This window comes from Streptomyces sp. AA1529, from assembly GCF_000280905.1.
Taxonomy (GTDB): domain Bacteria; phylum Actinomycetota; class Actinomycetes; order Streptomycetales; family Streptomycetaceae; genus Streptomyces.
This window is the reverse complement of record NZ_ALAP01000019.1, coordinates 1-113,615: the sequence shown is the minus strand read 5'-3', so window position 1 is coordinate 113,615 and position 113,615 is coordinate 1. Positions and strand designations below refer to the sequence as shown.

Annotated in this window: 104 protein-coding genes, 5 tRNA genes and 3 pseudogenes (1 of these 112 running past the window's edge); 43 read left to right on the top strand and 69 right to left on the bottom strand. The window is 72.4% G+C overall.

From position 1 onward, the window contains the following. The 7 genes from A949_RS0105960 to A949_RS32635 all read right to left on the bottom strand — a co-directional run. Positions 1-472 carry the 5' portion of an MBL fold metallo-hydrolase gene (locus tag A949_RS0105960; protein WP_019355093.1) on the bottom strand. It extends 299 nt beyond the left edge of the window, so the window shows 472 of its 771 coding nt (coding positions 1-472); the start codon lies at positions 470-472; its stop codon lies off the left edge, out of view. Positions 473-557: 85 nt separating this feature from the next. Next, positions 558-1,703, bottom strand: a complete 1,146-nt coding sequence (locus tag A949_RS0105955) for a hypothetical protein (RefSeq protein WP_019355092.1) — start codon at positions 1,701-1,703, stop codon at positions 558-560. 167 nt (positions 1,704-1,870) lie between these two features. Next, positions 1,871-2,869, bottom strand: coding sequence for a cytochrome c biogenesis CcdA family protein (locus A949_RS32645; RefSeq protein ID WP_019355091.1), 999 nt, complete (start codon positions 2,867-2,869; stop codon positions 1,871-1,873). Then, positions 2,869-3,807 carry a DsbA family protein gene (locus tag A949_RS0105945; protein WP_019355090.1) on the bottom strand — a complete coding sequence of 313 codons (939 nt, stop codon included), beginning with the start codon at positions 3,805-3,807 and terminating at the stop codon, positions 2,869-2,871. Before A949_RS0105945 ends, A949_RS32645 begins: the two co-directional genes overlap by 1 nt. A gap of 108 nt (positions 3,808-3,915) precedes the next feature. Further along, positions 3,916-4,431 carry a hypothetical protein gene (locus A949_RS0105940; protein ID WP_019355089.1) on the bottom strand — a complete coding sequence of 172 codons (516 nt, stop codon included), beginning with the start codon at positions 4,429-4,431 and terminating at the stop codon, positions 3,916-3,918. Positions 4,432-4,501: 70 nt separating this feature from the next. After that, the gene (locus A949_RS35435) at positions 4,502-6,715 is read right to left on the bottom strand and encodes a sel1 repeat family protein (RefSeq protein WP_019355088.1); all 2,214 of its coding nucleotides are present in this window, start codon (positions 6,713-6,715) and stop codon (positions 4,502-4,504) included. Then, the gene (locus A949_RS32635; RefSeq protein ID WP_237735754.1) at positions 6,715-7,419 is read right to left on the bottom strand and encodes a SanA/YdcF family protein; all 705 of its coding nucleotides are present in this window, start codon (positions 7,417-7,419) and stop codon (positions 6,715-6,717) included. The genes A949_RS35435 and A949_RS32635 overlap by 1 nt, the downstream gene beginning before the upstream one ends. A gap of 202 nt (positions 7,420-7,621) precedes the next feature. On the opposite strand from A949_RS32635, the gene hrpA reads away from it, so the two are divergent. The 3 genes from hrpA (at position 7,622) to A949_RS37990 (ending at position 12,291) form a co-directional block, all read left to right on the top strand. Then, a complete protein-coding gene (gene hrpA / locus A949_RS0105925) occupies positions 7,622-11,725 on the top strand; it encodes an ATP-dependent RNA helicase HrpA (protein WP_026004381.1) in 4,104 nt (1,367 codons plus the stop codon). Positions 11,726-11,812: 87 nt separating this feature from the next. Then, positions 11,813-11,887: transfer RNA gene (locus A949_RS0105920), tRNA-Asp, on the top strand. A 233-nt stretch (positions 11,888-12,120) separates the two neighbouring features. Further along, complete coding sequence (locus A949_RS37990) at positions 12,121-12,291, top strand: DUF6274 family protein (RefSeq protein WP_019355085.1); 171 nt, start codon at positions 12,121-12,123, stop codon at positions 12,289-12,291. A 450-nt stretch (positions 12,292-12,741) separates the two neighbouring features. Here A949_RS37990 and bldC read toward each other — a convergent pair whose 3' ends face one another. Both bldC and A949_RS0105905 read right to left on the bottom strand, forming a co-directional pair. Then, positions 12,742-12,948 carry a developmental transcriptional regulator BldC gene (gene bldC / locus A949_RS0105910; RefSeq protein ID WP_019355084.1) on the bottom strand — a complete coding sequence of 69 codons (207 nt, stop codon included), beginning with the start codon at positions 12,946-12,948 and terminating at the stop codon, positions 12,742-12,744. A 535-nt stretch (positions 12,949-13,483) separates the two neighbouring features. Next, complete coding sequence (locus tag A949_RS0105905; RefSeq protein ID WP_019355083.1) at positions 13,484-14,359, bottom strand: hypothetical protein; 876 nt, start codon at positions 14,357-14,359, stop codon at positions 13,484-13,486. 201 nt (positions 14,360-14,560) lie between these two features. Between A949_RS0105905 and A949_RS0105900 the strand changes: the two genes are divergently transcribed. Next, positions 14,561-15,685, top strand: a complete 1,125-nt coding sequence (locus A949_RS0105900) for a Leu/Phe/Val dehydrogenase (protein ID WP_078534223.1) — start codon at positions 14,561-14,563, stop codon at positions 15,683-15,685. 295 nt (positions 15,686-15,980) lie between these two features. Then, positions 15,981-16,241: a DUF3073 domain-containing protein gene (locus A949_RS0105895; protein WP_019355081.1), complete on the top strand. Its 261-nt coding sequence runs from the start codon at positions 15,981-15,983 to the stop codon at positions 16,239-16,241. Positions 16,242-16,394: 153 nt separating this feature from the next. Here A949_RS0105895 and purM read toward each other — a convergent pair whose 3' ends face one another. The 6 genes from purM to purS form a co-directional block, all read right to left on the bottom strand. Further along, positions 16,395-17,462, bottom strand: coding sequence for a phosphoribosylformylglycinamidine cyclo-ligase (gene purM / locus A949_RS0105890; RefSeq protein WP_019355080.1), 1,068 nt, complete (start codon positions 17,460-17,462; stop codon positions 16,395-16,397). Positions 17,463-17,638: 176 nt separating this feature from the next. After that, a complete protein-coding gene (gene purF, locus A949_RS0105885; protein WP_026004380.1) occupies positions 17,639-19,189 on the bottom strand; it encodes an amidophosphoribosyltransferase in 1,551 nt (516 codons plus the stop codon). 53 nt (positions 19,190-19,242) lie between these two features. Then, positions 19,243-20,070, bottom strand: coding sequence for a sterol carrier family protein (locus tag A949_RS0105880; protein WP_019355078.1), 828 nt, complete (start codon positions 20,068-20,070; stop codon positions 19,243-19,245). 147 nt (positions 20,071-20,217) lie between these two features. Further along, positions 20,218-22,488: a phosphoribosylformylglycinamidine synthase subunit PurL gene (gene purL, locus A949_RS0105875; RefSeq protein WP_019355077.1), complete on the bottom strand. Its 2,271-nt coding sequence runs from the start codon at positions 22,486-22,488 to the stop codon at positions 20,218-20,220. Then, positions 22,485-23,168, bottom strand: a complete 684-nt coding sequence (purQ, locus tag A949_RS32630; protein ID WP_019355076.1) for a phosphoribosylformylglycinamidine synthase subunit PurQ — start codon at positions 23,166-23,168, stop codon at positions 22,485-22,487. Before purQ ends, purL begins: the two co-directional genes overlap by 4 nt. Then, on the bottom strand, positions 23,165-23,494 hold the full coding sequence (gene purS, locus A949_RS32625) for a phosphoribosylformylglycinamidine synthase subunit PurS (RefSeq protein WP_019355075.1): 330 nt from the start codon (positions 23,492-23,494) through the stop codon (positions 23,165-23,167). The genes purQ and purS overlap by 4 nt, the downstream gene beginning before the upstream one ends. A 348-nt stretch (positions 23,495-23,842) precedes the next feature. Between purS and A949_RS0105860 the strand changes: the two genes are divergently transcribed. From A949_RS0105860 to A949_RS0105825, 8 genes are all read left to right on the top strand, one after another. Beyond that, positions 23,843-24,160, top strand: a complete 318-nt coding sequence (locus tag A949_RS0105860; protein ID WP_026004379.1) for a histone-like nucleoid-structuring protein Lsr2 — start codon at positions 23,843-23,845, stop codon at positions 24,158-24,160. 245 nt (positions 24,161-24,405) lie between these two features. Continuing rightward, positions 24,406-24,477 (top strand) — tRNA-Gly (locus tag A949_RS0105855). 79 nt (positions 24,478-24,556) lie between these two features. Next, a tRNA-Gly gene (locus A949_RS0105850) sits at positions 24,557-24,629 on the top strand. A gap of 205 nt (positions 24,630-24,834) precedes the next feature. Continuing rightward, positions 24,835-25,923: an ABC transporter ATP-binding protein gene (locus A949_RS0105845; protein WP_019355073.1), complete on the top strand. Its 1,089-nt coding sequence runs from the start codon at positions 24,835-24,837 to the stop codon at positions 25,921-25,923. Next, the gene (locus tag A949_RS0105840) at positions 25,920-26,750 is read left to right on the top strand and encodes an ABC transporter permease (RefSeq protein WP_019355072.1); all 831 of its coding nucleotides are present in this window, start codon (positions 25,920-25,922) and stop codon (positions 26,748-26,750) included. Before A949_RS0105845 ends, A949_RS0105840 begins: the two co-directional genes overlap by 4 nt. 153 nt (positions 26,751-26,903) lie before the next feature. Then, on the top strand, positions 26,904-28,346 hold the full coding sequence (locus A949_RS0105835; protein ID WP_019355071.1) for a sensor histidine kinase: 1,443 nt from the start codon (positions 26,904-26,906) through the stop codon (positions 28,344-28,346). Beyond that, entirely contained in the window at positions 28,339-28,998 is a 660-nt protein-coding gene (locus A949_RS0105830) for a response regulator transcription factor (RefSeq protein ID WP_019355070.1), read from the top strand. Before A949_RS0105835 ends, A949_RS0105830 begins: the two co-directional genes overlap by 8 nt. 87 nt (positions 28,999-29,085) lie before the next feature. Further along, a tRNA-Gly gene (locus A949_RS0105825) sits at positions 29,086-29,158 on the top strand. Positions 29,159-29,299: 141 nt separating this feature from the next. On the opposite strand, the gene A949_RS0105820 is transcribed toward A949_RS0105825, so the two are convergent. From A949_RS0105820 to purD, 4 genes are all read right to left on the bottom strand, one after another. Continuing rightward, the gene (locus A949_RS0105820; RefSeq protein ID WP_019355069.1) at positions 29,300-30,220 is read right to left on the bottom strand and encodes a phosphoribosylaminoimidazolesuccinocarboxamide synthase; all 921 of its coding nucleotides are present in this window, start codon (positions 30,218-30,220) and stop codon (positions 29,300-29,302) included. A 210-nt stretch (positions 30,221-30,430) separates the two neighbouring features. Beyond that, positions 30,431-32,059 carry a N,N-dimethylformamidase beta subunit family domain-containing protein gene (locus tag A949_RS0105815; RefSeq protein ID WP_019355068.1) on the bottom strand — a complete coding sequence of 543 codons (1,629 nt, stop codon included), beginning with the start codon at positions 32,057-32,059 and terminating at the stop codon, positions 30,431-30,433. Positions 32,060-32,165: 106 nt separating this feature from the next. Then, positions 32,166-33,980, bottom strand: coding sequence for a hypothetical protein (locus A949_RS0105810; RefSeq protein ID WP_019355067.1), 1,815 nt, complete (start codon positions 33,978-33,980; stop codon positions 32,166-32,168). A gap of 607 nt (positions 33,981-34,587) precedes the next feature. Beyond that, the gene (gene purD, locus A949_RS0105805; RefSeq protein ID WP_026004376.1) at positions 34,588-35,865 is read right to left on the bottom strand and encodes a phosphoribosylamine--glycine ligase; all 1,278 of its coding nucleotides are present in this window, start codon (positions 35,863-35,865) and stop codon (positions 34,588-34,590) included. A gap of 206 nt (positions 35,866-36,071) precedes the next feature. Between purD and A949_RS0105800 the strand changes: the two genes are divergently transcribed. Beyond that, positions 36,072-36,764, top strand: a complete 693-nt coding sequence (locus tag A949_RS0105800) for an SLATT domain-containing protein (RefSeq protein ID WP_019355065.1) — start codon at positions 36,072-36,074, stop codon at positions 36,762-36,764. Positions 36,765-36,873: 109 nt separating this feature from the next. On the opposite strand, the gene A949_RS0105795 is transcribed toward A949_RS0105800, so the two are convergent. From A949_RS0105795 to A949_RS0105780, 4 genes and pseudogenes are all read right to left on the bottom strand, one after another. After that, a complete protein-coding gene (locus A949_RS0105795) occupies positions 36,874-37,533 on the bottom strand; it encodes a hypothetical protein (RefSeq protein ID WP_019355064.1) in 660 nt (219 codons plus the stop codon). A gap of 145 nt (positions 37,534-37,678) precedes the next feature. Then, positions 37,679-38,480 (bottom strand): annotated as a pseudogene (locus A949_RS36205) (GntR family transcriptional regulator). Continuing rightward, a complete protein-coding gene (locus A949_RS0105785) occupies positions 38,477-39,913 on the bottom strand; it encodes an aspartate aminotransferase family protein (protein WP_019355062.1) in 1,437 nt (478 codons plus the stop codon). Before A949_RS0105785 ends, A949_RS36205 begins: the two are co-directional and overlap by 4 nt. A 233-nt stretch (positions 39,914-40,146) precedes the next feature. Beyond that, positions 40,147-40,788 carry a LysE family translocator gene (locus tag A949_RS0105780; protein WP_019355061.1) on the bottom strand — a complete coding sequence of 214 codons (642 nt, stop codon included), beginning with the start codon at positions 40,786-40,788 and terminating at the stop codon, positions 40,147-40,149. Positions 40,789-40,901: 113 nt separating this feature from the next. Here A949_RS0105780 and A949_RS0105775 point away from each other — a divergent pair, with 113 nt between their 5' ends. The 3 genes from A949_RS0105775 (at position 40,902) to A949_RS0105765 (ending at position 42,622) form a co-directional block, all read left to right on the top strand. Then, positions 40,902-41,354 carry an Lrp/AsnC family transcriptional regulator gene (locus tag A949_RS0105775; protein ID WP_019355060.1) on the top strand — a complete coding sequence of 151 codons (453 nt, stop codon included), beginning with the start codon at positions 40,902-40,904 and terminating at the stop codon, positions 41,352-41,354. Between the two features lie 210 nt (positions 41,355-41,564). Further along, positions 41,565-42,149, top strand: coding sequence for a DJ-1/PfpI family protein (locus A949_RS0105770; protein WP_019355059.1), 585 nt, complete (start codon positions 41,565-41,567; stop codon positions 42,147-42,149). Beyond that, positions 42,146-42,622 carry a MarR family winged helix-turn-helix transcriptional regulator gene (locus A949_RS0105765; protein ID WP_019355058.1) on the top strand — a complete coding sequence of 159 codons (477 nt, stop codon included), beginning with the start codon at positions 42,146-42,148 and terminating at the stop codon, positions 42,620-42,622. Before A949_RS0105770 ends, A949_RS0105765 begins: the two co-directional genes overlap by 4 nt. A gap of 73 nt (positions 42,623-42,695) precedes the next feature. On the opposite strand, the gene A949_RS0105760 is transcribed toward A949_RS0105765, so the two are convergent. Further along, entirely contained in the window at positions 42,696-44,363 is a 1,668-nt protein-coding gene (locus A949_RS0105760) for an ABC transporter permease (RefSeq protein WP_019355057.1), read from the bottom strand. After that, complete coding sequence (locus tag A949_RS0105755; RefSeq protein ID WP_019355056.1) at positions 44,360-45,388, bottom strand: ABC transporter ATP-binding protein; 1,029 nt, start codon at positions 45,386-45,388, stop codon at positions 44,360-44,362. The genes A949_RS0105760 and A949_RS0105755 overlap by 4 nt, the downstream gene beginning before the upstream one ends. Positions 45,389-45,489: 101 nt before the next feature. On the opposite strand from A949_RS0105755, the gene A949_RS32620 reads away from it, so the two are divergent. Beyond that, positions 45,490-46,080, top strand: coding sequence for a MarR family transcriptional regulator (locus A949_RS32620; RefSeq protein WP_019355055.1), 591 nt, complete (start codon positions 45,490-45,492; stop codon positions 46,078-46,080). Positions 46,081-46,144: 64 nt separating this feature from the next. Here the strand turns inward: A949_RS32620 and A949_RS0105745 are convergent, their stop codons facing one another. Continuing rightward, on the bottom strand, positions 46,145-47,137 hold the full coding sequence (locus A949_RS0105745) for a hypothetical protein (protein WP_019355054.1): 993 nt from the start codon (positions 47,135-47,137) through the stop codon (positions 46,145-46,147). 343 nt (positions 47,138-47,480) lie between these two features. Between A949_RS0105745 and A949_RS0105740 the strand changes: the two genes are divergently transcribed. From A949_RS0105740 to A949_RS0105725, 4 genes are all read left to right on the top strand, one after another. Next, positions 47,481-48,764, top strand: a complete 1,284-nt coding sequence (locus A949_RS0105740; RefSeq protein WP_026004374.1) for an adenylosuccinate synthase — start codon at positions 47,481-47,483, stop codon at positions 48,762-48,764. Positions 48,765-48,863: 99 nt separating this feature from the next. Continuing rightward, positions 48,864-50,159 (top strand): hypothetical protein, encoded by a 1,296-nt coding sequence (locus A949_RS0105735; RefSeq protein ID WP_019355052.1) that lies wholly within the window; start codon positions 48,864-48,866, stop codon positions 50,157-50,159. Between the two features lie 63 nt (positions 50,160-50,222). Further along, a complete protein-coding gene (locus A949_RS0105730; RefSeq protein ID WP_019355051.1) occupies positions 50,223-50,816 on the top strand; it encodes a Uma2 family endonuclease in 594 nt (197 codons plus the stop codon). A 291-nt stretch (positions 50,817-51,107) separates the two neighbouring features. After that, positions 51,108-51,362, top strand: a complete 255-nt coding sequence (locus A949_RS0105725) for a hypothetical protein (protein ID WP_019355050.1) — start codon at positions 51,108-51,110, stop codon at positions 51,360-51,362. Positions 51,363-51,469: 107 nt separating this feature from the next. Here the strand turns inward: A949_RS0105725 and A949_RS0105720 are convergent, their stop codons facing one another. The 11 genes from A949_RS0105720 to A949_RS0105670 all read right to left on the bottom strand — a co-directional run bounded on the left by A949_RS0105720 (position 51,470) and on the right by A949_RS0105670 (position 62,006). Then, positions 51,470-52,183 (bottom strand): alpha/beta hydrolase family protein, encoded by a 714-nt coding sequence (locus A949_RS0105720; RefSeq protein ID WP_019355049.1) that lies wholly within the window; start codon positions 52,181-52,183, stop codon positions 51,470-51,472. Beyond that, a complete protein-coding gene (kynU, locus tag A949_RS0105715) occupies positions 52,180-53,487 on the bottom strand; it encodes a kynureninase (RefSeq protein ID WP_019355048.1) in 1,308 nt (435 codons plus the stop codon). Before kynU ends, A949_RS0105720 begins: the two co-directional genes overlap by 4 nt. Continuing rightward, positions 53,480-54,301, bottom strand: coding sequence for a tryptophan 2,3-dioxygenase family protein (locus A949_RS0105710; protein WP_019355047.1), 822 nt, complete (start codon positions 54,299-54,301; stop codon positions 53,480-53,482). The genes kynU and A949_RS0105710 overlap by 8 nt, the downstream gene beginning before the upstream one ends. Positions 54,302-54,492: 191 nt before the next feature. Next, positions 54,493-54,906 carry a DUF3151 domain-containing protein gene (locus A949_RS0105705; RefSeq protein ID WP_019355046.1) on the bottom strand — a complete coding sequence of 138 codons (414 nt, stop codon included), beginning with the start codon at positions 54,904-54,906 and terminating at the stop codon, positions 54,493-54,495. 192 nt (positions 54,907-55,098) lie between these two features. Continuing rightward, positions 55,099-56,130 carry a class II fructose-bisphosphate aldolase gene (gene fbaA, locus A949_RS0105700; protein ID WP_019355045.1) on the bottom strand — a complete coding sequence of 344 codons (1,032 nt, stop codon included), beginning with the start codon at positions 56,128-56,130 and terminating at the stop codon, positions 55,099-55,101. Positions 56,131-56,345: 215 nt separating this feature from the next. After that, positions 56,346-56,888 carry an orotate phosphoribosyltransferase gene (pyrE, locus tag A949_RS0105695; protein ID WP_019355044.1) on the bottom strand — a complete coding sequence of 181 codons (543 nt, stop codon included), beginning with the start codon at positions 56,886-56,888 and terminating at the stop codon, positions 56,346-56,348. Between the two features lie 47 nt (positions 56,889-56,935). After that, a complete protein-coding gene (locus A949_RS0105690; protein WP_051019392.1) occupies positions 56,936-57,787 on the bottom strand; it encodes an aldose epimerase family protein in 852 nt (283 codons plus the stop codon). Positions 57,788-57,835: 48 nt separating this feature from the next. Continuing rightward, positions 57,836-58,834: a hypothetical protein gene (locus A949_RS0105685; RefSeq protein WP_019355042.1), complete on the bottom strand. Its 999-nt coding sequence runs from the start codon at positions 58,832-58,834 to the stop codon at positions 57,836-57,838. Positions 58,835-58,983: 149 nt separating this feature from the next. Continuing rightward, positions 58,984-60,510, bottom strand: coding sequence for a hypothetical protein (locus A949_RS0105680; RefSeq protein ID WP_019355041.1), 1,527 nt, complete (start codon positions 60,508-60,510; stop codon positions 58,984-58,986). Between the two features lie 186 nt (positions 60,511-60,696). Then, positions 60,697-61,278 carry a DUF2617 family protein gene (locus A949_RS32615; protein ID WP_019355040.1) on the bottom strand — a complete coding sequence of 194 codons (582 nt, stop codon included), beginning with the start codon at positions 61,276-61,278 and terminating at the stop codon, positions 60,697-60,699. Between the two features lie 416 nt (positions 61,279-61,694). Then, positions 61,695-62,006, bottom strand: a complete 312-nt coding sequence (locus A949_RS0105670; RefSeq protein WP_019355039.1) for a hypothetical protein — start codon at positions 62,004-62,006, stop codon at positions 61,695-61,697. 148 nt (positions 62,007-62,154) lie between these two features. Between A949_RS0105670 and A949_RS0105665 the strand changes: the two genes are divergently transcribed. Continuing rightward, on the top strand, positions 62,155-63,393 hold the full coding sequence (locus A949_RS0105665) for a pyridoxal phosphate-dependent aminotransferase (protein ID WP_019355038.1): 1,239 nt from the start codon (positions 62,155-62,157) through the stop codon (positions 63,391-63,393). Between the two features lie 66 nt (positions 63,394-63,459). On the opposite strand, the gene A949_RS36200 is transcribed toward A949_RS0105665, so the two are convergent. From A949_RS36200 to clpB, 4 genes are all read right to left on the bottom strand, one after another. Beyond that, entirely contained in the window at positions 63,460-63,810 is a 351-nt protein-coding gene (locus A949_RS36200) for a hypothetical protein (protein ID WP_078565345.1), read from the bottom strand. Then, complete coding sequence (locus A949_RS0105660; protein WP_026004371.1) at positions 63,807-64,292, bottom strand: hypothetical protein; 486 nt, start codon at positions 64,290-64,292, stop codon at positions 63,807-63,809. The genes A949_RS36200 and A949_RS0105660 overlap by 4 nt, the downstream gene beginning before the upstream one ends. A 457-nt stretch (positions 64,293-64,749) precedes the next feature. Then, positions 64,750-65,280, bottom strand: coding sequence for a YbjN domain-containing protein (locus tag A949_RS0105650; protein ID WP_019355036.1), 531 nt, complete (start codon positions 65,278-65,280; stop codon positions 64,750-64,752). A 265-nt stretch (positions 65,281-65,545) separates the two neighbouring features. Then, positions 65,546-68,185: an ATP-dependent chaperone ClpB gene (clpB, locus tag A949_RS0105645; protein ID WP_019355035.1), complete on the bottom strand. Its 2,640-nt coding sequence runs from the start codon at positions 68,183-68,185 to the stop codon at positions 65,546-65,548. Between the two features lie 209 nt (positions 68,186-68,394). Here clpB and A949_RS0105640 point away from each other — a divergent pair, with 209 nt between their 5' ends. Continuing rightward, a complete protein-coding gene (locus A949_RS0105640) occupies positions 68,395-69,342 on the top strand; it encodes a D-alanyl-D-alanine carboxypeptidase family protein (protein WP_019355034.1) in 948 nt (315 codons plus the stop codon). Positions 69,343-69,442: 100 nt separating this feature from the next. On the opposite strand, the gene A949_RS0105635 is transcribed toward A949_RS0105640, so the two are convergent. From A949_RS0105635 to dnaK, 4 genes are read right to left on the bottom strand one after another with little or no spacing between them, the layout of a single operon-like run. After that, complete coding sequence (locus tag A949_RS0105635) at positions 69,443-69,913, bottom strand: heat shock protein transcriptional repressor HspR (protein ID WP_019355033.1); 471 nt, start codon at positions 69,911-69,913, stop codon at positions 69,443-69,445. A gap of 1 nt (position 69,914) precedes the next feature. Next, entirely contained in the window at positions 69,915-71,126 is a 1,212-nt protein-coding gene (gene dnaJ / locus A949_RS0105630; protein ID WP_019355032.1) for a molecular chaperone DnaJ, read from the bottom strand. Between the two features lie 27 nt (positions 71,127-71,153). Beyond that, complete coding sequence (gene grpE, locus A949_RS0105625) at positions 71,154-71,891, bottom strand: nucleotide exchange factor GrpE (protein WP_019355031.1); 738 nt, start codon at positions 71,889-71,891, stop codon at positions 71,154-71,156. Further along, entirely contained in the window at positions 71,888-73,753 is a 1,866-nt protein-coding gene (gene dnaK, locus A949_RS0105620; protein ID WP_019355030.1) for a molecular chaperone DnaK, read from the bottom strand. Before dnaK ends, grpE begins: the two co-directional genes overlap by 4 nt. A gap of 383 nt (positions 73,754-74,136) precedes the next feature. On the opposite strand from dnaK, the gene A949_RS0105615 reads away from it, so the two are divergent. From A949_RS0105615 to A949_RS0105605, 3 genes are all read left to right on the top strand, one after another. After that, entirely contained in the window at positions 74,137-76,461 is a 2,325-nt protein-coding gene (locus A949_RS0105615) for a (Fe-S)-binding protein (protein WP_019355029.1), read from the top strand. Between the two features lie 384 nt (positions 76,462-76,845). Continuing rightward, a complete protein-coding gene (locus A949_RS0105610; RefSeq protein ID WP_019355028.1) occupies positions 76,846-77,250 on the top strand; it encodes an ATP-binding protein in 405 nt (134 codons plus the stop codon). Between the two features lie 344 nt (positions 77,251-77,594). Beyond that, positions 77,595-78,605 (top strand): Yip1 family protein, encoded by a 1,011-nt coding sequence (locus A949_RS0105605; RefSeq protein WP_019355027.1) that lies wholly within the window; start codon positions 77,595-77,597, stop codon positions 78,603-78,605. Positions 78,606-78,855: 250 nt separating this feature from the next. Here the strand turns inward: A949_RS0105605 and A949_RS0105600 are convergent, their stop codons facing one another. The 3 genes from A949_RS0105600 to dcd form a co-directional block, all read right to left on the bottom strand. Continuing rightward, positions 78,856-80,406: a ricin-type beta-trefoil lectin domain protein gene (locus A949_RS0105600; RefSeq protein ID WP_026004370.1), complete on the bottom strand. Its 1,551-nt coding sequence runs from the start codon at positions 80,404-80,406 to the stop codon at positions 78,856-78,858. A gap of 161 nt (positions 80,407-80,567) precedes the next feature. Beyond that, complete coding sequence (locus A949_RS0105595) at positions 80,568-81,077, bottom strand: phosphoribosyltransferase (protein ID WP_019355025.1); 510 nt, start codon at positions 81,075-81,077, stop codon at positions 80,568-80,570. A gap of 86 nt (positions 81,078-81,163) precedes the next feature. Further along, entirely contained in the window at positions 81,164-81,739 is a 576-nt protein-coding gene (gene dcd, locus A949_RS0105590) for a dCTP deaminase (RefSeq protein ID WP_019355024.1), read from the bottom strand. A gap of 662 nt (positions 81,740-82,401) precedes the next feature. Between dcd and A949_RS0105580 the strand changes: the two genes are divergently transcribed. Then, positions 82,402-82,472 (top strand) — tRNA-Gly (locus A949_RS0105580). Between the two features lie 171 nt (positions 82,473-82,643). Here the strand turns inward: A949_RS0105580 and A949_RS0105575 are convergent. Continuing rightward, entirely contained in the window at positions 82,644-85,139 is a 2,496-nt protein-coding gene (locus A949_RS0105575; RefSeq protein ID WP_019355022.1) for a BTAD domain-containing putative transcriptional regulator, read from the bottom strand. Positions 85,140-85,433: 294 nt separating this feature from the next. Between A949_RS0105575 and A949_RS0105570 the strand changes: the two genes are divergently transcribed. The 6 genes from A949_RS0105570 to A949_RS0105540 all read left to right on the top strand — a co-directional run bounded on the left by A949_RS0105570 (position 85,434) and on the right by A949_RS0105540 (position 90,097). Next, entirely contained in the window at positions 85,434-86,126 is a 693-nt protein-coding gene (locus A949_RS0105570; protein ID WP_019355021.1) for a hemerythrin domain-containing protein, read from the top strand. 427 nt (positions 86,127-86,553) lie between these two features. Next, on the top strand, positions 86,554-87,327 hold the full coding sequence (locus tag A949_RS0105565) for an SDR family NAD(P)-dependent oxidoreductase (RefSeq protein ID WP_019355020.1): 774 nt from the start codon (positions 86,554-86,556) through the stop codon (positions 87,325-87,327). 169 nt (positions 87,328-87,496) lie between these two features. Then, a complete protein-coding gene (locus tag A949_RS0105560) occupies positions 87,497-88,351 on the top strand; it encodes an LLM class flavin-dependent oxidoreductase (protein WP_026004369.1) in 855 nt (284 codons plus the stop codon). A 249-nt stretch (positions 88,352-88,600) separates the two neighbouring features. Beyond that, on the top strand, positions 88,601-88,798 hold the full coding sequence (locus A949_RS32610; RefSeq protein WP_019355018.1) for a hypothetical protein: 198 nt from the start codon (positions 88,601-88,603) through the stop codon (positions 88,796-88,798). A 98-nt stretch (positions 88,799-88,896) separates the two neighbouring features. Beyond that, positions 88,897-89,196 carry a hypothetical protein gene (locus tag A949_RS0105545; RefSeq protein ID WP_019355016.1) on the top strand — a complete coding sequence of 100 codons (300 nt, stop codon included), beginning with the start codon at positions 88,897-88,899 and terminating at the stop codon, positions 89,194-89,196. A gap of 499 nt (positions 89,197-89,695) precedes the next feature. Next, entirely contained in the window at positions 89,696-90,097 is a 402-nt protein-coding gene (locus tag A949_RS0105540; RefSeq protein WP_019355015.1) for a hypothetical protein, read from the top strand. Positions 90,098-90,579: 482 nt separating this feature from the next. Here the strand turns inward: A949_RS0105540 and A949_RS32600 are convergent, their stop codons facing one another. The 5 genes from A949_RS32600 to A949_RS0105510 form a co-directional block, all read right to left on the bottom strand. Continuing rightward, entirely contained in the window at positions 90,580-90,780 is a 201-nt protein-coding gene (locus A949_RS32600) for a hypothetical protein (protein ID WP_158687551.1), read from the bottom strand. 201 nt (positions 90,781-90,981) lie between these two features. Continuing rightward, positions 90,982-91,428, bottom strand: coding sequence for a DMT family transporter (locus A949_RS0105525; protein WP_019355012.1), 447 nt, complete (start codon positions 91,426-91,428; stop codon positions 90,982-90,984). A gap of 56 nt (positions 91,429-91,484) precedes the next feature. Continuing rightward, a complete protein-coding gene (locus A949_RS0105520) occupies positions 91,485-91,805 on the bottom strand; it encodes a DMT family transporter (RefSeq protein WP_019355011.1) in 321 nt (106 codons plus the stop codon). A 45-nt stretch (positions 91,806-91,850) separates the two neighbouring features. Then, positions 91,851-92,336, bottom strand: a complete 486-nt coding sequence (locus A949_RS0105515; protein ID WP_026004368.1) for a nucleoside deaminase — start codon at positions 92,334-92,336, stop codon at positions 91,851-91,853. Then, on the bottom strand, positions 92,333-92,929 hold the full coding sequence (locus tag A949_RS0105510; protein ID WP_019355009.1) for a DsbA family oxidoreductase: 597 nt from the start codon (positions 92,927-92,929) through the stop codon (positions 92,333-92,335). The genes A949_RS0105515 and A949_RS0105510 overlap by 4 nt, the downstream gene beginning before the upstream one ends. Positions 92,930-93,050: 121 nt before the next feature. On the opposite strand from A949_RS0105510, the gene A949_RS0105505 reads away from it, so the two are divergent. Together A949_RS0105505 and A949_RS0105500 are read left to right on the top strand one after the other, a co-directional pair. Beyond that, complete coding sequence (locus A949_RS0105505) at positions 93,051-93,410, top strand: MerR family transcriptional regulator (protein ID WP_019355008.1); 360 nt, start codon at positions 93,051-93,053, stop codon at positions 93,408-93,410. 515 nt (positions 93,411-93,925) lie between these two features. After that, on the top strand, positions 93,926-94,501 hold the full coding sequence (locus tag A949_RS0105500; protein ID WP_019355007.1) for a CGNR zinc finger domain-containing protein: 576 nt from the start codon (positions 93,926-93,928) through the stop codon (positions 94,499-94,501). Between the two features lie 66 nt (positions 94,502-94,567). On the opposite strand, the gene A949_RS38880 is transcribed toward A949_RS0105500, so the two are convergent. The 6 genes and pseudogenes from A949_RS38880 to A949_RS0105475 form a co-directional block, all read right to left on the bottom strand. Beyond that, positions 94,568-94,930, bottom strand: coding sequence for a hypothetical protein (locus A949_RS38880; RefSeq protein ID WP_019355006.1), 363 nt, complete (start codon positions 94,928-94,930; stop codon positions 94,568-94,570). Between the two features lie 113 nt (positions 94,931-95,043). Then, positions 95,044-95,277, bottom strand: a pseudogene (locus A949_RS39585) (CPCC family cysteine-rich protein); the annotation flags it as partial. Between the two features lie 90 nt (positions 95,278-95,367). Continuing rightward, entirely contained in the window at positions 95,368-96,099 is a 732-nt protein-coding gene (locus A949_RS0105490; RefSeq protein WP_019355005.1) for a ferritin-like domain-containing protein, read from the bottom strand. A 284-nt stretch (positions 96,100-96,383) separates the two neighbouring features. Continuing rightward, complete coding sequence (locus tag A949_RS35425) at positions 96,384-97,181, bottom strand: hypothetical protein (RefSeq protein WP_019355004.1); 798 nt, start codon at positions 97,179-97,181, stop codon at positions 96,384-96,386. Positions 97,182-97,233: 52 nt separating this feature from the next. Next, complete coding sequence (locus A949_RS32590) at positions 97,234-97,767, bottom strand: hypothetical protein (protein WP_019355003.1); 534 nt, start codon at positions 97,765-97,767, stop codon at positions 97,234-97,236. Positions 97,768-97,923: 156 nt separating this feature from the next. Then, on the bottom strand, positions 97,924-98,829 hold the full coding sequence (locus A949_RS0105475; protein ID WP_019355002.1) for an alpha/beta fold hydrolase: 906 nt from the start codon (positions 98,827-98,829) through the stop codon (positions 97,924-97,926). 116 nt (positions 98,830-98,945) lie between these two features. Here A949_RS0105475 and A949_RS0105470 point away from each other — a divergent pair, with 116 nt between their 5' ends. Then, a complete protein-coding gene (locus tag A949_RS0105470; protein ID WP_019355001.1) occupies positions 98,946-99,509 on the top strand; it encodes a CGNR zinc finger domain-containing protein in 564 nt (187 codons plus the stop codon). 156 nt (positions 99,510-99,665) lie between these two features. Here the strand turns inward: A949_RS0105470 and A949_RS0105465 are convergent, their stop codons facing one another. After that, positions 99,666-100,466: an Fpg/Nei family DNA glycosylase gene (locus A949_RS0105465; protein ID WP_026004367.1), complete on the bottom strand. Its 801-nt coding sequence runs from the start codon at positions 100,464-100,466 to the stop codon at positions 99,666-99,668. Positions 100,467-101,005: 539 nt separating this feature from the next. On the opposite strand from A949_RS0105465, the gene A949_RS35420 reads away from it, so the two are divergent. The 3 genes from A949_RS35420 to A949_RS0105450 are packed head-to-tail and all read left to right on the top strand — an operon-like array spanning position 101,006 to position 104,634. Next, complete coding sequence (locus A949_RS35420) at positions 101,006-101,590, top strand: WXG100 family type VII secretion target (RefSeq protein WP_158687550.1); 585 nt, start codon at positions 101,006-101,008, stop codon at positions 101,588-101,590. Positions 101,591-101,603: 13 nt separating this feature from the next. Beyond that, positions 101,604-104,000: a hypothetical protein gene (locus A949_RS0105455; RefSeq protein WP_019354998.1), complete on the top strand. Its 2,397-nt coding sequence runs from the start codon at positions 101,604-101,606 to the stop codon at positions 103,998-104,000. A gap of 10 nt (positions 104,001-104,010) precedes the next feature. After that, positions 104,011-104,634 carry a hypothetical protein gene (locus A949_RS0105450; RefSeq protein WP_158687549.1) on the top strand — a complete coding sequence of 208 codons (624 nt, stop codon included), beginning with the start codon at positions 104,011-104,013 and terminating at the stop codon, positions 104,632-104,634. Positions 104,635-104,670: 36 nt separating this feature from the next. On the opposite strand, the gene A949_RS0105445 is transcribed toward A949_RS0105450, so the two are convergent. From A949_RS0105445 to A949_RS0105420, 6 genes and pseudogenes are all read right to left on the bottom strand, one after another. Continuing rightward, positions 104,671-106,806 (bottom strand): xanthine dehydrogenase family protein molybdopterin-binding subunit, encoded by a 2,136-nt coding sequence (locus tag A949_RS0105445; RefSeq protein ID WP_078565344.1) that lies wholly within the window; start codon positions 106,804-106,806, stop codon positions 104,671-104,673. Positions 106,807-106,855: 49 nt separating this feature from the next. Then, complete coding sequence (locus A949_RS0105440) at positions 106,856-107,875, bottom strand: FAD binding domain-containing protein (RefSeq protein WP_019354995.1); 1,020 nt, start codon at positions 107,873-107,875, stop codon at positions 106,856-106,858. A 158-nt stretch (positions 107,876-108,033) separates the two neighbouring features. Continuing rightward, positions 108,034-108,570 (bottom strand): annotated as a pseudogene (locus A949_RS0105435) (2Fe-2S iron-sulfur cluster-binding protein); the annotation flags it as partial. A 103-nt stretch (positions 108,571-108,673) separates the two neighbouring features. After that, positions 108,674-109,183, bottom strand: a complete 510-nt coding sequence (locus A949_RS0105430; protein WP_019354993.1) for a mycothiol transferase — start codon at positions 109,181-109,183, stop codon at positions 108,674-108,676. A gap of 160 nt (positions 109,184-109,343) precedes the next feature. Next, the gene (locus tag A949_RS0105425) at positions 109,344-109,511 is read right to left on the bottom strand and encodes a DUF5670 family protein (RefSeq protein WP_026004365.1); all 168 of its coding nucleotides are present in this window, start codon (positions 109,509-109,511) and stop codon (positions 109,344-109,346) included. 149 nt (positions 109,512-109,660) lie between these two features. Then, the gene (locus A949_RS0105420; RefSeq protein WP_019354991.1) at positions 109,661-110,110 is read right to left on the bottom strand and encodes a DNA-processing protein DprA; all 450 of its coding nucleotides are present in this window, start codon (positions 110,108-110,110) and stop codon (positions 109,661-109,663) included. A 208-nt stretch (positions 110,111-110,318) separates the two neighbouring features. On the opposite strand from A949_RS0105420, the gene A949_RS0105415 reads away from it, so the two are divergent. The 3 genes from A949_RS0105415 (at position 110,319) to A949_RS32575 (ending at position 112,324) form a co-directional block, all read left to right on the top strand. Continuing rightward, the gene (locus tag A949_RS0105415) at positions 110,319-111,560 is read left to right on the top strand and encodes a helix-turn-helix domain-containing protein (RefSeq protein WP_019354990.1); all 1,242 of its coding nucleotides are present in this window, start codon (positions 110,319-110,321) and stop codon (positions 111,558-111,560) included. 138 nt (positions 111,561-111,698) lie between these two features. Then, positions 111,699-112,115, top strand: a complete 417-nt coding sequence (locus A949_RS37145; RefSeq protein WP_019354989.1) for a hypothetical protein — start codon at positions 111,699-111,701, stop codon at positions 112,113-112,115. Then, positions 112,112-112,324, top strand: coding sequence for a hypothetical protein (locus A949_RS32575; protein WP_019354988.1), 213 nt, complete (start codon positions 112,112-112,114; stop codon positions 112,322-112,324). Before A949_RS37145 ends, A949_RS32575 begins: the two co-directional genes overlap by 4 nt. Before the next feature lies 1 nt (position 112,325). On the opposite strand, the gene A949_RS32570 is transcribed toward A949_RS32575, so the two are convergent. Both A949_RS32570 and A949_RS0105395 read right to left on the bottom strand, forming a co-directional pair. Next, positions 112,326-112,991, bottom strand: coding sequence for a potassium channel family protein (locus A949_RS32570; RefSeq protein WP_019354987.1), 666 nt, complete (start codon positions 112,989-112,991; stop codon positions 112,326-112,328). 79 nt (positions 112,992-113,070) lie between these two features. Continuing rightward, positions 113,071-113,574, bottom strand: coding sequence for a MarR family transcriptional regulator (locus A949_RS0105395; RefSeq protein WP_019354986.1), 504 nt, complete (start codon positions 113,572-113,574; stop codon positions 113,071-113,073). Positions 113,575-113,615 lie beyond the last annotated feature (41 nt).

The following is a 113,615-nucleotide window of genomic DNA, read 5'->3' as shown; positions in this document are numbered from 1 at the left end:
CCTCGGCCTCGATGCGCACGGCGAAAGCCGGGATCCCGTGCTCCACAGCACGGCTGGTCATGGTGAGGGCGCCGGCCCGCGCCCGGTGCCCGTCATCCAGCTCGTGGACGGCGAAGGCGGACTCGACCGGGCTGCGGTTCGCGCTGTTGGTGAGGAAGTGGGCCAGCCGGTCGGCGATCCCGGGCGGCCCGTACAGGGGGATGGGCGCGGCAAGCCGGACATCCGCGAACAGCGCCGCGTAGTAGGCGGTGAGCAGGTCCGCGCTGTGATCCGCGTGCAGGTGCGAGATCCAGATCGCGTCCACCTCGTCGAGCCGGACGTGACGCTGCAACTGTGCCAGCGTCCCGCTGCCCGCATCCAGCCAGACGCGCGTGCCGCGGCCGGACACCAGGTAGCCGGAGCAGGCGTTGTCGACGCTCGCGTAGGGCGTGGCGGATCCCAGGACGGTGAGGCGGAGGACATCGTTCGTCACCGCAGGAGTCTATAGAACACCTGATCCATGCGTATCGGCATTTCGGCCGGTGCCGGGGGCCGGCGGATCCGGGGTCGAGGCGAGGTCAGGACGGGGCCGCGGCGTGGGCCGGGGCGCGGTCCCGGCCGCCCGGGTGGCGGTGGCGCCAGAGCCAGAAGACGGTGCAGGAGACCAGCGCCCAGGCGGCGAGGACCAGGTAGGGCTGGACGAGCTGGTGGTCGGCGAAGTAGACGGCGGTGTGCTGGGCGTTCACCGAGGCGCCGGGCGGCAGCCAGCGACCGATCTCGCCGAGTGCCGAGGGCAGCAGCGGCCAGGAGACCGCACCGCCCGACGACGGGTTGCCCAGCAGCACCATCACGCCCCAGGTCGGCAGCATCGCCCAGCGGCCGATCAGCGTGTTGAACATGGTGAAGACCATCCCGCTGGTGAACATCGTCAGCGCCAGGATCAGCCAGGAGTGGACGAACGGGAGGTCCAGCGCGCCGAGTCCCCAGTCGACCACGGCGGCGATGACGAATCCGCCCAGGAGGGCGTAGGCGGCGGTGTAGGCGATCCGTTCCGGCGGGTTGAGGGCGCGGGCGTGGACGCTGAGCTGGATGGCCCCGACGAAGCCGATGATGACGGCGGCGAGCGAGATGTAGAAGATCGCCAGGCCACGCGGGTCGCCCGCGTTCAGCGGCTTGAGATCGCGCACCTGTACGGGGACGCCGAGCGCTCTGCCGACCTTCGGTCCCGCCGTGCTGAGCAGTTCGGCCACCGAGGCGCCGGACGCGCTCGACACATCCAGCTCGACGCCCTTCGGCCGCTCCACGCGCATGATCGCGAAGACCTGCTGGGCCTCGACGGCGTGCTCCGCCGCCGCCTGTGTGTCGTAGTGGCGCAGCTCCAGCGAGGAACCCAGCGCCTTCTCCATGCCCTGCACGAACGCGGCACGGTCCCGATGGCCCTCCGGTTCGCCCACGACCGCGACCGGTACATGGTGCGGGGTGGGGTTGGCCATCGCGTACGTGTACGACCCGGCGAAGAGACCGGCGGCCGCGGCGAGGATCAGCACCAGCACGGTGGCGGGCAGGAAGGGCGAGTCCTTGAAGTCCTGCCACATCCGGGCGGCGGTGCGCCGCGTGCCACCGTGCCGGCCCGGCCGGCCGCCGCCCTGCTCGCTGCGGGGGTGGCGGGTCCGGTCGGGGCTGGGGTCCGGTCGGGGCTCGGACCGCTCGGGTTCCTCGCTCATGCCTGCACACTATGCGGGCACAAGAGGCATTCCACTCTTTCCGCCTCGCGGCACCCCTGGCCGTGCCCCCGGCCGCACCCCTGGCCGCGCCCCTGACCGCGCCCCGGACCGCACGGCTCCGCCCGCTTCCGCTCGCACCGGTCGGAGCCGGTTCCCGCCGGTTCCCGCTATGCGCCCGCGGGTGGCCGGGTGTCCGCGCGTGCCGCCGCCGCGTCCGGGTCGGGCCGCACCTCCGGGTCGGACCGCCCGTCCGGGGCGGGCCGGGTGGCCGGGTCCGGCCGCGGCCCGGCGTCGGCTCCGGCTTCCGGGTCCTGCTGCGCACCGGCGTGGAGGCGGACGCGGCGGCGTGCGTGCGCCGTACGGACGCCGCGCGCGGCACCCACCGCGGCCGGCACCAGCAGCAGCACACCCAGCAGCACGCTGTCGGGCACCGCGTCACCCACCCGGCGGGCCCAGTTCTCCGCGGCGAAGGCACCGTCCACGTCCGAGAGGCCGGGCAGGCCCGACGCACCATCGAAGGCGAGGAAGAGGACTCCGAGGAGGACGAAGAAGAAGCCGGAGAGGAGCGAGGTGGTGTGCAGCCGGAACCGTCCGCCGACCACCAGCTCCCTTCCGCGCAGCCACCGCCGCCGCCCCAGGTCGAATCGCTCCCACAGCAGCGCGAGCACGAACAGCGGTACGGCCATGCCCAGCGCGTACACGGCCAGCAGCACCCCTCCGTAGACGGGGTTGCCGTGCACGGCCGCCACCGTCAGGACGCTGCCGAGGATGGGCCCGGCGCAGAACCCGGCCAGGCCGTACACCGCCCCGAGCGCGTACACGGAGAGCGCCGTCGTGGGCCGGATGCGGCCCGACACCTCCTGCAGCCGGCGCGGGGCGAAACCGAGACCGATCACCTGGGCGACTCCGAGAGCGATGATCAGCCAGCCGCCGGCCGAGACCAGCAGGTCCCGGTGGCCGTAGAAGAGCCGGCCGGCGAAGGCGCCGGCCGCGCCCAGCGGAACCAGCGTCGTGGCCAGTCCGAGGTAGAAGATTCCGGTACGGGCCGTCAGCCGGCCGGCCGAGTCGACGGAGTAGGCGAAGAACGCGGGCAGCAGCAGCGCGCTGCACGGGCTGAGCAGGGCGAGGAGGCCGCCGAGGAAGGCGGCCAGGTATCCGACGTCCATCAGTCCCGGTCCCCGCCCGCGCCGGGCTTGCCGGACTCCCCGGACTTCCCGGACTTCCCGGCTGCCGCCGCCGCGCGTTCGATCGCGTCGGTGAACACCTCGTCCGGCTGTGCCCCCGCGATCGGCTGACCGTTGACGAGGAAGGCGGGGGTGGCCGCGGCACCCAGTCCGTACGCCTCGGCGCGGTCCTTCTCCAGCAGTTTCCTGGCGGCCCCGCTCGCCCGGTCGCGGTCGAAGCGGTCGAGGTCCCGCACACCGGCCTGCCCGGCCAGCTCGCGCAGGTGCCCGTCCTCGAAGGCGTTCTTCTCGTTGCCCTTGTCGGCGTAGACGGCGTCGTAGAACTGCCAGAAGCGGCCCTGCCGGCCCGCCGCGTACCCGGCGAGAGCAGCGCGCTCGGAGCCCTCGCCGAAGACGGGGAAGTTGCGCCATTCGATGCGCAGCAGCCCCTTGTCGACGTACTTCTCGACCAGCTTCGGCTCGGTGTCCCGCGCGAACTTGCCGCAGAACGAGCAGCCGAAGTCGGCGTACTCGATCAGTACGACGGGGGCGTCCGCGGCCCCCCGCGCGAACGGGTCGTCCGCGTTGCGGCGGGCCAGCTTCAACAGCGCCGGGTCGCCGGCCGCGGTGTTGTCGGAGCGTTCCTCGGCGGTGGCGTTGCCGGAGTCGCCTCCCGCACGCGGAGCGGCGGTGTCCCCGCCGACGGCGTACTGCGACAGCCAGCCCGCCAGGAGCGCCGCGACGGCGACGAGCGCACCGATGACGACCCCCTTGCGGGAGCGGACCGGCGCCGGGGACTTCGGAGCCGGTTTCGGCTTGGGCTCAGATTTCGACTTCGGGTCCGGCGTCGGCCTCGGGTCGCGGTCCGGGGAAGCGGCGGACCCCGACGGCTCGGACGGTTCGGACGGTTCGGTGGGGCTGCTTGGGTCGGTCGAGGGCATGCGGACGTCTCCTGTCGCGGTTGCGGAATGCTGCGGTCCGGAACCGGCACGGAAACCGGCGCGTCCGCACTGTGCGGACGCGCGGGGGCACCGCGCCGGCGGGCGCGGCTACACGCGCAGGACGGAGAGTTCGACGGGAGTGGGGGGCGGTATCGGCGCGGGACCGCGCACGGGCGGTCTGGCGTGCGCCGCCCCGATCGCGCTGTGCGACTGCGGGGTGAGGCAGGCCGGGAGCGCGAGGGACAGGAGTTGCCGGCTGCCGACAGGCGCTGCCGGAAGCGCGCCGCCCCCGCCCTTCGAACGGTGGCAGTGCTGAGGGTCCGCGTCGGTGGAAGCGGGAGTGGAAGCAGAAGCGGAGGCGGGAAGCGCGCGGTCGGCGGCCGACGCGGCGGCGTACCGCACCGCCTCGGCCGCGTACGGCACTTCCGGTCCGGCGGCGTACGGCGCGGCCATCGCGGTCCGCGCCACCGGGGACGCCTCGCCGGCACCGGCACCGGCGGATTGCGCACTGCGCGCGCCGGCGAACTGCACGGCCCCGCACAGTGCCAGCAGCAGCGCCATGAGGACGGCGGGGACGACGGCGGCGGCCCGCCGCGTGCCCCGTACCGTCTCTGCGCCATGCATGCGGCCAGCCTAACGGGACGCGGTCGCCCCGCCCGTCACCCCGCAGGGCGGTACGCGCGGGCCCCGGCGCTCAGGTCTCCGCCGCTCCCTCCGCGTCCCGGGCCGCCGGCTCCCGGTCCCCCGGGGCGCGGGCCGGCAGTTGCACGGCGGCGCGGTGCTGCGGGGAGGTCTCCGGTACGGCGGCGAGCAGCTCCGCGGCCTCCGCGTAGGCCTCGGGCGTCGCGACCTCGTCGACCAGCAGCTCCGCCAGTTCCGTGGCCGGGTCGAAGAGCGAGGCGAGCATGAAGCCGCTGTAGCCGAGCCGCACGAGGTGGTGCACCTCCCGGGCGGTGCGCAGCCACTCCACCGCCTCGGCGGTACGCGCCTGGCCGTGCAGGGCCCGTGCCAGCCAGTAGGCGGCCTCGTGCAGCGCCTCCTGCTGCTCGCGGCCCGTCCAGGCGAGCCGCAGCAGGGCCTCGGCTTCCTCGTACCGCCGCCACCGGACGAGCTGCTTGCCGGCGCGCCAGCCGTACCAGACCTTCCCGCTGTTGGCGGCGCGCGTCCACCAGCGGACGGCCTCCTCCAGGTCGCCGTAGCCGTCCCCGACCCGGTTGCCGACCCAGCCCGCTGCCTCGGGCCGCCCGAACCTGGCCGCCCTGCGCAGCCACGGTTCGGCCGCGACCGGGTCGTCCAACCGGACGTACAGCGCGCCCAGTCCCTCGACGGCGTCCAGGTCGCCCGCCCTGGCCGCGGGGAGGTAGAGCGGGACGACGGCCTTCTCGTGCGCCCCGCACTCCTCGTGCAGCATGCGACCGAGCGCGTACGAGGCGAGGGCGGCGGGCCCGGCCGGGGATTCGTCTTCCCCGCTGCTCCGCTCCGCCGACTGTGCCTGCCGCGCACAGCCCGCTCCCCCGCCGGCCCCGGAAGCGGACACGTCCGAGGCCGAAGCGGACGCAGCAGGCGCGGACGCGGGCGCGTCCGGCGCCGCAGCGGCGTGCCGGTAGTGCCGTACGGCTTCGGGGTAGCGGTGCAGTTGCTCCGCCAGGCGGCCGAGTTCGAGCGCGGCGGCCGGATCGCCGGACCCGGCCGCCGCGTGCAGCGCGGGCAGCCGGGACTCCTCCGCGGCGGAGAGTGCGGGCGGGGTGGTGTGCTCGTCCGCTGCCAGCTCCGCGAGGGAGTCGGCGGCGGCCTCGTACGGTGCGTCGTCGCCGTCGGTGCCCGCTTCGGCCGCCTCCAGCCAGCGGCGGGCCTCGGCCGTGCGCCACTGCTCGCGGCACAGGTCGCCCAGCCGACGCTGCTGGATGCGGTCGCCGGCCTCGGCGCCGGGCCGCAGCGACGCCTCGTACCGCGCCAGTTCGCCGTACTGGAAGTGCACGGCGCTGAGGGAGCGGGAGAGCAGCCGGGAGTCGGGGTGGCGGCGCAGTCCGTCCGTCAGCACCCGGCAGGCGTCCTCGTACCGGTCGAGGTTGTAGTGGAGGAGCGCGTGCCATTGATCGGTGCGCGGGTTGCCGAGCGCGCGCGCCTCCACGTACGCCTTCTCCGCTTCGGGCAGGAAGGACGGGTAGGAGGTGAACCACTCCGGTTCGGTGTGCAGTTCGCTGAAGGGCGCGCACTCCTCGGCATCGTCGAGGAACTCCGCCACCCGCTCGGGCAGGTCCGCGGGGCGCTCCTCGGCCGGCAGCCCGTACAGCGCGGCGAGCTCCAGGATCCGGGCACGGTGCAGGTCGATCCGCTCACCCAGCTCGGCCATCCGCTGCTCGACCCGGCCGGCGACGTGGTCGTACGGGGCGGCCTGCGCCAGTTCCACCTCCGCCTCCGTGCTGCGGCCCTGGCTGAGCAGGAGCAGGGCGCCGTTGGTGCGGCACTCGACACTGCCGAGGGCCGCGCCACGCGCATACCACTCCGCGGCGCCCTCCTGGTCGTCGAGCCTCTCCCACAACAGTTCGGCGAGGCCGAAGGCGCAGGCGCCGTCCCGCTCGGCGGCGGTGCGGTACCAGTACGCGGCGACCGCGTACTGGCCCCGGTCCTTCGCGGTGACCGCACGCAGCCGTGCGGCCCGCGGCTCGCCGCCCCTGGCCGCCTCCTCCAGCCAGCGGACCGCGTCATCCACGCGCCCCCTGCCGACCAGGAACTCCGCGTACGCGTGCCGGTCCGCCGCGTCACCGTGCTCGGCAGCCGTCCGGTAGGCCCGCTCCTCGGCGTCGCGGCCGGCGGTGTGCGCGGCGGCGCCCGGGGCGCCGGTGCTCGCGCTCTGCGTGGTCCGCGCGCCGGTGGTGCTCGCGCCGTCGGTCCCCTTCGCTGTCATCAGTGCGTGCCGCCTTCTTGCCGCTCGGTGGGGAGGTGATGCGCTCCGGATGCCGCGAGGGCGCGCCGGACGCCCGGTTCACGGGGACCGGGGAAGCGCGGGTCGGGGGTGAACGCCGCGTCGTAGGCCGCCTTCACCGCACCCGGCAGCTCGCGCAGCCCGCCCGCGTACCAGGTCGCGTCCCGGGGTTCGGGCACCGCGACGCCGTACGCGTCGATCCCGGCGGCCCGGCACAGCGCGGCGGCCCGCCGTACGTGGTAGTCCTGGCTGACCAGCAGCGCCCGCCGGACGCCGAAGACCCGGGCGGCGCGGGCGCAGGAGTCCCAGGTGTCGAAGCCTGCGTGGTCGCTGACGACACGGCCGGGCGGGACACCGCGGTCGAGCAGGTAGCGGCGCATGGCGCCGGGTTCGTCGTGGTCACGGCGGCCGTGGTCGCCGGAGACCAGCAGGACCCGGACCGTGCCCGCGCGGTAGAGCCGCACGGCGGCGTCCAGCCGGTGCGCCAGATACGGGGACGGCCGGCCGTCCCGCAGACCCGCGCCGAACACCAGAGCCACCGGGGCCCTGGGCGCTTCCGCCAGGTCCTCGCCGACCCGGCCGTCGGTCGTCAGCCGCAGCCAGGTCGCCGGCAGCAGTGCCAGCACGCAGCCGAGCACCGCGCCCCGCACCCGTCGCCTGCGGCGGCGCGTACGCTCTCCGCCCACCTCGGTCCCCCGCACCTCGGCCCCCGTCCGTCCCGTCCGCCGCGCCCGCCGCGGGTCGGTGCCCCGCCGTGTGAACTGCGCCGGCCTGCCCCGTCCGGGCGGTACGGGGCCGGTGTCCTTCGGGTACACCGACGCGGAAGCCGCGCCCCCGGTTGCAAACCGTTCGCCACCCGCTCCCCGGGGGTGCGATCCTTGACGTGGTATGTCGACTTCCACCCAGACCCCCGCCCCCTCCCCCCAGGAGCTGTCGAAGCGCCTCCCGCACCTGATGCTCGGCGACCAGCACCGGCTGGGCCGCCGACTCGCGGGCGCCCGGAAGATCCGCAAAGGGGAGGCCCGCGCGGCCGTGTACGCGGAGATCTCCGCGGCGATGGACGCCTCCGAGCTGCGCGTGGCGGCCCGCCGCGAGGCGGTGCCGCCGATCACCTATCCCGAGCAGCTCCCCGTCAGCCAGAAGAAGGACGAGATCCTCGCCACCGTCCGCGACCACCAAGTGGTGATCATCGCGGGCGAGACGGGCTCCGGCAAGACCACCCAGATCCCCAAGATCTGCATGGAGCTGGGCCGCGGGCTGCGCGGGGTGATCGGCCACACCCAGCCGCGCCGGATCGCGGCGCGCACGGTCGCCGAGCGGGTGGCCGAGGAGCTGGGCTCGCAGCTCGGCGAGGCGGTCGGCTGGAAGGTGCGCTTCACCGACCAGGTGCAGGACCACACGCTGGTGAAGCTGATGACGGACGGCATCCTGCTGGCGGAGATCCAGCAGGACCGCGAGCTGCGTCAGTACGACACGCTCATCATCGACGAGGCGCACGAGCGCTCTCTGAACATCGACTTCCTGCTGGGGTACCTGGCACAGCTGCTGCCCAAGCGGCCGGACCTGAAGGTGATCATCACCTCGGCCACCATCGATCCGGAACGGTTCTCGCGGCACTTCGGGGACGCGCCGATCGTGGAGGTCAGCGGCCGGACGTATCCGGTGGAGGTGCGCTACCGGCCCCTGGAGGAGGGTTCGGGGAGCGGCGACGAGGGCGAGGACGGCGAGGCCGCCGGAACCAGCGGCGGCGACCGGGACCAGGTCACGGCCATCTGCGACGCGGTGGACGAGCTGCACGCCGAAGGCCCCGGCGACGTCCTGGTCTTCCTCTCCGGGGAGCGGGAGATCCGGGACACGGCGGACGCGCTGGAGAAGAAGTTCGCCCGCGGCCAGGGCCCGCGCCCCGGCGGCGGCACCGAGGTGCTGCCGCTGTACGCGCGGCTCTCCAACGCCGAGCAGCACCGGGTCTTCCAGCAGCACTCGGGGCGCCGGATCGTGCTGGCGACGAACGTGGCGGAGACGTCGCTGACGGTCCCGGGCATCAAGTACGTGATCGATCCGGGCACCGCCCGCATCTCGCGCTACAGCCACCGCACCAAGGTGCAGCGGCTGCCGATCGAGCGGGTCAGCCAGGCGAGCGCCGACCAGCGCAAGGGCCGCTCCGGCCGGACGTCGGACGGCATCTGCATCCGGCTCTACTCGGAGGAGGACTTCCTCGCGCGGCCCGAGTTCACCGACCCGGAGATCCTGCGGACGAACCTGGCATCGGTGATTCTGCAGATGACGGCCGCGGGGCTGGGGGACATCGAGAAGTTCCCGTTCATCGATCCGCCGGACCACCGCAGCATCAAGGCGGGCGTGCAGCTCCTGGAGGAGCTGGGCGCGCTGGAGGCGAAGACGCGGAAGCTGACGCAGCTGGGCCGCAAGCTGTCCCAGCTGCCCGTCGACCCGCGGCTGGCCCGGATGGTGCTGGAGGCCGACCGGAACGGCTGCCTGCACGAAGTGATGGTGATCGCGGCGGCGCTCTCCATCCAGGATCCGCGGGAGCGGCCCTCGGACAAGCAGCAGCAGGCCGACCAGCAGCACGCCCGGTTCAAGGACGAGACCAGCGACTTCCTGGCGTTCCTCAACCTGTGGCGCTATGTGCGCGAGCAGCAGCGCGAGCTGTCCTCCTCCGCCTTCCGCCGGATGTGCAAGGCGGAGTTCCTCAACTACCTGCGGATACGCGAGTGGCAGGACATCCACGGTCAGCTCCGCCAGGTCGCCAGGACGATGAAGGTCCAGTCCGCCGGGGGCCGCGGGCCGGAGCAGGGTGCCGGGCAGGAGGCGGCGCCCGACGCCGTCCACCGGTCGCTGCTGGCGGGTCTGCTCTCGCACGTCGGGCTGAAGGGCGGCGGGCTGGAGGGCGGGAAGGACTCCGGCAAGAACGAGTATCTGGGGGCGCGCGGCGCCAAGTTCGCCGTCTTCCCCGGGTCCGCGCTGTTCAAGAAGCCGCCGCGCTGGGTGATGTCCGCCGAGCTGGTGGAGACCTCGCGGCTGTGGGCGCGGGTCAATGCCCGGATCGAGCCCGAGTGGATCGAGCCGCTGGCGCAGCATCTGGTCAAACGCACCTACAGCGAGCCGCACTGGGAGCAGAAGCAGGCGTCGGTGGTGGCGTACGAGCGGGTGACGCTGTACGGCGTACCGGTAGTGGCCCAGCGGAAGGTCGACTACGGCCGGATCGACGCGGAGACCTCGCGCGACCTGTTCCTGCGCAACGCGCTGGTGGAGGGCGACTGGCGGACCCACCACCAGTTCTTCCACGACAACCGCAAGCTGCTGGACGAGGTCGAGGACCTGGAGCACCGCGCCCGGCGCCGCGACATCCTGGTGGACGACGAGACGCTGTACGACTTCTACGACCAGCGGGTGCCGGATGACGTGGTCTCCGGGGCGCACTTCGACTCCTGGTGGAAGAAGAAGCGCCGCGAAGAGCCCGATCTGCTGAACTTCGAGAAGTCGATGCTCATCAGCGACCGGGCCGAGGAGGTCTCCGCCGCCGACTACCCGGACGTGTGGCGGCAGGGCGGCCTCGCGCTGCCGGTGACGTACCAGTTCGAGCCGGGCACGGACGCGGACGGGGTGACCGTGCACGTACCGCTCCAGGTGCTCAACCAGGTCACCGGCGAGGGCTTCGACTGGCAGATCCCCGGGCTGCGCCAGGACCTGGTCACCGAACTGATCCGCTCGCTGCCCAAGGCGATCCGGCGGCATTACGTCCCCGCACCCGACCACGCCAGGGAGTTCCTGCGGCGCACCGCGCCGCAGCCCGAGCCGCTGGTGTGGACGCTGGCGCGGGAGCTGCAGCGGATGGTCGGGGTGCCCCTGGCGGCCCAGGACTTCGATCCGGCCAAGGTGCCCGACCATCTGAAGGTCACCTTCCGGGTCACCGACGAGCGGCGCCGCACGCTCGCGGAGGGCAAGGACGTCGAGGCGCTGCAGATCCGGCTCAAGTCGCAGACGCAGACGGCGATCTCCCGGGCGTTCGACTCGTCCGCGCGGGCCGCGCACAAGAAGGGCCGCAAGGCCGCAGAAGACGGCGCCGCGCCCGCCGAGGGGGCACCGGCGGAGGCACCGGCGCTCCAGCGCACGGGCCTGACGCAGTGGACGCTGGGTGCGCTCCCCCGCACCTTCGAGACCCGGCGCGCCGGCCAGCCGGTGAAGGCGTACCCGGCGCTGGTGGACGAGGGCTCCTCGGTTGCCGTGCGGCTGTACGACACCGAGGCGGAGCAGCACGCCGCGATGTGGCGCGGCACCCGGCGCCTGGTGATGCTGAACCTGCCCTCCGACCCGGCGAAGTTCGCGCAGTCGAAGCTGGGCAATCAGCAGAAGCTGGCCCTGTCCCGGTCGCCGCACGGGAGTGTGCAGGCGCTGTTCGAGGACTGTGTGGCGGCCACGGTCGACCGGCTGGTGGCGGCGCACGGCGGGCCGGCCTGGGACGAGGAGTCCTTCCGCAAGCTGTTCGACGCCGTCCGTACGGACGTGGTGGACGCGACGCTGCGCACGGTGCAGCAGGTGCAGGAGGTGCTGGCGGCCTGGCACTCGTGCGAGGGCCGGCTGCGCGCGACGACCAGCCCGGTGCTGGCCGACTCCGTCGCGGACGTCCGGCAGCAGCTCGGGGAGCTGATCAAGCCGGGGTTCGTGGCCGAGCACGGTGCGGCCCGGCTGCCGCATCTGATGCGCTACCTCGTCGCCGCCGACCGGCGCCTCCAGCAGCTCCCGCACCATGTCGACCGGGACCGGACGCGGATGGCCAAGGTGCACGAGATGCGGGACGAATACCTCTGGCTGCTGGAGCAGTTCCCTCCGGGGCGTGCGGTGCCGCAGGCGGCGCGGGAGATCCGGTGGATGATCGAGGAGCTGCGGGTCAGCTACTTCGCCCATGCGCTGGGCACGGCGTACCCGGTCTCCGACAAGCGGATCGTGAAGGCGGTGGACGCCGCGGCCCCGTGACGGCGCGGCTCACCGCAGGTGCTCACAGCGCCACCCAGGGTGAGTTCGCTCCCGGCACCTGACCTGCTGTAGAGTTCCATCTCGCGAGGTCCTGTGGAGCAGTTTGGAGTGCTCGCCACCCTGTCAAGGTGGAGGCCGCGGGTTCAAATCCCGTCAGGACCGCATCGATTCGAGAGCCCGGCAGTCGGCGACTGCCGGGCTCTTTCGTGTTCACCGGCTCCGCCGCGCGTCCTCGCCCGCCCCGGAAGCCGCACCCGGAAGTTCCGCCCGTCCGGGGTCCTGCCGGCGCCGGGGCCGGAGCCTTGCCCGCGCCGGGGCCGGCCGTCCCGAATCCTCCGTCGATGTTTGACGGGCCCGGGGCCGGGGGGTAGTCCTGGCACAGGAGGAGGTGACCCGTGATCGAGGAATCCGCGCACGGAGCGCGGCAGGAAGCGCGGGCACTCCTGCGGGCCCATCTCGCGGCCGCGGGGCGGCGGCGTCATGCGACCCGGCACTGCCCGCTCTGCCACCGGCTGCTGCGGCTGGCGATGGCGGACCCCGGGAAGGCCGACCGGAAACGCAAGTGACGGATGAGGCACCGCCGTTGATGCAATACCGCACCGAGAGTGATCACCACAACACTTGCCCGATGTGACGGGTGTCACCCGGATTGGCCGTAGTGCTCGGGAACCTGAGCACCCCTCAGACCGCCTCAATTTAATATGTGCAATTGCACCAGGCGCGAAACGGACCGCACAGCCGCGCGCACATCCGCTCAGGGGCACCCGTCGAAGCGCAGGACGGCGCAGCCCGCCGGCCCCCGGAGCGCTCCTCGAACAGCCCCCGGCACAGCGGTCCGGGGCACCGGTTCACGGACACAAAAAGATCGCGCTGGACCCGGCGGAGTCCAGCGCGATCAACGGAGAGCCGCTGTTGGGGCAGCGGTTCGGCCGCGTGGTGCGCAGGGGGCGGAATGTGGGGTGGGGCCCCGGAATTCGCCCCTGTGTGGTGCTGTTGCGCCTGCTCAGGAACCCTGATCAGGCTTCGCTGCGCTGCTGCGGGATACCCGCGAGCAGAGCGCGAACCTCCGCTTCGCGGTAGCGGCGGTGCCCTCCGAGCGTGCGGATGGACGTGAGCTTGCCCGCCTTTGCCCAGCGCGTGACCGTCTTGGGGTCCACGCGGAACATCGTGGCAACCTCAGCCGGGGTCAGCAGCGGCTCGGTATCAGGGGTGCGAGCGGTCATGAGCGGCCTCCTCGGGAGAACCGAACCATCACGGTTCTTTCCTCTAAATTCTGCACCTTGACCCGCGTTGCCCGATATGGCGGACGCGAGCCGAGTCGGTTATAGGACGAACGGCTTGTCCTCGGCACTACAACTACACCATCTGTCCAGCCACGTCGGCCAAACCGATGGAATTGCCCTCTCAGGTGTTCAACCTCGACGGAAGCCGATGGACCGTCCCATAGCGGACAGTCACCCCCCTGTGACGATCAGTCACAACAGGGAGCAAGGGGCATCAGACCCATCAAGGAGCGCAATACCGATCTATCCGCCCTTAGTTGGACGGAAGGAGCCCCGTGCGGACTCCTTGTCCTATTTTGACACGAGGGGTAGCTCTGAGAGCAAGACCCGTTTAAGTGCAATCCGTCACGCTTGAGGCAATCACCCGGTTCGGGACGTAGGTCCCACTCCTCCCACGGAGCCCGTTCCGGGCGGTCGCCGCTCCCCCGGCGCCCGGGCCCCGAAAACGGCCCCGGGCGCCCGGAGGGGGCGCACCTCAGCTCGCGTACTGGAGCTGGCGAACCGCCCTCCAGCGCGCTGTCAGCCGCTCGTAGGCCGCACCGGCACGCTCACCGTCGCCGGCGCGGAGAGCCGCGAGGCCCTCCGCGACATCGGCGGCGGAGCGGTCACCCGCCAACTGCTCCTCGGGGATGGCGTGGGCCAGCCCGCCGTAGTCCAGCTCGACCAGCGAGCGCGGGTGGAACTCCTCCAGCCAGCGGCCCACGTCGATCAGTCCCTCGACGAGCGGTCCCTCCTCCAGTTCCTCGCGGAGCACCTTCAGACCGCGGGCGAGGCGGCGCCTCGCCTGGACCATGGGCGTGCGATAACGGAAAACGAACTGCTGTCCGCTCTCCTGACCGGATTCCGGCTTCGCAAACTCCCTTTCTTCGTCCTCGAAGAGAACGAACCAGCGCACCGGCACATGCCACAGCGCGGTACGGATCCAGGGCCGCGCATCAGGGTTGCGCTCCCGCCACTGCTCGTAGTCGGCCACGGCCTGCCGCCGCACCACGGGCGGCAGCGCGGCGTCCAGCACCGACTGCGGCAGGTCGATCTCCCGGTCCTCGGCGGCCTGGGTGAGGGCCGCCAGGGCCTGCCAGCTCCGCAGCCGGGTGCGCCAGGGGCAGACGCACGTGACGCCGTCCACCTCCGTCACGAACGCCTCGGCGCTCTCGCCGACCGGCACCGCCACGGGCGGCACCGGGATCAAATCGGCCAGGGCGCGGCGGATTTCGTCCTGCGCGGTCGGGCGGCGCCGCTGTTTCGCATACGCGATCCAGTGCGAGCGCTCCGGCTCGGGGAAGGCCGCCAGCGGTTCGTAGACCCGCAGGTACGCCGCGTACGGGACGACGACGGACGCATTCTCAGCCACGCATTGCCTCCAAGCTCCACGCCTCCACATGCCGGTCTCATGAGCGAGCCTGGGAGACAGTTGACTACCCCGATCGTGGGACCGCAACGTGCCCGTGACGCGCAGGTCGTACGCTGCATCCCGACCGGCCCTCCGCGGGCTACGACTGCCACAAGCGGCGCGTCCGCCGAGGGCTACCACGCGATTCCAGGAGTCACTACCGTGATCGAGGTATCACCTTCTGCAAGCGTTCCCGCCGGAGCCCCCGCCGGGGATCCGGTGATCAGCACGCTCTTCCGCTCCGAACAGGGCGGACACGAGCAGGTCGTGCTCTGCCAGGACCGGCCCAGCGGCCTGCAGGCCGTCATCGCGCTGCACTCCACCGCACTCGGCCCGGCGCTGGGCGGCACCCGCTTCCACGCCTACCCGGGCTCGGCCGACCCCGAGCAGGCCGCGGTGCTCGACGCGCTGAACCTCGCGCGCGGTATGTCCTACAAGAACGCGCTGGCCGGTCTCGACCACGGCGGCGGCAAGGCGGTGATCATCGGCGATCCCGAGCAGATCAAGACCGAGGCCCTGCTGCGTGCGTACGGCCGCTTCGTCGCCTCCCTCGGCGGACGCTATGTCACCGCCTGCGACGTCGGCACCTATGTGCAGGACATGGACGTCGTGGCCCGGGAGTGCCGCTGGACGACCGGCCGCTCGCCGGAGAACGGCGGGGCCGGCGACTCCTCCGTGCTCACCGCCTTCGGCGTCTTCCAGGGCATGCGGGCCTGCGCGCAGCAGCTGTGGGGCGCGCCCACGCTGCGCGGCCGGCTGGTCGGCGTCGCGGGGGTCGGCAAGGTCGGCAAGCACCTGGTGGGGCATCTGCTGGAGGACGGGGCCCGGGTGGTGGTCACGGACGTCCGCGAGGAGTCGGTGCGCACGGTGCTGGCCGCGCACCCCGGTGCCCCGGTGTCGGCCGCGGCGGACACCGACGCGCTGATCCGCACCGAGGGGCTGGACCTGTACGCGCCGTGCGCCCTGGGCGGCGCGCTGGACGAGGAGACGGTGCCGGTGCTCACCGCCGCGGCCGTCTGCGGCGCCGCCAACAACCAGCTCGCGCACCCCGGCGTGGAGAAGGACCTGGCCGAGCGCGGCATCCTCTACGCGCCCGACTACGTGGTCAACGCCGGCGGGGTGATCCAGGTGGCGGACGAGCTCCACGGCTTTGATTTCGCACGTGCGAAGGCAAAGGCGGAGAAGATCCGCGCGACGACGACGGCCATCTTCGAGCGGGCGGAGGCCGACGGCGTCCCCCCGGTGGTCGCCGCGGACCGGCTCGCCGAGCAGCGCATGGGCCGCTGACGCACCCGGGAAGAGGGCCGGTGGACAGCGGCGGGAGCCACCGTGACAGTGGTCTCACCACCCCGCGGCGGGTCCCTCCGCTACAGGAAGGTAAAATCGCCACTGACCAGCACGAGAAGGGTCGACGGGCGCGTCGGACGGCGGCCGCGTCATGCGGGCGACGTACCGTACGGCGGCGGAAGCAGGTACCGTTGAAGCCCTGAGTACCGGTCTCTCGCTCGAGAGGCCGCTATGAAACATGAACGCGTGTCAAGACTCTGGGGCCGTCGAGCCCCGTCGTTGAGGGGGTCGAGCCATGGGGCGCGGCCGGGCCAAGGCCAAGCAGACGAAGGTCGCCCGCCAGCTGAAGTACAACACTGGCGGGACAGACCTATCGCGCCTGGCCGAGGAGCTGGGCGCATCGACATCGAACGAGTCGCCGAACGGCGAACGCTTCGAGGACGATGAGCAGGACGACCCGTACGCACAGTACGTGGATCTGTACGACGAAGAGGAGGCCGACGACGCGGGTGCGCCCGGGTCGTCGGACCCCCGGTCGAAGCGCCGCGGCGCCTGACGTTCGCCCGTACTGACCCGGTCCGGCAACCGCCGGGCCGGGTTCTGGCGTGCGCTGCCGCCCGGTGACACGGCACCGCCGTACCCCCCGCGGGGCCCCGGCGAGGCTGCCGCGGCCGACGCCGGAGGCCACACCGTGCCTGCCGGAGAGCGCTCAGCGCGCATAGTCACCCGTGAGGGTGACCGCTTCCGTGCGGTCCCCGCGTTCGGTGATCTCTCCCGCCACCCAGGCGTCCACGCCCCGGTCGGCCAGCGTCGCCAGGGTGCTGTCCACCGAAGCGCCGGGCACGACGGCGACCATGCCGACGCCCATGTTCAGGGTCTTCTCCAGTTCCGCCCGCGCCACCCCGCCGGCTCCGGCGACCACGTCGAACACCGCGCCGGGGGTCCAGGTCGAGCGGTCCACGGAGGCGTGCAGCCCCTCGGGCACGACCCGCGCCAGGTTGCTGGCCAGTCCGCCCCCGGTGATGTGCGAGAACGCGTGCACCTCGGTGGTCCGGGTCAGCTCCAGGCAGTCCAGCGAATAGATCTTCGTCGGCTCCAGCAGCTCCTCGCCCAGGGTCCGGCCGAACTCCGGCACCTGTCGGTCCAGCTCCCATCCGGCGCGGTCGAAGACCACGTGCCGCACCAGCGAGTACCCGTTCGAGTGAAGCCCGGAGGAGGCCATGGCGACCACCACGTCCCCCGTACGGATGCGATCGGGCCCCAGCAGCGCGTCGGCCTCCACCACGCCGGTGCCCGCACCCGCCACGTCGTACTCGTCCGGTCCCAGCAGCCCCGGGTGCTCCGCCGTCTCGCCGCCCACCAGCGAGCAGCCCGCCAGCACGCAGCCCTCGGCGATCCCCTTGACGAGGTGCGCCACCCGCTCGGGAACGACCTTGCCCACGCAGATGTAGTCCGTCATGAACAGCGGCTCGGCACCGCAGACGACCAGGTCGTCCACGACCATCGCCACCAGGTCGTGGCCGATCGTGTCGTGCACGTCCATGCGCTGCGCGATGGCGACCTTGGTGCCGACCCCGTCGGTGGCCGAGGCGAGCAGCGGGCGCGTGTAGCCCTTGAGCCGGGAGGCGTCGAAGAGGCCCGCGAAGCCGCCGAGCGCACCGATCGACTCGGGGCGCCGGGTCTTGGCGACCCACTCCTTCATGAGCGTCACGGCACGGTCGCCGGCCTCGATGTCGACGCCGGCGGCGGCATAGCTGACGCCTTCGCTGTGTGTCATCGGTACGTCTCTCGTGTGTGGGTGCGGAAGGGGGAGCGGGACCGGCGCCGTCGGCGGACCGCCGCGCCGCGGGCGCGGTGCCCCGCCGCGCCCGCACCCCGCGGCGCTGCGGGCAGCGGACGGCGGGACGCGGCCGGGCGAGGCGGGCACGGTGCGGGCGGGGACGGCGCGCAGGGCTAGGGGCGCTTCAGCGCGTCCGCGGCACCCACACCCGAGGCGAGGGTGTCGACGCCGTCGACGTCGGAGCCCGCCTCGGCTTCGAGCAGGTGCTTGCCCAGCAGTCCGGGGTCGGGCAGCTCCATCGGGTACTCCCCGTCGAAGCAGGCCCGGCACAGCTGGTCCTTGGGGATCGTCGTGGCCTCGATCATCCCGTCGGTGGAGATGTAGGAGAGCGAGTCGGCCCCCAGCGACTTGCCGATCTCGTCGGTCGACAGCCCGTTGGCGATCAGTTCGGCGCGGGTGGCGAAGTCGATGCCGAAGAAGCACGGCCACTTGATCGGCGGCGAGGAGATCCGCACGTGCACCTCGGTCGCCCCGGCCTCGCGCAGCATCCGCACCAGGGCGCGCTGCGTGTTGCCGCGGACGATCGAGTCGTCCACGACGACCAGCCGCTTGCCCCGGATGACCTCCCGGAGCGGGTTGAGCTTGAGGCGGATACCGAGCTGGCGAATGGTCTGCGAGGGCTGGATGAAGGTACGGCCCACGTAGCTGTTCTTGACCAGGCCGGAGCCGTAGGGGATGCCGCTGGCCTCCGCGTAGCCGATCGCGGCGGGGGTGCCGGACTCCGGGGTTGCTATCACCAGGTCGGCGTCGGCCGGGGCCTCGCCGGCGAGCTTGCGGCCCATCTCCACCCGGGAGAGGTACACGTTCCGGCCCGCGATGTCGGTGTCCGGGCGGGCCAGGTAGACGTACTCGAAGACACAGCCCTTTGGCTTTGCTTCGGCGAACCGCTGGGTGCGCAGTCCGTCCTCGTCGATGGCGACCAGTTCGCCCGGCTCGATCTCCCGGATGAAGCTGGCGCCGACGATGTCCAGCGCCGAGGTCTCGCTGGCCACCACCCAGCCGCGCTCCAGGCGGCCGAGCACCAGCGGCCGGATGCCCTGCGGGTCCCGGGCCGCGTAGAGCGTGTCCTCGTCCATGAAGACCATCGAGAACGCGCCTCTGACCTGCGGCAGCACCTGCGGCGCCGCCTCCTCGACGGTGAGCGGCTTGCCGTCCTCGTCGGTCTGGCCCGCGAGCAGCGCGGTGACCAGGTCGGTGTCGTTGGTGGCCGCCACCTGGGTGGCCCGGCCGCCCGGCAGATCGGCCTGCTCGGCGACCAGCTCCGCCAGCCGCGCCGTGTTGACCAGATTGCCGTTGTGGCCCAGAGCTATCGAGCCGTGGGCGGTGGCCCGGAACGTGGGCTGGGCGTTTTCCCAGACCGAGGCGCCGGTTGTCGAGTAGCGCGCGTGACCCACGGCGATGTGGCCGCGCAGGGATCCGAGGGAGGTTTCGTCGAAGACCTGTGAGACCAGGCCCATGTCCTTGAACACCAGGATCTGGGAACCGTTGCTCACTGCGATGCCCGCGGACTCCTGACCGCGGTGTTGCAGGGCGTACAGGCCGAAATACGTGAGCTTCGCGACCTCTTCCCCCGGCGCCCAGACCCCGAAGACGCCGCATGCGTCCTGAGGGCCCTTCTCACCGGGGAGGAGGTCGTGGCTGAGCTTTCCGTCACCACGTGGCACGCTTCGAGTCTACGGCCAGCCGCCCGCTGCGCCGAACCCGGGACCTGTGACCTTCAGCCCAGTACCGGCAGCACCGGCGCCAGATCGGCGCGCGCACCGCTCGCGGTCAGCTGCGGGCCGGCCAGCGCCTCGGCCCAGGCGACCCGGCCGGTGGCCAGCCGGAGCCAGGTCAGCGGATCCGTCTCGACGACGTTCGGCGGGGTGCCACGGGTGTGCCGGGGGCCCTCGACGGCCTGGACGACGGCGAACGGCGGGATCCGCACCTCCACCGAGGCGCCCGGCGCCTTGGCCGCCAGCGCGTCCGCGAGCAGCCGGACCGCGGCCGCCGTCGCCTGCCGGTCCAGCGCGATCCGCAGCCCGGTGGCCCGGGCCAGGTCGTCGCTGTGCACCACCAGCTCCACCAGCCGGGTCACGGTGTAGTCGAGCATCCGCATCGTGCCGAAGGCGTGCGGGACCAGCAGGTCCTCGCGCACGCAGGACTCCAGGACCGGCTCCAGATCGGCGACGGCCCGGTCGATGCGCTGCGGGCCGTCGGGCGAGGCCGCCGCCTCCGCCCGGGTCTCCTCGTCCAGCACCTCGGCGCGGGTCGCCGCCGCGAGAGCCCACCGGGACAGGGTGACCTGCGGGGCCTGGCCGGAGACCTCCGTCCCCGGCCTGCCCAGCAGGCGGGGCACCGAGTCGATCTGCCGGGCGATGTGGACGAGCAGGTGGTGCACATCCCAGCCGGGCAGCCCGGAGGGGAGGGCGTGCTGGTCCGGTGCGAGGCGGTGCGCGGCGTCGGCCACGGACTCGACCTGGTGGATGAGCGCCGTGCGGACGCGGGTCGGGTCGTAGGTGCGCCGGTCTCTTCCGTTCGGGGTGGTGCGTCGGGCGGGCGGCATACGCGTGAGATTAGCGGGCCGCGCGCTGCCGCGCCCTCCCGCCCTGCGGACGGGCGGGAGGGCGCGGGTCGGGTCCGGGACCGGCCGCAGCGGGTCCCGGACCCGTCGGTCCGGGTGCGGGACCCGTCGGTCCGGGTGCGGGACCGGTCAGCCGAACAGCTCCGGGATCGTGGCCTCGTGGTGCCGCCGCAGTTCCGCCAGCGGCAGCGAGAACTGGCCCTGGACCTCCAGCGCCTCCCCGTCCACCACGCCGATGCGGGCGGCGGGCAGCCCGCGCGCCGCGCACATGTCGGTGAACCGGACCTCCTCGCTGCGCGGCACGGCCACCAGCGCCCGGCCCTGCGACTCCGAGAAGAGGAAGACGAAGGGGTCGAGCCCGTCCGGGACGACGATCCGCGCACCCTTGCCGCCCTTGAGGCAGGACTCGGCCAGGGCCTGGACGACGCCGCCGTCCGAGACGTCGTGCGCCGCGTCAACCATGCCGTCGCGGGACGCGGAGATCAGGATCTCCGCCAGCAGCCGCTCCCGCTCCAGGTCCGCCCGCGGCGGGCGGCCGCCCAGATGGCCGTGCGCGACCTGGGACCAGGCCGAACCGCCGAACTCCTCGTGCGTGTCGCCGAGCAGGTAGACCAGGTGACCCTCGTCGCGGAACGCCATCGGGGTGCGCCGGGCGACGTCGTCGATGACGCCCAGCACGCCGACCACCGGCGTCGGGTGGATGGCGGCCTCGCCGGTCTGGTTGTACAGCGAGACGTTGCCGCCGGTGACCGGGGTGCCCAGCTCCCGGCAGGCGTCGGCGAGCCCGCGGCAGGCCTCGGCGAACTGCCACATCGCGGCCGGGTCCTCGGGGGAGCCGAAGTTGAGGCAGTCGGTGACCGCCAGCGGGCGGGCGCCGGTGGCGGCGACGTTGCGGTACGACTCGGCGAGCGCCAGCCGCGCGCCCTCGTAGGGGTCGAGCTTGGCGTACCGGCCGTTGCCGTCGGTGGCGACGGCGACGCCCAGACCCGTCTCCGCGTCGATCCGGATCATGCCGCTGTCCTCGGGCTGCGCCAGCACGGTGTCGCCGAGGACGTAGCGGTCGTACTGGTCGGTGATCCAGGACTTCGCGGCCTGGTTCGGGGAGCCGACCAGGGCGAGCGCGGCGGCCCGCAGCTCCGCGCCGTCCGCCGGCCGGGGCAGCCCGGCCGGGTCGTCGGCCTGCAGCGTGTCCTGCCACTCGGGGCGTGCGTAGGGGCGCTCGTAGACGGGGCCCTCGTGCGCGACCGTGCGCGGGTCGACATCGACGATCTTCTCGCCGTGCCAGAAGATCTCCAGCCGGTCGCCGTCGGTCACCTCGCCCACGACGGTCGCGGTGACCTCCCACTTCTCGCAGATCTCCAGGAAGCGGTCGACCTTCTCGGGCTCGACGACCGCGCACATCCTCTCCTGGGACTCCGACATCAGGATCTCCTCGGGGGAGAGCGAGGAGTCGCGCAGCGGCACGGTGTCGAGCTCCACCTGCATACCGCCGGAGCCGTTGGAGGCCAGCTCGCTGGTGGCGCAGGAGAGCCCCGCCGCGCCCAGGTCCTGGATGCCGACGACCAGGTCGGCGTGGAACGCCTCCAGGGTGCACTCGATGAGCAGCTTCTCCTGGAAGGGGTCGCCGACCTGCACGGCGGGGCGCTTGCTGGGCTTCTCCGCGTCGAAGGTCTCGGAGGCGAGGATGGAGGCGCCGCCGATGCCGTCGCCGCCGGTCCGCGCGCCGTAGAGGACGACTTTGTTGCCGGTGCCGGCGGCCTTGGCCAGGTGGATGTCCTCGTGCTTCATCACCCCCACGCACAAGGCGTTGACCAGCGGGTTCCCCTGGTAGCAGGGGTCGAAGACGACCTCGCCGCCGATGTTGGGCAGGCCGAGGCAGTTGCCGTAGCCGCCGATCCCGGCGACGACCCCCGGCAGCACCCGCTTGGTGTCGGGGTGCTCGGCGGCACCGAACCGCAGCGGGTCCATCACCGCGACCGGGCGGGCGCCCATGGCGATGATGTCGCGGACGATGCCGCCGATGCCGGTGGCCGCGCCCTGGTACGGCTCGACGTACGAGGGGTGGTTGTGCGACTCGACCTTGAAGGTGACCGCGTAGCCCTGGCCGACGTCCACCACACCGGCCTGCTCGCCGATGCCGACGAGCATCGCCTCGGCGCCCGGGCCCTCGGTCGGGGCCTTCTCGCCGAACTGCCGCAGATGCACCTTGCTGCTCTTGTAGGAGCAGTGCTCGGACCACATCACGGAGTACATGGCCAGCTCGGCACCGGTGGGACGGCGGCCGAGGATCTCCCGGACGCGGTCGTACTCGTCCTGCTTGAGGCCGAGTTCCGCCCACGGGAGCGCGGTGTCGGGGGTGTGTTCGGCGTGCTTGACGGTGTCGAGGGGGTGGGAGCTCATGAGGCGACCAGCTTCTTCAGGGCCGAGGTGAAGAATCCGAGCCCGTCGGTCGTCGGCCCGGTGAGGGCCTCGACGGCGTGCTCCGGATGCGGCATGAGGCCGACCACGTTCCCGGCCCCGTTGGTGATTCCGGCGATGTCCCGGCGCGAACCGTTGGGGTTGCCGCCGAGGTAGCGGACGACGACCCGGCCCTCGCCCTCCAGCTCGTCCAGGGTGCGCTCGTCGGCGACGTAACCGCCCTCGCCGTTCTTCAGCGGAACGACGATCTCCTGGCCGTCGGCGTAGTCCGCGGTCCACACGGTCCCCGCGTTCTCGACGCGGAGCCGCTGGTCCCGGCAGACGAAGTGCAGATGATCATTGCGCGTCAGCGCACCCGGGAGGAGATGGGTTTCGCACAGGACCTGGAAACCGTTGCAGATGCCGAGTACCGGCATTCCGGCCTTCGCCTGTTCGACAACCGCCTCCATGATGGGGGAGAAGCGGGCAATTGCGCCGCACCGCAGATAGTCGCCGTAGGAGAATCCGCCCGGCAGCACGACCGCGTCCACCTGCTGCCGGCGCAGGTCCCCGTCGCGGTGCCAGAGGGCGACGGGTTCCGCGCCGGCGATACGCACGGCGCGGCGCGCGTCGCTGTCGTCGAGGGAGCCCGGGAAAGTGACGACGCCGATACGGGTGGTCACGCCACTGCTCCTTCGGAGGTCGCGTTTCCGGGGTTCCCGCCGTGCGGGTCCCCGTCACCGGCCGGGCGCTCGCTGCCGTCCGCGTCCTGGACGCGGACGGTGAAGTCCTCGATCACGGTGTTGGCGAGAAACGTCTCGGCGAGTTCGTGTATGCGGGCGAGGGCGGCCGCGTCGACGGGGCCCTCCACTTCGAGTTCGAAGCGCTTGCCCTGGCGGACATCGGAGATGCCCTCGAAACCCAGCCGGGGCAGTGCGCGCTGCACCGCCTGTCCCTGGGGGTCGAGGATCTCCGGCTTCAGCATGACGTCGACGACGACGCGAGCCACAGGTACTCCTAGTGCTTAGCGGGGCGCTGCGCTGGCCAGCGTACCCGGCGCCAGAATCTACGCGCGTTGATATGCTGGGCTGCCGCACCGGGACTTCGCGAAGCACTGGGAAAAACGGCGGGAAAAAAGTAGGGTCCCGATTGCGGCCGGAAGCGGAACTAATTCCGTGGGCCGCAATCTTTGTGCGCCCTTTGCACTCCGGTGCCGAAGCGTCGCACACAGTTCAATATGAACCCGTCTCCTACTCGGGTTCGCCCTGCGTACCCGCCGATCGGCGGGGGGCTTGCCGAGGAAGCCGCAATGCCGGGTGATCCCCTTTCGTGATCCTGCAGGAAGGACCGATATCCCGTGGCACAGCGCGTAGTGGTCATGCTCTCCGACGACATCGACGGCGGAGAAGCCGCGGAGACGGTCTCCTTCGGCCTCGACGGCAAGACGTACGAGATCGATCTCAACGCCGAGAACGCGAAGCAGCTGCGCACCGAGCTGGCCCCCTTCGTGGAGGCCGGCCGCAAGCGGGCGCGGTCCGGCAAGACCTACCGCCGGACGTCGATCGACCCCGACCCGCGCGCCGTGCGGGCCTGGGCGGAGTCCAACGGGTTCGACGTCCCCGCGCGCGGGCGCATCCCGAAGAAGGTCTACGAGGCGTTCCGCGCCGCGAGCTGAGCCGTCGACCCGCCCCGACCGCTCCGCTCGCACCGGCCCTCCCCCGCCCGGCGGCACCCCGCGGCGCCCCTGCCCGCGCCACCGATCACCCGAGGAGCGGGGAGGCGGTCCGGAGTGTCCGCCATGGGCGTGACGGGCCGGAACGGGCCGGTTCGGGGCTCGACTTGCCAGGGACCCCGGGTGATCGGCTAGAGTCAAGGCACGCCGCGAGGGAAGCCCCCCGAGGGAAGACCTCAAGCAAGCGTGCGGGTGTAGCTCAGTAGTAGAGCGCCCTCTTTCCAAGAGGGAGGCGCAGTGTGCGATTCCTGTCACCCGCTCTCCAGTACGGACCTTCGGTCGGAAACGATCAGGTAGAGTATTGGTCGCACCACTCGGTGAAAGCCGGGTGGGGGCAATGCGGACGTAGCTCAGTTGGTAGAGCGCAACCTTGCCAAGGTTGAGGTCGCGAGTTCGAGCCTCGTCGTCCGCTCACTTCGGAGAGGAACGGCCCCGGTCCCTGGACCGGGGCCGTTCCTCGTATTTCCCGGTGCACGCGATTCCCCGCCTCTTCGCCTCTTCGCCTCTTCGCCTCCAAGTCGCGGCACCGGCCTCCGCCGCCCTCCGATGACATTCGTCATCCACACCCATGACCGCGTGCACTGCCCGCGCGCCCCGACCGGCGGAAACCTGGGGGCATGGACGCGATCGAGGTCGAAGGACTCAAGCGCCGCTACGCGGGCCGGGCCGGCTCCGGGCGCCGCAAGGAGCAGACCGAGCAAGGATTCGAAGCGGTACGGGACGTGTCGTTCTCGGTGCGGGAAGGGGAGATCTTCGCGCTGCTGGGCACCAACGGAGCCGGCAAGACCTCCACGGTGGAGGTGCTGGAGGGACTGGCCCGTCCCAGTGCCGGCACCGTGCGGGTGCTGGGATTCGACCCGTACGGCGAACGCGCCTTCGTCCGCCCCCGCACCGGGGTGATGCTCCAGGAAGGCGGCTTCCCCTCCGAACTCACCGTCGCGGAGACCGCGACGATGTGGGCCGGCGTCACCAGCGAGGCCCGGCCGCCGCAGGAAGCTCTGGAGATCGTCGGGCTCGGCGGCCGGTCCGGCGTACGGGTCAAACAGCTCTCCGGCGGCGAACGGCGGCGGCTGGATCTGGCGCTGGCGCTGACCGGGCGGCCCGAAGTGCTCTTCCTGGACGAGCCGACCACCGGCATGGACCCCGAAGGGCGCCGGGACACCGCCGAGTTGGTGCGCAACCTGCGGGCCGAGGGCACCACGGTGCTGCTGACCACCCACTATCTGGAGGAGGCCGAGCAGCTCGCGGACCGGCTGGCGATCATGCAGGCCGGACGGATCGTCGCCTCGGGGACCCCCGAACAGGTGGTGGCCGAGCGCCCCTCGCGGATCACCTTCCGCCTCCCCCGCGGTGTGCTTCCCGAGCGGCTGCCGTTGAACGTACCGGCCGCCGTGGACGGCCGGACGGTGGCGGTGCGGACGCACGAGCTGCAATGGGCGCTCACCGAGGTGCTGGTCTGGGCCCGCGAGTCCGGCATCACGCTGGAGGGTCTGCAAGCACGGTCGGCCTCGCTGGAGGAGGCGTTCCTGGAGATCGCCGAGGCGGGCAACCGGCCGGAATCCGGCCCGGACCGGACGGGACCCGGCACCGGAACAGACACCGGAACAGGCACCGGCTCCGCCACCGGCACCGGAGCGGACAGCGGAACGGGCACGACGACCGGCGCCGGTACCGGTGCCGGGACGAGGACGGGGGTTCGGGCATGAGCGGGACGACGACCACGGCACCGGCCGGGAAGCCGGTGCGGAACACCCGCGCGGGGACATGGCGCAGGCTGTCGGCGCGCCGGGTGCGGGCGCTGGCCCGCGCGGAGCTGACGTTGCTGGTGCGCAACCGGTCCGCGCTGTTCATCGCGCTGCTGCTGCCGACCGTGATGGCCCTCTCCCTGAAGTCCACCGCCGACCAGGCTGACCTTTCCGGCACCGGACTCTCCGTCGGCACCACCGTGCTGCCGGGCGCGGTGGGCATGGTGCTGCTGTTCGCCGTCTACAGCAATCTCGTGGGCGTCTACGTGGGCCGCCGCGAGGAGCTGGTGCTCAAGCGGCTGCGCACCGGGGAAGCGGACGATCTGGAGATCCTCGGGGCCGCGGCGCTGCCGTCCGTCACCATCGGGATCGTCCAGTCGGTGCTGCTGCTGACGGGCGGGGCCGTGCTGCTGGACGTGGGGGCACCGGCCCGGCCGGACCTGCTGGTGGCCGGGCTGCTGCTCGGCATGCTGCTGATGGCGACGCTGGCCGCCGCCTCCTCGGCCTTCACCCGCACCACCGAGCTGGCACAGCTCACCCCGATGCCGCTGATGCTGGCGACGTTCGCGGGGTCGGGGGTCTTCATCCCGCTGGAGATCTACCCCGACCGGATCGCCGAGTTCTGCCGCTGGCTGCCGATGACGCCGGTCATGGACCTGCTGCGGAGCGGCTGGACGGAGCAGCTCAGCGGTCCGGAGACGCTGCGGGCGCTCGCGGTCGCGGTGGCCTGGACGGCGCTGGGCGGCTACGCGGTGCGCAAGCGGTTCCGGTGGGAGCCCCGCCGCTGACCGGCGGCCCCGCGGGCCGCGAGGGGCGGCCTCCCGGGATCCGGGCGTCCGCCCCTCGCGGCCGACCGCCCCGTCCGGGGGCCGAGCCGCTTACGGTGGCCGGAGCGCGCCGGAACGGGAAAGGCGCGCTCCGGAACGGGAGGCGGGCCACCGATGATCCACTGGGGCCGGGAGAAGCGGCGGAAGTGGCAGCGGCGCAGCAAGCTGCAACAGGTCGAGGTCTCGACGTACTGGTTGCTGCTGCTCTCCCCCTGGATCTTCTACGTGAGCGGTATGCCGCAGTTCGCGGTGCAGGTGGCGGGACCGCCGGCGGCGACGGCCATGGGGGGAGCCGTCGTCGTGCTGGGGCTCCTCCAGTGTCTGCTGGGGGTGCGCGGCCTGCGGCGCGGCATCGACACCTATCTGGGCACCGAGCAGGACCCGCCCCGCCGGTTGCTGGTCACCGGACTCGTGACGTTCCTGCTCACCACCGCGCTGGTCACCGCCCTGATCGCGCGGGGCTGGGTGGCCGACGACAACCCCGCGCCCACGATGGCGCTGTTCGCCGGGCTCCCGAGTCTGACGGGCGTCTACGGGCTCGTCGTGCCGCGCCGCCGCTCGGCGGTCGTGACCGCCGGAGGCTGCGTACTGATCACCGCCGCGTTCGCCGCGGCCGGGACGACCTGGCCGGCACTGCTCGGCACGCTGTTCGTCCTGGCGATCGGCGGGCTGGTCGGGATCTTCTCGCCGCGCTGTTCGGCCTGGTACCTGGCGGTGATGCGGGAGCTCGACGGGGCGCGAGAGGCGCAGGCACAGCTCGCGGTCGCGGAGGAACGCCTGCGCTTCAGCCGCGACCTGCACGATGTGATGGGCCGCGACCTGTCCGTCATCGCCCTCAAGAGCGAGCTGGCCACCCAGCTCGCCCGCCGGGACGCCGCATCGGCCGCCGAGCAGATGCGGGAGGTGCAGGAGCTCGCGCGCGCGTCGCAGACGGAGGTGCGGGCCGTCGTCCGCGGCTACCGCGAGACGGGGCTGGAGACCGAACTGGCCGGGGCGCGTGCGGTGCTGCGTGCCGCGGGGGTGGACTGCCGGATCGAGTCCGCGCAGCCGGGCCTGGAGTCCGGCGCGCAGGCGGCCCTGGGCTGGGTGGTCCGCGAAGGGGCCACCAACGTGCTGCGGCACGCCGAGGCGAACTGCTGCGTGATCCGGCTGACCCGCGACGCGGCGGGCGCCACCGCGCTGGTGATGGAGAACGACGGACTGCGCCCGGACCAGAGCCGGGGCGGCAGCGGGCTCACCGGCCTCCGGGAACGGCTGGCCGCCGTGGACGGCACGCTGACCGGCGAGCGCGACGAGACGGCGCGGGTCTTCCGGCTGCGGGCCGAGATCCCGGCGTCCGGCTCCCGGCGCCCGCACCCACCGCCGGAAGCCCCGGACGGCCCCGGCGGTCCCGGCGGTCCCGCTTCCTCCGGTGACAGTCCGGCGCCGGAGGAAGCGGGACCGGGGGCCGCGGGGACGGGACCGGGGGCCGCGGAGGCGGGGCCGGAGGCGGCCGGGCTCGCCGACGCCGCGGTCGGCGAGGGAACCGGTGCGGCGAGAGGGGAAAGCCATGGGTGAGGAAACCGCGGACTCCGGCGAGGTGGCGGCGGCGTCCGGCGGGGACGCCGTCCGGGTGCTGCTGGCCGACGACGAGCATCTGATCCGCGGCGCGCTCGCCGCCCTGCTGGCGCTGGAGGACGATCTGGTCATCGTCGCCGAGGCGGCCTCCGGGCCCGAGGCGCTGGCCATGGCCCGGGCGCACCGCCCGGACGTGGCCGTGCTCGATCTGCAGATGCCGGGCACCGACGGGCTGCGGGTCGCGGCCACGCTGCGGGAGTCGGTGCCGGACTGCCGGACGATGATCGTCACCAGCCACAGCCGTCCGGGGCACCTCAAGCGGGCGCTGGCGGCAGGTGTCCGCGGCTTCGTCCCCAAGACGGCCTCCGCCCAACAGCTCGCGGAGATCATCCGCAGCGTGCACGGCGGCAGCCGGTACGTGGACCCCGAGTTGGCCGCCGACGCCATCAGCGCGGGGGACTCGCCGCTGTCGGCCCGGGAGGCCGAACTGCTGGAACTGGCCGCGGACGGAGCGCCGATCGCCCGGATCGCCGAACAGGCGTCGCTGACCCAGGGAACCGTCCGCAACTATCTGTCGGCCGCCGCCGCGAAGCTGGGCGCCGAGAACCGGCACGCGGCGGCCCGGACGGCCCGCGCACGAGGCTGGATCTGAGCCCCGCGGGACACGGTCCGGCCCCGCACCCGGTCCGGCTATACTGGGCTCCGCACCACGGCGGCCCCACGGGCCGGCGCGGAGTGTGCGGACGTAGCTCAGTTGGTAGAGCGCAACCTTGCCAAGGTTGAGGTCGCGAGTTCGAGCCTCGTCGTCCGCTCGGCAGACAGCCGTACGGCCCCGGTCATCCGACCGGGGCCGTACGCGTGTCGGGGGCCGTCCGCGTGTCCGGACTGCTGGGACCCCCGTCGGCCGCTGCTCCGGGGGGCCACGGTTCCGGAGCGGCGGGGGCGGGCGGCGGTCAGCTCCAGGGGACGCCCGTGAGGCGTTCGTACGCCTCGATGTAGCGGGTGCGGGTGGCCTCCACGACGGCCTCGGGCAGCGCGGGCGGCGGCTGCTCGGAGGTACGGTCCCAGCCGGACTCGGCGGAGACCAGCCAGTCGCGGACGTACTGCTTGTCGAACGAGGGCTGGGAGCGTCCTGGCTGCCACTGGTCGGCGGGCCAGAAGCGGGACGAGTCGGGGGTGAGGACCTCGTCGGCGAGGGTGAGCACCGGTTCGCCGTTCTCGGTGCGGTTGTCGTCCCAGCCGAACTCGAACTTGGTGTCGGCCAGGATGATGCCCCGCTCGCGGGCGATGTCGCGGGCGCGGTCGTACGCGGCGAGGGTGGACTGCCGCAGCGCGGCGGCGGTCTCGGGGCCGAGCCGGCGGGCCACCTCCTCGTAGTCGACGTTCTCGTCGTGCTCGCCGACGGCCGCCTTGGTGGCCGGGGTGAAGAGCGAACCGGGCAGCTCGGAACCGTTCTCCAGGCCGTCCGGCAGGGCGAGTCCGCAGACGGTGCGGGACTCCTGGTACTCGGCCAGCCCGGACCCGGCCAGGTAGCCGCGGGCCACGCACTCGACGGGCAGCATCCGCAGGGAGCGGCAGATCATGGTGCGGCCCGCCCAGTCGGCGGGGGCGCCCGCGGGCACGTCGGTGCTGAGCACGTGGTTGGGCAGCAGGTCCTCCAACTGCTCGAACCACCACAGGGACAACCGGGTGAGGACGCGGCCCTTGTCCGGGATGAGGGTCGGCAGCACCCAGTCGAAGGCGGACAGCCGGTCGGTGGCGACCATCACCAGGTCGCCGTCCTCGTTCCGGTAGAGGTCGCGCACCTTGCCCGTGTGCAGGTGCACCAGGCCGGGGACCTGGGCGGGCTCGGGCTTTTCGACGAATCCCGTCACGTTCTTTCTCCTCAGCGGGGGCCGGCTTCCTGCGGCGCTTCCTACAGGTGCCCCGATTCTTCCTTGTCACCCGCGCCGGGTGCCCGGCGGTACGCCCCGCGGGCTCGCGGCGGCCCCGCGGTTCACCCGCACACCCCGCGGCCGGACACGGCGCACGGGCCCGGGTACCGGGACAGGGCCCGGCGGCGAGCCGTGCGGCGCCCGCGGGTGTCACTCCCTGCTGCAGATGCGGTCCAGGAGGTTGCTGGTGGCGCGCTGGACCCTGGTGTCGATGTAGCCGGGGCGGTCCAGGGCCGGGGACCAGGCGAAGGAGCCGGAGGAGAAGACCAGCGCTCCGGAGGGTGCGCGGTAGAGCGAGGTCTCCTGGTGGCGGAGTGCGCCGGCGCGGTCGCGGTAGGGGGAGTGCGCCAGCAGGATCCGGGAGGTGTGCTGGGGCAGCGCGGTGCGCGGGTAGTAGCGGTCGGCCTCGCCGGCGACGAGGCCGGGCAGTTCGTCGCCCTCGTACGCCTCGGTGGCCGCCCACAGCCAGTGGTCGGCGTTCCGGACGATCAGCGGGTAGGGCTCGGCGACCTGTCCGGCGTACTGGATGCCCAGCAGCGCCTGCTCGGGCTCGCCCTGCTCGCGCCAGAGTGCGGGGCGCCCGGGCCCGCGCCGTTTTCGGCAGGTCAGCAGCCGGTCGGCGGCACCGGAGGGCAGCGCTTCGAGTTCGACCTGCCAGTACATGGTGTTGGCGGAGAGGAAGACCAGCGACGTGCCGCTGTCCCGGGCGCGTTCGGCCGCCCGGCGCATCGGCACGGACCAGTACTCGTCGTGGCCGGGGAAGACCAGGGCCCGGTAGCGGGTGGGGTCGATGTGCCCGGCGTGCAGGTCGCGGGTGTCGGCGTAGGCCAGGTCGTAGCCGTACCGCTCGGCCCAGCGGATGAAGTCGTAGGCGTGCCCGACGTGCAGCGGGAGGCCGGAGCCGGCGTAGGGGCGGTCGAACGAGACGGTCATCGCCGCCCTGCTCTCGCCGATCAGCCGCCCCTCCTCGTCCCAGGCGTGGTAGAGGCTGGCGCCGGTGCGGCCGTCCTCGGGGAAGAGGTTGTACGCCTGCCACGTGACGTCCGGGAGGATCAGGAGCAGATCGGCCGGGTCGCGGTCGCGGACGGTGAAGGGGATGTGCGAGCGGTGCCCGTCGGCCGTGGTCAGGACGGCGACGTAGGCGCCGGTGGACCAGTAGTCGGGGATCTGGAGGCGCCAGGAGAGCCACCAGTGGTGGCAGGAGACGGTGCGTTCGGCGGTGAGCGGCGCGGGCTGCATGATGCCGGACAGCCGCGGACTGGTGGTGACCTTGGTGGCGCCCGCGCCGCCGTAGTGGCCGATCCGGTAGACGTCGACGCTGAAGGGCTGCGGCGGATTGACGGTGATCCGGAAGTCGAGGGACTCGCCGGGCGGGGTGCCGCCCGCCGCCGAGGCGAAGCCCTTGATCTGGCAGCGCACGTCGTCCGCCGCGGGCGGGCCGGTGCCGGAGAGTCCGCGGGTCCGGGGGCGGGGCACGGTCTGGCCGCCGCCCGCCAGCTCCCGCACCAGCTCCGGGGTGCGGGAGGTCTGGCCGGGGGCCGGGTCGACGCAGTCCACGTACCAGGGGACGAGCCGACCGTTCTCGAAGTAGTTCTCACTCACCCGCAGCCACGGCAGAGGGCCCTGGCCGAAGGGATCGGTCACGGCGTGCGCCAGCGCCCCCGACTCCCAGCGCCGGGTCGGCTCGACCGGCCCGGCGGCCTCGTGCACGAGTGACGCGGGCTGCTGCTCGGTCCGCTCGGCTTCCCGTACGGGCTGTCCGGTCCGCTCGGTTCCCATCGCTGCTCCCTCCCCGTACCCGCTGCGCCCGATGTGACGGCAGACAGCACATCACATTACGCAAGGGTGTGGTCACCCTTCGTCGCCAAATGGCTGAAGATGATCTTCAGACCAGCCGCACGGGCTTCTCCGGCCGCACCCCGGCCGCCGCCAACCAGTCCCGCAGCCCCACCGCCTCACCGTCCTCGACGAGGGCGAGGACCAGCGAGGGCAGCTCGCCCGCGCGCTCGCCGTCGACGTAGAGCGCCGGTCCGTCCAGCCAGTCCAGCCCCGGTAGGGCACCCGCCGTGTCGACGGCGGCGCAGCAGACAGCCGCGGTGACATGGTCGGCCAGCAGCTCCTTGCCGCTCCGCGGCGGTTGCAACGGCAGACCCATCGGCGCCAAGGGCGCGAGATGTGCACCGCCGGTACCCGGCGGGGGCTCCGCGCCGGGGCTCGCACCGGGGCCGTCGGGGGCGCTCGCCGACTCCTCGCGCGCCACTTCCGCACTGATACGCGCTGCCAACGCGTCGGTTCCGCCCACCGCGGCGAACCGGTCGAGCACCCGCGCCAGGGTGGGACCCGCCCACTCCGGACCCGCCTCCCCGGCGGGCGCCCCACCATGCGGTCCGCTCCCGTGCCGCGGGCCGCCGGGGGGCTGCGCGGAGGCGGACTCCGGCAGCCGACGGCCGACCGGCACCGCGGCACGTGCGGCCGGCCGGGACGCACCCACCGGCTCCGGGGAGCCGAGCGCGTCCAGCGCGGCGAAGAGGCGGGCGGCCTCCGCACGCCAGATGCGGTCGACGACCTCCTCCGGGTACGCCGCCCAGTCCACCGGCGTCCACTCCGGGGCCGCCCCGTGCGCGGCGGGCACCGGAGGGCGCACCCCCAGGAAGATCCGGGCGGCGAGCAGCGAGACGGCGCCGTCCGTGCTGCCCGGCTCCTTCAGCAGGTCGCAGGCGGGACGTTCACCGAGCCGTGAGGTGAAACCCGCCGCGAGCCGGTCGCGGCGGGACAGCTCGGTCAGCGCCGAGACCACCCCCGCGTCCAGCCGGGTGGGCCACCGGCCGAGCCGCCAGGCGGGCAGCGCCACCCGGGTCAGCAGCCGGTCCCAGCCGGCGTAGGCGAGGCCGACCTGCTCCTGCGCCGCGACCCGCAACCCCTGGTCGACGGCCTGGGCGCGGTCGGCGGCGGCAGCGGCGACGCCCTGCTCCATCGCGGCGGCGTGCGGTCCGGCGGCGCGGAGCAGCAGCCGGGCGACCGGCCCCACCGCACGGTGCACCGCGCGGCGCAGCGGTGCCGCGCATCCGCGCACCACCCGCGCGAGCAGCCCGGGACCCCGGACCGCGGGTGCGCCGGGCCCGTCCGCCGCCGGGTCACCGCTCCACGGGCCCGCGGGGCGCGCGGCGTTGGCGACCGCCGCGTCCAGCCCTCGTACGACCCGGCGGGCCGCCGCTATGTCGGGGTGCGCGGAGGGGCCGGTGCCGGCGACCACCGGGGCCAGCAGTGCGCGCAGTTCGGCGACCCGCATCCACCACAGGAACGGGGAGCCGATGACCAGCACCGGGGCCGCTCCCCGGGCGCCGCCCGCGCGTGCGTGGGTGCGGTCCTCCAGCCAGCTGTCGCAGTCCGGGGTGAGCGCGATGGCGGAGGGCGCGGGGACTTCCAGCCGGTCCGCGAGATCGCGGACCAGCGCGTGCAGGTCGGGGGCCGCGTGCTCCTCGACGGGCACCGTCGGGGACACGGCCGGCCGGCCCCGGGCGATGGCGAGCCCGGCGACCGCGGCGCAGCCGAGAACGGCGACGGCGAACCCGCTCACGGACCAGCGCGCCGTCTCCCAGCCGGGGCCGAACTGCCCCGTCGTGCGCCCCGTCCACAGGATCACCGCGGCGGCGGCCGGGAGCAGCGCCAGGGCGAGCGCCGTGCTGCGCACCCGCAGCACGGCGAGGGCGTGGGCGCGTGCGGAACGCGCCCCTGCTCGGCTGCCGTGACCAGGACCACTTGCACCGCGCACGTCTCACCCCCGCACCTTCGGGTACGCAACCGGGCTCTCCGGCTCCCACCCACTGTGTCACCGCGCTCCGACACCGCAATACGCGCTGCGCCAGTCGACGGACGGTTCGCCGGGCGGTCGGCGAGGCTCCCGCAGCCGGCCGGACCACGCGCGCACACCGCCCGCGCAGCCCTGATGGCGACTGCACGGCAGTTGTGCGGCACCCTAGTCGGGGCCTCGGCGAGCGTCAGCAGGAAGCGGACGCGCTCACTCGATGGAATGGCTTTGGGGAGAGCTCTTGCCCGGCGGGGGCGGGAGGTATATGAGCCGCAGGTATGCCGGTATGCAGCGCCGCGCCCCGGCGCACGCCGCGCGCCCGACCACCGCTCCGGTCATCCGGGCGAGTCGGGGCGTCCGCGTCCGGGGCTCCGGGGCAAGTCCGGAGCCTCCGGGTCCGGGGGTCCGGTCAAGTCCGGGGCGCCCGGGCAGGTCCGGGGACGCCCCGGTGGGTTCGCCCGGGCATCCGGGCCTCGGAGCGTCCGGGGCCGCCGGCCGCTCAGTCTGTCGCGGCCGCCTCCGCCGCGGCCCGCTCCGCGATGTCCGTGCGGTGGTGCGCTCCCGCCAGCCGGACGCGACCGACGGCCGTGTAGGCCCGCTCGCGGGCCTCGGTCAGATCGGCCCCGGTCGCGGTGACCGACAGGACCCGGCCGCCCGCGCTGCGCACCGTGCCGTCCGCGTCGGCCCTGGTACCCGCGTGCAGCACGTAGGCGTCCGGACCGTCCTCGCGGACGATCTCGGCCAGCCCCTCGACGGCATCGCCCTTGCGGGGCTCGGCCGGATACCCGTGCGCCGCGACCACGACGGTGACCGCGGCACCGTCGCTCCAGCGCAGTGCGGGGAAGTCGGCGAGCGTGCCGGTGGCCGCCGCGTACAGCAGCCCGCCCAGCGGCGTGCGGAGCCGGGCGAGGACGGCCTGCGTCTCCGGGTCGCCGAACCGGGCGTTGAACTCGATGACGCGCACTCCGCGCGAGGTGAGCGCCAGGCCCGCGTAGAGCAGCCCGGAGAAGGGCGTGCCCCGGCGGCGCAGTTCGTTGACCGTCGGCTCCAGAACCGTGGCCACGACCTCGTCCACCAGCTTCGGGTCCGCCCACGGCAGCGGCGAGTAGGCGCCCATCCCGCCGGTGTTGGGGCCCTCGTCGGCGTCGTAGGCGCGCTTGAAGTCCTGCGCGGGCTGCAACGGCACCACGGTCTCGCCGTCGGTCACCGCGAAGAGGGAGACCTCCGGGCCGTCCAGGAACTCCTCGACGACGACGGCGCCGCCGCAGGCGCGCGCGTGGGCACGCGCCTCCGCGATGTCGTCGGTCACCACGACGCCCTTGCCGGCGGCGAGGCCGTCGTCCTTGACCACGTAGGGCGGGCCGAACGCGTCCAGCGCCGCGTCGGCCTCCTGCGGCCCGGTGCACACATAGCTGCGCGCCGTGGGAACCCCGGCCCCGGCCATGACCTCCTTGGCGAACGCCTTGGAGCCCTCCAGCACGGCGGCCTCGGCGGACGGGCCGAAGACGGGGATGCCCCGCGCGCGGACCGCGTCGGCGACTCCCGCGACCAGCGGCGCCTCGGGGCCGACGACGACGAGGTCGGCGCGGACCTCGTCGGAGGCGGCCAGCGCGGCGACCGCGGCACCGTCCAGCACGTCCACCGGGTGCGGCGTGGCCACCTCGGCGGTCCCGGCGTTGCCCGGCGCGCAGTGCACGGCGGCGACCTCGGGATCGAGGGAGAGCGAGCGACAGATTGCGTGTTCGCGGGCACCGCCGCCAATGACCAGAATCCTCACGCCGCCACCCTAGCGGCCCGCGCAGCCGCCCCCGTGCGGCCCTTACGGGTGACGACGGGGGGCACAGCGTCGCTCCCATACCCGACAGACCGCCACTTCCGGGGGGAATTCCGCGCGGATCGTCGGTGAGGTCCCACATTCGGCGGTATGAATTGGGCGGTCCGACCGAATGCCGGGCTGCCGGACGCGTCGTCGAAGGAGCATGGGTGAAGCGGGTCAAGCAGCCCGATCTGCTGGGGCGGGGGTTCCCGTCCGGGGACTGGAACGAGCCCGCCGAGCGCCTGGAAGAGCTCTACCAGTGGGTCGAGCAGGAGGCGATGCGCCTCGTCGAGTGGTATCTGGCGGACCGCGTGCGCAAACGCCGCTGGGCCCGGTTGCTGCGCGGCGGCGTCGTGGCCGGGGCCTGCGTGGGGGCGCTGCTGCCGCTCGCCGAGCTGGCCGGGTTCGCGCCGGTGCAGGAGAGGTCCGGCCACCTCGGTTATCTGGCCCTGCTCGGCGCGGCCGGCTGCGCCCTCGCCGACCGCTGGCTCGGCCTGACCGCCGGCTGGATGCGGGACGTCGCCGCGGCGCTGGCACTGCACCGGCGGCTGGAGGCGCTGCGGTACGAGTGGGCGGCCGAGAACGTCCGCGAGGTCCTCGGCCCGGCCGAGGGCACGGGCGGCGAGGCGGCGGAGCGCTCGCTGGCCGTGCTCCGCCGGTTCTCGGACGACGTGAACGAGACGGTGCGGGCCGAGACGGTCGACTGGATGGTCGCCTTCCGCACCTCGGGCTCCCCGCTCCTGCTGGCCCCGCAGAGCGCGCTGCCCGGCGCGCGGGGCGGGCCGGCCCGCCGTATGCCGCCGCCCAACGGGACCGCGGGCTGGGCCACCATGCCCCGCCAGCGGCCCCCGGGCGGCTGACCGGCGACCTCGGCGGCAGACCGGCGACCGGGCCGACGGGACCGACCGGGCCGACCGCCGACCGGGCCGACGGGCGGCTGACCGGACGGCGGACGCGGACGGCGGCCCGTCAACCGAAGACGATCATCGACCCCTGGGCCAGACTGCGGGTCACGGCCGCGTGCAGGCTCAGCCACACGTGCCGCTCCCGTCCGAACGGGGTGCCGTCCTCGTAGCCGATCGCGGCGGAGGCCGCGGGCTCGTCCAGATCGGTGGGGCGCAGCGGCGCGGCGGGCGCGGGCGGCGGATTGCCCGGGTCGATCCCCAGGTGCGGCCCGAGCGCCTGGAGTTCGCGCAGCAGGCCGTGACTGGAGCCCAGCGGACCGTTCCCCTCCAGCAACTCGTCGTCGGAGAGCGGCGCCTGGAAGTCCACCGGGATGTAGACGCCCGCGTGGTCGTAGTGCCACACCAGGTGGGACTGCTGCGCCGTCTGCTCGAACATCTCCAGGAGCTGCTCGTAGTCGCTGCCCAACTCCCCCACCGGCGCCACCTCCAGACCGGAGGCCAGCAGCAGGTGGGCGCGGCGCAGGTAGTGCAGCGCCTCGTAGTCGAAGCCCGCGACCGGGGCCACGTCGCCGGAGAGGCCCGGCATGTAGCCGAAGACGGGGACCGTGGGCAGACCGGCCTCGGTGAGCACCCTGTCGTAGGTGGCGATCTCTTCGGAGAAGGGGTTGTCGGGGCTGTGGCACAGCACGTCGACGAGGGGTACGAGCCAGAGGTCACAGGCCAAGGGGCGCTCCAATACCGTCAGGGACCTGCCTGCACCCAGCGTAGTGCGGTCTGCTGCCGCCCGTCCCCCGTCCGGCGCAGGCGGGCCGGGACGAGTGCGCCCCGGCGGCGCCCCCACCAGGCACCCCGGCGACGCCCCGGCGGTCTCACGCCCCCGCGGGGCCCCGCTCGGGACGCGGTACCGCCTCGTCCGCGCCCACCTGCGCCAGCGCGTGCCGGTTGTAGGCGGCGACCACTTCGCGGGCCGCCCGCGCGTCCCCCGACTCGACGGCGTCCAGCAGCGCGTTGTGCCCCGCCCACAGCCGGCCGCGCAGCGAGGCGTGACGGCGCAGCACCGGGACGGCGTAGACCCAGCACTGGACGCGGAGCCGGTCGAGGAAGTCGCAGACGTAGGGGTTGCCCAGCAGCCCGCTCAACTCCCGCCAGTACCGCAGGTCGTAGGCGATCAGTACGTCCAGGTCCCCGGCGCGGGCGGCGCGTTCGGCCGCGTCGGCGCGGCGGCGTACGGAGCGCACCATCTCGGGCCCCCAGGCCGTCGAAGGCGCGGCGGGCGACCGCCCGGCCGGCGGAGACGGCCCCGCCGTCGGCGGGGCCGCCCGGGCCGCCGGCGCGCGCGGGCCCCGCGCCGTGCGACGCTCCGTCCGGCGCGTCGGCGGGCCCGTCGAGGCCCCGGAAGACCCCGTCGACGACGAGCTCCCGCGCCTCGCACATGGCCCGGTAGTCGGCGGGCGTGAACTCGTGCACGCGGAAGCCCCGGTGCTGCTCCACGTCCAGCAGCCCCTGCGCCGCGAGATCGACCAGCGCCTCCCGCACGGGCGTCGCGGAGACGCCGTACTGCTCGGCGATCTCCTTGACGGTGAAGTCCCGGCCGGTGGCGAGCCGGCCGGCCAGGATCTCGTCGCGCAGCGCGGTGGCGATCTGCGAGCGCAGGGTGCTGCGTTTGATCACTCCCCCGTGCTCCCCGCGCCCGCCGCAGCACCGCCGGTGCCCGCCGTGGTGTGCGCGTCGGCCGCGGTCAGCGCCTCGTCCAGCACGCTCAGCCCCTCCTTGAGGTCGGCCTCGGCGATGTTGCACGGCGGGACGACATGGGTGCGGTTCATGTTGACGAACGGCCACAGGCCGCCGCGCTTGGCCGCGGCGGCGAAGTCCGCCATCGGCGCGTTGTCCGCGCCGGAGGCGTTGTAGGGCACCAGGGGCTCCCGGGTCTCCTGGTCGCGCACCAGGTCGAGGGCCCAGAAGACACCGGTGCCGCGTACCTCGCCGACCGAGGGGTGGCGGGCTGCCAGCTCGCGCAGGGCCGGGCCGATGACGGTCTCACCGAGCCGCGCGGCGTGCTCGACGATGCCCTCCTCCGCCATGGTGCGGAGCGTCGCGACGGCCGCACCGCAGGCCAGCGGGTGGCCGGAGTAGGTGAGGCCGCCCGGGTAGGGGCGCTGGTCGAACGTCTCGGCGAGCTTCCCGGAGATCGCCACTCCGCCGAGCGGCACATAGCCGGAGTTGACGCCCTTGGCGAAGGTCAGCAGGTCGGGTACGACGCCGTAGAGGTCGGCCGCGAACCAGGTGCCGGTGCGGCCGAAGCCCGCCATCACCTCGTCCAGCACGAGGACGACGCCGTACTTGTCGCAGATCTCCCGGACCCCCGCCAGATAGCCGGGCGGCGGCATCATGATCCCGGCGGTGCCGGGGATGGTCTCCAGGATGACGGCGGCGACGGTCTGCGGTCCCTCGTACGCGAGGGTCCGCTCCAGGTGTGCCAGCGCGCGCTCGCACTCCTGCTCCTCGGTCTCGGCGTAGAACGGGGTGCGGTAGAGGTGCGGCGCGTGGAAGTGCACGACACCCGCCGTGCCGCTGTCGGACGCCCAACGGCGCGGGTCACCGGTGAGGTTGATCGCCTGCTGGGTACCGCCGTGGTACGAGCGGTAGGCGGAGAGCACCTTGGGGCGGCCGGTGTGCAGCCGGGCCATCCGGATCGCGTGCTCGACGGCGTCGGCACCGCCGTTGGTGAAGAAGATCTTGTCGAGGTCGCCGGGGGTCCGCTCGGCGATCAGCCGGGCCGCCTCGGAGCGCGCCTCGATCGCGAAGGCCGGCGCGAAGGTGCACATCTTCGCCGCCTGCTCCTGGACCGCGGCCACGACCTTGGGGTGCGCGTAGCCGATGTTGGTGAAGACGAGGCCGCTGGTGAAGTCGAGGTACCGCTTCCCCTCGTAGTCCCAGAAGTGGGAGCCCTCGGCGCCCGCGACCGCCGGAGGGTCTATCAGCCCCTGGGCCGACCAGGAGTGGAACACATGGGCCCGGTCGGCCTCGCGGACCGCCCGGCCGGCGGCCGGGTCCGGGACGGTCGGGGTGGCGGGGGCGTCCGATGAGGGGTGGTGCGTCGTCACGATCGGTACCTCGGTTCGCTCGCGTGGTGCCCGTCCGGCCCAGGACGGACGGCTTCCGGGCGGGGAGGCCCCCGGAAGGATGACAGCCAGCGTAATGTCGCCCGCCCCGGCCGGGCGCAGGGAGGGCGGAAGTCTTCCGCGCGCGGGCTTCCGCGCGCGGGCCGGCCGAAGCGGGGCGCCGGAGCCGCGCGGTGGGGAAGGCCGCTCCCCTCGGTGGGGGAAGGCCGCTCCGCTCAGTGGGGAAGCTGCTCCACCAGCAGCAGGGCGCCCAGCAGGATCATCGCGACGCCGGAGAGCCTGGTGACGAGGCGGGCCGCGGTCGGCCGGGCCCGCAGCACGGTGCGCGCCAGCGAACCCAGGCCGAGGTAGACGGCTCCGGCCGTGCACATGTGCAGCAGCCCCAGGAGCCCGATCTGGAAGGCCAGCGGCCACTGCCCGTGCTGGTCGGCGAACTGGGGCAGCAGCGCGACGTAGAGCAGCAGCGCCTTGGGGTTCAGTCCGCTGACGCCGGCGCCCTTGAGCACCCGGGAGCGGGCGCCCCCGGCGGCGCCCCCGGCGGCGGTGTCGCCGGCGTCGGTCTGCGGCAGCCCCGCCCCCTTCGCGCCGGCGAACGTCGTCGCGCCGAGCCAGACCAGATATCCGGCGCCGAGCGCGGTGAGCGAGGCCAGCACCCCGGGCGTGCGGGCGACCAGCGCGGCCACCCCCGCCACGACCACGGCCGTCAGCCCCACGTACCCCAGCATCAGCCCGCCGACGGCGGGCACCACCGACCGGTCACGCAGCCCGGAGGTGATGGTGAACGCCCAGTCCGCGCCCGGGACGAGGACGAGGAGAAAGGAGAGCGCGAAAAAAGCGGCTATGGAGCTGGCAGCCATGGGGCGGTTCCTTCCGCTCTGACGGGAGTGCGGGAGGAACAATAGGAAGTTCGGCCTCGAAAGTGCTCCCCAGAATCATCGGCTGCGGCGCTGCCGGTGGAATAATCTTCTTCATGGACGACATGGACCGGCAGATTCTTGCGGAGCTCCAGAACGACGGCCGGCTGACGGTCACCGAGCTGGCCGCACGGGTGGGGCTCAGCCTCTCCCCGTGCCACCGGCGGCTGCGGGAGCTGGAGCGCAGCGGCGCCATCCGCGGCTACCGCGCCGTGGTCGACACCGACGCGGTGGGGCTGACCTTCGACGCGCTCGTCTTCGTCACCATGCGCCAGGAGGACCGCACCACCATCTCCGCCTTCGAGCAGGCCCTGACCGAGCTGCCGCAGGTCGTCCAGGCCCAGCGGCTCTTCGGCGACCCGGACTACCTGCTCCGCGTCATCACCGCCGACCTGCCCGCCTTCCAGCGGCTCTACGACGAGAACCTCGCCACCCTGCCCGGCGTCCAGCGGCTGAGCTCCACGCTGGTGATGAAGCACGTGGTGCACGAGCGGCCGCTGCCCGCCTGAGCCGCGCCTCCCGCGCCGCCGTACCGGCCACCGGGGCGCGCGCGTGCTGCTCCGCGTGCCCGGAGGCACGCGGGGAACCCGGAGGACCTCGGGACGTCCGGGACCACCCGGGGGCCCGCGGAGAATGCGGGCACCGACCGCGAGAGATTGACAGAATACTGCCATCTCGACAGGATGCTGTCATCACATCGAGCGCCCGCGGAGGCCGCCATGACCGTTCACCTCGCCGTGTACGACACCCTCGCCGACTGGGAGTACGGCCACGCCGTCGCCCACATCCCCGGCGGCGTACGCACCGTCGGCCCGACCGGCGCCACCGTCACCACCAAGGGCGGACTGCGCATCGAGCCGGACCTGACGCTGGACGGCCTGCGCCCCCTCGACAGCAGCATGCTGATCCTGCCCGGCGCCGACACCTGGACGAGCGGCGCACTCACCGCGTTCGCCTACACCGCACGGGAGTTCCTGCACGAGGGCGTGCCCGTCGCGGCCATCTGCGGAGCCGTGTACGGGCTCGCGGACGAGGGGCTGCTCGACGAGCGCGCACACACCGCCGCGGCGCCCGAGTTCCTGCGCGCCGCCAACGGCTACCGGGGCGCGGCGCACTACCGCGACGCCGACGCCGTCACCGACCGCGACCTGATCACGGCCGGGCCGACCGAACCCGTCGCCTTCGCCCGCGAGATCCTGAACCGTCTGGGCGTCTTCGAGCCGCCCGTGCTGGACGCCTTCCAGCGGCTGTACCAGCACTCCGACCCGGAGGCCTACGCGGTGTTCGCGGCGGCGCGGGCATGAGCGGTGCGGCGGACGCGGACGGCCGCCCGCGGGACATCGAGCTGCTGAGCGAGACCGCACTGGCCGTCTTCCGGCTCAACGGCCAGTTCCTCGCCGCCGCCGAAGTACTCGCCCGCCCGGCCGGACTGACCGCAGCGTGGTGGCAGGTGCTCGGCGCCGTGCTCCGCGAGCCGCTGCCCGTCTCCGGGATAGCCCGCGCCATGGGCATCACCCGGCAGAGCGTCCAGCGGATCGCCGACCTCCTGGTGGAGCGCGGCCTCGCGGCGTACGAACCCAATCCGGCCCACCGGCGGGCCAAACTGCTCGCCCCCACACCCGCGGGCCGCACCGCCGTGGCGGGTATCGACCCCGGGCACGCCGAGCTGGCCCGGCGGCTGAGCGAGGAACTGGGCGGCGACCCGGAGTTCGTCCGGGTCGCCGAGGCACTGCGCCGGCTCTCGGGCGCGATGGCGGCGCTCCAGCCGGAGACCTGACCGGCCCGCCGCCACGCGGACCCGCACCCCGCCCGGCCGCCGCGCCCCGCCCCGGGCCCCAGGCCCCGCCGTCCTACTTCGAGTCCAGGTCCCGGCGCCGGAACCCCGCCAGCCCCGCGGCGATCAGGGCGGCGGCCAGCAGCGTCAGGAGGACCAGTGGGGTCCAGCGCAGCTCCGCGGCGGGGAGCTGCGGGACGTGGCCGAAGGGGGAGAAGTCGCCGAAGACGTCCGGCAGGCCGAGGAACGCGCCCAGATAGCCGACGCCGAACCCGTAGGCGGGGACGGCCCAGGCCAGCGGGGTCGCGCGGGGCGCCCAGCCGTACACCAGGGCGGCGGCCCCGCCGGTCACCCACAGCGCGGGGGCGTAGGCCAGGCCGCCGCCCAGCAGCCGCACCCCCAGGTCGCCGTCGTGCGTGGCGGCGGCGCCCGTCAGGGCCAGCGAGAGGGAGCCCAGCAGCAGCACGAGGGTGCCCAGGCCCAGTGCGGCCACCAGGTGCGAGCCGAGCCAGCGGGACCGGGACAGACCGGTGGCCAGCAGGGGTTCGGCCCGCCCGGAGGTCTCCTCGGCGCGCGGCCGCAGCGCGACCAGCACCACGAACAGCGACGCGACGACGGCGACGATCAGCAGGATCGTGGCGGCGAATGACTCGACCAGCGTGCCGCCCGCCTCGCGGAGCGCCTCGCGGACCTCGTCCAGATCCTTGAGCATGTCCCCGACACCGCCCAGGAGCGAGCCGTACATCGCGCCGAGCACCAGCAGCGCCGCGGCGAACCCGGCGAACAGTCCGCGGTGCAGCCGGACGGCGAAGCCGACCGGGTGGGTGAGGGCCGCGGACGCTCCGGCCCGGCCCGTCCGGGGCGGCAGCAGTCCGGCGCCCACGTCGCGCCGGGTGCTGAGCAGATATCCGGCGGCCGCGGCACCGGCGGCCAGCGCGAGTGCGGGCAGCAGCGGCCACCAGCGGTCGTCGGCGAAGGGGTAGCTGCGCTGGATCCAGCCGATGGGGGAGCACCAGGAGAGTGCGTCGGGTCCGACGTCGCCCGCGGCCCGCAGCGCGTAGGCGGCGCCCAGCGCGGCCAGCGCCGCCCCGGTGGCGGTTCTGCCGTACGGGGAGAGCTGCACGGTCACGGCGGCGACGCCCGCGAAGACCAGGCCGACGGTGGTGAGCGCGGCGCCGTAGAGCAGGGCACCGCCCGCCGTGGCGCCGCCGAGGCCCGTGGCGGGCAGCAGAGCGGCGAGCAGCAGGCCGAGCACCGCGTCGGCGGCCGCCGCGGTGGCGAGGGCCGCGGTGAGGGTGGCGTGCCGGCCGACGACGCCGGAGCGGAGGAGTTCGGCGATGCCGGTCTCCTCGTCGGCGCGGGTGTGCCGGACGACGGTCAGCACGTTCAGCAGCCCGACCAGGACGGCGCCGTAGCCGAGCACCAGCATGCTGAGCACGGCGGCGGGGGTGGGGTCGGCGAGGTAGTGCTCGGGGCCGGTCATGGCGAGCATGGCGGGGCCGCCGAGGGTCGCGGCCGTGTCGGCGGCCTCGGCGGGGCCGTCGGGCGCCAGGTCCGTGGCCTGCTGGAGGCTGGAGAGGGTGACCAGGAGCACCGCCGCCAGCCACACGGGCAGCCGCACCCGGTCGCGGCGCAGGGCGAAGCGGAGGAGCACGCCGGTTCCGGTGAGCGCACCGCCGCCCGGCCCGTCCTGCCCGGCTCCGGTCCCGGTGCGGGCCGGTGCGGCTCGGGTCGCGGTGCTCATCGCGGGCCGCCTTCCCGCGCGCCGTCGGAGCCGGCCTCGGAGCCGGCGGTGCCCCCGGCCGCGGCCGGGTGCGGCACCGGGTGGCCGCGGCCGGTCAGGTCGTCGCCGTAGTGCCGCAGCATCAGCTCCTCCAGGGTGGGCGGGTGGCTGACGAGGCTGCGCAGACCGAGCCCGCCGAGGTGGCGTACGACGGCGTCGAGGTGTCCGCCGTCGACGGCGAAGTGCGCCCGGCCGCCCTCCGTCCGCAGATTGTGGACGCCGGGCAGCTCGCGGAGTCCGTCGAGGGGGCCGTCGGCCTCCGCCTCGATGGTGGTGCGGGTGAGGTGGCGCATCTCGTCGAGCGACCCGGACTGCACGGTCCTGCCGAGCCGGACGATGCTGACCCGGTCGCAGAGCTTCTCGACCTGGGACAGGATGTGGCTGGAGAGCAGGACGGTGCGGCCCTCGGCCTTCGCCTCGAGGATGACGTCCTGGAAGACGACCTCCATCAGCGGGTCGAGCCCCGAGGTCGGCTCGTCCAGCAGCAGCAGTTCGGCGTCCGAGGCGAGCGCCGCGACGAGCGCGACCTTCTGCCGGTTGCCCTTGGAGTAGCTGCGGCCCTTCTTGGTCGGGTCGAGATCGAAGCGCTCGACCAGTGCGGCCCGCTTCGCCGGGTCGATGCCGCCGCGCAGCCGCGCGAGCAGGTCGACGGCCTCCCCGCCGGTGAGGTTGGGCCACAGTTCGACGTCGCCGGGTACGTAGGCGAGTCGCCGGTGCAGGGCCACCGCGTCGTGCCAGGGGTCGGCGCCGAGCAGCCGCGCGGTGCCGCTGTCGGCACGCAGGAGGCCCAGCAGGATGCGCAGGGTGGTGGACTTGCCCGCCCCGTTCGGGCCGAGGAAGCCGTGCACCTCGCCGGTGGCGACCTCCAGGTCCAGCCCGTCCAGGGCGCGGGCCGTGCCGAAGGTCTTGACGAGGGCGGACACGGAGATGGCCGTGCCGGGGGGCGCCGCGGAGGGGCGGGCGGTCGCGGTCGTGGACGCGTTCATGATTTGGAAGCTACGCTCATTTCACAAATTTGTGAAGTTAAGGAAGCGTTAGGATCTTCCGCAGGCCCCTGGGCGGGAAGAACGGGAAGAGACGGGCAGACGTGTCAGACGACTCCGCGGCGGACGACCGGACGACAGAGGACCGCCGGACGGCAGAGGACCGCAAGGCGACAGAGGACCGCCGGACGACTGCGGACCGCCGGACGACTGCGGACCGCCCGGAGGTGGCGGACTACCGCACGAGGGTGTCCCCCTTCGTCGAACGGTTCGCCGCCGACCTCACCGAGGCGGGCATGCAGCGCATGGCGTCCCGCGTCTTCGCCTGCCTGCTCGCCTCCGAGGAGGGCGCCCTCACCTCCGCCGAACTCGGCGACCGGCTCCAGGCCAGTCCCGCCGCCATCTCCGGGGCCGTGCGCTACCTCTCCCAGGTCGCGCTGGTCTCCCGGCAGCGCGACCCCGGCTCCCGCCGCGAGCGCTACATACTGCACCAGGACGTCTGGTACACCAGCCTGCTCAGCCGCGACCACGTCCTCGCACGGTGGCTGGGCACCCTGAACACCGGCGCGGACGACCTCGGCGCCGACACGCCCGGCGGACGCCGGGTGCGGGAGAGCGCGGAGTTCCTGGAGTTCATGCGCACCGGTCTGGAGGACATGCTCAACCGCTGGCACGCCCGCCGGCAGGCCGAATGACCGGCACCCGCGCCCGGGCGACAGGCACCCGCGCCCGTACCCGGGCGACCCGGACCGGAGCGGCTCACCCCTCCGGAAGCACCAGGTGCCAGGCCCGGGGCAGCACGGTCCAGGTACGCGACGCGGCGGGAGCCGCCGGAGCCCCGGAGTCGGCGTCCGCGTCGGCACGGTAGCGGAACCCCGGGAACCCCTCCGGCGCGGACACCGTGACGGTGTGCGCCCGCACCCGCAACGGCGTGCCCGCCAGCGGCTGGACGGACACCTCGGCGAGCCCGCCGGTCCCGGTCGTCCGCACCGTCACATCCGTCACCGGCCGGTCCGGACCGGCCACCACCGTGCCGTCCGCCTCCACCCGCAGCCGCTGGCCGCCGCGCACCGGCGGCCGGCGGAAAGCGGGCGGCGACGACGGCACGGGCCGCCCCGGGGCCGCCGGGGGCGGCCCGCCGTGCTCCCCGGACGCCCTCCCGCGCCCGTGGGCGAGCATCGTGCGCGCCAGGGCCTGGTACATCCGCCGCCACTGCCCGGGCTGCCCGGCACCGTCCGCGTCCGGCTCGGCGCGCTCCTCGCGGCGCGGCGGACGCACGGCCGGGGAGGCTTCGGTGCGCACCCCGCCCAGCACGACGCCGTCCTCGTCGTCGACCAGCAGATCCATGGGGTGCGGGTTGCCGCGCAGCACCGCACGGGCGGCCGAGACCGCGTCCAGCGGCAGTCCGAGGCTGCGCGCCAGGGCGACCGAGGGACCGTCGCCCACGGGCACCACCGACAGCGCCGTGGCCCCCAGCGCGCGCTCCCCGTGCAGATACCGGACCGCGTGCAGCAGGGCGCGGTCGTCACCGACCAGGACGGGGCGTCTGCTGCCGCGCCGGGCCAGCAGCCGCGGCGTCTGCGCGGGGTCGTCGGGCAGGCACAGCTTGAGACCCGGTGTCGCCGCACGCAGCACATCGCGTGCGATGCGTACGGACTCGGCATCCGTGAGCCGGGCGACGGGATCGACGACCAGGAGCAGCGGAACCTCCTCCCAGCTCCTGGAGCAGGTGCCTGCGGCGGCCCGGGCCACGCCCGCGGGGGGCCTCGCGGAATCTGGAGCCGACACCACGGTCCTTCCTCATGAATCCGGAGGGATCCGGATGGTTGCGACGGGTGGTACGGGTGATCCCGAACGGTGGTTGCGACGGTACTCACGGTGCTGCGGCGGTACTGGTTCGTACGCCCGTCCGGGCCGGAGCACTCCCCTGTTCGTCACCCGGGAGAATTGTTCGGTAATCTCTCGGTGCAAGAGCCCCTGCCGCTGTTGCGCCAGGGGCTTCCTCTATCTGGGGTACCGGACTGCGGCTCTTGCGAGGGTGCCGATCGGCGCCACCGCACGTGGGACATGCCCCGCCCGGAAGGGGTGTACGCCTGTGCCCGCACTTGTGCTGCTCGGTGCTCAGTGGGGTGACGAAGGCAAGGGAAAGGCCACCGACCTGCTCGGCGGCTCCGTGGACTATGTGGTGCGCTACCAGGGCGGCAACAACGCCGGCCACACGGTCGTCGTCGGCGACCAGAAGTACGCGCTGCACCTCCTCCCTTCCGGGATCCTCTCGCCGGGGTGCACCCCGGTCATCGGCAACGGCGTCGTCGTCGACCCCTCGGTCCTGCTCTCCGAGCTGAGCGGGCTCCAGGAGCGCGGCGTCGACACCTCCAAGCTGCTGGTGAGCGGTAACGCGCACCTGATCACGCCGTATCACGCGACGCTCGACAAGACGACGGAACGGTTCCTGGGCAAGCGCCGGATCGGGACCACCGGCCGGGGCATCGGCCCGAGCTACGCCGACAAGATCAACCGGGTCGGCATCCGGGTCCAGGACCTGTTCGACGAGTCGATCCTGCTGCAGAAGGTCGAGGCCGCGCTCGACTTCAAGAACCAGGTGCTCGCCAAGCTCTACAACCGCCGCGCGATCTCCCCGCAGCAGGCGACCGAGGAGCTGCTGGGCTACGCGGAGCAGCTCAAGGGCTTCGTCGCCGACACCACGCTGATCCTCAACGACGCCATCGACGAGGGCAAGGTCGTCCTGTTCGAGGGCGGCCAGGGCACGCTGCTGGACGTGGACCACGGCACCTACCCGTTCGTCACCTCCTCCAACCCGACCGCGGGCGGCGCCTGCACCGGCGCCGGCGTCGGCCCGACGAAGATCAACCGGGTCATCGGCATCCTGAAGGCGTACACCACGCGGGTGGGTGCGGGGCCGTTCCCGACGGAGCTGTTCGACGACGACGGCGAGGCGCTGCGCCGCATCGGCGGCGAGTTCGGCGTCACCACGGGCCGCAACCGGCGCTGCGGCTGGTTCGACGCGGTCATCGCCCGCTACGCGACCCGCGTCAACGGACTGACCGACTTCTTCCTCACCAAGCTGGACGTGCTCACCGGCTGGGAGCAGATCCCGGTGTGCGTCGCCTACGAGATCGACGGCGAGCGCACCACCGAGCTGCCCTACAACCAGAGCGACTTCCACCACGCCCAGCCGGTCTACGAGTACCTGCCGGGCTGGAGCGAGGACATCACCAAGGCGAAGACCTTCGGGGACCTCCCCAAGAACGCCCAGGCGTACGTGAAGACGCTGGAGGAGATGTCCGGAGCCCCCATCTCCGCCGTCGGCGTCGGCCCGGGCCGCGACGAGACGATCGAGATCAACTCCTTCCTCTGAGCCCCCCGGCTCGCCGGCTCCCCGCACCCGCGGCCTGCCGGCCCGCCGCCGCACGACCCGGACCGTGCGGCGGCGGGGCGCGCCACTACGCTGCACCGCGTGCAACTCGCCGTGGACGGCACCGTCGTCGTGTCCGTCCTCCTCGCCCTCGCCCTCGCCACCCGGCTCCCGCTCGCCGCGACCGCCCGGTGGCTGCCCGGCCCGCGCGCCGAGCCGCCGGCCGACCCGTCCGCCGGACCGCCGCACGGTGTGGGTGCCCGGCAGGGACGGCGGCGCTCCGCGCCCGGCGCGGGCCCGTCCCGCCGGGTGCCGGGACCGCTCGGGCTGCTCGGGCTGCTGGTCGGCGCGGTACTGCTGAACCAGATCGCCGTCGTGGTGTACATCCGGCGGGTGCACGGCGGCGACCCCGGCTTCGTCGCGCGGTATCTGCCGCCCGGCTGGTTCGAACTGCCCGCGGCGGACTGGCCGCCGACCCGGCTCGCGGCGCACTGGCCCTGGCCCGAGGCGCTGGCCGGCTCCGTGCTCCGGGTCCAGGCCGCCCTGGAACTCCCGCTCGTACTACTGGCCTTCGCGGTGGTGCTGCGCTGGCTGGACGACCGGCTGTACCGCCAGGTATTGGCCTCCCCGCTGCTGGTGGTCGCCGCGCTCGCGTACACGGCGGTCTTCTGCGCCGTCGAATGGGACCTGCGCAACCCGTGGACGACGGACGATCTGCTGATCCGGTGCGCGTCCGCACTGGTGACCCCGCCGCTGCTGGCGGCGGCGGCCCGACGCGGAGCACCCGGCCGCCCGCCGGACCCGGCGCCGCTGTCCGCGGGGCGGCTGCTGCTCTTCCTCGGGTCCCTCGCCTCCTTCGGCGGACTCGTCCTGCTCGCCTACGACACGCTGCTCCTCTACAACCTGGGACGGCTGGAGGCGCGGCTGCCCTTCGTCGCCGGATGCGCCCTCGTCCTCGCCGGATGCCGGGCGGCCGACCGGCGGCTGCGCACCGGCCCGGACGCGGGACCCGCCGTCGCCTTCCTCGGCCACGCCCTGCGCCGCTTCCTGCTGCTGTTCTTCGCCCCGGCCCTGGCCGTGCGGTACGGCGTCGTCTTCGGCACCCCGGCGCTGGCGGCCGGCGCCGGACTGCTGCTCGGCGCGGTGGCCGCGGCTCTCGCGCTGCGGGACACGCTCACCGCGGCCGCGGCCACTCCCGGGCGGCTGCTGCTGCGGCTGGCCGCCGCCGCGGTCGCGGGCACCGCCGCCGGTCGGGTCGCGGCACAGGTGATGAGCGGCGGCTACTACGAGACGGCGCTGCTCGCCGCCGCCGCGGCGTTCCTGGCGGTGGCGGTCGGCGTGTGCGTCCTCGGCGACGCCCGGGACGCGCGCCGTTCGCCCGTGCAAGTGAAAGTGTGAAGATCGTCCCCGGTGCCGGGTCCGGCCGGGCGAGGCTGGCTTTCGCCTGGAAGGAGGTGCAACATGACGGTGATGGCCGAGCGCACGTCTCACATGACGGCGGAGGAGTTCGAACGGCTCGCCTCCACCGCCCCCGAGACCGTCACGTTGGAGTTCATCGACGGACATGTCGGAGAGAAAGCCGTGCCGGACGGAGCTCACGCAGCCCTCATCATGTGGCTGCTGAGGCAGTGCATGCAGTCCCGCCCCGATCTGGACCTGGATCCCACCCAAGGGCTGAAGGTCGGCACCTATCGGAAGGGGAGGGCACGCCCGGACGGCTCCCTGGTACCCATCGACTATTTCGCGGACCAGGGCGAGTGGGCCGATCCCGCGGGTGTGCTGATGACCGTGGAGGTCACCTCCTACGACTCCGACACCGACCGGCGCGACCGGCGCGACCGGCAGGAGAAGCCCGCCGCGTACGCCGCAGCCGGCATCCCGGTCTGTCTCCTCGTCGACCGCGACCGGTACGAAGTCGTCGTCCACAGCAACCCGGACCGGGAAGCGGGCCGCTACCGCGACCTGCACACCGCGTCCTTCGGTGAAGCGGTGGTGCTCCCCGAGCCGGTCGGGTTCACGCTGGAGACGGAGACGCTGAAGAACTACGCCCGCTGACCCCGCTGACCCCGCCGGCCGCGCCGGGGCCGCAGCAGCGCCGCCGCACCGTGCGAGAGCGCGGTGGCGGCGGCGGCCGCGAGGCCGACGGCGAGGTCGCGAGAGGTGGCCGCAGGGCCCCACCCGCACCCCCGGTCGGCTCAGGTGCCGGATGGCCGGCAGGCGCCCGTGCGGGGTAGATGAGCGGCACGTACGGACTAATGATGATCGTTCCGGTGCGTGGTGTGGAAGAGGTCTCGACGCACAGCCAGAACCGCGCGAGACCGCGCACCAGACCCGCAAGGAGCACCCATGCGCATCCGCACCGCGACCGCAGCCGCCGTCCTGGCGACCGCCGCCGTCCTCGGCTCGGCGGGCACCGCCTTCGCCGGCAACTCCTGGAACTCGTACGCGCAGGACTTCAGCGACCACATCCTGAACGCGCGAGTGAGCAGCAGCGACAACGACACCACGTCCGTGAAGTCGTTCCAGAGCAACCACATCCACGACAACGTGGTGACGCACATCAACAGCGGCCTCGCCATCGGCGAGCTCGAGCTCGACTGAGTCCGCCGCTCAGCAGGGCGCCCCGCGCGCCCGCCTGCTCCGGCCCCGCGCCCCGCGCGGGGCCGGACGCGGGTGCGCCGCGGATGCGGACGGGTGGGGCCCGGGGGCTAGCGCAGCGACCTGACGAGCACGTCGAAGGCCGGGGTGCGCGGGATGATGGGCGCGTAGTGGCCCACGCCGGGCAGCAGGTGCAGCCGGGCGCCCCAGTTGTTGGCGTAGCGGCGGGACAGCTCGATGGGCACCTCCTGGTCGGCGGTGCCGTGCAGGATCTCCACCGGCGTGCGGGGCAGCAGCCGCATCGGGTCCGCCTCCGCCAGCGCCGCGGCGACCCGCTCCTCGCCCCCGAGGAAGTCCGAGACGACTCCGCCGTTCAGCCGCGTCGCATGGGCCCGCTCCAGGTCGGCGACCGGCGCCGCCACCACCACCCGCCCGGCGGCCCGCTCCCGCGCGGCCGCGGCCCACAGCGCGAGGTGTCCGCCCGCCGAGTGGCCGAACAGCACGCTGGGCGGAGCGCCCAGCAGGTCGAGCGCGGCACCGACGTCCTCGGCGGTCGCGGGCCAGCCGCCGCCTCCGCCCACCCTGCGGTACTCGACCAGCGCCACCGGTATGCCCTGGCCCGCCAGGGCCGCGGCGAACGGCGACAGATGGCTGCGGTCCCACTGCTCGCGCCAGAAGCCGCCGTGCAGCAGCACCACCCGGCCACCGCTCGCGCCCTCCCCGTACAGGTCGACGACCTGCGAGGGGTGCGGCCCGTACCGCTCCTGGCGCTCCGGAGGCGCCGCCGGGAGGGCCAGCAGCGCCTTCTCCTCGTCCTGGCTCATCGTGCTCCCCCGATCACTTCGCCCAGGACGCGGGCGGCGCGCTCGGCGTCCCGGAACGAAGTGTAGAGCGGGGTGAACCCGAAGCGCAGGACACCGGGGCGGCGGAAATCCCCGACGACACCGCGCGCGATCAGCTCCCGCATCACCGGTTCCGCCTGCTCCGGCGGATCGCACAGCAGCGCGATCTGGCTGCCGCGCCGGGCGTGTTCGGCCGGTGTCAGGGACCGGACACCGAGCGCGCCGCCGGCCGCATGGGCGGCGACGCAGCGCAGGAAGAAGTCCGTGAGCGCCAGCGACTTCGCCCGCACGTCCCGGATCCGCACCCCGTCCCAGACGCCGAGCGAGCTCTCCAGCGCCGCCATCGAGAGGATGTCGGGGGTGCCCACCCGGCCGCGTACCGCGCCGCTCGCGGGCGTGTAGTCCGGCGCCATGGCGAACGGGTCGGCGTGCGAGTTCCAGCCGGGCAGCGGGGAGTCGAACCGCTCCTGCAGGGCGCCGCGCACATAGAGGAAGGCGGGCGACCCGGGCCCGCCGTTCAGGAACTTGTACGTGCAGCCCACTGCGAAGTCCACACCGTGCGCGTCCAGGTCCACGGGCAGCGCACCGGCGCTGTGGCACAGGTCCCAGACCGTCAGAGCCCCCGCCGCGTGCGCGGCGGACGTGAGCGCGGGCAGCGCGCGGAGCTCTCCGGTGCGGTAGTCGACGTGGTTGAGCAGCACGGCGGCGGTGCGCGGGCCCAGCGCGGCGGGCACCTCCTCGGGCGGTACGGCGCGCACCGTGCAGCCGGTGAGCCGGGCCGCGGACTCGGCGATGTAGCCGTCGGTGGGGAAGGTCGCCGCGTCCACCAGCAGCTCTCCCCGGTCCGGGGCCTGCTCCCGCGCGATCCGGACCGCGCCGACCAGCGCCTTGAGGAGGTTCACGCTCGTCGAGTCGGAGACGACGACCTGCCCCGGCCCGGCGCCGACGAGCGGCGCCACCAGTTCGCCGACCCGCTCCGGCATCGTCCACCAGCCGGACTCCGCCCACGAGCGGATCCGCAGCCGGCCCCACTCGCGGGAGACGACGTCCGCGAGCCGCGCCTCGACGGCCTTGGGCAGCGCGCCCAGGGAGTTCCCGTCCAGGTAGACGGTGGCGGGGTCGAGCACGAACCGCTCCCGCAACGCGGCGAGCGAGTCTGCGGCGTCCAGGGCCTGTGCCTCCGCGGCGAGTGCCTCGGCAGCCGGGCCCCGGGCGGCCGGGCCCTCGGCGGCCGGGCCCCGGGCGGTCGGCGCTTCCGACGCTTCGGCGGGTCCGCGGTCAGACATGGCTGCGTGCCGTCCACAGCTCGGGGAAGACCTGCTTGGCCGCCCGCTTCTCCAGCCAGGCGACCCCGGACGAGCCGCCGGTGCCGACCTTGGCCCCCATCGCCCTGCGGGTGGCCACGAGATGGTCGTTGCGCCAGCGCCACACCAGCTCGGCGACCTCGGTCAGCGCCTCCCCCAACCGGTGCGCCGCGGCGCCCGGGTCGCCCGCGTAGACACGCACCCAGACCGCCTCGACTCCCGGGTCGGGCTCGTACCGGGCGGCGACGTCGCGGCGCAGCACCGCCTCGGGGACCTCCGCGCCGTGCCGGGCCAGGAACCGCAGCGCCTCGTCGTAGAGGCTCGGCTCCTGGAGCGCCTTCTCCAGCTCCGCGTGCACCCGCGGCGCCCCGCGGTGCGGCACCAGCATGGAGGCCGACTTCTCGCCCAGCAGGAACTCCATCCGCCGGTACATCGCGGACTGGAAACCGGACCCGTCCCCCAGCGCCGCCCGGTAGGCGTTGAACTGGGCGGGGGTGAGATGCGCCAGCGGCTCCCAGGAGGCGTTGAGCGACCGCAGCTCGTGGGTGGAGCGCTTCAGGGCGGCCAGCGCGCCCTCGGTGTCGTCCCGGCGCAGCGCCGCGGCGGCCGTCTGCCACTCGTGCACGATGACGGTGAACCACAGCTCCATCACCTGGGTGGTGACGAGGAACGCCAGCTCCCCGGGATCGTCGGAGAGCGGCTCCTGGAGGTGGGTGAGGACGTCCGCGCGGACATAGTCCTCGTAGGGTGTGGTGCCCGCGAAATCCAGTACCGGGGCATCGGGGTCGTGTGACATCGCTGTCTCCACTCACTGTGCTTCCGGGTAGCGGTCCGCCCCTTCCGGATAGACATCGGAGCCCCGGTCCCCTCGGGCCCCCACGGGCCCACTGGGCATCATGCGCGCTACGCGGCGGCGGCGGCAAGGTCACCGGCTGTACGCAGGCACCCTCACCGCCGCCGTGCACCCGCCGGCCACCGGCCGCGGGCTCAGCCCAGGGTCGCGGCAGCGGTGGGCGAGCTCTCCTTCAGGAAGGAGGAGCAGCGCTCGTACTCATCCTGCTCCCCGATCGCCTCGGCCGCACGCGCGAGGGCGTGCAGCGCACGCAGGAAGCCGCGGTTGGGCTCGTGCTCGAACGGCACGGGCCCGTGCCCCTTCCAGCCGCTCCGGCGCAGCGCGTCCAGCCCGCGGTGGTAGCCGGTGCGCGCGTAGGCGTACGACTCCACGACACGGCCCGCCTCGAACGCGTCGTCGGCGAGCTGCGCCCACGCCAGCGACGAGGTGGGGTACTGCGCGGCGACCTCGGAGGGCGCCGTCCCGGCGGCGAGCAGCTCGCGCGGCCCGGGGTCGTCGGGGAGGTGGGTCGGGGGCGGACCCCCGAGCAGGTTCTCGTGAATGGCCATGGCCCCAGTGTGCCTGTACCTGTCCGCGCAGCGGACACCGCGCCGCCCCACCCGCGCCCGGACGCGGAAAGGCCCCCGGCGTACCGGGGGCCTTCCGGGAGGTCGCGGGCCGTCGCGGGTACCGCGGCGGGGCGTGCCGCGCCCGCGCGGGGCGTCGCGGGCGGGCGCGGGGGCGTCGCGAACGGGCGCGGGCTACTTCATACGGGTGCCGGTGGAGCGGAGGTTGCCGCAGGCGGTCAGGACGCGCTCGGCCATCCCCTTCTCGGCGGCCTTGCCCCAGCTCCGCGGGTCGTAGACCTTCTTGTTGCCGACCTCGCCGTCGATCTTCAGCACACCGTCGTAGTTGCTGAACATGTGCGCGGCGACCGGCCGGGTGAAGGCGTACTGGGTGTCGGTGTCGAGGTTCATCTTCACCACGCCGTTCTGCAGCGCGGTGGCGATCTCCTCCTCGGTGGAGCCGGAGCCGCCGTGGAAGACGAAGTCGAACGGCTGGCTGCCCGCGGGCCTGTCGAACTTCTCGGAGACGCCCTGCTGGAGGTCCTTGAGCAGTTCGGGGCGGAGCACCACGTTGCCCGGCTTGTAGACACCGTGCACGTTGCCGAAGGAGGCGGCGAGCAGGTAGCGGCCCTTGTCGCCGAGCCCGAGCGCCTCGGCGGTGCGGACGGCGTCCTCGACCGTCGTGTACAGCTCGTCGTTGATCTCGTGGGTGACGCCGTCCTCCTCGCCACCGGTCGGGGTGATCTCGACCTCAAGGATGATCTTGGCGGCGGCCGCCTCGGCGAGCAGCTCCTGGCCGATCGCCAGGTTGTCCTTGAGGGTCTCGGCGGATCCGTCCCACATGTGGGACTGGAAGAGAGGGTTCTCGCCCCGCTCGACCCGCTCACGGGAGACCGCCAGCAGCGGGCGGACGTAGCCGTCGAGCTTGTCCTTGGGGCAGTGGTCGGTGTGCAGGGCGATGTTCACCGGGTACTTCTTGGCGACGATGTGCGCGAACTCGGCGAGCGCGACCGCGCCGCTGACCATGTCCTTGCTGTACTGCCCGCCCAGGAACTCGGCCCCGCCCGTGGAGATCTGCACGATGCCGTCGCTCTCCGCCTCGGCGAAGCCGCGGAGCGCGGCGTGCAGCGTCTGCGTCGAGGTGACGTTGATGGCGGGGTAGGCGAACGTGCCCTCCTTCGCCCTGTCGAGCATCTCGTTGTAGACCTCGGGGGTTGCGATGGGCATGAGACCGCTCCTTGGGGGTGCGTGGTGATCCGGCTTCGGCTCAACGGAACGACGTCATCGTCGTGCCCATCTTCCCAGACGGGGCCGGATGCTCCGGACGAGTGAGTTCACAAATGCACTTAATGCGCAGCAGGGCGCACTACTCGCCGTTCCGCGCGACACATTCCACCCGAATGCGTTTCACGTGAAACAGCAGCCGCGGACAGGCCGGACGCTCAGGCCAGTTCGAGGTCGGACAAATCGAACGCATGGACATACGGCACTCCGGCCCGCTCCATCGCCCCGGCCGCGCCGCGCTCCACGATGGTCGCCACCGCGACCACCTCGGCACCCGCCTGCCGGGCCGCCTCGACGGCGGTCAGCGGCGAGTTCCCGGTCGTCGAGGTGTCCTCCACGATCAGCACCCGGCGCCCCGCCACATCCGGGCCCTCGATCCGGCGCTGCAGCCCGTGCGCCTTGCCCGCCTTGCGGACGACGAACGCGTCGAGGTGCCGGCCGCGGGCAGCGGCGGCGTGCAGCATCGCCGTCGCGACCGGGTCGGCCCCCAGGGTGAGGCCGCCCACCGCGTCGAAGTCCAGATGCTCCGTCACATCCAGCATCACCTGGCCCGCCAGGGGCGCCGCCTCCCCGTCCAGGGTGACCCGGCGGAGGTCGACGTAGAAGTCGGCCTCCGCACCCGAGGAGAGGGTGACCCGGCCGTGCACCACGGCCTTGTCCTTGATCTGCCGCAGCAGCGCGGCGCGCACGTCGTCGTTCATGGGACCTCAGCCTATGCGCCCCCGGCCCGCGCCCCGGCAACCACCACCTACAGCCGCTGCCAGCTCCATGTGGTCGTCAGCTCCAGCGGGTCCAGCGGGGTCACCTGGCGCGGGTGGGAGTTGAGCCCGTCGGGGGGACCGCTCTGCGGCTCCACGCAGACGGCCTCCGCCGGCTCGTCGTAGACCACCACGTACTCGGCGCGCGAGGTGATCCGCAGGGACAGCTCGGAGGGCCAGGTGAGGGTGGCGTCGACACCGCCCGGCATCCCGAAGCAGTCGTCCCACGGCCCCGGCTGCGGCGCGATCCGCTTGCCGGTCGGGATGTGGTCCTCGCCCCGCTCCTCCTGCCACTCCGGCGAGAAATCGAGCCGGACGTCCTCCCCGCCCTTGCCGAGATTGCGGAGGAACCAGGGATGCCATCCGGCCTGCGCCGGGAAGGAGACGTCGAAGGTCTCGACGGCGAGCTTGAGGGTGAGCGAACCGCCGTCCTCGGCGAGCTCGACGACCTGGGTCACCCGGCCCTCCCAGGGCCACGGGTCGGTCAGGTCGTAGGTGAAGGACGCCTTGGTGTCGGTGCCGCCGGGCGCCTGACGCCAGACCGCGTCGCGGACGGTGCCGTGGAGGGCGTGCGGGCCCGCCCCGGCATCCGGCCGGGAGGAGCCCCCGTTCAACGGCAGTTGGAACATCTCGCCGCCGTTGCGGAACCGCCCCTGCGCGGTACGGCCGCACCAGGGCGCCATCACGAAGGAGCCGTACTGCGGCCCCTGGCGCAGGAGTTCGGTGCCGCCCACCCGGAGGGAGGCGAGCCGGCACCCGCGCCCGGGTTCGACCGACACCTCGGTCCCCTGGGCGCTGAGCACAACGGACGTGGCTTCTGCGGAGGTGGGCAGATCAGTCATACAGCGACCATAACGGCGGTGTCAGCAACCCCGCCGCAAGACCCGCTGTCAGCGCCGTCGCCGGAGCACCCGGCCGAGCACGACAGCGCCCGCCACCATCGCGGCGGCGGCCGGTGCGGCCCAGCGCAGGGTGGCGGTCGCCGAGCCCTGCTCCGGGGCCGGGACCGGGGCGTAGCGGCCGCGCGGCGGGGCGTGGTCCACCTCCTCCGCGCTGCGCCCGATCATCGTGCGCCGGGCGTGCGCGGCCTCCGCGTTGAGCCCCTCCGGACCGCCGTCGGGCCCCTCCGGACCACCCGGCTCGTCCGCCCCGGCCGTCCCGCCCGTTCCCTCGGCCGCGTCCAGCTCCGACTCCTCGTCGCGGCCCAGCGACGAGGGCGGCACCTCGGTCTCGAACAGCGGGGTGCGCTCCGGCTCCGGTTCCGGCTCCGGGATTCCCGGGATCGCCCGCTCGTTGTCGCCGGGCGCGCCGATACCGCCCGCGACCGGACCCTCGCGGCCCTCCGGTCCACCGTCGCCGGACGCGCCACCGGGCGCTTCCGCCTCCGGACTGCCCGCGGGCGGTTCGGCGCGGATGCTGTCGCCGAGGGCCGCGGCGAACCTGTCGAGCAGCCGCACCCCCGCCGACGTGGCCGTCTTCTGCTCGAACGCGGCGAGCCTGCCGGTACCGGTCACCGTGCCGACGCAGACCAGCGCGGTGCCCTCGCCGTCGTCGGCGGACCGCGGCTCGACGGAGAGCGCGAGTTCGACGGTGCCCTCACCCCGGGCCTCGCCGCCGCTGCCCTCCACCTCCAGCCGCTCCAGCGCGTCGGGAGCCGCCGCGGGGCCGGTGCCGCCGTGCGGAGTGAGGGTGAGGGCGCCGCGGTAGGTGATGGTCGAGCCGCCGATCCGGACCTTCAACCGGCCGGCCACCCGCTCGGCCCCCCGCCCGTCGGCCTGCTCCTGCTGCTCCTGCTGGAAGCCGGGCACGCAGCGGGCGACACGGGCGCTGTCGGTGAGGGCGGCCCGCACCGAGCCGACGGAAAGCGGTACGTACACCTCGTGCTCCATGGGCCGGAGCCTATTACCCAGCGGTGCGGCGCACATATGACCGGGCCGCATCTTTCCCACACCCGTGTGGGCGGGCCCGCTCCGCACCTCGGATCCGGGCCCGGCGCGGTCAGCCGATCGGCCCGGCACGGGCGGTGCGGGCGGCCGCGTCAGCCCGGATAGCGCGGGTGCATCAGCGTGGAGGGGCGGGCCCGCGGATCGCCCTGCGGCAGCGAGGCGGTCCGGCCCCCGGCCGGTTCGCAGTCCTGCGGCGCGGGCCGGGCGTGCCGGGCCAGCAGGAACCCGCCGTCGTCGGCGGCGTCCGGGTAGGGGCAGGGGCTCAGCTCGGCGGCCCGCAGGGTGGCGTGCACGGTCCAGAAGGCGCGGACCCGCTCGGCGGGCGCGCCCGCCCGCACGGCGAGGCGCCCCTCCTCGGCGAGCACGCGTGCGGCGAGACCGTAGAACTCCTGCGAGTACAGCTCGGGGCCGGCGACCCGCGGGGCGGCCAACGCGGAGATCACCACATCGAACGGGGCGGCCCCGGAACGCACCCGGTCGCGCAGCCAGTCGAAGGCGTCGGCCCGCACGAACCGCACGCGCCGGTCCTCCAGGGCTCCGCCGTTGAGGGCGCGCAGCCCCGGATCCCGCCGCGCGAGCCGGACGACACCGGGGTCACTCCCCACCACCGTGACCTCGCGCACCTCCGGGTGGCGCAGCACCTCGCGCAGCGCGACCCCGTCACCGCCGCCGACGAGAAGCACCCGGGCGCGCGGGCCGCCGGACAGCGCGGGCCGGACCAGGGCCCGGTACTCGGCGCGGGCGCTGCGGCCCCGCAGCACCAGCGCACCGTCCCGGAACAGCCGCAGCTCGCCCGCCGCCGGCCACTCGCCGCGGGTCGCGCCGCCGGTCAGGACGAGTTCCTGCCGGTCGGTGCGCACGGCCACCCGGACGTCCTCGCCGAACACCGCCTGCCGCGCGGCGTGTTCGAACGGCCCGGCGAACGCCGTGCCCGCGAGCAGCAGGAGGAGTACGCAGCCGTTGGCCGCCAGCAGCCGGCAGCGCACCGGGCCCGTCAGATCGTGGCGGAAGAGCCACTGCACGACCAGACCTCCGGCCACCGCGTTCACCACCCCGGTGAGCAGCGCGCCGGTCAACTCCCCGGCCAGCGGCAGCAGCAGGAACGGAAAGGTCAGCCCGCCGACCAGCGCCCCCACGTAGTCGGCGGCGAACAGGTCGGCGAGGGCTCCGCCGGGGTCCTGCGCGCGGATCCGCTGGATCAGGGTCATCAGCAGCGGCATCTCCGCGCCGATCAGCACTCCGATGGTGAAGGAGATGACGACCAGCGCCACCCGGGCTCCGCCCAGCCAGGCGAAGGAGGCGTACATCCCCATCGCCGAACCGCCGCCGACCAGCGCGAGCAGCGCCTCGACGCAGCCGAAGCCCGCGGCGGCGTGGCAGCGCAACCGCTTGGCCAGCAGCGAGCCGACGCCCATCGCGAAGACCATGACGGACAGGACGACGGACGCCTGGGTGACCGAGTCCCCGACCAGCGAGGAGGCCACGGCGACCAGTTCGAGTTCGTAGACGAGACCGCAGGCCGCACACACGAACACCGAGGCGAGGACCAGGCCGCGCCCGAACCCCGCGGGGACGGGCAGCCGCGGGCTCTCCACGGAGGGCGGTGGACGGTCGATCATGGGTGCACGCTACGTCACATCATAGACACCTTAGGTCACTCACATGAGTGCTTCCGGCGGGGGCGGTCTTCCCGCCGGACAGGGCCCGGAGGGGCTCTCGGCACACCGCGCGCGGAGCCGTCCCGGGCCGCGCCGCGCGGGTCGTACCGGGCCGGGCGTGCCGGCCGTGCGCCGGGCCGGATCCACTCAGGCCATGGCCGGGCCGCGGCGGAGCGGGATCACGGAAGCCCCCTCCGGCCCCGGGGCTCCGCCCGTCCCTCTCCGTGCCCGGGTGGCCACCCGGGTCCGGGTCGAGACCAACGACCCCTCCTGCGGATAGGAATGCCAGGTGCGCCAGCGGATCTGCCCCTCGTGCCGCTGGACGAGCAGCGCGGTGAAGGCACTCGGCGCCCCGGGGAACGTCCCCGCGAAACCGTGGGGGTGGTCCGCGACCAGCGCGAGCAACTCCTGTGCGCGCCCGGAGAACGAGCTGGGCGACAGCCGCTCGACGCGGGCCGCGAACTCGTACTCCCAGCCCGTGAAGCGCTTGGAGACGCCCAGCGGGAGCGGGGTGCTGCTGCCCGGCAGGCAGGCGACGGTCTCGCAGCATCCGCCGAAGTCGTCGCCGAGCAGGACCTGATGCGAGGCGCCCAGCAGCCGCAACTGCACGTGGGTGCCGTCCAGTTCGACATCCATGCAGGCGAGTGCGGGCAGCGGCGCACGACCCAGGTCCCAGGCGAGGTCGTGCGCGCGGGTGTCGGTGTAGGCGGTTTTCAAAGTGGTGAGCATGGGTCGGCTCCGCAGACACGCAGGGAGGAGTGGGCCGCCCCACCCCTCGATCTCCCGCACCTCCGGGCCGGGGACCAGGAGGCGCGGGGACGACAGTTCACGATTCACCGAATCACGGAAACGCCGTACCCACAGCGCTTTTACCCAGGTTCTACGGATTTCCATCCCATAGGTATGGATGAGGTCATGTGTTCCCTTCCCGTCCGACCACCGTCGGCCACCCGCGGAGCTGCGGAGCAGGGCGCCGCCCGGGCGCGGAGCACCGCACCGCGGGGCACAGAGCACCGGAGGCGGAGCAGGGGCGCGGGCGCGGGTCGCGGTTGCCCGGGCGCGGGCGCGGAGCCCGGGCGCGGGCGCAGGGCGCAGGGCGCGGAGTCCGGGCGCGGGCCTCGTCGCGCGCCGTCCGCGCGAGGGCTTCAGTCGCCGTCGCCGTACGACCCGTCACCGCCGTACGGCCCGTCATCGCCGTACGACCCGTCATCGCCGGAAGAGGGGTCGCCGTCGCCCGAAGCGTCACCGCTCCGCGAAGCGCCGCCTCCGTACACCGGGCCGCCGCCGGTCGGGATGTCGCCGTCGTACGCGCCGCGGTTGCCGCGGCCGGATCCGGCCCGCCGGGAGCCGTCGCGAGGCGGGCGGCGCCGCGGACGGCCGGAGAGGGCCGGCCTGGCGAGCACCGCGACGAGGGCGAAGGCGGTGACGATGCCGACGAACACCAGAACCTGGGACATGGGCGCTTCCCCCTCGAAGTTCCGTGAACGGCAATTCCCTTCTCGTACAACCGTGCTGCCGTCCGCAGGCGTAGTCGGCTTCTGCCCGCTGCCGCCGGTGGGCAATGCCGGGTTGAGGAAGACCAGAGCTTGCCGGAGGATGGCTGCCATGACTGCTGGCCACGCCGCCGCCCCGGGAGCGCCGGGGGCCGCGGACGCCGCCCGGACGGAGTCCGGTGAAGGGCGCCCGCTGCTCAACCGCCGCCTCGCCGGGTTCGGCACCACGATCTTCGCCGAGATGTCCGCGCTCGCCGTCCGGACCGGCGCGATCAACCTGGGCCAGGGGTTCCCCGACACGGACGGCCCCGAGGAGGTCCGGGAGGCCGCGGTCCGCGCGTTGCGGGACGGCCGGGGCAACCAGTACCCGCCGGGTCCGGGCATCCCCGAACTGCGCACGGCCGTGGCCGACCATCAGCGGCGCTTCTACGGCCTGCACTACGACCCCGACACCGAGGTGCTGGTCACCGCGGGCGCCACCGAGGCCATCGCCGCCTCGCTGCTGGCGCTGGTCGAACCCGGCGACGAGGTCATCGCCCTGGAGCCGTACTACGACTCCTACGCGGCCTCCATCGCGATGGCGGGCGGCACCCGGGTGCCCGTCACCCTGCGCCCCCGGGACGGCACCTACCACCTCGACCTGGACGAACTGCGGGACGCCGTCACCGACCGCACCCGGCTCCTGCTCCTCAACACCCCGCACAACCCCACCGGCACCGTGCTGCGCCGCGACGAACTGGCCGCCGTCGCCGAACTGTGCGTGGAGCGCGATCTGCTCGCCGTCACCGACGAGGTCTACGAGCACCTCGTGTTCGACGGCGCGCACCACCCGCTGGCGGGCTTCCCCGGGATGCGGGAGCGCACGGTCACCATCTCCTCCAGCGGGAAGACGTTCTCCTTCACCGGCTGGAAGGTCGGCTGGGTCACCGGCACCCCCGCGCTGGTGACCGCCGTACGCGCGGCCAAGCAGTATCTGACCTTCGTGTCGGCGGGACCCTTCCAGTACGCCGTCGCGGAGGCCCTGGCACTGCCCGACAGCTACTACACCGACCTGCGCGAGGGCCTGCGCCGCCGCCGGGACCTGCTGGCCGGCGGACTGGCGGAAGCAGGCTTCGCGGTGCACCGCCCGCAGGGCACCTACTTCATCACCACCGACATCCGCCCGCTCGGCGCCACCGACGGAGTCGCCTTCTGCCTCGCCCTCCCCGAGCGCGTCGGCGTCGTCGCCGTCCCCACCCAGGTCTTCTACGACCACGCGGCGGAGGGCGCCCCCTACGTCCGCTTCGCGTTCTGCAAGCGGGAGGACGTGCTGGACGAAGCGGTGGCACGCCTCAAGCAGCTCGCGCCCTGACAGGCGTCGGGCATACGTGCCCGGGGCCGGTGCGAGGAGAACCGTCGCCCCTGGACCAAACCGACTTCACTCGGTGTCCTTCGGGTGCCGTGGAGAGGCATGGACAAGGATCACTGTGGATGTCTCCACGCTGACCGGATAGCGGACTCGGCCGCCGCTGGTGACCTCGTACTCCCACTGCTCCAGATCAGAGCCCTTCCACACTTTGGTCGCGTGCCTTCCGCGCAACTGGTGCTGCCGGTTCCAGTTGGTCCGGCAGAGAGGATCCGCACGCAGCGCGTCCAGGCAGCGATGCGCGCTTGGTAACGCCACCCGACACAGTTCCTCCCAGCCTGTCACCGCGTCCGTGCACCCGAAGACGACGTTCCACCCGGTGAGAGGAGGAACGCTGACTCGATCCCCTTTCTTCGGGCTCACGCACGCACCTCGACCTGGCCGAGATCATCACCTTCGAGCGGGCGCAGAGATGCACTGAGCTGGTCGGGATCGGCATTGATGCGGGCCGTGGCACGCCAGGAGACGATCGCGCGGTGCACGGCTTCCCCCGCCCCCAACTCGGCGGCGTCCGAGAGTGCTTCGAGGAGCTCGACGGTGAAGCCCCGCACCTCCTCCGCATCCAGGTGACGCACCCAGGGGAACACCTCGGGCAACGCGAGAAGGAGCGACTTGACGCCCTCGTCCTGCTTCATCAGCGCGAGAAAGAGCCGTGAGGCGGTGGTCAGGTTCTCCTCGGCGTTCTCCGCGCGGAGAACGGTGGTCAGCACCATGTCCGGCGCGTCCCGATGCGTGACGCGAAGGCTCCCCAGGGCAGCAGCTCTGGCCGCAATACCTCTCGGGTTGCGGGAGAGGTCGGTGAAGGAGACGGATTCCGCTTCGTCGTCCAGGCGCACAGCAGACATAATCAGAGCTTACTCAGACTCTGCTCTGATTTCTAGTCCAGGCTGCTCGCCCGTCCCCGGTGTGCGCTCGGACGCGTGCTGCAAACGGGAGGACGTGCTGGACGAGGCCGCGCGGCGGCTGCGGGGTGTGGCGGGCACCGGCTGACCCGCCACCCCCGGTGCGCGAGCCCCCCGTGCCCGCGCCCCCGTACGCGGGACCCGCTCTCCCCCCGTGCTTCCCCCGTTCCGCGGGTCCCGCGCGCCTGTCCAGGAGTCTCCCGGCACGGGATGCCGCGCGGTACCTGACGGATGTCAGGGGTCCGGCGGGGACCGGGGAACGGAAGCCGGGAGCCGCCGGGAGGGGAGCGGGCGCAGCAGGCACGGTGCGGGTCCGGGCGCCGGGGGCGCGGACAGGCGAAGGGCCGGGCGCATCCCGGGGATGCGCCCGGCCCTTCGGGAACTCGGGGTGCCGACGCCGTTACGCGTCGCCGCCGTCGCCCTCGGAGGAGTCGATGTCCTTCTCCAGGCCGAACTGCTCCACCAGCCACTTGTCGAACTCGATGCTGGCGCGCACCCAGCTGACCGTGGACGAGACGAAGTGCTCCAGCGAGACGCCCGTACCCACCAGCATCTGCGCCTCACCGATCAGCCGGACGCTGCCGTCGTCGTGGGTGTGGCTGTAGACCTTGGGCCACAGGGTGCGGCGGTTCCAGTCGTCGATGGCCTCCAGCAGCTTGGGCTTGTCCTCGATGGTGTGCGGCCGGTCGTAGAACGTACGGACCGAGAAGACCTGCTGCTCCGCCTCACCCCGGAACATGAAGTAGGTGCGGAACTCCTCCCACGGCGCCGCGAGGTCTCCCTCGTCGTCGACGACGTACTTCAGCTCCATCTGGTCCAGGAGCTGCTTGACGAGGTCCTGGTCGGGGATGATCGGTCCGGTGGGACCGGACTCCTCCGGCTCCTCGGGCTGGCCCCCGAAGTTCGGGATCGAGGACGGGTCGATGCTCACGTGGGTGTTCCCTTCATACGGCTTCGGTCATCCTCCCGCACGGGCCCCCCGCGGTGACAACCCTGGGGGTCCGGCCCGGCCGGGGCGGCGGAGGGGCGGCGCCCGCTGCGTGCGGCACCCCGCCACCCTTTCACCGTTTCACCGGTTCCGGCACCGACGCCCCGGAATGCCCGGGGCGGCCGGGCGGCCCCGCCGTCCGGGGCGCCGGGCCCGGGGTGCGGGAGGCGGGCTGCGGAGGGCCCGGCGGCCGGCCCCTCCGAGGGGGTCAGGCCCCGGCGGCCGCTGCGGCGGCGGAGCCCACCACCAGGCCCTCCCACCCCTCGACGTGATCCACCCGGACGGTGTCGCCGTCGCGTACCTCGCCCGCGAGGATCTCCCGGGCGAGCTGGTCGCCGATGGCGGTCTGGACGAGGCGGCGCAGCGGCCGGGCACCGTACGCGGGGTCGTTGCCCTCGGCGGCGAGCCAGTCCAGCGCGGCGGGGGTGACGTCCAGCGTCAGCCGCCGCTCGGCGAGGCGGGCCTGCAGGGCGTCGACCTGGAGCCCGGCGATCCGCCGCAGCTCGTCCCCGGCCAGCGCGGAGAAGACCACCAGGTCGTCCAGCCGGTTGAGGAACTCGGGCCGGAAGGCGGACCGGACGGCGGCGAGCACCTGTTGGCGCTTCTCCTCCTCCTTCTCCAGCGGGTCCATCAGGAACTGGCTGCCCAGATTGGAGGTGAGGATGAGGATGGTGTTGCGGAAATCGACGGTGCGGCCCTGGCCGTCGGTGAGCCGGCCGTCGTCGAGGACCTGGAGCAGCACGTCGAAGACCTCGTGGTGCGCCTTCTCCACCTCGTCCAGCAGGACGACGCTGTAGGGGCGGCGCCGCACGGCCTCGGTGAGCTGGCCGCCCTCCTCGTAGCCGACGTACCCGGGCGGCGCGCCGACCAGCCGGGCGACGCTGTGCTTCTCCCCGTACTCGCTCATGTCGATGCGGACCATGGCCCGCTCGTCGTCGAAGAGGAAGTCCGCGAGCGCCTTGGCCAGCTCCGTCTTCCCGACACCGGTGGGGCCCAGGAACAGGAACGAGCCGGTGGGGCGGTCGGGGTCGGCGATGCCCGCCCGGCTGCGGCGCACCGCGTCGGAGACCGCGCGCACCGCCTCCCGCTGCCCGATCAGCCGCTTGCCGAGCTCCTCCTCCATCCGCAGGAGCTTCTGCGTCTCGCCCTCCAGCAGCCGGCCGGCCGGAATGCCCGTCCAGGAGGCGACGACGTCGGCGATGTCGTCCGAGCCGACCTCCTCCTTGACCATCTTGCTGTCCTTGCCGGACTGGCCCGCCGCGATCTCCTTCTTGGCCTCTTCCTCCTCCTCGGTGGCGGCCGCCAGCTCCCGCTCGACGGCCGGGATCTCGCCGTAGAGAAGCTTGGAGGCGGTGTCGAAGTCGCCGTCGCGCTGGGCGCGCTCGGCCTGACCGCGCAGCTCGTCCAGCGTCTCCTTCAGCTCACCGACCCGGTTGAGGCCCTGCTTCTCCTTCTCCCAGCGGGCGGTGAGCCCGCGCAGCTCCTCCTCCTTGTCGGCCAGCTCGCGGCGCAGCCGCTCCAGTCGCTCGACGGAGGCGGGGTCGGTCTCCTTGTCCAGGGCCAGCTCCTCCATCTTGAGCCGGTCGACGGACCGCTGGAGCTCGTCGATCTCCACGGGTGAGGAGTCGATCTCCATCCGGAGCCGGGACGCCGCCTCGTCCACCAGGTCGATGGCCTTGTCGGGGAGGAAGCGGGAGGTGATGTAGCGGTCCGAGAGGGCGGCGGCGGCCACCAGCGCGCTGTCGGAGATCTGCACCTTGTGGTGCGCCTCGTACCGCCCCTTGAGCCCGCGCAGGATCGCGATGGAGTCCTCGACGGTCGGCTCGGCCACCAGCACCTGCTGGAAGCGGCGCTCCAGGGCCGGGTCCTTCTCGATCCGCTCGCGGTACTCGTCCAGCGTGGTGGCGCCGACCATCCGCAGCTCGCCGCGGGCCAGCATCGGCTTGAGCATGTTGCCCGCGTCCATCGCCGAGTCGCCGCCCGCGCCCGCTCCGACGACGGTGTGCAGCTCGTCGATGAAGGTGATGATCTGGCCGTCGCTCTCCTTGATCTCGGAGAGCACGGTCTTGAGCCGCTCCTCGAACTCGCCGCGGTACTTGGCGCCCGCCACCATGGCACCCAGGTCGAGGGCGACCAGCCGCTTGTTCCGCAGCGACTCCGGTACGTCGCCCTTGACCACCCGCTGGGCCAGCCCCTCGACGACGGCGGTCTTGCCGACACCGGGCTCGCCGATGAGGACGGGGTTGTTCTTGGTGCGCCGGGAGAGCACCTGCACCACCCGGCGGATCTCCTGGTCCCGGCCGATGACGGGGTCGAGCTTGCCGTCCCGGGCCGCGGCGGTCAGGTCGGTGCCGAACTTCTCCAGGGCCTTGTAGGTGCCCTCGGGGTCCGGGTTGGTGACCCGCCGGCTGCCGCGCTGCGCGCTGAAGGCGTCCAGCAGCTTCCGGTCGTCGGCGCCCTGCTGCGCGAGCAGCTCGCCGGTGGCGCCGCCCTTGGCCGCCAGCGCGATCAGCAGGTGCTCGGTGGAGACGAAGCTGTCGCCGAGGTCCTTGGCGCGCTGGGCCGCGTCGGCGATGACGGCGAGCAGGTCGCGGTCGGCCTGCGGCCGGCTCACCGTCTGCCCCTGCACGGTGGGCAGGGCCGCGAGCAGCCGTTCGGCGCCCGAGCGCAGCGCCGCCTGGTCGGCCTCGACGCCGGCGATCAGATCCTGGATGTTCTCGTTGTCCTCGCCCGTGAGCAGGGCGAGCAGCAGATGGGCCGGGGTGATGTCGGGGTGCCCGTCGCTCACCGCCCGGTCGTTGGCCGCGCCGATGGCGTCCCGGCTCTTGTTGGTCAGCTCCGCGTCCACTGTCCTGCGTCCTCCTCCAGTGCTGGCTGCGGGTGCCGTGCCCTGGCGCCCCTGCGCCCCGATCACCGGCACTTGCTACCCATAGCATGCAACAAGTTGAGTCTATTCCACTCAACCTGAAAACGTCTACGATCCTTCTTGGTTCCCGGCCGCCCCGGCCCGGAAATCGCCCAACGAGCCGCTCGGCAGCGGCATTTGGAGCTGACAGAGTGAAGATCGGCATTGCTGGCACCCACCGTGTCGCCACGGTGATGGTCACCTCCTCGGCCGTACTGACGGCAGCCGCACTGGCCGCCCCGGCCGCCGCGGCAGCCCCCGCGGCCACCGCACCGACCACCGCCCGCACGGCCCCGGCCCCCGCGGTCACGGCCGCCAAGAAGCCGTCCGTCACCGCCAGGGGCGGCTACGTGATGAACAGCGGCACCGGCAGGAGCCTCTACACCAAGGCCGCCGACACCCGGCGGTCCACCGGCTCGACCACCAAGATCATGACTGCCCGGGTGGTACTCGCCCGCAAGAACCTCGACCTCTCCCGGAAGGTCACCATCCGGAAGGCGTACAGCGACTACATCGTCCGCAACACCGCCTCCTCGGCCCGGCTGATCGTCGGCGACAAGGTCACCGTCCGCCAGCTCCTCTACGGGATGATGCTGCCCTCCGGGTGCGACGCCGCCTACGCACTCGCCGACACCTTCGGCAAGGGCAGCACCCGCTCCGCGCGGGTGAAGTCCTTCATCGGCTCGATGAACTCCACCGCCCGCGGCCTCGGCCTGAAGAACACGCACTTCGACTCGTTCGACGGCATCGGCAAGGGCCGCAACTACTCCACCCCGCGCGATCTGACCGAGCTCGCCCGCGACGCGATGCGCTCCCCGACCTTCCGCTCGATCGTGAAAACCCGCTCCACCAAGCAGAAGACGGTCACCAGGAGCGGCGGCTACCGGTACATGAACTGGCGCAACACCAACCCGCTGCTGGGCGGCTACTCCGGAGCGCTCGGCGTCAAGACCGGCTCCGGCCCCGAGGCGAAGTACTGCCTGGTCTTCGCCGCCAAGCGGGGCGGCAGGACCGTGATCGGCACCGTGCTGGCCTCCTCCTCGTCCGCCAACCGCACGAAGGACGCGAAGAAGCTGCTCTCCCACGGCTTCGCGAAGTAGCAGCGGCAGGCCGGGCGGCCCCGCCCCGCACCCGCTTCCGGGGCCGGCCCCGGCGGCAGTGACCGCCCCGGCGCGGTGACCGCCGGGTGCCGGACCCGGGTCACTCCCGGGGCCGGGGCCGCCAGACCACCAGCGCACTGGACTGGCGCACGTCCTCGTAGGGCACCAGATCGCGCCGGTAGGAGGCGTGCACCTGAGCCTCCCGCTGCTGCATCGCCGCCGCGGCACCCTCCACCGCGGCCGACAGCTCGACCACCCGCTGCTGGAGCGCCGCGACCTGGTTCTCCAGCTCGATGATCCGCTTGATACCGGCGAGGTTGATGCCCTCGTCCTGACTGAGCCGCTGCACCTCGCGCAGCTGCTCGATGTCGCGGGCCGAGTAGCGGCGGCCCCGCCCGGGCGTACGGTCGGGCGAGACCAGCCCCAGCCGGTCGTACTGCCGCAGGGTCTGCGGGTGCAGCCCCGAGAGCTGCGCTGCGACCGAGATGACGTAGACGGGAGACTCGTCCGTCAGCTCGTACGCCGCGGAGCGCCCGGCCGCGAAGCGTCTGCGTCCGTCCCGGCCGTCCACCTCAGTCTCCCTTCGCTGCCTTGAACAATGCGGCCCGCGGATCCTCACCCGCCGTCGCGTCCCGGTAGGACTCCAGGGAGTCCTTCGCCTCGTCGTCCAGCGCGACCGGCACCGCGACCTCCACCGTCACCAGCAGATCGCCGCGGGTGCCGTCCTTGCGGACCGCGCCCTTGCCCCGGGCCCGCATCGTCCGCCCGGACGGCGTACCCGGCGGAACCTTGAGGGTGACCGGCGGACCGCCCAGCGTGGGGACCTTCACCTCGCCGCCGAGCGCGGCCTCCGGGAAGGTGACCGGAACGGTGACCGTCAGATTGTCGCCCCTGCGGCCGAACACCGGGTGCTTGTCCACGTTGACGACGACATACAGATCACCGTTGGGACCGCCCCGCTCGCCGGGAGCGCCCTTGCCGCGCAGCCGGATGCGCTGCCCGTCGGTGACGCCCGCCGGGATGCGGACCTGCATCGTGCGCGAGCTGGTCGCCCGGCCGGACCCCTTGCAGGTGTCGCACGGGTCCTGCGCGATCAGGCCGCGGCCCTTGCAGTCCACGCACGGGTCGGTCAGCGAGAAGCCGCCGCCCGTGCCCCGGGAGACCTGCCCGGTGCCCACGCAGGTGGGGCACACCCGCGGGGTGCCGTTCTTGTCCCCCGTCCCGGCGCAGTCCTTGCACGCGGCGCTGGAGGACATCCGCAGCGGGACCGTGGCCCCGTCCACCGCCTCGGTGAAGCTGAGCGTCACCTCGGACTCGATGTCCTGCCCGCGCCGGGGCTGGGTGCGGGTACCGGCGCCGCCGCGGTTGAACAGCCCGCCGAAGACGTCGCCGAGCCCGCCGCCGAAGCCCCCGGCACCACCGGGACCGCCGGGGCCGCCGGCTCCGCCGCCGCCCTGGCCGCCGAACAGGTCGCCCAGGTCGAAGTTGAACGTTCCGGCGCCGCCCGGCCCGCCCGCACCGCCGCCGGGCCGGAAGCCGCCGCCGTTGCCGAAGAGACTGCGCGCCTCGTCGTACTCCTTGCGCCGTTTGGCGTCGCCGAGCACGTCATACGCCTCGGAGGCGTCCTTGAAGCGCTCCTCGGCCTTGGGATCGCCCGCGTTGGCGTCCGGGTGGTTCTCCCGGGCCAGCTTGCGGTACGCCTTCTTGATCTCGGCTTCGGTGGCGTCCTTGGGGACGCCGAGGACCTTGTAGTAGTCCTTCTCGATGAAGTCCTTGGTACTCATCCTCGACGTCCCTCCTCCCGCACGCGGTCAGCCCTCGTCCGGGCCACCGTTCTCCTCTTCAGCCGCCGGCGCCTCGGCACCGGCCTCGCCCTTGCCGCCCGCGGCGCCGGGCTGCGGCTCGGCCACGCCGACCCGCGCGGGACGGATGGTCCGCTCGCCGATTCGGTACCCGGGTTGCAGGATCTGCACGCACGTCGTCTCCGTGACGTCCGGAGAGTAGGAGTGCATCAGGGCCTCGTGCACCGTCGGGTCGAAGGGCTCGCCCTCCTTGCCGAACTGCATCAGCCCCAGCTTGGCGGCGACCGTCTCCAGCGACTCGGCGACCGACTTGAAGCCGCCCACCAGCTCGCCGTGGTCCCGCGCCCGGCCGATGTCGTCCAGCACCGGCAGCAGCTCGGTCAGCAGGTTCGCGACGGCGATCTCCTTGACCGCCTCCCGGTCCCGGTCGACCCTGCGGCGGTAGTTCTGGAACTCCGCCTGCAACCGCTGAAGGTCCTGGGTGCGCTCGTGGAGGGCCTTCCGGGCGGCCTCCAGCTCGGAGGCCGGGGCGCCCTCGGCGGACTCGGCCCGCTCCTGGTCGCCGCCCTCCGCTTCCCAGACGTCCTGTGCGCTCACATCGCCCTCACTCTGCTGGGCGTCCCCGGCCGACGGCGCCCCGGGCGCCGCCTCCTGGTCGGAGGCGGCTGCCCGGTCCGCGTCACTCGGCTCACCGGCGTCGGCGGGGACGTCGGACTCCTTGCCGAAGCCCGCGGTCTCCTCCGTCACGCCGCACCGCCCTTGGGCTTCTGGTCCTCGTCGACGATCTCGGCGTCGACGACGTCGTCCTCACCGGCGCCGCCCTCGGCCTTGCCCGCACCGGCCGCGCCGCCCTCGGCGCCGCCCTCCTGGGCCTGCTGGGCGTCGGCGTAGAGGGCCTGGCCCAGCTTCTGGCTGGTGGCCGCCACCTTCTCGGACGCCTCGCGGATGGCCGCGGTGTCCTCGCCCTTGAGCTTCTCCTTCAGGTCCTCCAGCGAGGTCTCGACCTCGGACTTGGTCTCGGCCGGGACCTTCTCCTCGTTGTCCTTGAGGAACTTCTCCGTCGTGTAGACGAGCTGCTCGGCCTGGTTGCGCGTCTCGGCGGCCTCGCGGCGCTTGTGGTCCTCGTCGGCGTACTGCTCGGCCTCCCGCATCATCCGCTCGATGTCTTCCTTGGGAAGGCTGGAGCCGCCGGTGACCTGCATCTTCTGTTCCTTGCCGGTGCCCAGGTCCTTGGCGGAGACGTGCATGATGCCATTGGCGTCGATGTCGAAGGTGACCTCGATCTGCGGGACGTTGCGCGGTGCCGGGGGCAGACCGGTCAGCTCGAACATGCCGAGCTTCTTGTTGTAGGCGGCGATCTCCCGCTCGCCCTGGAAGACCTGGATCTGCACCGAGGGCTGGTTGTCCTCCGCGGTGGTGAAGGTCTCCGAGCGCTTGGTCGGGATGGTGGTGTTCCGCTCGATCAGCTTGGTCATGATGCCGCCCTTGGTCTCGATCCCCAGGGACAGCGGGGTGACGTCCAGCAGCAGGACATCCTTGACCTCGCCCTTGAGCACACCGGCCTGGAGGCTGGCGCCGATCGCCACGACCTCGTCCGGGTTCACGCCCTTGTTCGCGTCCTTGCCGCCGGTCAGCTCCTTGACGAGCTCCGCGACGGCCGGCATCCGGGTGGAGCCGCCGACGAGCACCACGTGGTCGATCTCGCTGAGCTGGATGCCCGCGTCCTTGATCACGTTGTGGAACGGCGTCTTGCAGCGCTCCAGCAGGTCCTGCGTGAGCTGCTGGAACTGCGCCCGGGTCAGCTTCTCGTCCAGGTGCAGCGGACCCTCGGCCGAAGCGGTGATGTAGGGCAGGTTGATCGTGGTCTCGGTGGACGAGGAGAGCTCGATCTTCGCCTTCTCCGCGGCCTCCCGGAGGCGCTGGAGGGCCATCTTGTCCTTGCCCAGGTCCACGCCGTGGCCGGACTGGAACTGCTTGACCAGGTAGTCGACGACCCGCTGGTCCCAGTCGTCACCACCGAGGTGGTTGTCGCCGTTGGTCGCCTTGACCTCGACGACACCGTCGCCGATCTCCAGCAGCGAGACGTCGAAGGTGCCGCCGCCGAGGTCGAAGACCAGGATCGTCTGGTCCTCCTTCTCCAGCCCGTAGGCGAGGGCCGCGGCGGTCGGCTCGTTGACGATGCGGAGCACGTTCATGCCCGCGATCTCGCCGGCCTCCTTGGTGGCCTGCCGCTCGGCGTCGTTGAAGTACGCCGGGACGGTGATGACCGCGTCGGCGACCTTCTCGCCCAGGTACGACTCGGCGTCCCGCTTCAGCTTCTGCAGCACGAAGGCGCTGATCTGCTGCGGGTTGAACTCCTTGTCGTCGATACCGATCTTCCAGTCGGTACCCATGTGCCGCTTGACCGACCGGATCGTCCGGTCGACGTTGGTGACCGCCTGCCGCTTGGCCACCTCGCCGACGAGCACTTCGCCGTTCTTCGCGAAGGCCACGACGGACGGCGTGGTCCTGGCGCCCTCGGCGTTGGTGATGACGGTGGGCTCACCGCCCTCGAGAACACTGACGACGGAGTTCGTCGTACCCAGGTCGATGCCGACCGCACGAGCCATTTCGGGTTCCTCCAGCTTGGTCTTGAGTGAAGCTGACTCAAGAGTGCACGACCGGGGAGAATGCGTCAAGAAGCTTGAGCCGAGCGGACTCAACCTCCATGACTACGGTGCGCGCATGCCTGCTTCCGAGGAGGCCCCGAGCCCCCGCCCAGGAGGGGCACCGGAGCGGCGCGCGACCCCGGGGCGGACGGCTCCCCGGCCCTCCGGCTCCCGGACGCCCCCGCCGCGGGCCGGGAGATCCTCCCGGGAGCGGGCCCGCCCGTGCGGGGCGACGCAAATCACCGGGGTGCGCGGTGCAGGGAGCGGCGACAAGTGGGTAGTCTCGTACGGACTGGATAAGTTACTGCTTAGTAAACGCCGCCTCCGTGCTCCGAGGAGCCGCTATGCAACTCGCCGCGATCGTCGTCACGCTGCTGCTCACCGCGGTCGGCGTTGCGCTGTTCGCCCGCGCCATTGCGCAGATCTACCGCTTCGTCAAGCTCGGCCAGCCCCTGCCCGCGGGTACCCGCAAGGACAGCCCCAAGCAGCGAACGGCCACGCTGGTCCGGGAGTTCCTCGGACACACGAGGATGAACAGGTGGGGCGTGGTGGGCGTCGCCCACTGGTTCGTGGCGATCGGCTTCCTCACCCTGCCGCCGACCATCGTCAACGCCTACGGCCAGCTCTTCCGGGCCGACTGGACGCTGCCGGTCATCGGCGGCTGGCTGCCGTACGAGATGTACATCGAGTTCATCGGCTTCGCGACCACCGTCGGGATCGCCGTCCTGATGGTGATCCGGCTGCTGAGCCTGCCCTCCCGCGCGGGCCGCAAGTCGCGCTTCGCGGGCTCGAAGATGGGCCAGGCCTACTTCGTCGAGTACGTCATCTTCGTCATCGGCCTGGCCATCATGATGCTGCGCGGCCTCGAAGGCGCCCTGCACCACGTGGACGGCTACGAGCCGGCCTACTTCCTCTCCTACCCGCTGGTCGCGGCCTACGACGGACTCGACACCGGCACGCTGCAGAACCTCGTCTACCTCTGGGCGCTGATCAAGCTGGGCACGACCATGATCTGGATGATCACGGTCGGTCTGAACACCAACATGGGTGTGGCCTGGCACCGGTTCCTGGCGTTCTTCAACATCTGGTTCAAGCGGGAGGCCACCGGCGGCACGTCGCTCGGCGAGCTCCAGCCGATGATGTCCGGCGGCAAGGTCATCGACTTCGAGACGGCCCTGGACGACAGCGACGAGGACGCCGAGGAGGTCCGCTTCGGCGCCTCCCAGGTCGAGGACTTCTCCTGGAAGGGCATCCTCGACTTCTCCACCTGCACCGAGTGCGGCCGCTGCCAGTCGCAGTGCCCCGCCTGGAACACCGGCAAGCCCCTCTCGCCGAAGCTGCTGATCATGTCGCTGCGCGACCACGCGTACGCCAAGGCCCCCTATCTGCTGGCGGGCGGCGGCAAGACGATGGAGGGCGCGGAGAAGGCGACCGAGGAGCAGCTCAAGGACGTCCCGGCGGCCGCGCTGGCGGAGGCCGAGCGCCCGCTGGTGGGCACCGCCGAGGAGAACGGCGTCATCGACCCGGACGTGCTGTGGTCCTGCACCACCTGCGGCGCCTGCGTCGAGCAGTGCCCCGTCGACATCGAGCACATCGACCACATCGTCGACATGCGCCGCTACCAGGTGATGATCGAGAGCGCGTTCCCCTCCGAGGCGGGGACGATGCTCAAGAACCTGGAGAAGAAGGGCAACCCCTGGGGCCTGGCCAAGAAGCAGCGGCTGGAGTGGACCAAGGAGATCCAGCAGGACGCGGGCTTCGAGGTGCCGATCGTCGGCAAGACGATCGAGGACCTGACCGAGGTCGAGTACCTGTACTGGGTCGGCTGCGCCGGCGCCCTGGAGGACCGCGCGAAGAAGACCACCAAGGCGTTCGCCGAGCTGCTGCACATCGCGGGCGTCAACTTCGCCATCATGGGCGGCGACGAGAAGTGCACCGGTGACTCGGCCCGCCGGCTGGGCAACGAGTTCCTCTTCCAGCAGCTCGGCGAGGAGAACGTCGGGACGCTGAACGCGGCCTTCGGCGAGTCCCTCGGCGAGGACGGCGAGGTGGACCCGGCGACGCGGAAGCCGAAGTCCGCGAAGAAGATCGTCGCCACCTGCCCGCACTGCTTCAACACGCTGGCCAACGAGTACCCGCAGCTCGGCGGGCACTACGAGGTCATCCACCACACCCAGCTGCTCCAGCACCTCATCGACGAGGGCAGGCTGGTGCCGGTCACCCCGGTCGAGGGGCTGATCACCTACCACGACCCCTGCTACCTCGGCCGCCACAACAAGGTCTACACCCCGCCCCGGGAGATCATCGGCCGGGTGCCCGGCCTGCGCAACGAGGAGATGCACCGGCACAAGGAGCGCGGCTTCTGCTGCGGCGCCGGCGGCGCCCGGATGTGGATGGAGGAGCGCATCGGCAAGCGGGTCAACAACGAGCGCGTGGACGAGGCGCTCTCCCTCGACCCGGACATCGTCTCCACGGCCTGCCCGTTCTGCCTCGTCATGCTGACCGACTCGGTCAACGGCAAGAAGAACGACGGCAAGGCCAAGGAAGCGTTGCAGGTCGTGGACGTGGCCCAGCTCCTGCTGGACTCGGTCAGGACACCCGGCGAGCCGCCGGCGGCCGACGGCGAGACGGAGAAGGACCCGGAGCCCGAGCCGGAGCCCGCCTCGTAGCCCGGATGGCCTGAACCGGGCGCTTCGCACCCTCGCAATGGCCGGTCCCGTATCCACGGGGCCGGCCGTTGCGCGTTTTCCGGCAAGTCGTGGTCAAATGCGATCAGTTAACGCACCACACGAGCCAAACCGCGGTCGCGGTATACCCATCACCGCGTACCGGGCCTAGCCTCCTAACCGCACGCACGCGGAGCGGAGCGGCAGGACAGGCGAGGAGGAGCAGCAGGTGGCGGACCGCGAGGCCCCGGGCCGTACGGCCCAGGACGGACCGGCCGAAAACGGCCGGCCGCCGGACCCCGGCCCGCGCACGGTCACCCCGAGCCGCCCGGGCGCCCGTTTCACCACCGGGCCCGTCCCCCGGCAGACGGCGCGGGAGGGTGCCCCATGCTGACGCCCGAGCTGCTGTGCCGACTGCACTTCACCCTCCGCGACCTGCCCAGACTGCGTGCCGAGGTCGAGGCCCGGGCCGCGTCGGCGGGGCTCGGCGAACCCCGCAGGGGCGAATTCGTCGTCGCGGTCGACGCCGTGGCCACCAACGCCGTCGAGCACGCGGGCGGCGGCGGACAACTCGTCCTGCGCCACCTGGCCGGGGAACTCGAATGCCAGGTCGCCGACTCCGGCCCCGGCTTCACGGAGGACGTCATCCCCGAACTGCTGCCGGGCCTGGACGGCGCCACCAGCGGACGCGGCCTGTGGCTGGCCCGGCTGGTGACCGACCGGCTGACCGTGGCCGGCGGAACCGGTCAGGGCGCCGTCGTCACCTTCGCCGTCCGCCTCCCGGGAGAGTGACCCCGCTCCCCGGCTGATCCCCTCCCGGGAGGGACCGCCTCCCGGAGAAGTCACCGCCCTCCGGCGGTGGCCTCCTTCCGGACCGACCTCCCTCCGGACCGACCTCCTTGCGGGCCGACGTTCTTCCCGGCCGACCTCCCTCCGGGCCGACCTCCTTCCGGGCCGACCTCCTTGCGGAGGAGCGCGCCCTCCTCCCCGGATCCCTCCCGGCCGGGCCGCCTCCCCCCTCGGAAGGGGGCACGCCAGCCGGTTCCCCTAGGGGATGTCACAGGTCAGCAGCGATGTCCGGCCATCTCGCCCGGCCGTGGCACACGTGACCCGCGGAACACGGTACGTTCGATCGCGTGGCTGGTTTCAGGAGCGGACGCGGCCGGGACTCCCGGGGCGCGCAGCAGCATGGGCAGTACCCGCAGCACCCCCCGGGTTCGCCGTACCCGCAGGGGCCGGGTGCAGGCCCCGGGCCGGGGCCCGCACCCGGCCCCTGGCAAGGCGGCGGGCAGCACGGCGAGCCGGAGTACTTCGGTGACCCGCAGCCGCGCTACGGCGCGCCGCAGAACTACGGCCCCGGTCCGGGGCCCGGTCCGGGTCCCGGTCCCGGTGCGCACGGCGGACAGCCCGGTGCCCCGCAGGGCTGGCACGGGCAGGACCCGCACGCCAACAACCCCGGCAACACCCAGGCGTTCAGCATCCACGACCCGTACGGCGGCCCCGGCCCCGATTCCTACGGTCCCGGCGGCGGCCCAGGTCCGGACGGCTACGGATACCCCGACGGCGCGACGTACCGCGCGGGCAACGCCCCCGCCCCGCCGGCCGGACCCCGGCTGCACTGGAAGGACCTGCTGACCGGGATCGTGCTGCGCCCGAACCCGACGTTCTGGCAGATGCGCGACTACGCGGTGTGGGCCCCCGCGCTGATCGTCACGTTCGTCTACGGGCTGCTCGCGGTCTTCGGCCTCGACCAGGCCCGCGAGGACGTCCTCCACACCACGCTCTCGCAGGCCGTCCCCTATGTGCTGATCACCGGTGTGGCCGTGGTGTTCGCGGGGCTGATCCTGGGCGCCGTCACCCACACGCTCGCCCGGCAGTTCGGCGGCGACGGCTCGTGGCAGCCCACCGTGGGGCTCGCCATGCTGATCATGTCCCTGACGGATGCACCGCGACTGCTGTTCGCCCTGTTCCTGGGCGGTACGGCCACCGTCGTCCAGGCCGTCGGCTGGGTCACCTGGGTGGCGGCCGGCTTCCTCTTCACCTCGATGGTCAGCCGCTCCCACGACCTGCCCTGGCCCAAGGCCCTCGGCGCCTCCGCCATCCAGCTGCTGGCCCTGCTGTTCCTGATCAAGCTGGGCACGCTGTAGACGGCCCGGACCCGCGAATCCCGGCCGCCGGTCGCAGCGCGCGCACAGGGGATCGCGCACATGCCGCATGGCGCACACAGGGAGGGGCGCCCCGACCCGGGACGCCCCTCCGCACATGATGCCCCGGCACCGCGGAGCCACCCCGCCGCACGAGGCGACGGCTCACCGGCTCAGCGGCTCAGCGGCTGATCAGCGCGCCGGCTCGCCCGGCGCACCGCCGCGGCTCACCAGCCCGACCGGCTCAACCGGCTCAACCGGCGAACCGCTGCGCCGCCGACCCGTCGCACGCGGCGAGCCGCGCCCGTTCCTCGGCACCCGGCAGCGTCATACACAACCCGGTGTCCCCGGCGGGCCGGAACGTGGAACCGTTCCGCACGAACTGCTGTGCGCCGGCCCCGGAGCAGTTGCCGAGCTCCAGCCCCGCCCCGTCCCGGACCGCGCCGTCGCTCTGCACGCACCGGTCATGGGTCTGGCCCGCGTAGAGCGCCTTGCCCTGCGCGTCGTACCACCACTGCTGGTTGCGCTTGTCCGCCGCACCACAGGCCCAGCCGCGCACATCCGTGCCGACCGCGCTCGCGGCCCCGTCGGCGTCCAGGCAGCTCCCGGTGCCCTCGTTCCGCAGCGGCCCGAAGGCGTCGTCCCAGGCGAGCCGGTAGAGCTTCGGCTCGCCGCGGCCGGCGGGATCCGCGCAGGAGGCTTCCCGCACACCCTGCTGCCCGGCCCGGTACATCTCCGTGAAGCACGCGGCGAACGCGCCGTGCCCGCGTACGTTCGGGTGGAAGGACTGGCGGACCGAGTTGGAGTCCGGCGGGAACGGGTTGGTGAGGTCCACGTACAGCCCGCGGGCCCAGGTGTTCTCCATGCACACCTCATGGCCGTGGAAGAGCCGGGAGGCGTCCAGGAAGTCGGCCCCGGTGTGCGCGGCGGCCGCCCTGATGCCCTTCTCGAACTTCGGCACCGCCGTGTTGCGGCCCCAGGCGGCGTCGCTGGTGTAGCCGACGCAGCCGCCGACCAGCTTGCCGGGGAACTTGGGGTTGTCCTTGATGTCCGGACCGATGGGACTGGGGTAGGCCATCAGGACGAGCTGGTAGTCGTCGTCCGCGTAGCCCGCGTCGCGCATCACCGTCCGCAGGTCGCCCACGGTCTGCTCGACCTTGGGCACCAGACCGTCGACCCGGTCCTGCCAGCCGGGGTCGTACTTGGGCTCGCACCGCCCCTGGAAGGTCAGATAGCGGGTGACGCAGTCGGTCATCACCGGCCCGAACTGCAGGTCGTCGTTGGCCCCGACGACGAGCATGATCTGCTTGAGCCGCGTGTTGCGTGCCTTGATGGCCAGGCTGTCGCTCTGCACCAGTTCGTCGGCGTACTGCTTGGTGCCGCCGATCCGGATGTTCCGGGTGCTCGCACCGGAGCAGGCCACGTTGTACGTCACGTCCGCGTCGATGCCCGTACGGTGTACGGCCGCGTCGGGCGACCGGTGGCACCAGTTGTCCGGGCCGTTGGTGCCCGGCTCGTAGGTGCCGACACCCTCCCCGGAGATCTCGCTGTCCCCCAGCGAGATGAGGCTCGTGCTGCGCTCGTCCGGCGGCCGCTCCTCCGGGCTGCCGTAGAGCTCCCGGGCCTCCGCCGCCCGGATCTTCTCCAACTCGGGCGGCAGCGGCGTACTCACACGGGCGTCCGCCTTCGCGGCGGCCCCGCTCGCGACCGCCCCGCTCGTGGGCGCGGCAGCCGCCGCGCCCGCACCTCCGCACACCATGAGCAGAGCCGCCGCGAGCGCGGTCGCGGATCTCCTACGCGCCATCAGGTGGTCTCCCTACGGCCGGCAACATTGTTACCAGCGGTACCTACCCGCAAGTACCGGAGAAGGGAACCACCCGTGCGGGCCCCACCGCACGGCGCTCACCCTCGACACGCCGCCATCGCGGCGGAGTTGACCGGCCCCGCCGGCCTCCCGACCCGCCCTCAGGCGTCGAGAACCTGACCCTCCCGGCGGATCACGGGAGGCTCAACACTCCAAGGGAAATTGATCCACTGGTCCGTCCGCTTCCAGACGTAGTCGCACTTCACCAGGGAATGGGACTTCTCGTAGACGACCGCGCTGCGCGCCTCGGCCACGTGCTCGGCACAGAAGTCCTGCACCAGCTTCAGCGTCTTGCCGGTGTCGGCGACGTCGTCGGCGATGAGCACCTTCTTCCGGCTGAGGTCGACGACGTTGGGGACCGGAGGCAGCATCACCGGCATGGCCAGCGTCTCCCCCACACCGGTATAGAACTCGACATTCATCACATGAAGGTTCTTCACATCGAGCGCGTAGCCCAGGCCACCGGCCACGAAGAGCCCGCCGCGGGCGATGGAGAGGATGATGTCCGGCTCGTACCCGTCGTCGGCCACCCGCTGCGCCAGCTCCCGGATGGCCTGCCCGAAGAGGCTGTAGGTCAGGTTCTCGCGCTCGTGCGCCTGCTCGTCACTCACAGGTGGCCCTCTGCTCTCTCGTCCCTCAGTTGCTCGACCGGGTGCCCGGCCGGGCACCCGGCAGGCCGCTCGGCCGCGGATCCGCCTCAGACATGAGTCCGGTGAAAGTTCAGATACGAGCGGGAGGGCGTGGGCCCGCGCTGATTCTGGTAGCGGGAGCCGTAGCGCGCCGAGCCGTACGGGAACTCCGCGGGAGTCGTCAGCCGGAACATACACAGCTGGCCGATCTTCATACCGGGCCACAGCTTCATGGGCAGCGTCGCCACATTGGACAGCTCGAGCGTCACATGGCCGGAGAACCCCGGATCGATGAAGCCCGCCGTCGAATGCGTCAGCAGCCCCAGCCGCCCCAGCGAACTCTTCCCCTCCAGGCGCGAGGCCACGTCCTCCGGCAGCGTGATCACCTCGTAGGTGGACGCCAGCACGAACTCCCCGGGATGCAGGATGAACGGGTCGTCACCCTCGGCCTCGATCAGCCGCGTCAGATCGGGCTGCTCGACGGCGGGGTCGATGTGCGGATACCGGTGGTTCTCGAACACCCGGAAGTAGCGGTCCAGCCGCACGTCCACACTCGAGGGCTGCACCATGGCCGGATCGTAGGGATCGATCCGCACCCGGCCGGCATCGATCTCGGCCCGGATGTCCTTGTCTGAGAGAAGCACGGGCCGAGACTACGCGCACGAGACGGGGCCGGCCCAATCGGACCGGCCCCGCGGCACTTGAGCGCCCCCTCGGAGGAGGACGCCGTCACCCTCATCCCTTCCGCTGCCGCACCACGGGCACCGCCTGCCGCAGCCGCCCGCACTGGGGACAGCGCAACAACCGCCCAGGGCCGATCCGGGAGGTTCCGAGCTGCTGCATCGGGAACGTCGTGGTGCTGAAAACATGCCCCTCGGCACACCGGACGACAGTGGATTCCATCGCTTCCCTCTCCCCAGTCACATGGATGCGTGGACGACAAAAGCCACGTTAGGGGATGAGTCCGACGCTCCGACGCCCGGCACTCCGCCCCCACCGTACGCCCCTCAACTCGCCCGCCGAGCCGCCCGGATCACCCCCCGGAACACGCCCGGACCACAGCTGCGGACACGGTTCCGGGCACGATTCCGGGCACACCGAAGAGCCGCGGACACCCCGCGACGACAACGACGGAACAGCACCGGCGAACCGGGCCGACGAAGACCGGACGACACCACCGCCACCCGCACCGACACCCCTGCGCCCCTGCGCCCCCCGGAACAGCAGAAAGACCCAGGCCGTATGCGACCGGGGTCCGCCATGAGGTAGAGTGTCCGACGACGAGCCAGCCCATATCCGGCTCCTCGCGGGCGTAGTTTAATGGTAGAACATGAGCTTCCCAAGCTCAGAGCGCGGGTTCGATTCCCGTCGCCCGCTCTTATATGAAGCCCCAGGTCAATGATCTGGGGCTTCAGCGTTGTCTAGACCTCTCAGGGGCGGCGTGCCATTCGCATGCCATAAAGCTGGTATGGGTGTCGACGTAGTACGGGCCGTGAACCGCTCCCCACCTGATCCTGGCCGGGCATCCATACACCCGGGTCGCAGCGGTCACACAGCGCGCACCGAGGCGCTCAGGACGGCAAGGGCATCGTTGAGCGCTGCCGGCTGGGAGGGCGGCGCGCCTTCGTACCAGCCCTGCGGCACGGTCGACTGCAGAAAGGTGCCAGCCGGTCGGATGTCGCTGTGCGCCTGGTGAAAATGGACGACGCCGCGGAGCAGCGCGGCGCCGGCCGCGTCGTCGGCCGCGTCCAGGACCAGGGCCCCGTTGTGCAGCACGGCCAGCTGATTGCTCAGGTCTCCTTCGACGAGGAAGCGCCGCAGCGAGGACCGCAGCAGGGGCAACGCTTCGCTGCCCTTCGCGTCGACCAGGGTCTGGGCCAGCATCAGCTCGCTGAGCGCGGCCGTCCAGACGAGCCCGGATGCGTCGGCGAGTTGCACCGCGGCCTGCAACCGGTCCCGGCCTTCGGCGATCCGGCCGGCCATGACGAGGGCGGCGCCCCACGCCATCGCGGTCGCCGCGACAAGCCAGGTGGTCTGCGTCTCGGTGGCGATGGCGTGCGCCTCGGCCGAGGCGGCCAGCGCGACCACCGGGTCGCCTCCCGGCAACTGGACCAGCGCCTGGTAGTAGCGGACCTCGGCGAGCAAGCTTCGATACCTCGGTTCCGAGGCCACCGCCAAGTTCGCCTCGGACAGCGTGTGACGCGCCGTGGTGACGTCGCCGGTGAAGTAGAAAAGGGCAGCCGAGGAGGTCTTGGCACGCACGATGTCGCCGAGCGGCGCGTCCGGCGCTGCGGCGAGGGCCGCGCTCAGCGTCCGGTTGCCCTCGGCAAGCAGGCCGCTGCGGATCCAGAACCACATGAGCCGCGCGGCCGTACGCAATGCCTCGACCGGGGCATACGTCAGGTCGTGTGCGAGCCCCGCGCGCAGGTTCGGCAATTCCAGACGCAGCGCCGCCATCGTGGTCGCGGACCGTACGCCCTGCAGGTCACCCTCGGCTCGGGCGACCAGCTCGCGGACCCAGAGGGCATGAGCAGCCCGGGTCGCCGCCGGATCTCCGTCCACGGACCGGCCGTACGCCCGGATCGTCTCCAGCATCCAGTAGCGCGCCGTGCTGCCGCCGGTCTCGGCGGTGACCACGGACTGGTCGACCAGCGAGACGAGTGTGCCAAGACCACCGGCGGAGCCCGCGGCCTCCAAGGGGAAGCCGCCCTCGTAAGGCCAGAGCCGCACCGCGAGGTCGTACTCCTCACCGGACAGGAGGTCGAAACTCCAGGCGACGGCCTCCTGCAACGTCGCGTGGGGGGTCATCTTGCTGTGCGGGATCCTGCCCAGCACGGTGAAACGGTCGTCCAGGTTCTCGATCAGCCCCCGTACGCCGAAGGTCCGCACCCGCGCCGCCGCCAGCTCCAGGGCCAGCGGCAGACGGTCCAGTGCGTTGGCGAGGCGGTCCAGATCCTGGCGGTCGGCGTCCTGCTCGGTCCAGCCGGGGCGGCCCGCGCGGATGCGATCGGTCAGTAGCGTCACGGCGTCGTCGGCGGCCAGCGGCCCGAGCGGCAGACTGTGCTCGCCGTCGACGCCGAGCGGGCTGCGGCTGGTGGCCACCACACTCAACGTGGGGATCCGGTCGAGCAGGTCGACGACAACCTGGGCCACCTCGCCGCCGAGGTGCTCGCAGTTGTCGAGTACCAGAGCTTTCCCGTACCGGCGCAGCCGCTTGATGAGTGCCTCGTACAGGTCCCCGGTGAACCCGGTGACGCCGGTCGCCGCGGCGACCGCTGAGACCAGGTGGGCGGGGTCGGCTACATCGGCGAGCCGGACGACCGCGTCCCGCCCTGCCCATTCCACGGCCAGACGGGTCTTGCCCGATCCGGCGGGCCCCACGACGGTGACGAGCCGGTGCAGGCCGACGAGACGGCTCAGCAGCGTCAGATCGGCGTCGCGGCCGATGAACGACGACAGCGGCCGGTCCTTGGGCTTCACTGCCGGGGCGCCGGTGGCCGCCGCCAGGACCGGGTCCTGGGACAGGATGCGACTTTCGAGCTGCCGCAACATCGGTCCCGGGTCGACACCCAGTTCCTCGGCCAGCAAGGTCCGCACGCGACGCACCGCGTTGAGAGCGTCAGCTTGGCGTCCGCAACGGTAGAGCGCCAGCGCGAGCAGTTGCCAACGCCGTTCGCGGTACGGAGCGGCGTGCACCAGCAGTTCGAGCCTGGCCACGGAACCGGCGTGGTTGCCGGAGGCCAGCAGCGACGCGGCGGCCTCCTCCTGGGCGCTGTCACGCTGTTCCAGCAAAGCGGCACGGATCGCCACCGTCGACTCGTCGTCGCCCAAGTCCTCGTACGGTGTCCCGCGCCACAACCCCAACGCCGCCTCGAAAGCCTCGTGTGCCTCGACCTGGCGGTCGTCGGCCACCAGCGCGTGGGCGCGGACGAGGTGGCCACGGAACTGTTCGACGTCGGTGCCGACGGGAACGAGCCGGTAGCCGCCGGCGGAGCGCTGCAACGCCGTGCCCGGCAGCACCCGGCGGAGCCGCGAGACGTACACCTGCAAGGCGCCCGCAGGGTTGCGTGGCTGGCGGTCACCCCACAACCCTTCCGCCAGGCTGTCCTCCGAGATCGGTCGGCCGTCCCCAGCGACCAAGATCGCCAGTAGCCTACGGGGCATCCGGCCCCCGACGTGGACCGGACGATCACCCGCACGGACTTCGAGCGGACCCAGCACCGCGAACGTCAGCACCGCACCATGTAAGCCCATGTCACCGGCGGCGGCAACGTGGTGAGGACTGCGCGGTATCCGTGCTGTATGCGGTTTGAAAGGTACGGCCTCAAAACTTCTCCCATGCACACCGAGAAGAACGCAAAGATGGCTGACAGCCGCGACATGATCGGCGCGCACGACGCCATGCGGAGAGAGTTCGGCGCTCTGCCCGCGCTGATCGTGGGTGTGCCGGCCGGTGATGCGCGGGGCACTGACGTCGTCGCCGGCCACGTACTGATGATGGTCGACTTCCTGCATGCCCATCACACCAGCGAGGACGACCATGTGTGGCCCCGGCTGCGGGAGCGCTGCCCCGATGACGTCGGGCCCCTCATCGAGGCGATGGATCAGCAGCACACCTCCATAGACAAGGACTTGAAGACGCTCGCCGCGAACGGCCGGCGCTGGCAGGCCACCGCCGACGCGTCCGACCGGGATGCCGTCGCCGCCGTCGCGGAACGTCTACTGCCGGGGCTGTATGAGCATTTGGCGCTGGAGGAGCAGCGTATTCTGCCGCTCATCGATCGCCACCTGACCGAACGCGAGTGGAAGACGACCGTCGAGGCGTCCCTGGGTAAAGTGCGTTTCTCGCAGCGCCTGCTGATGCTGGGCATGGCCCTGCACGGGGCGAGCGAGGAGCAGGCCCAGCTCCTGCGCGCCGCCGTTCCCGCTGTCGTCTGGCATGCCGGCCGCCCGCTCGGGACCCGTCTTTATCGGAACCACCATGAGCGCCTGGTTTCCGCGAGCCGGGATTCAGACCTCGGCACCGGCTGATCGACGACGACAGCGGACGCGGCGCGGGCCCGTGTTCTCGCAGAGCAACGTGCCTCTCTGCTCTTGATCCGCTTGTCCACGGGAGGAGCCTGCCGGGCCCGGCAGGCTCGCCCCGGCCCGGGACCGGCGGGGGCTCGGGAAGCTCCGCCCAAGCCTGCCCTGTCCGGCCCGTGCACCAAAACTCAATTGGTGCGGCCCCGGCAGGCCGTCCTGCTCGAAGAACCGGCGCCCCGCCGCTCGCCACGACGCCGGCGGGACCACCGGACGCCCTGGGAGCAACACCGAACGCGACCAGCTCAGACGCTGAACACGGCTTCAGAAAGGGAGGACCAGCCCGGCTTCTCGCAATCCACGCAGTGCCCTGCCCATGCACTCGGCAGCCAAGGCCCCATCGATCCTCATCCCCCAACGGAAGGGTGAACACGAGTTGGTTAACGTCCTCATCATCGGCGCCACACAGGGCACCGGCCGGGAACTGGCCGCCGCCTATCTGCGCGACGGCGCGAACGTCGTCGTCACCGGGCGCGAGGCCAAGCGGGCCGAGACCGTAGCCGCAGAACTGACCGCCGAGGTCGTGGAGACCGCCGCGACGGTAGCCGGGCATCCACCGACCGTCGCCAACGGCGATGGCCCGGCTTGTCCGGGCGTGGTCACCGGCCTGGCGCTTGACCTCAGCCGCCCGGAGACCGTCGCCGTGGCGCTCGCTCCGGTCGAGCAGGTCGACCGGCTCGTCCTGGTCGGTATGGTCCGCGACCGCAACACTCTGGCCGGGTTCGACATAACGACCGCGAGCCAGTTGGCCGTGACAAAGGTCGTCGGGTACACGGCCGTCATAGCCGCTCTGGCCGAACGCCTGGCGCCGAACGCGGCGGTGCTGCTGTTCGGCGGCGGTGCCAAGGACTACCCGTACCCCGGCTCGACGACCCTGACGGCCGTCAACGCCGCCGTGACCGGGATGGTGCGGACGCTGAGCATCGAGCTGGCGCCGGTCCGGGTGAACGCGATCCACCCCGGACCGATCGGCGACAGCCCGTTCTGGCAGAGTCGACCGGAACTGGCCGACACTCTGGTCCAGTTCCGCTCGGAGACGCTGACCGGCGAGCTCGGCCGCATGGCCGACATCGTCGACGCCTGCCGGTTCCTGCTGGAGAACCGGCTGGCCAACGGGATCGACCTGTCCGTCGACGGCGGACATCTATAAGACCGGACACGGCGCCCCCCCCGGTTCTCTCCTCAGGTTGGCCACCGGGCGTCTCACACCGCTCAACACCCCCGAACCACCGAATGAACAGCACGCTCCGCAAGTGCAATCTCTGCGGTAAGCGCACGACCCTCCGACGCACTGACCATTCGCAGAAAGAACACGACCCATGAAAATTGGTATCGGAATCCCCAATCAGATACGCGATGTGAGAGCGGAGGCCATTCCAGAGTGGGCACGGCGCGCCGAAGAAGCAGGGTTCGCCTCCCTGGGCAGTGTGGGCCGTGTCGCCTACCCGGGAGTGATGGACACCGTCGCGCTCGCAGCGGCGGCAGGTGCCACCAATAGGATCGGGCTCATCAGCAACGTCCTCCTCGGCCCGGTATGGCCTGCCCATCTGCTGGCCAAGGAGGCGCAGAGTATCGACGGTGTCTCGGGCGGCCGATTCACCCTCGGTATCGGCCTTGGGGGGCGGCCCGACGATTTCGTAGTGGAGGGCCTGGGCCCGCGCGGGACGGGCAAGCGGCTCGACCGTGATATCGAGACATACAAGAGCGTGTGGCGGGGCGAGACTCCCGCCGGCTGTGACAACCCGCTGGTGCCCCGGGGCAGCCGTGAGGTGCCTTTGCTCTTCGGCGGCATGGTCCAGGCTTCGTACGACCGCGTGGCACGCTCCGGCCGTGGCTATATCGGTGCGTCGGTCCCGGCACACATGATCGCCGGTGCCTTCGACGGCGTGCGTACAGCGTGGAAGGAAGCCGGACGTGGGGGCTCTCCGTATTTGGTCGCTATCGCCTACTACGCGGTCGCGGACATCGAGGCTGGCCGGGCGAACGTCTACGACTACTACTCCACCGCAGGAGCGGACACCGCTGGTTTCATCGCATCCGCGGTGAGCGGAGGAGCGGACGTGATCAGGAAAACCGTCAGCGAGTTCGAGGCGATCGGAGCAGACGAACTGATCCTCAACCCGACCAGCGACGACATCGACGAGATCCTGCGCGTCGCCGATATTGTCCTCTGACACGTTCGCTGTGGTTCATGTGATCCATGACGTGGCCAAAATTTGACATCACCACACTCATCGCACCCGGGATCGGACGACTCGAACGGCGTCTGAGCTGCCCCGAATTTCGTAGATCCGGTGGGCTTGACTCAGGCGGACTGGTTCCCCTTCGCCAGGATCGTAACCCTGGCGAAGGAGCTTCACCGAAATCAGAGCAGCTCAGAGGTCGGTGCGGAGGCTGGTGGCGATCGCTGTGAAGGCCAGGAAGTGTTCGGGTTTCTCACGGACAACGTCTCCGACTGGGTGGCTGAAGCCGTAGCGCGCCAGATCCGGCATCAGCTCCTGGGCTACGACCTCCGCCGGCATGAGGAGGAGCACGGCCCCTTCAGGGACGAGGAGCTCGCCGAGGCGCGCGGGAAGATCTTCGGCCCCGCCGGCACCTCCGAGGGCGCGGACGCCGCGTGAGCGAGCGCATAGAAACCGTCGTCCTGGACTCGGAAGGGCTCTCCGCCTGGATCGCGCAGGACCGCAAGCTTCTCGCGATGCTGTAGGTCTTCCACGACATGGGAGCCGATCTCGTGATCGGAGCCAACACCATCGTGGAAGTCAGCCACTCACGCACCAACATGCCTCGCCTGAAATGGGCCCTGTCCCGCGTCAAGTTGGAGCCGGTGACCGAACAAGCGGCGCCAGCAGCAGCGGAACAACTCGAAGACGCCGGACTGCACGAACACAGGTACGCCATCGACGCCACGGTCGCCGAGGTCGCCCTGCGTCAGCCGAAACCTGTCGCCCTCTTGACCTCCGACAGCGACGACATGACCCAGCTCTGCGGCAACCAAGTCCGCGTCATCCCTCTCTGACGCGCCGGCCCACCCCGAGCGCACCCCCTGGCAGGGTCCGCTGTATCGCCCTCCCGTGCCCCATCCGTGCCCAGCAGAGCGGACGACAGCGGTCAGGTACAGCCTCCAGAGACCGTGGCACCCCCAGCCTCCTCGCAGGAAAGTGCAGGTCAGGACCCTTCCGGAGACTCAAGCACCGCTGATTCCCAAGCTCAGAGCGCGGGTTCGATTCCCGTCGCCCGCTCCAACGCCAACCCCCAGGTCAGCGACCTGGGGGTTGTTCATGTCCAGACCTCTGCCTGCCAGATCAGGCGCTCGGTATGCCGACCGGTCGCCTCGCCACGCCGCGCAGACCAACGCCTCCCCTCTCGGTCAAGACGACTTGCCGCCGTCAAGGTGGCGGCGGTCAGCAGCCCGCCGAGTGAGCTGAAGTGGACAGGCACACCTCCATGCGCATGAGAGGGACGAACACGTACCGTAGGGCGCACAGCGGACCTGTCGATCCTCACTGGAGACCGCGATGACCACGCAGCCCGAAGAACCGATGCACGACATCGCCGACAGTGATCCGGAAGCTCACCGCATCGCCCAGCCGGCCAGCACGCCTGAGGAACTGCGTGCTGCTCTCGCGCTGATCGCCCCAGACGCACTGCCGACATTTGATGACGAGCGCGCCGCGGCACTCCGGCAGTCCCGAGAGCAGGTGAGCGCGGCACCCATGCGTCGCTTCGCCGGGCAGTGGGCGGTCTACGTGGCCGTCGAGCGCCACCCGGACCGAGCCGCCCGTCTGCGGGCGCTGGAAAACCGTGCGGCCGAGACCGACGACATCCACGAGGCGCGCGAACTCGCGGCGGAGATCGGTCGCATCCTTGACGCAGCATGCGCTGAAGCCGGCATCGACCAGGAGCAGGGAGCGGCGTGAGCGATCGGGACCCATGGCGTTGGGAGTATGACCCGGACGCCGAGCATGTGGTGTCGGGTCTGCCTCCGCAGGTGGTTGCCGAGGTTGAACGTCTCGCGGGAGATAGTTGCACTGGCCGAGGTCGGCGTTGACGTCACGGATCTCGGTCAAGGACCGCGACGGGGCGTGCCAGGCGGGGTGCGGCGCATCCCGCTGCTCGTCGACGGCTGGTTCTACGCGCTGCCCCTCCCCCGTCTGCGCCTTATCGCGATCACTCGAGTAATCCCCCCGTTCTCCGACCTCTGGTAAGTGAACAGATCCTGCTTCGAGGCACTGGCCCCTGGGGCGCATTGGTCGGCAGTGCGCCGAGTTCCGCACCAGACACCAGGCAGGGCGGTGAACAACGGTCAACGACGGTGCTGCGGCAACCCGGCAGCTTGCTGCCAGTGCTCCTTTGCGCTGGTCAGCGAGGTACCCGGTCGACCATCCCGTGATTCCCAAACTCAGAGCGCAAGTTCGATTCCCGTCGCCCGCTCCACGACGAAGACCCAGGTCAGCAACCAACGCACGGCTGCGCTCGTGAAGGGTGAGGCTTCGGTTGCCTGGCGCAGGTCTTCAATCCTCGAGTAGCGGTAGCTCTGCGGCCGCTGGCAGGCGCCTACGGCCCGTGGGGAGCTGAGCAGCACCGGTTCGTCGAAGGTCAACGGCTCCTGCATGGTGAGGCCGCTTGCCCAGGAGGTCGCTGCGCGGAAGCAGGGTTCCCTTGAAGAACGCATGGCTTTGTCCTGTCCCGCCCCTCCAGGCAGAGGCCCGACCCGGTCCCTGGGGCAAGGGCCGGGTCTTGGGGTGCGGCTCGTACGGGAGGACCTTCCGCGCCGTGATGGCGGCGGGGTCCCACTGCTGCTCTACCGCTCGGTGGACTCGGCGGTGGGCCGGTCGGAGAGCTTCAGCCAGACGACGCCGCCGATGATCAGCGCGAGCCAGGCGGCCTTGCCCAGGGTGAGGGTCTCGGGGAAGAAGACCGGGCCGAGCAGGGCGGCTCCGACGGCGCCGATCCCGGCCCACACCGCGTAGCCGATGCCGACGTCGATGGTGCGCAGGGAGATGCTCAGGGCCAGCAGGGTGAGCAGGAAGAACACCACCGCGACGATCGACCAGGACAGGATGGTGAATCCCTGGCTGCCGCCCACCGCGAGGGCGTAGCCGACTTCGAGGATTCCGGCGAGCAGGAGGACCAGCCAGGCCCGGGTGCGCTTGCCGGCTGCGGCGGCGGGGCTCGGACCGACGGTGGCGGCGGTGGCGGTTGTGGTGGCGGTTGTGGTGGCGGCGGTGGTGGCGGTGGCGGTGGACATGGGGGTTCCTCTCGGGCGTGTGTGGCAACGAAGTGGGGTGGGCCCCGTGGAGGGGATCAGGCGGTACCGGTGAGCTGGAGCCCGACGACACCGGCGATGACGGCGGCGATCCCGAGGAGCTTGCGCCAGTCGAAACGCTGGCCGAAGAAGAGGGCTCCCAGGAAGACGATCCCGACGCCGGCGGCGGAGGTCCAGATCGCGTAGCCGACCCCGACCTCGAAGGTGATCAGTGCCAGGCTCAGGACGTAGGTGGCGATGCCGCCGCTGACCAGCGTGGCGACCGACCAGCCGAGGCGGGTGAAGCCCTGGGCCTTGCCCGCGGAGACGGCCACGGCGATCTCGAAGACGACGGCGATGGCGAGGTAGAGCCAGTGCATGACGGGTCCTTCCGGATGTGTGGTTCACGGAGTGGTTCAGAAGCGTCAGATGGACGCGGGGTGGTGCAGGGCGCGGTAGCGGGTGAAGGGCACCAGCGCCCGCCTCACGGGCAGCTGCCGGGCATCCCGCTCCAGGGAAAGCGGCTCGGTCCCGCCGCTCGGGTATCCGGACCGGTAGTCGAAGCCCCATGCGGCAGCCGTGTCGCGGCCCACCGCGTAGTGGACCTCGGCGATGCCGTGGGCGGCGGCGAAGCGGTAGCACATGCCGCAGGGTTCACCGGTCGCCAGGAGTACGGCTCCCCGGATCCCGGCGGGTCCGTACTCGCGCACGGCCTGCCGGATCGCGGTGATCTCGGCGTGGGCGGTGGGATCGCCGGTTTCCAGGACGAGATTCACGCCGGGTGCGGAGACCTGGCCGTCGGAGTGGAGCAGTTGCCCGACGAAGGGGGGCCCGCCGGAGTCGACATGCTGGATGCAGAGCTCCACGGCCTTGGTCATCAGGTCCCATGGGGCACGGGTGGGTTCGTTCATGACACGGCCAGGTCTTCCAGGGCGCGGCGGATGACCCCTTCGGTGGCCACGCCTTCGATGCGCCGCTCGCCGATCACGAGGGTCGGTACGACGGTGATCTTCTGCCGTGCCGACTCGGCCAGGGCCGCCCGGTGCCGCTCGGCGTACCACTCGTCGTCCAGGGCCTGGGTGTAGCCGGCCGGGTCCAGGCCGGCCTCTTCGGCCAGGCGTGCCAGGACTGCCCGGTCCCCGATGTCGAGGTCCTCCCGGAAGAAGGCCGCCATCAGACGCTGGTGGTAGGCGTGTCCACGGCCGTGCTCCTGGGCGTACTGGGCGCCTCGGAAGGCGAGTTCGGTGTAGGGCTGGGGGGAGACGCTGGGCAGCTGCATCGGGATCCGGTGGTGCCGGGCCATCGGGTAGACGGCACGGTTCCAGATCTCGGGCAGGTACGGGTCCTCCGGGCGCAGGGTGGGCGTGGGGCGAGGGCGCAGCTCGTGGGGGTGGTGCACCACTTCGACCTCCGGGAGGTCGGTCACTGCCCGCTCGATCAGCTCGTCGGCGATCAGGCAGAACGGGCAGACGTAGTCGGACCAGATGTGGATCTTTGCTGCCATGTTCGCCTCCGCTTTCCTCCGGCGTACCTTGTGTGCGCCGTGCCTGTACCTTCGGTCTTCACACCGGTGTCAGGTGCAACGCCGCCGGCCCCGGTTACTCGACGGGCGGCCAGGAGGAGCCATGCGGATAGGCGAGTTGGCGGAGGCAACCGGGGTGAGCAGCCGTTCTCTCCGGTACTACGAGGAGCACGGTCTGATCCGCTCCGAGCGCACTTCGGGCGGATGGCGGGACTTCGACCCGTCGATGGTGGACCGCGTGGTGATGATCCAGCACCTGTTCGCGGCGGGCCTGGGCAGCAGCACCATCGACCAGGTGCTGCCCTGCCTGGACGCGCCGCCCGAGAAACGCAACGGCGAGATGGAGCGGCTGTTCGCCGAGCAGGCCGAGCGGCTCGCGGCGAAGCAGCGCGACATCGAGCGCGAGCGCGAAACCCTCCAGGCCCTCCGCCGCGAAACGGCCCTTCCCGGCGCCACCCCCTGAAGCGAACGGTGCCGTGAGCGCGGCAGGCGCCCCCGCCGCGCTCACGGGCACTCGAAGCCCTCGCACGGACCGGACCGGTCGGCACAGTGCTGACCTGCTGACCGGGGGAGGCCGGATGGCCGGGCACCTCGCGGGAGCGTGCGTCATGATCGAGCGGGACTCGATGACGGGAGCCGAGGACAGCGCTCGCGGCGAGCGCTGTCGCATATCCGTCGATGAACCGCAGGCGCCAAGAATCGGCCGGCACGGGCAGGTCATAGGCATTGGAGTGGAACAGCGTCGAGTCCAAACCGCCGAGGAACACGGGGATGAGGAGCAGCGGGAAGAGGATCTTCCGGGGGACGGCGGGCCGTGCAGGGGCGAGGACCGTCATGAGCTCTCCGAGTCGACCTGGAACCGGGTGTGGCGGTTCCGGCGTGCCCGCGATGCAGGCCGCAACCAGGTCAGGTGGTTCCACGCCCGTCGCGCAGCCGCCGGGACTTGTATATCGAGACGGAACCAGCGAAGATGGTTCCATGTCTGTCGCGCACTACCCTGAGTTCCGCCCTGGCAAGGTGCTGGCGACCAGCTTCACGGCGACTCTGACGGAGCGCTGCGGCGAGAGACTGGAGCGCATCCCCGTGCCGTCCCGACTCGTGGACTGGCTGGAGGGCAACGGACTCACGGTCGACTCCTGCACCGAATCCCAGCTCGACCGTGCTCGAGAACTGCGGGAATCCATTCATGCGGCCGCCACCGCCGCCGCGAACCAGGATCCGCTTCCCCCCGCGGCCGTCCGCGTCATCAATGACTGCAGTACGCGCGGCGCGGCCTCGCCGATCCTCGACTCCTCGGGTGGCCAGCTGTGGCAGCTGCGTTCCGCTCACGTGGAAGACGCGCTCAGCGTGATCGCCGCCGACGCGGTCAGCATCATCTCGGGAGAGCGAGAAGGGCGGATGGCCCTGTGCGCATCACCGACGTGCCGGGCCGCATTCTTCGACACCAGCCGATCCCGCACCCGCAGGTGGTGCGACATGAACACCTGCGGGAACCGTGAGAAGAAGGCCCGCTTCCTCGCCAACAAGCGGCACACCTCTAACCCTGCCGGCTGACCACCAGTCCTGCCGCATACACGCCCTGCTCACCTCACCCGCCGCGGGACCTGCCCGCCGACGCACTCAGCGCGGGACGCCCAGATCCTCTCGGGAGAGCCGCCGGGCGGCCTCGGTGTTCAGGCCCGCGGCCGAGCCGGGGAGCAGCCAGAAGTGCCGGGGGTCGTACGTGGTGGTGGCCGCGACGTCGAGAGAGCCGTCTCCGTCGACGTCGAGGAGCGGGGGCCGCGGGCGGAAGCGCGGGCGGGCATGGGGCTTGTTCTGCCCCGGGACGCCGGCGCTGTCCAGGTCGACCGGCCGGAGCCGGGAGTTCCGGTCGGCGTGCGCGACGTCCGGGAGCAGCAGCACCACGCCGTGGGCTTTGCCGGCGCCGGTTGTCCGGGGTCCGCCGCCGGCCGCCGGCTGCGCCGCCAGAAGGTGGGACGCCACCAGTAGAGCGCTGTCAGGTCCTCGGGCCACGGCGCGCTGCTGCCTGTGTCCTCGAAGGAGTCCCGCGTGGGGTCGATCGGCCGCCGGCCCGGATCGAGCGGTTCGTCGTCCTTCGGCTGCTGCACCTTCTTGCGGAACCGCTCTTCCATCGCGCCGAATCGCCGGTAGTTCTGCTGGGCCACGATCAACGGGACGGCATTCGCCCCCCAGCCCATCGAGGGCCGGCGCACTTGCACGAGATCGTCCTCCCAGAAGCACACGGAACAGATCTCGTATCCCCCCATCTCGCCGAACATCCGGTGTCCGCAGCAAGGGCAGGGGAACCACCCCTCGGGGGGCGACTGCACGTGATTCCCCGGTTCCGGAAGGGGGGCGGGCCCCGGAGGAGTGGTCGTCGCACCGCGCCGGTCCCGATTCCCGCGCGGTCGTGACTGTTGTCAGCCCGCATTCGTCCAGGCATCCGGGCGGGGCGACAGTACTGCGGAGACCACCTCGTGGGACGAGGCCATGACATCGGCGACGAACCGCATCCGCTTGATGCCGAGTCGGCGCAGTGCCGAACCGTGGTCGGCGACGACGACGAGAGAGACCGCGCGCAGCAGAAGCCGCCACAGGGCCATCGTCGGGCGGCGCACCGGCCGGGGCAGCTCGGCCAGGGAGGCGTGCAGTCGTTCGCAGTGGAAGGGGACGTGGCGCTGCTCGTCGGCCAGGATCCGCCCCGCCACCTCCGAGGTGAGCGCGTCGTCGGTGCCGTCACGGAGGACGCGGTAATAGCGCAGCGCCACCACCTCCGCGATCATCAGCATCAGCAGTTCGGTACGGAGGCCCAGGAGACGCCGCAACCGTACGAAGACGACGTCGCTCCAGTGTCCGGGCAGCGTCGCCACGCCTCCCGCCGTCAGCAGCCTGGCGAGGAGACGGGCGTGGTTCTGTTCCTCGGCTATGAAGAGCCGCACCGCCTGCCCGTAGTCGGGGTCGCCGGCCTGGTCCGCTTTGCCGATCAGGTTGGCGCCGTCACCGTCCTCGCCGACCTGGAAGCGCTGGATGCTGGTCCACACCGCCGGCGGCAGCGTCGCGCCCTGCTCCCAGTCCGGATCGCCCAGCGCCTGCCGGCGCGCGTGCTCGTCCTCGAACCGCCTTGTCCACTTGGCGAAGCCACCTGTATCCACCCGGTTCCCCTCTCCGGGGCACAACCGCCGTGCCCTGGAGAGGGACGACGCATGCGGACACCCGAACCGTTCCACTGCGGCCGGGAGCCGTTGCCGACATCGGCGTCGGGCAGTCCGGGGATCCGGGCAGCCGGAGGTGCCGCGGCCACCGTCCCGGAGCGCGACCGGGAGCGGCCCACGCACTCCTCCGGGCGGCCCGGCGCGTCAGCTCATCCGGCCATGCCGTCGCGTCCGGCGCCGGCCACCCGGTCGGACGACGTGTCGCGGGTGCTCCGCCCTCGGTTTCATGGGACCAGGCCGAGCAACTCGTTCATTCCGTACGGGTACAGCCATGGGCTGTGGCCACCGGCCCGGAGGCGGTCTACGGCGATCAGCGCGTCCGCCGCGGTCTTGCACCTCGGATGACGCCGGGCAAAGGCGGCGATGCGGGGTCGCTGCGTGGGAAGCCAGGCGGCAACCACCTGGGGATCGCCCTCGTGCCACCACGTGAACTCGAACTCCTCCCAGAGGAGCTCGGTCGCCCAGTCGAGAGCGAGACGGACGAGCCCGGCATCCGCCGCTGGTCCGGAAAGCCCGGCGAGGTGAGCCAACCACGGTTCCACACCCTCCGTCGCATGCGCGATTCCCTCGACGAGCTGGGTGAGGTCCGAAGGGGGACGACCGTCGACCAGAGCGATGGCCAGCAGTGCGCGGAAGGCCTGCTCCGCAGCGGCACGTTCGGGCGCCGGCCAGTCGGCGAATCCGGCACCGAGCCGGCCGAGACGACCGAGCTCCTCCGAGGGATCTGCGCCGTGCCCGTCCGGTCCCCAGTAGCGCAGCGCGCGGGGCATGAGGCGACGCCACAGGACGGGGTACTGGTCGGCCTCCCAGTGGCTGGGGACCTCACGCAGGAAGTGCCCGAGGAGATCGTCCGGCACGGCAGCGGGCTCGCCGCCGAGGATGTGCAGCTCCGATTCCGGGGTGCAGTACGTACAGCCGTCCACCGGACGGTCGAGTGCGGGAGGCGAGGCGAAGACCCGGTCGGCCTCCGCCACCGCGTGCCGCCACGCGGTGTACGGATCGGAGTCAGGAGGGAGGGACATGAAGCGACCTGCCGGTGGGACTCCGCGCAGGGGGCCTGGCGAAGAGAGCACTCTACAACTCGGGGCTCCCGCTGTCCCGGGCCGGGGCCGTGGAGCCGGATCGGTCCTCGGACGAGCGCTGGGCGCCGGTGCCGGGCAAGCCGGTGCCGGGTGAATCGGTGCCGGGAGAGCCGGTGCGCTTTTCGTCGAAGGCGCGCAGCACCCGGGTGGTCGGGTCCGGTGCTGCAGCGTCCCGGAGGCGGTCGGTGAGCAGGAAGCGGTCCGACTCGAACGCCGATCCGTGTTCTGCCTCGCTCAGGAAGAATGTTCCACCCGCTGGGACGGGGTCCCAACCGCGCGACAGCGCATACTCGATGACCTTTCGTACGTCGGCTGGGTGGGGATATTCGGAGTCGGTCGCACAGCCCCACGGCAGGACCGCCCTGGACAACAGATCCGCCTGGAGGGCCCGGCTGTTCCTCCCCGCGCCCCAGATGCGGAGCCGGACACATCTGTGGCAGTCGCGCTCACCGGCCACCTGGAGGATGCGGCCCGACCAGGTGAACTCCCGCCCGTCCACCACCAGCCTGCGCAACCGACTGCTCATGTCGTCCCCCTGTTCCGACGCCCGTGTGAGGCCTGGGGCGCTCGTTCACGTCTGCCCATCATGGGGGACAGCGAGACGACCGGGGAGAGCAGTGAGCCCAGGTCCGGCGAGCAGGGCTCGCCGTATCCGGCTCCGGCCCTGGTGTCCGTCGCGCGGTCATCCGTCCGCGGAGGACTCCGCGCGCCTCAGCGCCGCCGCGGCCGGGCCGGTGAGGAAGGCGCGGAGGTATCCGGCCACGGTGTCCAGGTGGCTCTCGAGGAGGAAGTGTCCGCCGCCGGGGATCAGATGGATCTCCGCGTCCGGCAGGTCCCGGGCGAAGGCGCGGGCGCCGTCCGGGCCGAAGATCTCGTCGCCGGCGCCCCAGACGGCCAGCAGGGGGACCTGCCGTTCCCGGAAGTAGGCGTGCACGCGGGGGTAGAGGGGCGGGTTGCTCGCGTAGTCGCGGAACAGGGCGAGCTGTACGAGGTCGAGGCCCGGTCGGTTGACCTCGCGGTGGTCGGCGGCCCAGGTGTCGGGGTCGACCAGTTCGGGGCGGTCCACTCCGTGCAGGTACTGCCAGCGGATGGCGTCGAGGGAGAGCGCGCCGCGGACGGCGGGTTCGGTGCGGGGGCCCGGATCCTCGCAGTACGCCCAGACGGGCTCCCAGAAGTCCGGTACGAAGCCGTCGTCGTAGGCGTTTCCGTTCTGCGTGATCACGGCGGTGACCGCGTCCGGGGTGCGCAGGGCCAGCCGCCAGCCGATGGGGGCGCCGTAGTCCTGTACGTAGACGGCGTAGCGGGTGACGCCGAGCTGGGCCAGGAGGGCTTCGGTGAGGTCGGTCAGGGAGTCGAAGGTGTAGGTGAAGGCGTCGGCGGGCGGGGCGTCGGAGTTGCCGAAGCCGAGGTGGTCGGGGGCGATGACGTGGAACCGGTCGGCCAGCGCCGGGACGAGGTGGCGGAACATGCGCGAGCTGGTGGGGAAGCCGTGCAGGAGGACGAGCGTGGGCGCCTCGCGCGGTCCCGCTTCCCGGTAGAAGAGCCGGTGTCCCCGGACGGTCGCGTAGTGGTGGCGGATCTCAACCATGTCTAACCCCTTCGAGGTCTTATGAGGGTTACCGTCGAGAGCCAGTACACCGCCCATGGAGTAACCTGTCAAACAGCTTGATGGGGTTATGCGAGCAGAGTGGGGAGGTGGGTGCCGTGCTGGACGACGAAGCCCTGATGCAGGCGCTGAACAGCACCCCTGTCGTGGACGGCCGACGCCGCGACCTGTGGCGGGACGACCACGAGCTGGACAGATGGGCACGGGAGCACGGGGGCCACGGCGGCGACGCGGAGCGCCGATGGCTGCGCACCGCGCGGGACGCGCTCCAGGCGGTGGAGTCCGGCGCGCCCGCGGAACCGCGGCTGCGCCGGATCCTGGCCGGCGTCCGCAAGGTCCCGCGGCCCGTCCCCTCCGGGATCGAGTGGCACGTGGAGATGCCGCCGGAGCGCCGGCCGGCCGTGGAGCTCGTGCTCGCCTGGGCGGACGTCAAAGAGCGCCTGCCCGGCCGGCTGCGGCCGTGCGGGAACCCCGACTGCCGCCTCTTCCTCCTGGACCGCAGCCGCGCCAACACCGCACGGTGGTGCTCGATGAAGACCTGCGGGAACCGGCTCAAAGCCCGCCGGCACCAGGCCCGCACCCGGGAGACGGAGACAGGAACAGGGCCGGAGGCAGGAACAGGGACGGGGACGGGGACAGGAACGGGAACGGAGACCTCATGACGGCCTCGCGGCCGGTGCGGCGCCCGGCCGGTTCCGCACCCGCTCGACAGCGCCCGGCCGGTTCCGCACCCACGCCCTGACGGCGGACGACAGCACCGCACCCCCGACCGCGCGACCACCTCCGCACCCCGACGCCCGTGGCCGAGCCGCAGCCCGCTACCGGGACGGCGCGGGCTGGCAGTGCGGGCACCAGAGTGTGGTCCGGCCGGCGACCGGGGCGGAGCGGAGCCGGGTGCCGCAGCGGGGGCAGGGCGCTCCGCCGGGGGCGTCGCGGCGGCCGGTCAGCCAGGTGTCGCGGGGCGGGACGTGCCCGGCGCGGACGGAGGTGCGCAGCACGCGGCGGAGCGTCCGGTGCAGTGCCGCGCGCTCGTCCTCGGTCAGGGAGCGGGTGGTGCGTGCGGGGTGCAGCCGGGCCTGCCACAGGATCTCGTCGGTGAGCAGGTTGCCGAGCCCGGCCAGGAAGGACTGGTCGAGGAACGCGGCCTTGAGCCGGCCACGGCGAGCGGCGAGGGCCGCGTCCAGGGCCGCCCGGGAGACGGTCAGTGCGTCGGGGCCCTGCTCGTCGAGGCGGCGGGCGGCCTCCGGGTCGTCCGCGTACCAGAGTCCTTTGAGTTTGCGCTGGTCCCGGTAGCGGAGCTGGCGGGGTCGGCGGGTGTCGCCGAGGGTGAACAGGATCCGGTCGTGGCGGTGCGGGGGATCGTCCGCGTCCGCGCACACGAGGCGGCCGGTCATGCCGAAGTGGAGCAGGAGAGTGGGGCCGTCGGTGTGCACGAGGAGCCACTTGCCGTGCCGCTCGGGCTCCCGCACCTCGCGCCCGGCCAGGTCCCGGCTGAACCGCCGCGCGCTGGTGCCGTGCAGGACGCCGGAGTCGCGCACCTCGACCCGCCGGATCGTCCGGCCCCGAGCGCAGTCGGCCAGGATTTCGCGGAAGCTCTCGACGTCCGGGAGTTCGGGCATGGCCGCCACCTCGTCCCGTGGTTCCGCCGGTACCGGGAGTACCACCGGTACCGCCGTGCGGCGCCCAACCGTGCCGGCACCCGGCATTCGCCGCACCGCACGGGATGATTTCGCCGCGCGTCCGTCCCTTTTCACCGTACGAGCGGCCGCAGCTCGTCGCACGCGGAGCCGACCCGGGTCGTTCGAGTCCGGCCGCGCACCGGTCCGACTCGGGACGGACACCGGCCCGGCAGCGCCCCAGCGCCCCAGCGCCCCACCCGCGCCGGACGACGAGCATCCCGCCCTCCCGCACCCCGCCCCGGAGACCCCGTGCACCGGCCCGCCGCCCCGCGCAAGCCACACATGACGCCGCACGACGGCACCCGGCGCACGAGTCCGACACAGCGGCACGGAGCCCGACACGGGCCCATGGGAGCGACACCTGGGACGGTTCCGGAACCAACCGCACTTTCTTCACGTGTATTTGGGAGACGTTCGATCCACTTCCCTTGTAAGTTCCTCAGAGGATCGGCAGTGTTCACCGGCGGAAGCGGGGATTCGTGTCATTCGAGCAGGAATGGGCCGGGTTGGTGGCCGGAGCGCGGGACAAGCAGTCCTCCACCGCCATGCAGTTGAACGGCGCTGACGGCAAGGGTGACGGAAAGTGGCTCCAAGTGACGCCTTCCGTACTCGACGCAACGGCCAAGAAGGTGGAGAAGGTCGACACCGCCTTCCAAAAGGTGGACAACGCCGCCATGCGGGAGATGGAACAGGTCCCCGGGTCGATGAAGGGCTTCGCCAGCGACGACGCCTTCAAGACGTTCCAGGAGATGTGGCGCGGCCAGATGAAGCATCTGCGCAAGCAGTTCGCGAACACGGCCACGGCGCTCCGCAACGTCACGGCGAAGACGTTGGAGGGGGATGTGTACACCAAGGAGCAGGTGGACAAGATCGCCGAGGACCGGGACCGGAAGGAGCACCCGCTCAAGTACCTCCTGGATCCGAACCGGAAGCCGCTGCTCTCCACGACTCCGCAGTACCCGTTCTCCACGGACCCGTACCCACTGCTGAAGCCACCGCCGTCGCAGAAGCCGGTGTACGGCCCCCCGCTGCCGACAGTGCCCTCGACCGAGCCGAAGTCCTAGGGGGAGCCGATCCATGAGCGACACTCTCGACTACCAGACGGTGCGTCACGTCAACCTGACCGCGCTGCAAGCGGTGGTGAAGGCGTGGAAAAAACTCCCGGAGGACTTCAGGGAAGTCCACACGTCTTTCGACCGCACGGTCACCAAACCGATGAGCACCGAACGGAGCGGCTGGCACGGCGACTCCCACAAGGCGGCGGTCAAGCACTTCAAGGTCGTCCAGAATCAGGTCACGGAGGCCGCCGGACAGGCCGAGTGGCTCGGGAAGGAGATGTCCCGCTGCCTGAAGGTGTTCGAGAACGCCAAGAAGGACCTGGTGGACGTCGAGTCCACGGTGTCCGAGAAGCCGACGGGCGGCGGAAAGAACTACCTGAAGCTGAACACCAAGGACGGCGTCGTCTACGTCGATCCGCCCGGAGGTGAGGACGGCTCAGGAATCAGGAAGGCTTACCACGAGGTCATCACGGACCTCAACAAGAAGATCGAGAAGGCCCTCCGCGACGCGGCCGAGGCCGACGCGGACCTGAAGAAGGCTCTGACCTTCGACCCGCACGGCGACGGCTTCAGCGGCGACACCCCGAAGATGCAGGCCAAGAAGGATGTCGACGCGCTGTACAAGCTGGCGGGCGACAAGGACTTCAAGCGGGATCCGAAACTGATCTCGAAGGCCAATGGCATCTTCGCGATGAACGACGGCAATGCCGACTTCGCAGAGGAATTCGCCACCCGCAAGGGCGCGAAGGGTGTCCTGGAGCTCTGGTACAAGGCGGCTCAGCCGGACTACGAGGACAGGATGCCGCCGGACCCGCTGGACCGCCCGAAAGGGGTGGACAAGCAGCTCGGTGCCCTTCAGGACAATCTCAGCAGCACCCTGGCCCTGGCCAGTCACTCCGACTCCCCGGCCATGACGAAGTGGAAGAAGGATGTCCTCGACCTGGGCTACCAGCGGATGGGCGAGCAGCCTGCCAGCGGGGGCGTGGGCACATACCGGGCGGCCCCGCCCTACGGCTTCCAGGTGATGAGCAACCTGATGCGGACAGGGAAGTGGGACAACGACTTCCTCAAGCACTACGGCGCCGAGTTGAAGAAGACCGACGAGAAGCCGTTCATGACGCCGGGCCCCTACTCTCGCGAGGAGAAGGACGTGCCCGAACGGAAGTGGCTGGGCTACGGCCTGAATCCGCCGAACTACCTCAACTTCGGTGCCGAGTACGACCAGGGCGAGGATCCGTTCACCGGGTACATGGAGGCCCTCGGGCACAACGCGGAGGCCTCGACCGACTTCTTCTCGGACAAGGAGAACTTCGACTACGTCCTCCGGGACCGGAAATGGTTCCCGGACGGACCGAGCCCCGACTCCGGTCCGCATCATGACTGGCGGGGCGGGCGCGTGGCCCTGGGCCACGCCTTCACCTCGGCCACCACGGGGCACGACTGGGACGCCGATCTGCCGATGTTCCCGTCCCACACCCAGGCTCAGGCGGACATCATGTCCGAGTTCATCGAGGGAATCGCGACCAACAACGACCAGGAGCAGCACATCGAGCTCTCCCACGGGATGAGCCAAGGACTGGGGCGTGCGGCGTCCGAGTACATGCCCGACATCTACCGCGGACTGCGGGACGGCGGCGGCGAGGACCTCAAGGAAGACGGGGCAAGTGAGGCGCTGGCCGCCGAGACCAAGCTCTACCCGATCTCCGGGGCCGTGGCCGGGATGGACCACCGGGAGGCCACACATCTCCTCTTCCGCCTCGGCCAGGACCCGGAGGCGTACGGGTACCTCATGCAGGCCCAGAAACGCCAGGCCGCCGAAGTGCTCGACCACCAGTTCAATCCGGATGTGCCCGCCGACGAGAAGTACTCGCCACCCTCCAAGACCGAGGCGACCGCACGCGAGGTGCTCGGCACGTCGGGCGAGATAACCGGCACCATGGCGATGGCCCGGCAGGAGGCATTGGTCGGCCCGGCCGTCGTCAAGGACCAGGAGTTCGAGAAGAGCTCGCTCAGCGCCCGGTTGTGGGGAAACAGCACCTTCGGCGGCGCGGTGACCGCAGCGACGGCATACGCGAAGTGGTTCCCGAACCCGGTGGTCGGCGCCACGCTGGGCGCGCTGACCGCGGGGTACGAGGGAGCGGCGGCGTACGACATCGACCGGATGATCACCAGTTCCGAGGGTGTCAAGCAGGCCGAGATCGCCAGCATGCTCTACGACAAGGAGCGGACTCGGAACGTCAACGCGGACACCGCCATGCTGCACAAGATACAGAGCCAGTACGGTCTCAAGGACACGCCTGTCAATGCTCTGAGCCAAGCGGGCACCAGGCAGGGCTTCGGCTGGGCCAACGACAGCGTCAGCAGGACCGCGAGCTACCTCGACTCCATGGACGAGGTGCCGTCCCTCCCCAACTGATCGATTGTTGATGACTGCGATGCCCGAACGCCCCACCCGCCCGCTCCGCTACGTCCTCCTCGCCCTCCTCGCCGCTGCGCTGGTCGCGGCGGGGGCGGTGGGCGGATCACTCGCACAGTCCGAGGATCCGAAGGGGCCGAAGAAGCTCTCGCAGGTAACGGGCGACACCTGCCACACGGTCCTGCTCGGGCTGTCCGCGTCAGTGCTGGACCGGGTGGTGCCCGCTTCCCACTATGTCGGCGGCCGGCAGAAGGTGACCCGCAAGAAGGGGCAGTACAGCGCGCTGTGCGGGATCGACACCGACGGGAAGCGGGCACTGCGGGTGAGCGTGCAGCAGCAGAGTGCCGCAGCGCCGCTCCGCGACCCCGATCCGTCGGTGAAGGGAAGGACGGAGGAGATCCCCGGCTTCGGGGCGAGCTGGTCCACGCCGAGTGGTGCCGCCGCCACTGTCCCCTGCACCAAGAACAAGGACGCGGACGAGAACACCGAACTGCAAGTCGTCGTGGAGTCCTTCGCCGAGAAGGGCGAGGGGGTCCGCAAGGACCTGGTGCGGATCCTGAAGGCGTCGGCCGAGACCAATCGCGAGCGGGCCTGCTACGGCGCTCCCATGGAGGACGGCTCCGCCTACGAGTGACCCCGCCGCCGGGACGGCGGGCAGCGGCCCGCCGCCTCACTCCCACGCCCCCACCCGGTCCGGGGTGAGGGGCAGGGTGCGGTGGCGGGTGCCGGTGGCGTGGTGGACGGCGTTGGCGAGGGCCGCGGGGGTGCCGACGATGCCGATCTCCCCGATGCCCTTGCCGCCGACGGGGTTGAGGTGCGGGTCGTGCTCCTCGATCCAGTGCGCGTCGATGTCGGGGACGTCCGCGTGCGCGGGGACGTGGTAGGCGGCCAGGTCGCGTTCGACGAAGCCGCCGAGCCGGGCGTCCAGCGTGCTCTGCTCGGTGAGCGCCATGCCCAGGCCCATCGTCATGCCGCCGATGAACTGGGAGCGGGCGGTGCGCGCGTTGAGGATCCGGCCCGCGGCGAAGACGCCGAGCAGCCGGCGGGTGCGCACCTCCCCGGTGACGGTGTCGACCGCGACCTCCGCGAAGACGGCGCCGAAGGCGTGCCGTGCGTAGTCCTCCTGGGAGCGCACGTCGGTGGCGGTGTCCACGGTGACGATGCTGCCGCCGGACTCGCGCAGCTCCCGGCACGCCTTGTGCACGGCCCAGCCCCAGGAGGCGGTGCCGGAGGAGCCGCCGGCCAGCGACGCGGTGGGCAGGTCGCTGCTGCCGATGTCGACGCGGACGGCGTCCAGTTCCACGCCGAGCTCCTCGGCGGCGATCTGGGCGAGCACGGTACGGGCTCCGGTGCCGATGTCGGTGGCGTTGATGCGCACCTGGTAGCCGGGCCGGGAGCCGTCGCCCAGCACCTGGACGGACGCGGTGGACGGGGAGACGTAGACCGGGTAGGTGGCCGCGGCCACGCCCGTGCCCAGCAGCAGGTCGCCGTCGCGGCGGGTGCCCGGGCGCGGGTCGCGGCGCTCCCAGCCGAACCGGCGGGCGCCCTCGCGCAGGCAGTCGGCCAGGTGGTGGCTGCTGAACGGCTTGCCGCTGTCGGGCTCCCGGTCGGGGATGTTGCGCAGCCGCAGTTCGACCGGGTCGATGTCGAGGGCCGTGGCCACCTCGTCCATCGCGGATTCGAGCGCGTACATGCCGGGCGCTTCGCCGGGGGCCCGCATCCAGGAGGGTGCGGGGACGTCCAGCGGGACCACCTGGTGGCCGGTGCGGAGGCCGGCGGCGCCGTACATGACGCGCGAGGGCACGGCCGCCTGCTCCACGAACTCCTTGAACGTGGCGGTGTGGGTGAGCACGTCGTGTCCGAGCGCGGTCAGGGTGCCGTCGTCGCGGGTGCCGAGGCGCAGCCGCTGGATGGTGGGGGCGCGGTGGCCGACGACGGCGGGGAGTTCGCGCCGGGGCAGGACGACCTTGACGGCACGTCCGGTGTGCCGGGCGGCCATGGCGGCGAGCACGACCTGCGGGCGCGGGGTGCCCTTGGACCCGAAGCCGCCACCGACGTGCTCGGAGACGACCGTGACCTGTGCCGGTTCGAGGCCGAACAGCGCCGCGAGTGTGGTGCCGACCAGGGTGGCGCCCTGGCTGGAGTCGTAGGCGATCAGGTGGCCGCCCTCCCACACGGCGGTGGCGGCGTGCGGCTCCATGGGGTGGTTGTGCAGCGGACCGAGGGTGTAGGTGGTGTCGAAGCGGTGCGGCGCCGCGGCGTACTCCGTGTCGAAGTCGCCGGTCTCCTGGTCGGCCGGGTAGCCGCCGTTGGCCTCCTCGGGGTGATAGAGCCCGGGATGGTCGGCGCGGAGCAGCACGTCGTGCGGCTCCTCCGCGTAGCCGATCCGGACGGCCCGTGCCATCTCGCGCGCCGTCTCGGGGGTCTCGGCGACGGCGAGCGCCACGTACCAGCCCCGGTGCGGCACCTGCGGGGTCTGGAGCAGGGCGAGGATGGGGTCGTCGGGTTCGCCGAGCCGGGGCGCGTTCTCGTGGGTGAGGACGGCGAGTGCGCCGGGCAGGGCCATGGCGTCGCTGTCGTCGATGCCGGTGACGCTGCCGTGCGGGACGGTCGCGGGCACCGGCCGGGCGTACACGCAGGCGGGCGGGGTGTGTTCGGCGGCGTAGCGAGCCGCGCCGGTGACCTTGGCGTGGCCTTCGCGGCGGGCGGCGGGGGAGCCCAGCACGGGTTCGCCTGCGCGGTCCCGGGCACCGGCGCGGTCGCGGGAGGTGGTGCGGTCCTGGGAGGTGGTGTCGTCCACAGCCATCGTCCTCGTCCTCGTCCTGGTCGTCGTCCTGGTCGTCGTCCTCGGATCCTCAGGCCCCTGAAGGGCGGTGCGCGGCAGGCTGCGGGGGCTCGGCAAGGGCGGTCAGCAGCCGCACGGCCACGCCGCGGGCCAGCGGCACCTTGAAGGCGTTGTCCGCCAGCGGTTCGGCCGCGGCCAGTTCGGCGTCCACGGCGCGGGCGAAGGTGTCGGCGTCGGCGCGGGTCCCGACCAGCATCTCCTCGGCGGTGCGGGCCCGCCACGGCCGGTGTGCCAGCGCGCCGAACGCGAGCGCGGCGTGCCGCACGGTGCCGTCCTCGTCGAGCGCGAGGACGGCGGCGGCCGAGGCCAGCGCGAAGGCGTAGGAGGCGCGGTCGCGGGCCTTGCGGTACCCCGCGCGGGCCCCGGCCGGCGGTGCGGGCAGGGTGAGGTGCGAGACGAGTTCGCCGGGCCTGAGCACCGTGTCCCGCTCCGGGGTGTCGCCCGGCAGCCGGTGGAACGCGGCGGCCGGTACCGTCCTGGTCCCCTCGGGGCCGAGCAGTTCGACCTCCGCGTCGTAGGCGGCCAGCGCGACGGCCATGTCGGAGGGGTGGGTGGCCACGCAGTGCTCGGAGTGGCCGAGTACCGCCATGTCCCTGGTGGCGCCCTCGCGGGCGGAGCAGCCCGAGCCGGGCTCGCGCTTGTTGCAGGGCGCGGAGAGGTCCTGGAAGTAGGGGCAGCGGGTGCGTTGCAGGAGGTTGCCTCCGGTGGTGGCCAGGTTGCGGAGCTGTCCGGAGGCCCCGGCCAGCAGCGCCTGGGCCAGCGCCGGGTAGTCGCCGCGGACGGCGGGGTGCGCGGCCAGGTCGCTGTTGCGGACGTTGGCGCCCACCCGCAGGCCGCCGCCGGGTGCGGTCTCGACGGTGTCCAGGGGCAGCCGTGAGACGTCGATGAGGTGCCCGGGGGCCGCCACGCCGAGCTTCATCAGGTCGACGAGGTTGGTGCCGCCCGCCAGGAAGTACGCGTGCGGCTGCGCGGCGAAGGCGGCGACGGCCTGCTCGGGGCTGGTGGCGCGTTCGAAGGTGAAGGGTTTCATGGCGCGGGTCACCTCGCCGGTGCGGCGTCGGAGGCGGAATCGCGGTCGGCTGCGGGACCGGTGTCGGACGCGGGACCGGCCTCGGACGCGGGGTCCCCGTCGGACGCCGGGCCGGGCGCGGGGGGCGCGGTGGTGCCGGAGCGCCGGCCGACGTGGCCGCTCGCGTCCTCCAGGGCCGCCACGATGTGCGGGTAGGCGCCGCACCGGCAGAGGTTGCCGCTCATCCGCTCCCGGATCTCCGGGCGGCTCAGTTCGGCCGGCTCCCCGGTGGACCGCTGCAACGCCTCGCCCGGAGTGGCGTGCGAGGGGTGCCCCTCGGCGGCCTCGCACAGCATGCCGACCCCGGAGACGATCTGGCCCGGCGTGCAGTAGCCGCACTGGAAGGCGTCCCGCTCCTGGAAGGCGCGCTGCAGCGGATGCGGCTCCTCCGCGTCGCCGAGCCCCTCGACGGTGGTCAGGTGCGCGCCGTCGTGCGCCACCGCGAGCAGCAGGCAGCTGTTGGCGCGGCGCCCCTCCAGCAGCACGGTGCAGGCGCCGCACTGGCCGTGGTCGCAGCCCTTCTTGCTGCCGGTGAGGTCGAGCTGTTCGCGCAGTACGTCGAGGACGGTGGCCCGGTGGTCGACGGTGACGGTGTGCGCGGTGTCGTTGACGTGCAGGGTGAGGGTCGAGCTGGTGGCGGTGCGCTGGGGGATCACGGGGCGCGCCTCTCGTCGGCTCTTGCGGCTGGTGCGGACTGGTGCGGACTGGTGGGGACAGCGGGGCTCGGCGGGACCTGGTGGGGCGGGGCGGGGGCTGCGGTCAGCGGCGTTCCAGCACGCCGCGCAGGAAGGCGGCCTGGCCGACGTGCTGCAGGGTGTCGCCGAGGACGCTGACGAGACGTACCCCGAGCGAGACGGGCGGATCCCACGCGTCGTCGACGATGCGGTCGAGGGATCGGGGGCCGAGGGTGCCCAGATAGGTGAGAGTCTCCTCGTGCACCGCGTCGTGGTAGTCCAGCAGCGGTCTCGGGGAATCCACCCGGACGGCGGCCACCTCCTCGGGCGTGTGGCCGAATCCGGTGTCGTCGGCCGGAAGGGGCAACCCGAAGCGCTCCTCGAACCCCTGTGCGTGCCAGACCTGTTCCGTGCCCGCGGCGTCGGCGAGATGATCGTCCTGCACCCGGGTGAGGTGCCAGATCAGCCAGCAGACGCTGTTGCCGCCCGGGTCGGGCGGCTCGTCCAGGTGCTTCCTGCGGATGCCGCCGAGCGCGGCGTGGACCTCGTCGTTCACCCGGGTGAAGGCATCCGCGAGGAGGGCGGTTGTGTCCATGTTCGTGACCTTACGACCCGGAAGTGCCCCGGAGTCGCTTCCGCCGGCCCCCGGCCGGTTCCGGACGTACGCGAACCCCCGCCCGCCTGCTCCGGGAGCGGAGCGGGCGGACGGGGGCGGTGCCCGACGGCGGCGTGCCGAAGGGATACGACCGGCTCGGCTACCAGCGGTACCAGCGACCGCGCCGACCGCCGACCGACGGCCGGACGAGGAAACCGAGCAGCCAGACGACCAGCACGATCACCGCGATCCACCACAGCGCCTTCAGTGCGAACCCCGCGCCGAACAGGATCAGCGCGAGCAGCAGGACGAGCAGCAAAGGACCCACAATCGTTCACCTCCGCGGCCCGAGTGCCCCCGTTTCCCGACTGCAACCGCACAACTTGACGAGCACGGGTCAGAACGCGGACGGGAAGCGGACGGGTCGGACCGCGGACGAGCCGCAGCGCGCACGCGCCGCAACGCGCACGGGTCAGGTCAGGTGGGGACGACCAGCCGGGCCTTCCCCTGCTGGGAGGCGTAGTCGAGGGTCTGCCAGGTGCCCGACTGGGTGCTGGTGCCGACCGGGAAGCCGATCACCATGGCCGAGCGGTCCACCATCCACCGGTTCCGGGCCAGGTAGGCGGCGTCGTCCAGCGGGTCGGCGGCCAGTTCGACGATCTCCGCGATGCGGTCCCAGGTGCGGTTGACGGCGTTTCTGGCCTCGGGCGGCTGCTGGTCCAGGGTGCCGGGCACCGCGACGGTGAGCCAGGCGTCGGTCTCCTCCGCCAGCCATCTGAGCGCCAGGCTGTCGATGCCGCGGCCGCCGCCGAGGTGGAAGTGCGCGTCGGCCGCGAACGGCGCCAGATACGCCGTGAAGAGCTGCGCATAGTGGGCGGCGTCGTGGTGTCCCGCCGTACGGCTTCCGGTGATGGTCACGGTACGCATCGTCAGTGCCCCAGTCCCTGACTCGGTGGCTTCGGACGGCCATCCACCCGTGTGCGATCGCTCGCTAGGCCGCTTCGCATCCTCGCACGCGGGACCGACACCCCGGCGGGGAGCGTGCCCTGCCCTTCGGGGTGACCGCAGGGGGAACGGGGCGGCGCGGCGCCCTCCGCGCGGGTAGCGTGGAGTTGTCCACGTGTGGGGGTGCGCGATGCACGAGGGGTTCGAGACCAGCATCGGTGACCGGCTCGGGCGGCTGAGAACCCGCCGCGGCCTGACCCAGGAGCGGCTGGCGGAGTCGGCCGAGGTCTGCGTCGACATCATCCGCAAGCTGGAGCAGAACAGACGCCGGACAGCGCGCATGGCGACGCTCAACCGACTGGCGCGGGCGCTGGATGTCGATGTGTCGGTACTGGTCGGAACGCCGGTCACGTTCGAGGCCCGGCCGGACGGGAGCGCGCCGTCGGTCCTGGCGCTGCGGCGGGCGGTGTCGCCGGTGGCCGACCTGCTCGGCGACGGCGCGGAACCGGACCGGGAGGACCCGGAGGAGCCGCCGACCGCCGGGGCGCTGCGCGCCTCCCTCCGCGCCACCGAGGGCACCCGGCGCGCGGGCCGGATGGGCGAAGTGGGCGCGGTGCTGCCGCAGTTGATCCGGGACGCGCGGGCGGCGGTGCGCGCGTACGAGGGCAGCGACCGGGACCGCACGGCGGCGTACGCAGTGCTCGCCGAGGCGTACCAGGTCGCGGCGACCACCCTGACGGCGCTCGGCAACCCGGACGCCGCGTTCACCGCCATGGAGCGCGCCGCGGACGCGGCCCGCCGGGCGGGCGATCCGCATCTGGAGGCGATCGGCGCGGCGACTCTCGCCTGGGTCCTGACCAAACAGGGGCGGCTGGAGGACGCCGAGCACGTGGCGCACACCCAGGCGGCCCGCATCGAGCCGACGTTCCGCTCCCAGCCCCTCGACCTGTCCCTGTGGGGCATCCTGCTGCTGCGTGCGGCGACTGCCGCGGTGCGGCAGGGCGAACGCCACTACGACCGGGTGGACGAACTGCTGCGCATGGCGACTGCGGCGGCGGCCGGGATCGGCAGCGACCGACTCGACTACGCGACTCCCTTCGGCCCCACCAACACCGCCGTGGCGAAGGTGAACTTCCAGGTGGAGATGGACCGCTGCGCGGACGCGCTCGGCACCGCGCGCACCGTCCCCGACCTCGCCTCCCTCCCCCCGACGTGGCGCGCGCGCTTCCACGTGGACCGCGCTCTCGCCCACACGGGGCTCGACCGGGACGAAGCGGCCACCCGCGCGCTGCTCGCCGCGGAGCAGGACGCCCCCGAGTGGATGCGCTACCACGGCACGGCCCGCCGCCTCGTGGCCGACCTCCACTCCCGCGAGCGCCGCCGCACCTCTCCGCTGGCGGAACTCGCCGACCGGCTGCATCTGGACGAGTAGGACGGCACGTCACAGTCGGGCCCGGAACCGGCACACGGCGTCACTGGTGACCCCCGTGGCGCGACCGTACGTTCGTCGCGCGTACGGCGGCACCAGCGCGACGGGGTGCCGCGCCCTCACGAGCCCGGGACGGCACCCATGACGCCCAACTCGCGCCTCCGCGCCACCGCGGAGCCCGACACCTCCTGGTCTCCGCCGGTCCACGCGCCGTTCGCGCTGCTGCCCGTGGGGGTGTGGTGGGACGCGGTGCGGGTTCCGTATGCGCGGGGGTGGGGGGTCGTCCGCACGCTGGGGGAGGCGTGCGGGGCCGTGATCGGGGACCCGCACCGGTCGTGGCTGTACTGGCTGGTCCCGCCCGGGGGCGGCGGCCTCCCGGCCCGGGAGGGCGAGGTGGTGCGGCTGTCGGTCGCCTGCTGGCTGCCCGTCCCGGCACGGACGCGGACGGAGCCGCCCGGCCCGTACTGGGCCGTGCCGTACGGCGGCGCGGACGGGCGCGGGCTGACGGATCCGCTGCGGCTGCGGGCGGCCCTCGCTGACGGGGAGGCCGCCCGGTGAGCGGTGTGGTCGGTGCCGGGTACTGCCTGCCGTGCGGGGAGCGGCGCGCGGAGACCGTGGTGGTGGCGCTGGTGCATGCGAACTCGGGGCCGGGCCGGGCCGTCGAGGCGTGTCTGCCGCACGCACGGGAGTACGCGGCGGCTCCGGAGGCCCCGCAGTGGCTGCGGGACGATCTCGCAGTGCTGGACGCGCTGGACGCGGGCGGCTGACTCAGTCCGGGTCCCGCTGCCGGTCCCGGCCGCGGGGCGGCCGGCTCGCGGCGCTGCGGCGCAGTTTTCCGGTCAGCGAGGTCGCGGCGGCGGTGAGGAAGACCAGCGTGTAGACGATCTGGAGCAGGATGACGAGCCGCACGGACTGGCCGTGCGGGGTGATGTCGCCGTAGCTGAGGGTGGCGAGCGTCAGCAGCGCGAAGTACAGGGCGTCCAGCCGGGTGCGCAGGCCGGTGAACTCGCCGGGGTGATGCGACATCACGAAGTACGCGGAGGAGAACAGCAGCACGGACAGGCACATCAGCGAGACCAGCGCGACGACCGTGCCGGGCCGGTCGAAGAGGGCGTCGCGCATGTGTTTGACCAGCAGGACGGCGATGGCCGTCAGCCCGATGCCGAACACGGTCCAGCTCAGTACCGGCCGTTCCGGGCCCAGGGTGTGCTCGGGCACCAGGAAGTACGCCACGAACAGGGCCGCGGTCACCGGGCCCAGCAGCGGCCACCCATGGCCGGACCACAGCGTCCGGCGGCCGGAGCCGCCGCCGGACGGGGCGCCGGACCGCTCGCCGGTCGCCTCGTCCGGGGGCTCGCCGGACGGCACGCCCGTCGCCGGGCCGGACGGCTCGTCGGACGGCTCGTCGGACGGCTCGTCGGAGCGCTGGGCCATGGGGCCATCGTCCGCTCCGGCGCCGCCGGGCGCGCTGTGGAGAGGGCCGGTCGGAGGGCCGGGGTCCCGGGGTGGCGGGTCAGCGCGCCGAGGACGGCTTGCGGCCGGGGCGGCGGTGCGGCGGGGTGGCGGCGGCGCGGACCTCCTCGGCGGCTGCGCGGTAGGCGGGCGCCGCGCGGCTGAAGTAGTCGAAGAGAAGGGCCCGCTGCTCGGGGGTGTAGCGCTCCAGCAGCTCGGTGATGCGGCGGCGGGCGGGCGCGGCGGTCTCCTCCAGCGCGGGGAAGGAGTCGGCGGCGGGCTCGACGCGCAGCCGGCGGCGGTCGGCCGGGTCTGCGGCGCGGCGGACGTATCCGGCGCCTTCCAGGCGGTCGATCAGCCGGGTGGTGGCGCCCGTGGTCAGCCCGGTGCGGACGGCCAGTTCGCCGGGCGTGAGCGGGCCCTCCACGGAGATCACGCTCAGCGCGTACCACTCGGTGGCCTGTAGTCCCACCGCTTCGGCACCCGCCATGCCGTGCAGCCCGACCGCGTCCAGGTACTGGCGGAAGACCAGGTGTGCGTCGGTGGACGCGTCGTCGTCGGCCATCGCAGCCAACCCCTCCCGATTTCTCTGCTTCTATGAAGATA

What these genes read in the sequence shown, in the direction of transcription:
- A949_RS0105955 (WP_019355092.1), bottom strand. Translation starts at nt 1,703, where the DNA reads ATGAGCGAGGAACCCGAGCGGTCCGAGCCCCGACCGGACCCCAGCCCC.
- A949_RS32645 (WP_019355091.1), bottom strand. Translation starts at nt 2,869, where the DNA reads ATGGACGTCGGATACCTGGCCGCCTTCCTCGGCGGCCTCCTCGCCCTG.
- A949_RS0105945 (WP_019355090.1), bottom strand. Translation starts at nt 3,807, where the DNA reads ATGCCCTCGACCGACCCAAGCAGCCCCACCGAACCGTCCGAACCGTCC.
- A949_RS0105940 (WP_019355089.1), bottom strand. Translation starts at nt 4,431, where the DNA reads ATGCATGGCGCAGAGACGGTACGGGGCACGCGGCGGGCCGCCGCCGTC.
- A949_RS35435 (WP_019355088.1), bottom strand. Translation starts at nt 6,715, where the DNA reads ATGACAGCGAAGGGGACCGACGGCGCGAGCACCACCGGCGCGCGGACC.
- hrpA (WP_026004381.1), top strand. Translation starts at nt 7,622, where the DNA reads ATGTCGACTTCCACCCAGACCCCCGCCCCCTCCCCCCAGGAGCTGTCG.
- bldC (WP_019355084.1), bottom strand. Translation starts at nt 12,948, where the DNA reads ATGACCGCTCGCACCCCTGATACCGAGCCGCTGCTGACCCCGGCTGAG.
- A949_RS0105895 (WP_019355081.1), top strand. Translation starts at nt 15,981, where the DNA reads ATGGGGCGCGGCCGGGCCAAGGCCAAGCAGACGAAGGTCGCCCGCCAG.
- purM (WP_019355080.1), bottom strand. Translation starts at nt 17,462, where the DNA reads ATGACACACAGCGAAGGCGTCAGCTATGCCGCCGCCGGCGTCGACATC.
- A949_RS0105880 (WP_019355078.1), bottom strand. Translation starts at nt 20,070, where the DNA reads ATGCCGCCCGCCCGACGCACCACCCCGAACGGAAGAGACCGGCGCACC.
- purL (WP_019355077.1), bottom strand. Translation starts at nt 22,488, where the DNA reads ATGAGCTCCCACCCCCTCGACACCGTCAAGCACGCCGAACACACCCCC.
- A949_RS0105845 (WP_019355073.1), top strand. Translation starts at nt 24,835, where the DNA reads ATGGACGCGATCGAGGTCGAAGGACTCAAGCGCCGCTACGCGGGCCGG.
- A949_RS0105840 (WP_019355072.1), top strand. Translation starts at nt 25,920, where the DNA reads ATGAGCGGGACGACGACCACGGCACCGGCCGGGAAGCCGGTGCGGAAC.
- A949_RS0105835 (WP_019355071.1), top strand. Translation starts at nt 26,904, where the DNA reads ATGATCCACTGGGGCCGGGAGAAGCGGCGGAAGTGGCAGCGGCGCAGC.
- A949_RS0105830 (WP_019355070.1), top strand. Translation starts at nt 28,339, where the DNA reads ATGGGTGAGGAAACCGCGGACTCCGGCGAGGTGGCGGCGGCGTCCGGC.
- A949_RS0105815 (WP_019355068.1), bottom strand. Translation starts at nt 32,059, where the DNA reads ATGGGAACCGAGCGGACCGGACAGCCCGTACGGGAAGCCGAGCGGACC.
- A949_RS0105780 (WP_019355061.1), bottom strand. Translation starts at nt 40,788, where the DNA reads ATGGCTGCCAGCTCCATAGCCGCTTTTTTCGCGCTCTCCTTTCTCCTC.
- A949_RS0105775 (WP_019355060.1), top strand. Translation starts at nt 40,902, where the DNA reads ATGGACGACATGGACCGGCAGATTCTTGCGGAGCTCCAGAACGACGGC.
- A949_RS0105770 (WP_019355059.1), top strand. Translation starts at nt 41,565, where the DNA reads ATGACCGTTCACCTCGCCGTGTACGACACCCTCGCCGACTGGGAGTAC.
- A949_RS0105765 (WP_019355058.1), top strand. Translation starts at nt 42,146, where the DNA reads ATGAGCGGTGCGGCGGACGCGGACGGCCGCCCGCGGGACATCGAGCTG.
- A949_RS0105760 (WP_019355057.1), bottom strand. Translation starts at nt 44,363, where the DNA reads ATGAGCACCGCGACCCGAGCCGCACCGGCCCGCACCGGGACCGGAGCC.
- A949_RS0105755 (WP_019355056.1), bottom strand. Translation starts at nt 45,388, where the DNA reads ATGAACGCGTCCACGACCGCGACCGCCCGCCCCTCCGCGGCGCCCCCC.
- A949_RS0105730 (WP_019355051.1), top strand. Translation starts at nt 50,223, where the DNA reads ATGACGGTGATGGCCGAGCGCACGTCTCACATGACGGCGGAGGAGTTC.
- A949_RS0105725 (WP_019355050.1), top strand. Translation starts at nt 51,108, where the DNA reads ATGCGCATCCGCACCGCGACCGCAGCCGCCGTCCTGGCGACCGCCGCC.
- A949_RS0105720 (WP_019355049.1), bottom strand. Translation starts at nt 52,183, where the DNA reads ATGAGCCAGGACGAGGAGAAGGCGCTGCTGGCCCTCCCGGCGGCGCCT.
- kynU (WP_019355048.1), bottom strand. Translation starts at nt 53,487, where the DNA reads ATGTCTGACCGCGGACCCGCCGAAGCGTCGGAAGCGCCGACCGCCCGG.
- A949_RS0105710 (WP_019355047.1), bottom strand. Translation starts at nt 54,301, where the DNA reads ATGTCACACGACCCCGATGCCCCGGTACTGGATTTCGCGGGCACCACA.
- A949_RS0105705 (WP_019355046.1), bottom strand. Translation starts at nt 54,906, where the DNA reads ATGGCCATTCACGAGAACCTGCTCGGGGGTCCGCCCCCGACCCACCTC.
- fbaA (WP_019355045.1), bottom strand. Translation starts at nt 56,130, where the DNA reads ATGCCCATCGCAACCCCCGAGGTCTACAACGAGATGCTCGACAGGGCG.
- pyrE (WP_019355044.1), bottom strand. Translation starts at nt 56,888, where the DNA reads ATGAACGACGACGTGCGCGCCGCGCTGCTGCGGCAGATCAAGGACAAG.
- A949_RS0105690 (WP_051019392.1), bottom strand. Translation starts at nt 57,787, where the DNA reads ATGACTGATCTGCCCACCTCCGCAGAAGCCACGTCCGTTGTGCTCAGC.
- A949_RS0105685 (WP_019355042.1), bottom strand. Translation starts at nt 58,834, where the DNA reads ATGGAGCACGAGGTGTACGTACCGCTTTCCGTCGGCTCGGTGCGGGCC.
- A949_RS0105680 (WP_019355041.1), bottom strand. Translation starts at nt 60,510, where the DNA reads ATGATCGACCGTCCACCGCCCTCCGTGGAGAGCCCGCGGCTGCCCGTC.
- A949_RS32615 (WP_019355040.1), bottom strand. Translation starts at nt 61,278, where the DNA reads ATGCTCACCACTTTGAAAACCGCCTACACCGACACCCGCGCGCACGAC.
- A949_RS0105670 (WP_019355039.1), bottom strand. Translation starts at nt 62,006, where the DNA reads ATGTCCCAGGTTCTGGTGTTCGTCGGCATCGTCACCGCCTTCGCCCTC.
- A949_RS0105665 (WP_019355038.1), top strand. Translation starts at nt 62,155, where the DNA reads ATGACTGCTGGCCACGCCGCCGCCCCGGGAGCGCCGGGGGCCGCGGAC.
- A949_RS0105660 (WP_026004371.1), bottom strand. Translation starts at nt 64,292, where the DNA reads ATGTCTGCTGTGCGCCTGGACGACGAAGCGGAATCCGTCTCCTTCACC.
- dnaJ (WP_019355032.1), bottom strand. Translation starts at nt 71,126, where the DNA reads ATGAGTACCAAGGACTTCATCGAGAAGGACTACTACAAGGTCCTCGGC.
- dnaK (WP_019355030.1), bottom strand. Translation starts at nt 73,753, where the DNA reads ATGGCTCGTGCGGTCGGCATCGACCTGGGTACGACGAACTCCGTCGTC.
- A949_RS0105615 (WP_019355029.1), top strand. Translation starts at nt 74,137, where the DNA reads ATGCAACTCGCCGCGATCGTCGTCACGCTGCTGCTCACCGCGGTCGGC.
- A949_RS0105610 (WP_019355028.1), top strand. Translation starts at nt 76,846, where the DNA reads ATGCTGACGCCCGAGCTGCTGTGCCGACTGCACTTCACCCTCCGCGAC.
- A949_RS0105600 (WP_026004370.1), bottom strand. Translation starts at nt 80,406, where the DNA reads ATGGCGCGTAGGAGATCCGCGACCGCGCTCGCGGCGGCTCTGCTCATG.
- A949_RS0105570 (WP_019355021.1), top strand. Translation starts at nt 85,434, where the DNA reads ATGCACACCGAGAAGAACGCAAAGATGGCTGACAGCCGCGACATGATC.
- A949_RS0105560 (WP_026004369.1), top strand. Translation starts at nt 87,497, where the DNA reads ATGAAAATTGGTATCGGAATCCCCAATCAGATACGCGATGTGAGAGCG.
- A949_RS0105545 (WP_019355016.1), top strand. Translation starts at nt 88,897, where the DNA reads ATGGGAGCCGATCTCGTGATCGGAGCCAACACCATCGTGGAAGTCAGC.
- A949_RS0105540 (WP_019355015.1), top strand. Translation starts at nt 89,696, where the DNA reads ATGACCACGCAGCCCGAAGAACCGATGCACGACATCGCCGACAGTGAT.
- A949_RS0105525 (WP_019355012.1), bottom strand. Translation starts at nt 91,428, where the DNA reads ATGTCCACCGCCACCGCCACCACCGCCGCCACCACAACCGCCACCACA.
- A949_RS0105520 (WP_019355011.1), bottom strand. Translation starts at nt 91,805, where the DNA reads ATGCACTGGCTCTACCTCGCCATCGCCGTCGTCTTCGAGATCGCCGTG.
- A949_RS0105515 (WP_026004368.1), bottom strand. Translation starts at nt 92,336, where the DNA reads ATGAACGAACCCACCCGTGCCCCATGGGACCTGATGACCAAGGCCGTG.
- A949_RS0105510 (WP_019355009.1), bottom strand. Translation starts at nt 92,929, where the DNA reads ATGGCAGCAAAGATCCACATCTGGTCCGACTACGTCTGCCCGTTCTGC.
- A949_RS0105505 (WP_019355008.1), top strand. Translation starts at nt 93,051, where the DNA reads ATGCGGATAGGCGAGTTGGCGGAGGCAACCGGGGTGAGCAGCCGTTCT.
- A949_RS0105500 (WP_019355007.1), top strand. Translation starts at nt 93,926, where the DNA reads ATGTCTGTCGCGCACTACCCTGAGTTCCGCCCTGGCAAGGTGCTGGCG.
- A949_RS35425 (WP_019355004.1), bottom strand. Translation starts at nt 97,181, where the DNA reads ATGTCCCTCCCTCCTGACTCCGATCCGTACACCGCGTGGCGGCACGCG.
- A949_RS32590 (WP_019355003.1), bottom strand. Translation starts at nt 97,767, where the DNA reads ATGAGCAGTCGGTTGCGCAGGCTGGTGGTGGACGGGCGGGAGTTCACC.
- A949_RS0105475 (WP_019355002.1), bottom strand. Translation starts at nt 98,829, where the DNA reads ATGGTTGAGATCCGCCACCACTACGCGACCGTCCGGGGACACCGGCTC.
- A949_RS0105465 (WP_026004367.1), bottom strand. Translation starts at nt 100,466, where the DNA reads ATGCCCGAACTCCCGGACGTCGAGAGCTTCCGCGAAATCCTGGCCGAC.
- A949_RS0105455 (WP_019354998.1), top strand. Translation starts at nt 101,604, where the DNA reads ATGAGCGACACTCTCGACTACCAGACGGTGCGTCACGTCAACCTGACC.
- A949_RS0105450 (WP_158687549.1), top strand. Translation starts at nt 104,011, where the DNA reads ATGACTGCGATGCCCGAACGCCCCACCCGCCCGCTCCGCTACGTCCTC.
- A949_RS0105445 (WP_078565344.1), bottom strand. Translation starts at nt 106,806, where the DNA reads ATGGCTGTGGACGACACCACCTCCCAGGACCGCACCACCTCCCGCGAC.
- A949_RS0105440 (WP_019354995.1), bottom strand. Translation starts at nt 107,875, where the DNA reads ATGAAACCCTTCACCTTCGAACGCGCCACCAGCCCCGAGCAGGCCGTC.
- A949_RS0105430 (WP_019354993.1), bottom strand. Translation starts at nt 109,183, where the DNA reads ATGGACACAACCGCCCTCCTCGCGGATGCCTTCACCCGGGTGAACGAC.
- A949_RS0105420 (WP_019354991.1), bottom strand. Translation starts at nt 110,110, where the DNA reads ATGCGTACCGTGACCATCACCGGAAGCCGTACGGCGGGACACCACGAC.
- A949_RS0105415 (WP_019354990.1), top strand. Translation starts at nt 110,319, where the DNA reads ATGCACGAGGGGTTCGAGACCAGCATCGGTGACCGGCTCGGGCGGCTG.
- A949_RS37145 (WP_019354989.1), top strand. Translation starts at nt 111,699, where the DNA reads ATGACGCCCAACTCGCGCCTCCGCGCCACCGCGGAGCCCGACACCTCC.
- A949_RS32570 (WP_019354987.1), bottom strand. Translation starts at nt 112,991, where the DNA reads ATGGCCCAGCGCTCCGACGAGCCGTCCGACGAGCCGTCCGACGAGCCG.
- A949_RS0105395 (WP_019354986.1), bottom strand. Translation starts at nt 113,574, where the DNA reads ATGGCCGACGACGACGCGTCCACCGACGCACACCTGGTCTTCCGCCAG.